Source organism: Microseira sp. BLCC-F43 (assembly GCF_041929235.1).
GTDB lineage: Bacteria > Cyanobacteriota > Cyanobacteriia > Cyanobacteriales > Aerosakkonemataceae > Microseira.
Map to the genome: position 1 here is coordinate 1 of NZ_JBHFNP010000170.1, position 115,343 is coordinate 115,343.

Sequence of the window (115,343 nt, forward strand, 5' to 3'; positions counted from 1 at the left end):
CTAATCTTGAGAAGCTTATTCGTTACGTCCAGAGTCAGGAACATCCGGAATAAAGCAGTTGCTGCGCTTTTATCTTGGGCTTCGCTTACCCCACCCAAATTTCATTATGGGTGGGGACTGCGCTCAGCATTTTTTGTTCAAGTTCGTCGTTACCAACACCGGCAACGTTGCTCTGACTTCTATCAGCTTGTCGGATAGCGATTTCGACCTCAACGGTGCTGCGGCGGGGACGGCAATCAGCATTCCTTCGTTAGCAGTGGGTGGCACTTATGAAACCATCTTCACTGGTGCCACTTGGCAAGCAGGTCAGCACACCAATACAGCCACCGCCACCAGCACTTATACTGACGGCGTTGGTAACACCAAGAACCTCAGCGATAGCGATGATGCCAACTACTTCGGTGCTAACCCGAAGATTGCCATCAATAAGGTAACCGTTTACGGCAGTACCAAAGGCGACGGACTGAGTATCGTCGCAGGCAGTTCTATCAGTTGGGAATACACAGTCACCAATACGGGCAACGTGGGCATTTCCAACCTCAGCGTCAGCGATAATATCTCAGGGGTGACACCTGTTTACCAAAGTGGCGACGCCAACAACAACAGTACCCTGGATGTGGGAGAAAACTGGCTCTACAAGGCAACGGGAACAGCGATCGCGGGGAACTACAACAACATCGGTACCGCAAATGGTTCGTTTAATGGAACGCCTGTAAATGCCACCGACCCCAGTTCCTACACCGGCTTCCCTGGTCCCGGCGTCAGGACACCAGGATTCTGGGTTAACACGACTTGGCAAGACTTCTGGGATGGTGATGTTAGCGTACCCAGTCAAGCGGGTCAGCTTTACTTCCCCAAAGCTGATATTCTCCTGTACAAAAACGGCGATCCGAATCAGCAACTACCAAACAATGGACTGGTGACCGATCCGGTGACTGGAACGTCGAGCCGGGGCCTTCTCATCGGTGACTATAACCGGGATGGAATTACAAATAGTGGTGAAAATACCATCTTCTACAACCTGACTGAGGCACGGGCGATTCTGGGCGCATCGAACCAAACAATACAGCAAGATTCTCGCTATATACTCGATCGCGCCCTCGTTGCCGCATGGCTCAACTTCCTCGCCGGAAACCCAGCGGATACGGTTGATATGAACAAGGGAGTCAGCTGGCTCCAGGTATTGACCCCCGATGAAAATGGCGACCTTAAAGGCGACGGATACTTGAGAGGTTTGGGCAGCGCAACCTTGGACGGGCGCAGTCCTGCAATTGCATCTAGCTCTACCTACTGGAACTCTGGTATTACCAGTCTCAGTGGCGCTCCCAGTCCCTATAACCTCAACACTGGCGTTCCCTTGCCCATCGATGCTGGCAACTCGATCAAAAATGCGCTGGATCTCTATAACAACACGGGAGCTGGTATTGCGGCAGCACCGCCTGTCTGATACCAGGTTGCACTACCGATACAACCGGACATGATATGAGTAGTAGCACGGCATCAAAAGGGTGTGCTGCTAACCGAAAGATTTTAGAACGCCGTGCTACTACAATCAAAGGCTGTGCTGCTAACCGAAAGATTTTAGAACGCCGTGACCCTACAATCAAATGTATTGCTCAAACCCCTTCTCCAAAGGCAATAATCTGCTCAACTGCGATCGCTAAATCAGGGAAGAATTGAGATTTAATTCTGTCACTACCCGTGAAGCTTTCAAACTCATATTCCCGCTCAACCAAAATACTGGGAGAAGAAACTAATTTTCCCACTGAAATAGTTGGTTCTTGAATTTTAGGATTCTTGCGTTTGGGATATCGGGCAATGGTGAAAAGTGGATCGATAATCCACAATTCACTCACCCCAAACGCGGCATACCACAGGGGTTTATTGCGATAGTCTTCCTCCCAGTTTGTACTCACAATTTCAATGACGACGCTGGGAGGTTCTTTCAACACTGCTTCTGGTTGCGTCTGCCGATTCCAGGATTCCCGATTTATGGCAATTAGATCCGGTTTGCGGGTATCTCTTTTTCCAAGTTGCATCACCGGCTTGGGGTGGATGAGCAACCCCAGCTTGCTACGGCGACTTTCCAAGGTCAACTCTACCATGAGTCCCGATCTCAAATTCTCGTGTTCCCCGGAAGGTTCGGAAATCGGCGTTATTACTCCATTAATTAGCTCGTATTCTTGTCCTTCCGGCAAGTCAAGTGTTAAAAATTCTTCGACGGTATAGGTATGGAATTGAATAGTTGAAACCATCACGAAGCCCTCAGAAGGGGATACCTTATTTTAGCGTTTCCCGTTGCATCGAAATGACTCCGTATATATTAAATTAGCAATTAGCAATTAGCAATTAGCAATTAGCAATTAGATATTTGCTGCTGCGATCGGCAGTAAAATTGCAAATTCGGTTCCCTGTCCAGGTGCGGAAGTTACATCAATAGTACCCCCGTGATTTTGGGCGATCTGGTAGCAAATAGAAAGTCCCAAACCAGTGCCTTTACCGACTGGCTTAGTGGTGAAAAATGGGTCAAAGATTCTGCCCATATTTTCTTTGGGAATTTCAGCGCCATTATTCCAAATTATCACTTGAATTTGATTTTGATTCACCCTTTGAGTTTTGAACGCAATTTTCGGGGGATTATCCAATGAAAATAGCCCATTGACTAATGACTCGTTTATGGCATCAATTGCATTGATGATGATATTCATAAACACCTGATTCATCTGTCTGGGATAGCACTCAACCAACGGTAAATCGCCGTATTCTTTGATTACCTCAATTTCTGGATATCCGTTGTCTTCGCCTCTTCCCCAGGCTCCGGCTTGGGAACGCAAGCGACTTTGCATCAGCAACGTGCTATCGATTCCATCGTGGATGTTAAACCGCTTCCTACCCGATTCGTCGATTCGAGAAAAGTTCCGCAAAGTTTGGACAATTTGACTGATGCGCGAGGCTCCCGTTTGCATGGAAGCTAAAATTTTAGGCAGGTCTGTGGTGATATAATCGAGTTCTATTGTTTCAATTTGTTGAGTAATTTCAGGGTCTTGATAGCGCTGCTGATAAAGGCGAACCAGTTCAAACAAATCTGTTGTATATTTACTGACGTAAAACAGATTAGCGTAGATAAAATTAACCGGGTTATTGATTTCGTGAGCAATGCCAGCTACCAGTTGACCCAAGGACGACATTTTTTCAGTTTGAACCAATTGGGCTTGAGCTTTTTTGAGGTGGTGTAAAGCTTGGCTCAGTTGTTCTGCTTGGTCGGTTAAGGTGCTATTGAGATACTTTAATTGCTCGGAAGCTTGCTGCAATTGCTGATTTTTATACAACAGTTCTTCAGTTTGTTTCTGCACCCTTTCTTCTAATGTTTGGCGTGCTTGTTCTAACTCTTGGGTGCGTTCTGCAACTAGCTGTTCTAGGTTGTCGATCAGGGTTTTTAAGGCTAATGCCATTTCTTGGTAGGCTTTTGCTAATTGACCGATTTCTCCCCCTGCATTAATGCCGGGAATGGGAGAGATTAGATCGCCAGCAGCGAGGGTTTTGCTGCGTTCGGCTAATTGGTTAATCGGTTCGCCAATTTGTTTGGCTAAAAGGCGCGCGATCGCAACCGATAGTACCAAGGCAAAAACCAGTCCAATCAAAATTGTGCGACCCAGGGTTACTGCTGCTTTCTGGAAATACTCGGACTCAATCTGAATTTTGAGCAGCGCTACCAGCTTGCCAGCAGAATTAAGCGGCGCATAAACTGTATTTAACCCAGACTCCGGTTCGATACGGTATACTGACTCACCTTGTTTAATTGCCGGTAACACCACCGGGATCAAATTATTTTTCTCCCAGGTATCAAAGCTTGTCTTGTCGCTGCTGGAAACCACCGACAAACCGGAGAGGGAAATAATTTTCAACCTGGTAGTCGGTTGGGAAAAACTTAAAAACTTCTGCAACCAAGCATCATCCAATGTTTGACCGATAATTATGTTTCCCGGTGAATTGCCGCTACCATCGCTGCGGAAAATGGGTTCTGTTAGCAGCGCCAACAGTTGGCGATCGCCCAATACTATCAACTCCTGGGTTGCTTTTCCCACCTTGGTTAAAGCCTTAATCCGCTGTTGCACCCCAGTATGTTGCAAAGCTTTTCCCCGTTCTCCCAAGATTTCGCCTTGCACGTTGACCACCCGCACGTTATCCACATCGGTAGAGAAAACCAGCTGGTCGGTTACCTCATCCTTAATCCAAACTCGATTTCCCTGTGCGATTGCATTGTATAGACCTGTCGAGATGGCATAGCTTTTGCCTAAATTTTGCAATCCCTTCTCGGTAGCAGAAGTGTATCCCCGAAACGCCTGCACTTGATCGTCAAGTCGAGTTCTTTCCAACTCGGTCAGCGGTTGATGCATGAAGCGCCAAACCGCTGCCAGCAGGAACAAAACTGGCAGCAAAGATGCTCCAAAAGTAAAGATGAGAATTTTCGGTTGCAACCTTTGCCACCTTCCCCATAGTTTTGATTCAGTCTTTTGAACTGCCACTGGCTATTGGTTTCATCACTCGCTTCAAATAACTACACATAACATGGCGAGTTATCCTGACAATATTTTAACTTTATCTTATTTTATTTTTCTATACTTTATTTATAATTCATTAACTCTTGCATACAATTCCCCCGATTAAATCTGAAAAACCTCAGGTTTTTCAGGTATTTTTGACCTTGCTCTTTGCTGGATTGTTTCTGCAACACAAATATTATTTTGCCACCTAATTATTTTATTAATAAATATTTAATTAATTTTTATTAAATTTGATAAAATTTCATTACCGGAGCTTGACAAACAGTAGGGGCAAGGCAACCGAGGAAATTTTTGCTGGCGACAAAGCTGACTAAGGTTATTGGTAAAACCCGCCCCTACTGCCAATGAATCCAATTACCAATTACCCATGACAAATTACCTGGGATTAGACGGCTAGAAACCTTTGAATTACATCCTGACTGAGTTCGCTGGTGGGACCAGAAGCGACAATACCGCCTTTTTGCATTGCATAGTAGCGATCAGCTTGTCGCACAAAGTGCAGGTGTTGTTCTACCAAGAGAACAGAAATACCTGTAGCTTGAACGATGCGGCGGACGGCGGCTTCGATTTCCAGGATAATTGAGGGTTGAATGCCTTCGGTAGGTTCATCGAGGACGAGTAACCGGGGTTGTCCCATTAAAGCACGAGCGATCGCCAGTTGTTGTTGTTGTCCGCCACTCAAGTCGCCACCCATGCGGGAAAGCATAGTTTTCAACACGGGAAACAGATCAAAAATTTCCTCTGGAATATCCTGATTCATTTTTCTGCCAGTAGGTAAAGCTTCCAAACCTAGCAGCAGATTTTCTTTCACCGTCAAGCGGGGAATAATTTCCCGTCCTTGGGGGACATAACCAATCCCCATTTTTGCGCGTCGATCGGGGGATTTATCGGTGATTGATTCACCCGTCAAACTAATTGTACCCGTGCGGGGTTTAATTAAACCCATAATCGTCTTCAGCAACGTTGTTTTACCTACGCCATTGCGTCCGATGAGACAAACCATTTGTCTTGCTGGTACGCTTAAATCTACATCGCGGAGAATGTGACTTTCGCCGTAGTAGACATTTAAGTCAGAAACTTGCAGCATTAGTGCAGTTGGGGTGTTGGGTTGGGAAGCGATCGCGCTACTCATTACTTTTAATTACGATTGGTTTTGGTGGAACTTTATACATTATTAGCGCAAGTTGCTAGTTATGGAATATTGGTATTACCTCTCTCCCAGCCCCTTTTATTAAGGGGAGAAAATGTCTTTTCAACTCTCTTAAGCCCCCCAAGGCATCGGGGGGTTTGGGGGGATCGGTTTTATAACTAGCAACTAGAGTTGTTAGCGCAGCGCCGGGGGTAGGGGCGATTTCGCTAAAACCGGGTAATTTCTTTGTTTAATTAAACGTTCCAATTGGGCGACGCGCTGAAGCGGTGCGGGATGGGTAGAGAAGAAGGCATAATTTGCACCTCGTGATTGACTTAATCTAGCAAAAAAGTCGGTTGCACCAGCGACGTGATTGTAAGTTGCCTGCAACAAAGTTAAACCAAATTCATCTGCTTGTAGTTCTTGAGATTGGGAAAATTGAGATTGACTGACTGCATTCACAACAGTTGCAGCCGAAGATTGCAGCCAACTCGAATCTCCTATAATATATGCGATCGCGATCTGCCACAACAATTTTTGCATCAAACCCCGCAAATGATCTCGGTGGGCAAAATGTCCTAGTTCGTGTCCCAATACCATCATTATTTCATTTTCTGACTCTGCCTTTGCCACCAAACCGGAATAAATTACAATGGCATTGCCCGGTAATGCCAAAGCATTTACCGTTTGTTCTGGCACGTAGAGTACGCGATAATCTTGCTGTTTTTGGGTTTCGGGCAAGTTAGTTTCTAGACGCTGTAATAGTTGATTTAGCGTATTTTGGGCGGGGGTTGCTGGCGCTAATTTTTCGTAAGCGGGAAGCACAATTTTACCGATTTGTTGTTCTACGCTGGGCGGAATCAGCCAAACTAAACTATTGGCGATGATACCGATCAGCCAGATAATTACCAGAATAGAACCGACAAAGATTCCTAACAGAATCAGCAATTGACGGTTGCTGGGGGGTGGATTGCGATCGCTTGCCTCTAATTGACGCGACATGTTATTAGCTACTGCTTTTAACTGGACGGAAAGGGTTTAAGAAATTAATCAAACTGTAAAGTTCGCGGGACTGCACCCACAAACGTCCTTGACCGCTGAAACGACACACCAAACCTTCACCGCCTAGTATGCCAGTTTTTAGACCTTTAAACGATAAGCCCCCCAACATTTCAACCTTGTAATTTAACGAATCTTCAAAGGCAACAATATAGCCAGTATCTACTATATAATCGCCCGTCACAGGAATTTCTACAATTCCCCCATAGGAACTGAACCAGATATCGCCTTCCCCCGTCGCGCGCAACAAAAATAACGACTCCCCGCTAAAAAAGCCTTTAAAACCTTGAAATTTGGTATCTATTTCTACAGTTGTGCTGGCAGCTACAAATCCCGAAGATTGAATCATCAAAGCATTGCCATTCAGATAATAATGCTGAATATCGCCAGGGACGCCGGGAGAAATATATAATTCTCCCGGTTTGCCTTCAGCGGTAAATTCACTCACAAAAAAAGATTCGCCGCTGACCAGTCTGCCAAGACCTTTCATCAACCCCCCTTTGGCTTTTGATTTCATTTTTATCCAAGGGTCCATAGCTGCCATGGCGCCCGATTCAACTAATACAGTTTGATTTGCCTTTAAATTTAAACGCAGGGATGCATAAGCAGGCGCATGGTCGATTTCGTAGGCAATTTCGCTCATTTTAACCTCCATATTTGTCTAGGTTTGTAGTAGCGCCCAAGCGCCACTACGAAGATTATCTTGGCGGTAACTGAGACCCGACCAAAGAACCAAAAGCACCGGGGTTATGGGTTTGACAAAATACTCGACCTTGTCCTTTAAACCGACAAACCAAACCTTCACCACCTAAAAAAGCACCAATCCAACTATAACCCGGTTTGCTGATGCTAAAGGTTAAGCTTTTTTCAAACGCCACAATATGACCAGTATCTACGATGTATTCGCCATTGACTGGAACTTCATAAATCCCGCCAAAGGAAGTCAGTAAAAGCGAACCATAACCGCTCATTTCTAACCAAAAAATCGATTCGCCGGAAAACAAAGATTTTATCCCTTGAAATCCCACATTAATATCTACACTTGATTCGCTGGCGAGGTAAGAAGTAGCTTGGACAACTAAGCCATTTTCGGTCATTTCATAGAGGAGAATATCACCGATTAATTTAGGAGATAAAAAGATTTCTCCTCCCGCAATTGGAGAGCGAAAAACGCTCAAAAATAGCGACTCTCCCGCCACCAGGCGCTTGAGTCCGCCTAAAATTCCTCCACCTTTGCCGCTGCGTAAAGTGGTACTGGCATTGATGTAACCACTCATGGCAATCATGCTGCCAGCTTCTGCGACTAATTCTTCTTCTGCTTCTAGAATAACGCGAGTGATCGCGCTATCAGGTTGATGTAATATTTCAACTTCCATTGTGACATTTGCGTAACAATTAATAACTCATGCCAAAAACCGAGTTGCTGATGGCTAACGAACTTTGGGACGTAAATATCTCACTAAGCCATCAATACTGCGCGACTGTAAATATATCGTGCCTTCACCGGAAAGTCGATTCACCAATCCTTCCCCAGAAGTCACAGATCCAACTAATCCACCCGCTAACCCCACTTTCATTTTAATTTGAGGTTCGTAGGCGACTAAATGACCAGAATCAACGATAAATTCTCCATTGATGCGTTTTTTGGTCAAACCTCCATAAGCACCAAAAAATACTTTTCCTTCCCCGCTTACTTTGAGCTTAAATAGTCCTTCACCCGATATCCAACTGGCAAATCCTGCCCATTCCACGCCGATTTTGACGCCAGAAGTGTGAGCAATATAAGCACCGGGTTGAAAGCAAAATTCTCCCCCACGGCGCAATTCAACACAAGCAATATCTCCAATCGCAGATTGAGTTAAAACCAATTTTAAAGGTTGCTGGGTTTGATTGCTGAATACATTAACAAATAGGGATTCTCCCCCAAAGAATTTTTTCAGTAAACCGGAAATTATCCCACCAGAAAATCCAGTCCGCATCGACAAACTGGCATCCATACTCGTCATTGCACCCGCTTCCGCTGTAATGCTGTCACCAGGATTGAGGGTGACAAAAATAGCAGCAAAGGCTGGTTTGTAGCGAATTTCGTACTCCACTGCCAGTTCTCCTTGAGGAGGATGCAACTATCTAACTCAAGTTGCTAGTTATAACTTCTGACAGCGGTAATTGCTAATTGCTAATTGCTAATTGCTAATTGCTAATTGGGTTAACAGGCTTTTGCCTTCTTGACAACTACCCATTAGCCATTAGCCATTAGCCATTACCCATTAGCCATTAGCCATTAGCCATTACCCATTACCCATTACCCATTAGCCATTACCCATTAGCCATTAGCCATTACCGCTTGATGCAACTAGCAACTTGCGTTATCTACAAGTTTGGCAGGCAATTTTCCAGTTGTCTGGTTTCTTAAAAAAAATAAACAGGACTTACCTTACTGGCACGTCAAGATTTGTAACGCACCCAAGCTTGTTTCTCGTTCGATCAATTTTCAGTACTAGAACCTAAATAGACTTCAATCACCCGCGGATCGTTTTGTACTTCTTCAATAGTTCCTTCACACAAAACCGATCCTTGGTGCAATACGGTGACTTTGCGGGCAATTTGACGCACGAATTCCATATCGTGTTCGATGACTAAAATCGAATGACTTTCTGCTAAAGCTAGTAACAATTCCCCCACATTATAAGTTTCTTCATCAGTCAGTCCGGCGACTGGTTCATCGACTAATAATAAATCGGGAGACTGGGCGACTAACATACCAATTTCTAAGCGTTGCTTTTCTCCGTGAGACAGCAAAGCAGCTTGAATATCAGCTTTAGCGGCTAAACCAATGGTTTCTAATAAACCTGCTATTTGGTTGCGATCGCTACTAGAACTTTTTCCCAACAAAGTGCTAAAAACATTTTTGTTGCGATTGTAACTCAGTTCCAAATTTTCGCGGGATGATAGATTCAGGTAAATCCGGGGTGTTTGAAACTTGCGACCAATTCCCAACCGGGCGATTTGATGTTCGGAAAGCTTTTTCGTATTTCGCCCTTTAAATAACACTCGTCCTTCCGTTGGTTGTACCTTCCCAGTAATCACATCTAAAAAAGTTGTTTTCCCCGCACCGTTGGGACCAATAACTACCCGCAACTCCCCGACATCCAAACTAAAATTTAGCTGGTTTATCGCCTTAAATCCATCGAAGCTAACCGTGACATTTTCAGTTTCTAATATTTTGGCGTTCATTGGTAATTGGGAATTGGTAATTGGTAATTGCTAATTGCTAATTGCTAATTGGGTAAGATTACAATTCTTCTCGTTCTTGTTGCACTTCGGGGTTTTCTTCTAAACTGGGATAGGTTGATAGTTGTTTGGGTCGTCCTAGAAGACTTCGCATTCTTTCCATCCCTTGTTCTTTCCACCATCCCACGATACCGCCAGGAAGCACTGTTACAACCAATAAAAACAGCGCCCCTTGGAAAAATAGCCAAACTTCGGGAAATTGTTCGCTGAGAATACTCTTCCCAAAGTTTACCACCACGGCTCCTAAAACCGCACCTACTAAACTAGCACGACCTCCCACCGCTACCCAAATTACCATTTCAATTGAAAAAGCAATATCCATTGCTTTGGGTGAAATAATACCCGTTTGCAGCGTAAACATGGCGCCAGCAATACCAGCGAGGGCGGCAGAAATGGCAAAAACCAGAACTTTAAATCCCGTTGGATCGTAACCGGAAAACCTCACCCGACTTTCATCATCTCTAATTGCTATTAGTAGCCTGCCAAAGCGTCCGCTGGTCAGCCACCGACAGAGGGCGTAGCCTCCTCCTAACAATAATACCGTCAAAGCATAAAACAGAAACTGGGTTTGGGTTGCTTTTACCTCTAACCCTAGAAAACTTTTGTAATTCGTTAACCCGTTCGTGCCGTTGAATAACTTTTGCTGCCCGTTAAAGAAATTGAAAAAAACAATCGTCGCCGCCTGGGTTAAAATAGAAAAGTAAACCCCCCGAATCCGATTTCGGAATACCAAATAACCCAAAATTCCTGCCATTAAACCTGGTATAATAAACACAGCAACAGTCGCTAACGGCAAAGAATAAAAAGGCATCCAAAACCAGGGTAATTCCGTGACACCATATAAATTCATGAATTCCGGTAATATACCTGGTGCGAGGTGTGCTAATTGCAGATGCATAGCGATCGCATAACCCCCCAAGGCAAAAAAGATCCCGTGCCCCAAACTCAGGAGTCCAGTATAACCCCAAATTAAATCTATCCCCAAAGCGACGATTGCCAATGCTAAAAATCGACCCAACAAATTGAGACGAAACTCTGAAAGAATCGCGGGCATCACTAAAATTAATACCAAAGCGATCGCCCCCACAATCCCTGCTTCGATGAGTAGCGATCGCTGCTTTTGCGTCAGCCTGCTCCAACCTGATACAGTATTAGCATCATATAGTTCGTGCTTACTCCAATTTTGCCTACCTTTCTGGTGACGTTGGGGATATTGGTAGACTTTCCCTTCCACCCGATTTTCCTCTCCTTCATTCCCCCTTTTTATCGCTCTACCTTTCTCCCCTTTTTCCATTTTTTTACCTCCTAATTAACTCCAAATTTATCTGAAAAAATTACTTTTCTTCCCATACCCCTTCCTACTATTATCTTAAATGATACGTGGAGATCTCTTTCTACTTCTTTCCTCTGCGTTCTCTGCGTCCTCTGTGGTTCATTTTAAAAAATCTGTTGCACCAAATATAATTGCTTCATTTAAGCATCAACAGTACGTCCTTTTTGGGGAAACATACCAGCGGGACGGACTTGCAAAAACGCAATAATTAAAGCAAACACCATCACCTTTGCCATACTCGTTGTAGCAAAAATGGTAAAGAAATCCGCCAGGGGTTTTATCGGTGTTAGCAATAGCGCCAGAGTACCCGAACCGATGAGATAATTAGCAGTACCGATAGCGATCGCCGCCACAATTGTACCGACTAACTTGCCCACCCCGCCAACCACCACCACCATAAACGTATCTACCACATAATTTTGACCCGTATTTGGCCCTACAGAACCGAGTAAACTAATCGCGCATCCCGCCACACCAGCTAATCCCGATCCTAAAGCAAACGTCATCGCATCTACTTTAGCAGTTGGAATCCCCAAACAAGAACTCATACTGCGATTTTGAGTCACCGCGCGAATTCGCAATCCCCAAGCAGATCGCTGTAAAAATAGATATATCCCGACAATACAAATAATCGTCAAACCAATAATAAACAATCGCGCATAGGGCAATTGTATCGTACCGAGGGGCAACCCTCCTCGCAACCATTTAGGTGCAGTGACATCGACATTTTGAGCGCCAAACCAAGGTTTAGTCACCGCTAGTTTATAAGTTTGAGCTAAAAACGAACAGAATGAGATCGCCACCCCCAAAGACAGCGGTAACATTACCGTCACCACCCAATTGCGAATTCGATCGAAATCCGGACGGCGACGCAAAATCCACATCGCCCCAAAAAATAACAAACAAAACAAAACTATGCCAATTATCAGCACCCAGTTCACGCTGCGGACAAACTGCTGCAAAATCAGACTAACGCCCCAAGTTGCCAATAAAGTTTCTAACGGACGTCCATAAAGAAAGCGAATCGCACCCCTTTCTAATATTAATCCCGCCGCCGCCGCCACTATGAAAGCCAAAGGCAAAGCAAAAAAGATATAACTTTCAAACATAGTGCCGCCCAAAGCTTTAAATATATTTTGGACAACAAAAGTAGTATAAGCGCCCAGCATCATCAACTCGCCGTGGGCTAAGTTAATCACGCCCATTAACCCAAACACAATCGCCAATCCCAGCGCCGCAATCAGCAAAACCGCGCCGATACTAAGCCCATTAAATAAAACATCCAACAATACTGCCATTACCCTTCCCCGCTTCACTTGCAGATTGCAGATTGCAGATTTTATATTTTTTCAATCTGCAATCTTAAATCTTAAATCTTAAATCTTAAACTTCCCTCCCTTAGCCGGATCTGACCAATCGCAAGAAAGCCCCTTTGTTTCTGCTACAAATTGATTCCAAGGAATTGGTGAAACTGCTTTAGGCGTGGCGAAAACAATATTGAATTGACCGTCTTCTTTGACTTCGCCAATTCGCACCACCTTAGCGATATGGTGGTTATTTTCCATCGTTACCTTTCCTCCTGGCGCTTCCAAAGTTTGGCCTAACGCCGCCTTTCTCACTGCTTCCAAATCGGTTGTTTTCGCTTTTTCCACTGCCTGCTTCCACAAGTAAACCGCAATGTAAGCTGCTTCCATTGGGTCATTTGTTACCCGATCTGCGCCATATTTTGCCCTGAAAGCATCCACAAATTTCTTATTAGCTGCCGAATCGACGGTCATAAAGTAATTCCAGGCAGCATAATGGCCTTTGAGATATTCTGGACCAATTGCTTTGACTTCTTCTTCCGCAATACTTACAGACATTGTCGGATATTTATCTGGTCCCAATCCAGCGCCTTGCATCTGTTTGAAAAAGGCGACGTTACTATCCCCGTTCAGGGTATTGTAAATTACGCCACCCTTGGGCAAAGCTTGCTTAATCTTGGTAATAATCGGTGTGACTTCCGTATTCCCCAATTCCAAATAATCCTCACCGACCGTTTTGCCGCCTTTGGCTTCCAACTGAGCTTTTATAATCGTATTAGCTGTGCGCGGAAAAACGTAATTCGAGCCAATTAGGAAGAATTCTTTCCCTTTATTTTGCAACAGCCAATCTACCGATGGTTCGATTTGTTGATTTGGGGCTGCACCCGTGTAGAAAATATTTTGGGAACACTCCTGCCCTTCGTACTGGACGGGATACCAAAGCATGTGTTTCTTTTCTTCAAAAACTGGCAGCACCGCCTTGCGACTGGCAGAAGTCCAACAGCCAAAGATTGTTACTACTTTATCTTGGTCGATCAGCTTTCTGGCTTTTTCGGCAAACGTGGGCCAATCGGAAGCACCATCTTCTATAATTGGCTCTATTTTCTTACCTAAAACCCCGCCTGCGGCATTGATTTCTGCAATCGCTAATTGTTCGGCATCTACAACGCTTTTTTCGCTAATTGCCATCGTCCCACTCAGCGAGTGCAGGATCCCCACCTTAATCGTATCTCCACTCGCTGCTGCGACCGGCGATGCCGTGGGAGACGCTGCTGGCGTTGCTGCCGTCGTAGCAGTCGTTTGTGGATTATTTGGCGCACTGCCGTTGCACGCTTTCAGAAAAATACTCGTACCTAATGCAGCGGAACCATACAAAATAAATTTACGCCGACTATATCGTTTCGCCATGTTCCCCTCACTCCTAATTCAACACTCTGGAAAAAAACAAACAATAAACTCGGAAGCAAATAGACTAATATATTCATAGACTTTTGCGTTCAGATGTAATCTATACTACAAATTATTGCTCGATTAACAAATTTAACATTTTTTAATGAATCATCGACCGCGAAAACAATTTGCTCAGCACTGGCTGAGAAGCGAAAAAGCCTTGAACCAGATTGTAGGGGCAGCCGAATTATCCGGAAGCGATCGCCTTCTGGAAATAGGTCCTGGTACGGGTATCTTGACAAAAAGACTCTTGGCTATTGCTGAGTCCGTTGTCGCCGTAGAAATTGACCGGGATTTATGCGATAAATTAGCCAAACAATTGGGAAAAACCGCAAATTTTCGGCTGTTGCAAGGCGATTTCCTCGAACTCGATTTAAACGCCTTACTAGAACCTTTCCCGGCGTTTCAAAAACCTAATAAAGTTGTTGCCAATATACCATATAACATCACCGGCCCCATTTTAGAGAAACTTCTAGGTACAATTTCTGCCCCCGCAGATGAACGCTATGAGTCAATCGTGCTGCTAGTGCAAAAAGAAGTAGCGGAAAGATTATATGCCAAATCGGGGACAAAAGCATTTGGAGCTTTATCAGTCCGGGTACAATACTTAGCCGAATGCGAGTTAATCTGTAACGTACCAGCCCAAGCGTTTTACCCGCCGCCCAAAGTCGATTCTGCCGTAGTGCGTTTGCGCCCCAGATTAACAGCACCCCCCGCCGCCGATCCGAAACGGTTAGAGACTTTGGTTAAACTGGGATTTGCCGCCAAGCGGAAAATGTTACGAAATAATTTGAAATCGGTGGTAGAGAGCGATCGCTTAACCCAGTTGCTGGAACAATTAAATATTAACCCGCAAGCCCGCGCCGAAGACCTGGGCGTCTCGGAGTGGGTCGTATTGAGTCACAGCTTACCCCCAATCTGAAATCTCAAATCTAAAATCTCAAATCGAATGCGTTCCTACTCCCTACTCGCCCCAGCCAAAATTAACCTATATCTGGAAATTTTAGGCGATCGCCCGGACAGCTATCACGAACTGGCAATGATCCTGCAAAGCATCGACCTCGCCGATACCATCGACTTACACGCCAACGGCACGGACAACATCCGCCTCCACTGCGACCATCCCCAAGTCCCTTTAGATCAAACAAACTTGGCCTATCGGGCGGCGCAGTTAATGATAAACCAATTTCCCAACGCCTTTGCCAAATTTGGCGGCGTCGATATCGAAATCGAAAAGCGCATACCCGTCGCCGCCGGGTTAGCAGGCGGATCGACCAATGCCGCCGCGGTTTTAGTAGGGTTAGATCTAATGTGGCAATTAGGATTAACTCAATCGGAATTGCAGGAAATCGCCGCAATGTTGGGTTCCGATATTCCATTTTGCATCGGGGGCGGCACTGCGATCGCTACCGGGAGAGGCGAAAGACTATCCCCCCTACCCGACTTGGATAACCTGCACGTCGTATTAGCCAAACACCGCAGTTTAGGGGTTTCCACCGCTTGGGCTTATCAGACATACCGACAGCAGTATAGCAGTTCCTACGTATCAGACCCCCAAAGCCTGAAAGAAAGGTCGGCAAGGGTACATTCGGGAGGGTTGGTGAACGCCATCGCCCACAAAGATGCAGCTAAAATTGGTCAATCCCTCCACAACGACTTAGAGAAAGTCGTCTTGCCAAAATATCCCCAAGTGCAGCAATTGCGCGAAGCTTTTGAGAAAGCTGGTGTTTTAGGTACGATGATGTCAGGATCTGGCCCGACCGTGTTCGCGCTAACAGAATCTCGCACCCAAGCAGAACTCGTTCAGCAACAAGTAGCAACAGAGATTCTCGACCCTAGTCTAGATTTCTTTTTAGCTCAGTTCAACCCAACTGGAATTAAAGTAGTCTAATCAAACTATCGCCATTTTTAGTCAAAATTAACCAACCTTTCCAACCGAAATTGTTGAATAACTCAAGTTGCTAATGGCTGGCTAATGGCTCGCTCGGGAACAATGCTATATTAGCAATTAGCAATTAGCAATTAGCAACTTATTAGTTGATTTCTTTTTGCTAACAATTGCCAAAAACAATCGCAATTTATGACAGAACCAACACCTAAGAAAGAACCCGAAACTCAGCCAAATCCCTCTGGAAAGGCGCTACCGGGACCGCTGCGCTGTTTGAGCGGTGCAGTAGTAGCGGCAGGACTGGCAATCGCGCTATACTTCCTCACCTCATCCATCGCCTCTAACTTTGCCAGCAAACCAATTCAATCCGACAACTTTACAGTAGTTAACATCACCGTCGCGGTTCGCACCCTAGTCGTCGGCGTCAGCGCCCTGGCCACCGGCATCTTTGGCCTGATCGCCATCGGTCTAGCCGCCCTAGGAATTCAAGTGTTATTTAACCCACCCGCAAAGCCAACAGATGCCAAGCAGTAGGTACGCGAGACTAAAGTATCCCGAATCAATACCCACACCGCAAAAGCACGCTGTGGGGATTCTGGCTTGATTCGCTAAACTCAAAATGTCCGAGGGTCAAATAACCAAAAAGACAGAGCTAATAATCGCGTTTTTTCGATGAAAAATTCACTATGGTTCCCAATACCCAGCTTGCGCTCGCTCAGAATCAGGAACTGCTTTTGGCATCTACCGAACAGGTGGAACTCGTAGAACAGCTGTTGGCAATCGGCACCGCCCTTTCTAACAGTCATTCTTTGGAAAAATTACTCGAATTAATTTTATCGAAGAGTCGAGAAATTACTTGTAGCGACGCTGGCAGCCTTTATTTAATTGACCGCAACGATGGCATTGCCAAATTACTGTTTAAAGCAGCCCAAAACGATTCGATTCCCCAGGTCACGTTTCGGGAATTCGCCATGCCCATCACTCACAATAGTCTATCCGGGTACGTGGCGCTAACGGGTGAAAGTTTAAACTTGCCAGATGCCTACAATTTGCCACCAGAAGTTCCCTATCAGCTAGACACCAACTTTGACCGCGATTTTTCCTATAAAACTCGCTCGGTTTTGGTGCTACCGATGCAAAACCAACAGGGCGAAGTAATTGGCGTACTGCAACTGATCAATCGTAAAGTTAAACCTGATACCGTTGTCAACCCTGAAAACGTCAAGCATGTCACCCAGTCTTATTCAGATTGGGAAGCGCGAATAGTTCGCTCTCTGGCTTCAATGGCAGCAATTTCCATCGAGCGCAACCACCTGCAAGAAAGTATTGAAAACTTGTTCGAGGGTTTTGTCACAGCTTCTATCCAGCTGATTGAAAAGCGAGATCCGACCACCTACGGTCATTCCGAGCGAGTCGCCGCCTTGAGCGTTGGTTTAAGTATTGAGGTCAATTCAGTCACTTCGGGGCCATTAGAGTCGGTTTATTTTAGCGCCCGCCAGCTGCAAGAAATCCGCTACGCCGCCCTGCTGCACGACTTCGGCGAAGTCGGCGTCCCCGAAGCGCTTTTGCACAGGTTGAAAAAACTCTCCCCCGAACAACTGGAGATCGTTCGTCAGCGCTTTGCCGTCGCGGGGCGCACCCTGGAATTGGACACCGCCCAAGCTAAGTTCCAGTATTTGCAAAACTTATCTCAACAGCAGCGTTCTTTTGCTCCTACCAGGAAAGAGTTAGTAGAATTTGATACATATCTTCTAGAAGCGATGGAAAACCTCGATCGGTTATGGGAACTGCTGCTGAAAATTAACGAACCAGAAAGCTCAATAACGAGAGAATTTCAGGCTTTGTCTGACGAGGAACTAGCTTTATGGACAGAACTGTCCCAGTATCAATACAGAGATATAGACGGTAAATTAAAGTACTTAGTGACTACTCAAGAAATGGCGCAGCTGATGGTTCCCAGAGGAAATTTGACACCCGAAGAGCGGTTAGCAATTGAAGCTCACGTTACTTACAGCTACCATTTCCTGAAGCAGATTCCCTGGACGAACGATCTGAAAAATATCCCCAGCATCGTATTGTCCCACCACGAAAAGTTGGATGGAACTGGCTACCCGCAACGATTGAAACAAGAACAAATTCCCATTGCGAGCCAAATTTTAGCGCTCGCCGACATCTACGACGCGCTGACCGCTGGCGATCGCCCGTACAAGGACAAGGTATCAGCAGAGAGCGCGGTTAAGATCCTCAAAACCGCTGCTAGTAAAAATAAACTCAACCCCCACCTGGTTGACCTGTTCGAGCAGCGCCAGGTTTATACAGTTTTGGAGCAAGGGAGCGTGTAAGCAATTGAGCAGGTGTGCAAGTGAACAGGTGAGCGTTTGAAGCCCATTTAACCTTGTTTTACCGTTAAAAGACTAATTTTTACTCAAATTTCTCGCTTTCCCAACTACACACCTGCCTCAGAAGCCCAAGAAGTCCAAATTTTTGCAATTCTTATCTTTCGCCCAAAATTTCCCCATAGATTTCACAGCGTTTCCACAGCACCGTTCAACTTTTTCCACAGCTTGGTTGCGGTTTTCCACAAAGATTGACCCATGACCCTTGTCTTCCTGTTTGCTTGGGGATTGTTTCCCGATCGCACCCAATAGCCGCCAAATCCCCCCCTTATTTTTAAGTTATGTAACAAATGTCAAGCCCAAAAGCTGATTCTGTCGTTAGTGTTTTTCGTTTCAGAAAGCAGTTGTAACATTTCGCATCATTGACAACCCCACCCCCTCTTAGCAGACAATGATGCGACCCACCTACAAGTGGGAGTCATCAGTCAGTGGAAAAGCATATAGAGAGAAATATGTCAATAGCAGCCTGGTGGCGATCGCGCAAATGGTCACATCCCGGACAGTAATTAACTCAAGTTGCTAGTTACATCCAAGGATGTTGGTAATGGCGTTACTAGGCTCTGCCGTGGTCACGAGGGTAATTGGTAATGGTCCCGATTCCACCACCAATCAATCGAATTACCTATTACCTATTACCAATGACCACCGCCAAAGCTGATAACTAGCAACTTGGGTTAATTAGTTTGTTACTGATGACCCACGACCGATGACCGATGACCCATGACTCACAGAGGAATTGTATGAACGCGACAGTCAGTATATTGGCAGAAATTCCAGAAGCCCTACACGAATCGCTCACGCTCTACCTGGAAACCCATCCCGACTGGGATCTTGACCGGGTGTTTACGGCGGCTCTGTCCCTGTTTTTGCTTCAGAATGGAGAAGGCAACACAAAAGAAGCGTCCCTCAGCTATCGTCGGGCGGCTCAGGTATACCTGGAAACCCTATTCAGACATTCGGCTTGATGGGTAATGGGTAATGGGTAATGGGTAATTGTCGGGGAGGAGATTACCATGACCCATGACCCATGACCGCTTGACCAAAGAGTTAGATACCTTAATTGCATCGCGGTAGATGCGCTGCAAAACAAAAGCACCGCAAAAACCAACCCACCCCAAAATTCCCAAGACTCAGCTTGGGGAATGGGGTTAGTTTCAAGGCGGGTTGAAGGGTGGTGGAAAGGGTTACCAGAAATGACTACTTACCGTTGTCTGGTTTAGCACCGGGAAGCTCAAACTTGTAGCCAACGCCCCTGACTGTCTGAATCAATGCTGGCTGATCCGCATCAGTTTCGATCTTCTTGCGAATTTGACCGATATGAACGTCAACGACGCGCTGATCTCCGACGTATTCGTAATCCCACACAGCTTGAATCAGCTCCGAACGACGCCAAACTCTACCCGGATGGGAAGCCAAAAAATGCAGCAGGTCGAACTCCAGGGCGGTTAAAGATACGCTCTGGTTGTTCAGCATCACCTCCCGGCGCACCGGATCGATGATTAATTGGTCGAACATCAGACGTTGCTGTACAGCCTGAGTCACAGCCCGCTGGCGCTTTAAAATGGCTCCCACCCGGACGCCTAACTCGCCCAGACTAAACGGTTTGGTCAGGTAGTCATCGGCACCTTTTTCAAACCCTGTAATTTTATCGGCTTCATCGGTGCGGCTTGTCAGCATTAAGACAAACACACCAGTACGACCCTGCATTTCTTGACAAAGGCTATAGCCATTGGCATCGGGCAAATTTACATCCAAAATCACCAGATCCGGGTTAAATTGCTCAAATACCGTTATGGCGGTCTTACCGTCAGCAGCAGACTCCATTTGGTAATTTTGCTTAGTCAAGAAACGATAAATCAGGTTCCGAACCGCTGGGTCATCATCAACAACAAGTATCTTGGCGCGATCCATAGTTACCATTTCCCCTAACACATGAGGATTAACAGACGAACGGGTGGGTTGAATATGGGGTTGGGAGTAACCGATCGACTTGGCTGACGATAGATTCTCCTTTCTATTGTGTATCCTGCATTTTAGATGATTATCAGTCGAGAACTCGGTCATGCTAACAACCTGTAATCGAGAAACTTCTACATTTAACGCTTTGTCAATATTGAGGCAATTTTTCCGATTGCTTTAACAAAACTTCCCATGCACTCTGCATTAGTATGCCCCACCTGACGATTAAAGTCTCTATTCTATAAAAGTGTTTTCCGCTCCTCAGGCTTGTGTCTGGGTATCTCCCAGGGCGATCGCACCAGCCTACGCCCCACCTGATGCGTCACGCACTTTCCGAATTCAGCTAAGATAATTCCAGTTTTGGGGGCTGGTGTAAACAGCCCCCTCGGTTCGGGTTATTTGTGGGCATCCACACAAATAGTTCAGGGCTACTAAAAGCCCACACTTTAATGTCTCTTGGGTGTGGGTGGTTTACAATGGCGCTAATCTTGACCCTTGTGGGGTCAGAAGTGGGCTTGTTGCGGCTAGTATGGGATCTGTTGGAGGTTTTCGATGAGCGTTCAAAATCCTTACGAACAACTTGGGTTGACCGAAGATGCTTCGTTTGATGAAATTAAAGCGGCTCGCGATCGCTTGCTCGCTGAGTCCTTAGGCGATCGCCAGCGACAAGAAATGCTAGAAACAGCCTACGATGCCATTTTGATGGAGCGGCTGCGGATGCGCCAGGAAGGCAAAATCAAGGTTCCCGAAGGCGTTCGCTTTCCCGAACGCTTGACAACTGCTCCTCTGAGTACTCCACCCACCCCGGTTCAGCAATCTCCGGCTTGGCTGCAACGGCTGATTGATACTCCCAGTCCAAAAGACGTTCTTTTGCCTGCTGGTTTATTCGGGAGTTTGGGAGCTTTGAGCATTTTTTTGCCCCGTGGTAATAGTTCAATTCTGCAACTAACCTTGGCTTTGGGCATCGGGTTGAGCCTTTATTTTCTCAATCGCAAGGAAAATCTGTTTGGTCGAGCCATACTGCTGACTCTATTCGGCTTGCTGGTGGGTTTGCTGTTGGGGGGACTGTTTTACAGCTTGCTCTCGACTCCAATTGCCAGCATCCCCTTAACCGATGAGCAATTTATCACCCTCGTAACTTTGATCTTGCTATGGTTGGTTTCTAGCTTTCTCCGGTGACGCTCTTGCACCTCCCTAGCGGGTAGGTGTAGGCTTCTGGGGCTTCCTCGCTTCCCGTGGCGCAAAGCGCCTTAGAATGCGTAGAACTTCCTTACAGGTATCATCGGTGATAGAACCAACTATCCCCATGCCACCTTTACGGCGTTTGATAGTGGGGTTAGAGTCGAGTGGAGAATCACTTCTCCACCCTCTCTTACAGAACCGGACTTGATAGATTTCCATCATCCGGCTCCTGAATGACTCGGTTCTTTGTCTGGAATACCATTACTACCATCATTGGCAGTCTTTTCGTCGTGGCAATGTCGATGGAGAGCTGGGATATTCTCATAATTATTCATTCCTCCTCTGGACTTTGGATTGATATGGTCAATCTCTATTAAGTCTCCAAATTTAAAGTTAAGTCCACAGTTGAAACAATTAGTCACGACCAAATTAATCGTTATTTGCTCCGAGAAAAACTCAGCCGCCACCTGTTGTGGGAAAACGTTAAGTCGTTAATTCAACATCACTAGCAAGGTTATATAATTTTTGATGACACAATTTTAGATAAAAAAAGATATAGCCAAGAAATTGAATTAGCGCGAAAACAATATAGTGGGAATGAACACCGAGTCATAAAAGCCATTGGTGCGCGTTAATTGCCTGTATGTTAATCCTGAAACAGGCCAATTCTGGGTAATTGATTACCGTCTCTACGATCTGGAAGCTGATGGGAAGAGTAAACTTGACCATGTGTTAGATCTGCTTAATTCACCAACTCAAACGCCCTACCTTGGTCATAACTCTAGCTGAATGAATGATTATGTGTACCCGTGTGACAGGGGCTTTAGTCCTGAATTGCAGTGCTGGTCTTCTCGCGTTAAACATAGTTCAGACACCGCTGTTAGCCCCACGGCAATTCACGCGGTATTCATCTCACACCTCGCTTCGGGTAGGTGTGAGATGAATACCTTTTAAGCTGAAATTTTTTGTGGGCATTGAGATAAAATTAAATCTACCGCTGCGCTCAGATCGTTGACGATCCAGTCGGGTAAGTAGGCTTCTAACTCCACGCGATCGCGAATTCCCGATAAAACTGCGATCGCACGCACCCCGTTGGTTTTGGCAGCAACTATATCGGCTTCCGTGTCCCCCACCATCCACGTATCTTCTGCTATTGGGAGTTCTTTGAGCGCTTGTTGCATCAACAGCGGCTTTTCATCGATATCCTGGGTTTTAACATAGTCGTTACTCAGTCTATAGCGTCGATTTGGCGGAAAAAATCGGCCTAATTCGAAACGTTCCAAGGCATAATCCAGCTCTATCTCTCGCCGCATCGTCATCACCACCAAATCTACCCCAGCTCGCTGCACTTTTTCCAGGGCGTCAACGGCTCCGGGTATCAACGCCTCATAGTGAAAATAAGGCAGCGTATGCACGGTTTGCCGCCTCATGGTGGCAAATTCTTGGGCTGCCGCTGGGTCAAGCCCTGAAATCATGCCTATTTCCCGTTCTGGCACCCGCGCGCGCTTCAACTGCCAAAATTCATCCTTCGATAGCTGGCGTACTGACCGCTCCTGACGGCTAGTTTTTTCCAGGCAAAACTGGTAAACCCGGTAGTACCGTTCCGAAACGTCCACGATCGGCCCATCGAAGTCAGTAATCACTCTTAACATCGGGCAATAAAAATTAATTGTCCTTTACAGATTATCGCAGCTAATGGGTAATGGGTAATTGGTAATCGGTAATTGGTCATAGAGGCTTTCCTCTTCCGACTCCTACAGGCAATGAGCCATTAGCCATTAGCCATTAGCCATGATTCACCATCTATGACCGCGTCAAGTACTACGGAGAGATCCTCGCTGCATCTGCTCGCGTTCAATCGCTTCAAACAAGGCGCGAAAATTGCCTTCCCCAAATCCTTGGGCAAGTTTTGTTTCGCCCCTGACGCTACCAACTCGCCGCTCGATCAGCTCAAAAAAGAAAGTTGGTTGGGAAAAAATTGGCTTTGTGAAGGTTTGTAGCAGTAAGGGCGGGGTTTCCCCGTTGGCAGTAGCACCATCTTCCTGCCAATCTACCAAGATTTGCTGCTGGGCAATTTGCTGCAATTGAGACGGGGTGAGGGGAAGTCGGTGTCGCTTTTGCAACTGGGTATAGTAATCAGGGGGAACCTCAAGAAACGCGACGCCCCGACGACGCAGGCTGGCGATCGCTTGCACAAGATCGATCGCCTGCAAAGCAATATGCTGGACACCAGCGCCGCGATTGATATCCAAAAACTCTTGAATTTGAGAATTCGCCCCCACGGGTTCGTTGATCGGTAATTGTACGCGAGATATCGGATGAAACATCACCCGACTGCGTAAAGCCGACCGCTCGGTTTGAATTTTAAAATCCTGTTGCGGCTGAAAACCCAAGACATTCTCGTACCAAGCAATAGCACGCTCTAGATCGCCAGCTGCCACATTTAACACCACATGGTCGATGTTGGTAAAGTAGACAGGGGACTGGGCAGGTGAGCAGGTGAGCAGGTGAGCAGGAAGAATTTCTCCCCTAGTCCCCTCGACCCCTGGGTCCCCCTGCTCCTGGGCCTCGATTAAGGTATGGCTCAAACACCCCCAAGCGGAAATTGTTGCCCATTTCAGGCTGCCTTGCCCCTGTGGTTGTTCCTGAAGCGGTTGTAATATCTGGGCACCTTGACTGACTGCTCTAGTCAAGACGGCTGCGATATCCTCGACGTAAAAAGCCAAGTCTGCCACACCCTCTGGGTGCTTTTGCAGAAAAACGGCAACTGGGCTAGCAGGTAACAGGGGTGAGGATAGCTGAAAAACGATCGAACCGGATGTGACTACTTCCGTGCGCGTGCTGCTGCACTCACGCTTTGCTACGGCTTGAAAGCCCAGCCTGCGAACAAACCAGTCACGCCACACCGTTGCATCTTTCACGTAGAAGTGAACGCGAGCAATTTTCATAACGACTCGGAAAATTTAGTTTTTAGCTTATCCGCCGCTAAATTTTGACATTTTTGCTTGCGGTTTTTTGTGCCTCAACCCTCAGCTAGAATCCCTTAACAGGGACTAGGGCCAGAAAAAAGAGTTTTTGATGACTAGGATTCGCTAAAGGGTCATCCCTAGCGCCCCTTACCCAAAGAAACCGGGTTTCTATGAAAAAGCAGAAACCCGGTTTCTACTAGCGCCTCAAAAAAACAGGTGGCTTTCTGGTTGGATGTTAATTTCCATCGGTACGGCTTCTGGGGGGGAATTGAGCGCGAAAGCAATCGCCTGCGCCGCTGTTTCACTTTTGAGCATTTTGGCCCGATCTACCTTCAAGCTGATATTGTCCCAAAACGGCGTATCGACGCCGCCAAAGTAAAACAGGGTGAACTTGATGCCAAAACGCTTCAACTCCTCCGCCATGCACTTGCTAAACCCCACTACACCAAATTTCGAGGCGCAGTAAGCTGCCCCCATTGCCATTGAGTGTTTGCCCAAAATTCCCACCACGTTGCAGATATGACCGCTTTTTCGCTCTTTCATCACCTCGGCTACTGCTTGACAAGTATAGAAGCTTCCCTTTAAATTCAATTTCAGCATCGCGTCTAACTCGGCTGGTTCGATTTTGTTGTACTGCTTTAAGACCCCAGCACCAGCAGCATTAACCAAAGCGTCTATTTGACCGAAGTGGGCAACAGTTTTTTTCATCAGGTCTTCCACCTGTTGCCGGTCGGTGATATCAACAGACACCTTCAGTATTTTTGTTCCTCGAGCGATTGACAGCTGGGAGGCTAGGGTTTCTAAGCGATCGCTATTTCTCCCTACCAGCACTAACTTGGCTCCCGATGTTGCTAGTTTGCGCGTCAAGGCCGCACCAATCCCACCTGTAGCGCCGATAACAACAACTACTTTGTCTGTCATACTTGTTTACAATTCTTTACATCTTGATTGTACAGATGTTTTAGAACTTGCTCAAATGGCTGTAAAGGAGATATAGTTTTAGCGTTTACCTGCATTTTATCGCCGATTTTTGCTCGGTTATTATAGCCAATAGGCAATCTTGGGAGTTTTTTTATAACCAATGACAGATTGCCAGGGTTGAGATTTGCTCTGGAAAAAATATTTCTAAGTCTGGTAACTTCTAAGTTGGAGTTGCGTGACAGACTTGTGTTTCCATTCAGCAAAGCTGGAGGGGAAAAAACTGATAATGAGTCAAATTTTCACATTTTTATCACATTCAATCTTTATTGTAGAAATTGGCGATAACGGAGCGGGACTTACCCACGACGATCTGAGAAACCGGATTTCTTTGCGTAAGTCCTGACGGATGTTAAGTTTAAACTACAAGGAAAAATAAAAAAAATGCTATGTGGCTATTGACTAAAGCTGGGAAGTGTTCGTAAAATTTAAAACGCAGATAGTAAAAAGAATTCCCAATGGGAGTATGAAAATCTGTGTAGCTCGTTGTAATGAAACTTGTGAAACAGCGACTTGGGCAAGGAGGATTGCTTTTAGTAGCCCTCGCAATCCCTTGGTTAGTATCGGGCCAAGTTTGGTCAAACGCCACCGCTCAAACCGTTACAATTACTAACACCGGCACTGCCAACTTCCAAGATGGTGATCAAGGAGCGGTGCAGAACGTTCAATCGAACCAAACTTCGGTGAATGCAGTTGTTGTTGCAGCCACAATAGAGGTGATAAAAACGGCAGATAAAGCTGCCGCAGAACCAGGAGATACTGTGGTTTACCGCCTACAGGTGAGAAATACGGGGCAAGCTAACGTCAGAGATTTAGAAGTTCAAGACACGTTACCTTTAGGATTGAACTTCCAGGCTAAATCAATACAAGCAGCCTTGACAGATGGGAACCAATCTACTCGTGTAGAGCTACCTAACCCTGATATTTCCAATCGCAGGATTACATTTCGCGTTCCGATAAACTTAGGGCCGAGACAAATTCTTAATATTGTTTATGCCGTGACATTGACGCCAGATGCGATTAGAGGTAATGGTCGTAACGTAGCGGAAGTAATTGGCACTAGCAGAGGGCGAAATATCAGGAGTAATGTGGCAAGTCACAGGGTGCAAATTCGTCCGGGAATTGTCTCAGATTGTGGTACGCTAATCGGTCGCGTGTTCGTCGATAAAAACTTTGACGGCGAGCAACAACCAGGAGAACCAGGGGTACCGAATGCGGTAATCTTTTTGGATGATGGCAATCGCGTTACTACCGATGCCAATGGACTATTTTCAGTTGCCAACGTAATTGCGGGTAATCGAACTGGGACTTTGGATTTGAGCAGCTTACCGGGCTACACTTTGGCGCCCAACCTGTATTTCATAGAAAGAAATAGTCAGTCGCGTCTAGTTCGCCTAGAACCTGGTGGAACAGTAAGGATGAACTTTGGGGTAACGCCTGCATTTGGTGAAGAGCAATCCAATAATTAAAACTTCAAAATTAATTTGGTTTTGAATTTTTAATTGATTGCAGGGGGCATTGAAAAAAGCTAACCATTGATATTTTTCTGTGCGATTTGTCTGGGGCTTCGCTCAATGACAACTTTTCGGGACTTTTTTATACCAACCCTGCTGGGAGTGGTGGTAGTTTTGCCACCAGGAAATGCCCAAGCAGTAAACGACCAGATTTTATTGTGTAGGGGCGGGCCTGACACACTATCTCTGCCTCAAACAAACAGCCTAGATCAACCCGCCCTCGAGATATTGGCCTTGGGTCAAGAAAGCGCATCTACGGGTTATCACTTAGATGAAATCATAGGGCAGCATCTTTCGCTACCATGCGAGAACGACCAAATGGCTAAAACAAAAGCCGTGGAGTCAGCCAGCGAAGTCTCCCAGAGCGCTTCTAGTGGCTCAAAACCTGTTGGGGAGAGATGGGAGAAAGAGGAATCTTTTTCCCTACCGACTACTGATGAGCCCCTCACACAGGCTACATGGAAACGCGGATACTTGGTTAAATCTTCCACGAGCGAACAGCTGGCAAAAGCTGGTGCAGAACCGCAACTGCTGACCCACGCGGATGCTGTAGCGCCAGCAAGTAGTGAGGTAGGGGCGGATTTTACCAGAAACTCAGAAACCCGGTTTCTTTTCTCGTTAAACGAGGGGGTGCAACTCAACGCACAAATGCCCGCCGGGGCAAGTTCTAGGGTGCGAATCCTCAATCCCCAACCAGGGAAGATGGCAGAACGCACCACCAGCTTGATTGTGCAATATCCTGCCGACCAAACCCTAGAAATTAAAATCAACGGCAATACCCTCGACCCCGAAACCCCCACCCAAAAAGAGCGCGACGAGTCTCAAAACCTAATTACCCAAACTTGGTACAACATCCGTCTCAGACAAGGGGAAAATGTCATTACCGTCCAAGCAGGTAATGACGCGCCGGTGGAAGTGCGCCTGAATGTAGAAAATCAGGCAGCGAAGTTAGAAATATTACCAGAGGGCGATAGGAGCGTGCGCGCGGATGGTCGTTCAACTGTAACGATTACCGGCACGATTACCGACTCAGAAAACCAACCCCTCAAAGGGGACACAGTTGTGACTTTAACTACCAGTGCCGGTCAATTTGTCGGTGCTGACCAAGAAGAAGACCAACCTGGATTTCAAACGATCGCCCGCGACGGTAGATTTACAGTCTCATTGCAATCTTCGTTGCAAGCGCAGCAAGTCCGCGTCAGGGCAGCAATTTTGGGAGTTAGGGGTAGAAGCGTCACAATCGATCCCCCCAACCCCCCTTCCCAAGGGGGGCTACGGGGGGATCCCCCTTCCCAAGGGGGGCCTGGGGGGATCGGACTCCCCAGCGAACAACCGTTCTTGTCCAACTTCGACGCAGGGGAACCAGGGGAAATCGTTGCTTACGCCCAAGTGGAATTTGTGCCCAACTTGCGCCCCTCGATTGTTTCCGGTGTCGCCAATCTGAGAATTGGTCCGCGGGGAACCAATTTTTGGGGTAGTATGCGCGACTTCCTCAACCCCGATGATTTGGGCGGGACGGAAGTTGATTTTGATGCGGCCTTATTTGCCACCGGGCCGGTGGGAGAATGGTTGTTTACTGGGGCGTTTAATACGGCGCGCGCCCTCAATCAAACTTGCGATGGGAATAACCGCATCTTTGGCGGTATCCAGTTTTGCGAACAACAATATCCCGTCTACGGGGATAGTTCTAGGGTTGATTACATTACTCCTTCTAGGGATAGCTTCTACGTCCGGTTTGAGCGTGCTTCCCGCACGCCGGGAAGGGAACCCGACTACGGTATGTGGGGGGATTATTACACGAATGAGTTTGCTAGAGCTTCCCAACTGTTTAGCGCCAACAACCGCGCCCTGCATGGGTTTAAAGCGAATTACAGTTTTGGCAACCTCCAGGTGACGGCGCTGTTTTCTCCCGATACCCAGGGATTCCAGCGGGATGCGATCGTCCCCGACGGGACTAGCGGGTTGTACTTTTTATCCCGTCGTTTGGTTGTACCGGGAAGCGAGAACATTTTTATCGAAACCGAAGAACTTAACCGACCGGGTACGGTTTTAGAACGCCGACAGCTATCGCGGGGTCCCGACTACGAAATCGATTACGACCGAGGTACGTTGAGGTTTCGCCGTCCTATCCAAGCTACCGAGTTTGACTTGTTCAATACCGGGACGGCGGGTGCTTCGTCGCTGCTGGTGCGGCGAATTGTGGTCACCTACCAACACGAAGGCGGGAGCGATACCAGCATCGTTGCGGGGCGGTTGCAGTATAACTTTAATCCATCGATCAATCGTCCTGCTTTTGCTGGGGTGACCTACTGGCGGGAAGATATGGGGATGCGGGAATTCGATCTGTTTGGATTCGATTTCATGGTGTCCTTGGGAAACAGCGGACGGATTGTGGGGGAATATGCCAGATCGAATAATGATTTTATTTTCCGGGGGAATCGCAGCGGGTCGGCGTATCGTTTGGAGGTGAATGGTGCGATCGCATCCTGGTTAGCAGGACGCGCCTACTACCGTTCGGTGGAAGAAAACTTCCTCAACAATGCCACTGTTAGCTTTTCACCCGGTCAAACTCGTTACGGCGCTTCGCTCTCGGCGGCAATTACTACCACAACGGCGCTAGAAGTTCAATACGACTACGAAAGAAATTTCGGCATTGCTTCGGCGGTAAGAACGGATTTGCCAGATTTATTTAACCCAGGGGTGGAAGCGCGTCCCGGCAGTCGATTGGATAATACCCTCAACACGTTTAGTGCGGGACTGCGCCAGCGAATTGGTAGGGCAGATTTCAGCTTAAGTTACGTCAACCGCGTGCGGGAAGACCGGGCGGGAGATTTGGATGAGGATGCGAACCAGATTGTAGCAAGGTTAAACGTGCCGTTGCTAGAAAGATTGAGCAACGAGGGCGCAAGGTCGCCCCTGCTGACATTCCGCGCCCAGCACGAACAAAACTTAGGAGGTTCAAGCGACCCACTTTATCCGACTCGCACGACTTTTGGGTTAGATTGGGCGGCGTTTCCCGGGGTGACGATGCGACTGGCGCATCAGTTTTTTGATGGAGGACTGCTAACCAACAACTCGATTACCAGTTTAGACACGATAGTCGAGCGGGAACTGTTTAAAGATACCACGATGAGCAGCCGCTATTCGGTCCTCAGCGGTTTTGGGAATGTCATCGGACAGGGGGCGCTGGGAATCAGGTCGCGGATTCGGATTGCACCCGGACTGCGCTTGCTGCTGGGTTACGAACGAGTTTCGGACAATATCTTTGGTCGCACTGCTGCGGGGAGAAGGTTTCCCCAACCCTTTGCGGTGGGTCAAAGTGCCGCTTCCTTGGGATTGGGTTCTGGCGATAGCTACAGCATCGGACTGGAATATACCGATAACCCGGATTTCAAAGCTAGCGGGCGCTTTGAATACAGCACCGGCAGTTTTCGCGGTGACAATATGCTAATCGAAGTGGGGGCGGCGGGCAAAATCTCCCGTTCGATTACGGCGTTGTTGCGCTATTACCAGGCGAATTCTTCTAACCAGTTGTTGCGGGATTTAGATGATACGATTAACCTGCGAGTTGGGTTGGCTTATCGCGATCCGGAGGATGATAAGTTTAATGCTTTGATGCGGTATGAATTTCGTCGCAATCCCGCCCAAACTTATGATGAAATTCTCCAAGGAACCAGTACGGATTCAACGGATCATTTGTTTGCCTTGGAAGCGATTTATGCTCCGAATTGGCGCTGGGAATTTTACGGCAAATATGCGTTTCGCATCAGCGATTTTAATTTAGCCCGAAATTACAGCAATAATACGGCGACCAACTTGGCACAATTGCGGGCAACTTACCGCTTGGGTTACAGAACCGACGTTGCTGGTGAGGTGCGCTGGATTGGTCAAGAAGACTACAACGAATGGGGTTGGGCGGCGGAGTTTGGCTATTATCTGACCCCGGATTTGCGTTTGGGGTTGGGTTATAGTTTCGGTAGCGTGGATGACCGGGATTTTAGCGGTTTTAGATCCGAAGGCGGTCCGTATTTCCAAGTAACGTTTAAGGTTAACGAACTGTTTGGTGGATTTGGTCGCCAAAGAGTTGTACCGCGTCAACAAAGAGAAAGCGAAGTTGTTCCCGTTGCTGCTAATTTACCGATAAGTTCGGAGATGGAAGATGCATCTGGATCCGAGTCGCAAACCGAGGTGAAAACCCAGACAGACCCGCTGGGTGCAACGCTGAAGTTTTTGAGTCTTTTTGATGACTTAACTAACTTTATAGAACACCAATGATCGGGCAAATAATGAGTTAGGATTCACTACCGATGGACGCGATAGGTTGCACAAGAGGTATTACCAATTACCCATTACCAATGACCAAGAAGACGCAAAGACGCCCAGAAGGGGAGACGCTCTCTTGCACCCTTCGCCAGATCGAAGCACCCGGTCACCAGCCCCCGAATTTATTCGTGGAGAAGAAAAAAATTCCTTGTTGGAATCCCCTGGTTCCTACCATGGGGTTTCCTGACGTCACCGTGTCAGAGCGTCCCCGCGTCCTCCTCAACTATTTTTTAGGGTTTGCGGTTTCCTGTTTGCTTTTATCCGATGGGGTGTTGGCTTCTACTATACCGCTGCGGGTAGTAGTTAATAGTAACCAAGATGGCCCGGTGCAGGCGGATGAGGGACTGACTTTGCGCGAGGCGATTGAGGTTGTCAATGGTACTTTACCGCTAGAGCGGCTTTCTGGGGTAGAGCGATCGCAAGTCTCACCCCTACAATCGAGCGAATCTTCCAGAATCGAATTTAATCTACCCCCTACCGCCACCACCATCCGCCTGACCGAACTGTTACCGCCGTTAAGCGTCCCCGTGGTAGTTGATGGCACTACTCAACCCGGTTATAACGCTGAGCAGGGGAGCAGGGGAGCAGGGGAGATGGGGAAGAAATTACTTCTATCTTCCTCATCTCCTTCATCTCCATCATCTCCCCATCTCCCCATCTCCTCCTCTGCACCTCTGCACCTCTGCTCCTCTGCCCAACTGCCCCTCGGCTCGCCCGTCGTCCTGCCGCCTATTTCCCGTCCGGTGATTGCGATCTTGCCCGCACCCGGTCGCGAGGTGCTGCGGGGCTTTTCCGTTGCTGCGGATAACGTAACAATACGGGGATTGAGTGTATACGGATTTACTTCGCGTCATAGGGCGACGGCAACGACGCCCCCCGCAGATATCTTTATTTCCCACCGCTTACCGCCGCCGGATACTAGCAGACAGCAACCTCCGGCGAGTAGCTTTCCATACCGCCGACGCGATGTTCCACCTAAAAATGTGTTGATAGAGAACAATTGGTTGGGCATTCCGCCAGTGGGGGAGTATTCACAAGATGGTAGAAGGCTGCGGGTGTTCGCGCGACAAAGACCGCAAAATATTGCGGAAGAAGTTCCAGAACCGCCCGAAACGCCGATTACGGATTCGTTTTTCCGTCCTTTGGTCGGGTTTTTTGCTAGGTACTTGAGTGCCAAACCGGCGAAATTGCCTAGAACTTCCGCGTTTGGCGTCTACGTTTTTAATAGCCTGGGGACGACAATCCGGGGCAATATTATTGCCAATCACGATGGTAGCGCCATCATTACCGCCGTGGCGGCGAATAACTTGCTGATTCAAGGAAATATTTTGGAGTGTAATGGGTTTGCGGGAATGCCCGATGCGATTCGGCTGGAAGGTGTAATTTCTAACACAGAAATAGTGGGGAACATCATTCGGGATAATGCGGGAAGCGCGATTTATTTGTTTAAACCAAATGGGTCGGCTCTGATTCGCTCTAATGCGCTCGCCAGCAACGGCAGACGCTACCGAAGAGCCGCAATATACCTGATGGGAGAAGACCACGAGGTAATCGACAATCGGATTAGCGACCAACCGGGACCAGGGGTGGTGGTAGCGGCATTTCCGAATAGCGATCGCAATGTGATTCGCGGCAACCAGTTTTCAGGACTGCGCGGGTTGAGCATAGACTTGGTCACGCAATTGAATACCGATGTCCATGCTTACCAAATCGGGGATGGTCCCAATCCCCGGATGGAAAGCCATCAACAGCGACGGAAAACCGGGAATTTTGGCATTGAGGCACCGCAATTTGTCAGTCGGGAATTTTTCAACGCACCGTCGGATGGGAGCGTAACTTTAGCAGGGAAGGCGACTCCGGGTGCGGTAGTGGAAATTTACCGGGTGGGTGAAAACAGCAATACGCGAGGGCCATTGAGCGTGGCGATCGCTACTACAGAAGCGAATGCAGAAGGATTATTTTCGCTCAAAATTGCTGCTTTGCAACCGGGAGAAAGAGTGAGCGCGATCGCCACCCATCCCCAATATGGTACTTCCGAACCTGCGATTAACGCCGTTATCCGGTCGATTCCATCCTCTGTCCTAACACCAAGGTAGAGCCGCCGTGAGTGCATTGTTTAAAAAGGTTGTGAGAGAGTTGAACGCCCCTGGGTCTTGTCGCCCTAGTTTCTATAACCATTTCCTTGCCCCAATCAAGCAAAGCTTTTGGGCGCTGCCGATTCTGGGAACGCTGTTAACGGCTGAGCCAGCCTTGTCCCAGTTGACGCCGAGAAATCCCGAAAATACCAGATACGCGACGGGAGATATTCGCACCATCGGCAACACCTTGATGACTTGCTCAGACCCGCCCAGGACAGTTAGCAATAACACAGGGCCTGCTTGCGGCACAGCTCAAAATAGCAACTCAACCACCAACGCCAACAACTTGTTCTACAACATGCAGTATGTGGATGTTGACAGTGATGCTAGTACCTTCAACTCCAGCACCGCCCAACTCAACATACCTGCTGGCGCTACAGTTATTTGGGCAGGTCTATACTGGCACGGTATTTCGACCAACGCTCAACAACGCAATCAAGTCAAATTTAAACCACCTGGGCAGGCTAACTACACCTCCCTGACAGCTGCCGATGTTCAAGTTCAGGGAGCAAGACAGTTTTACCAAGGATTTGTTGACGTAACCACCCTTGTCCGAAATACTGGGAGTGGTACGTATGGGGTCGCCGATGTCCTGTCTACAGTAGAACCAAACAGCGAAGCAGGCTGGAGCTTGGTCGTGGTGTATAACGACCCGAACGAGCCTTACCGCAATCTGACGGTTTTCGATGGCCTGACAACGGTATTCACTTCGGTAAATGGCACTGAGGCTAGGGAAAGCGTAACTCTGTCTGGTTTTAGAACGCCTGGTAGCGGCCCATTCACAACCAAGCTAGGCATGGTTGTTTATGACGGGGATGCAACTATTACTGGGGATAGAGTTCTTCTCAACAATACGCCAATTTCAAATCCCACCAGCCCCGAAAACGACTTTTTCAACGGCACTATTAGCGCTTTCACCGACAGCAGAAATCCAAATTTTAATAACCAACTGGGTATTGACATCGATTTGCTCACAGGTGCTAATATTTCTGAGCTGATCGGCAACGACAGAAGCAGCGCCACATTTACTTTTAGCACTAACAATACGGGTGAGGCTTACTACCCCGGTGTCTTTACTTTAGCTATTGATAGTCCCCTACTGGATATTACAAAAACACCGCTCGCCAATACCGCACCCCGCGGTAGCGACGTAACTTTTAGGATTACGGTCAGAAACAGAGGAATCGGCACTGCGACGGCGACGGGCGTAGTGTTGAACGATCCGTTGCCACAAGGGGTAACCCTCGTCTCCGTTAGCGACCCTGCCTGTCAAAATACCTTTCCTTGTACCTTGGGTACGCTGACACCTAACCAAGACCGGCAATTAGAGGTGACTTTCCGAGTGCCAGCTAACTTCCAGGGAAACACATTAACAAACTCAGCTAACGTTCGTTCAACCGAAGATCCAACTGTCAGGGAAGCCACGGCATCGGTTAACTTAACTGACCCAACAACCGGGACAATTGGCGACACAGTATACAACGACGCCAACGGCAACGGAGTACAAGATGCAGGGGAACAAGGCATCCCGGGCATCATCGTGCGGTTAACCAGACCGGATGGCACTACGGTAGACTCGCCCCCCACCGGGGCAGATGGACGCTACCAATTCCCCAACTTGCCATTTGGAGATTATCGGGTCAGCGTCACCAACCCACCTAATGGCTTAAATCCCACCCAAACCCAACCCAACCCGATTGCGGTCAACGCCCAAAACTCCAATATTCCAACGGCGGATTTTGGTTTTACACAGCAGGGAACTGGTACCATCAGCGGGCGTCTGTTCAACGCTGGCAATAACGCTGCCTTACCTGGGACTACCGTTGAACTGGTAGACCCCAACGGCAACGTTATCGCCACGGTGCAAACTGGCGCAGACGGTAGCTATACCTTCCCCAATGTCCCGTTTGGCAACAACTACACAGTGCGCGTCCCTGGTAGCGTCCCCAATCCCCAAGGCGGCGCGCCTTTGAACGCAAACAATACCGTCATCGGTTCGATTAATCTGGATGGGAATAACCCCAATCGTCCCAACGTAGACTTCCCCTATCAAGCACCACCGCCACCCCCGACGGCACCAGACTTGACCATCACCAAAACCGCCATCGGGCCGTTTGTGGTTGGGCAACAAGGTACGTACCAAATCACCGTCACCAACGCTGCCAATGCTGCTGCTACAACTGGCCCGATTCAAATTGTCGATAATTTACCCAATGGCACGGTGTTCTTCGGTTCTAGCGGTGACGGCTGGAGTTGTACGGCAACGGGACAGCAACAGATTACCTGTACTAACCCCAACCAGTTAGCCCCTGGTGCTAGCACTACCTTAACCATAACGGTTACTTCTAGTCAGGCTGGAAGCGGTACTAACGTGGCGGATGTTTCCACGCCTGGGGAAACGAATACCGGCAACAACCGGGCGGAAGCTCCCACTACGATTAACAATCCGCCCAACCGACCGCCCGTTGCCAACGACGATAGCACCAGCACCAACCCAGGCGTACCCGTCAATATCCCCGTTCTCGGCAACGACAGCGACCCCGACAATAACCTCAACCCGGGCAGCGTCACAATTATTACCAATCCCGGTCGCGGTACTGTCACGCCCAATCCCGATGGCACTATTACCTACACTCCCGGCCCCGGATTTACTTCCGGTACTGATACTTTTGTATACCAAGTATGCGACACTTCTGGGCTGTGCGATACGGCGACCGTTACCGTAACGGTTCCAGCCACTGCCCAGTTGCCCCCCGTGGCTCAAGATCGATCCACGCCGCCTTCGCTCAACACTAGCCCCATCCAAGTGCCGCCATTACTCGGTACTGACCCGGATGGGACGGTAGTAAGGTATACGATTACCACCTTGCCGACTCCGGAACAAGGCACGCTGCTACTGAATGGGCAACCAGTACAACCAGGACAAAATTTGACACCAGAGCAAGTGAGTCAGCTGGTGTTCCAACCCAACCCCAACTTTACCGGCAGCGTGACATTTAATTACACGGTGACCGATAACCAAGGGCTGACTTCTCCCCCAGCCACGGTGACGATTCCAGTTGTTGCCCCGGGCAACCAACCTCCTGTCGCTGAAAACAGGTCTACACCGCCTTTACCCAACACGAGTACGATACCCGTGCCGCAACTAATAGGCCGCGACCCGGATGGGACGGTAGTAAGGTATACGATTACCACCTTGCCGACTCCGCAACAAGGCACGCTGCTACTGAATGGGCAACCAGTACAACCAGGGCAAAATTTGACACCAGAGCAAGTGAGTCAGCTGGTGTTCCAACCCAACCCCAACTTTACCGGCAGCGTGACATTTAATTACACGGTGACCGATAACCAAGGGTTGACCTCGCCTCCAGCAACGGTGACAATTCCGGTGATAGCTTCGCCTCCCGTGCAGATTGGGGATACGGTCTTCAATGATGTCAACGGCAATGGGGTACAAGACCAAGGCGAACCGGGCCTGCCCAAGGTGACGGTCACCCTCACCTCTCCTGGCGCAGATGGCATCTTAGGTACTCCCGACGACCCCACCCAAACCACAACAACCGACAATAACGGCAACTACAGCTTCCCAGACCTACCGCCGGGTAATTACCGGGTAACGATAACGCCTCCGTCTGGGTTCAGCCCCACTACCCCTACCTCCCAAACTATTAGCGTCACCGATAACAACCCCAACTTTGACTTTGGTCTGCGCCAGAATCAACCGCCGGTTGCTAACAACACCACTACGCCTTCGATTCCCAGCAGCAGCGGGAGTCCGGTGCAACTGCCGCTGTTGACAGCTAACGACCCGGATGGCAGTGTGGTTTCGTTCACCATCCCCACCTTGCCGCCGCCAGAACAAGGAACTTTGTTCTTGGGTAACCCGGCATCGGGCGGCGTACCCGTGACCCCAGGTCAACCTATCCCAGCAGACCAAATCGGCAATCTGTTCTTCCAGCCGAATCCCAACTTTACCGGCAATGTGACGATTCCCTTCACTGCCACGGATAACCAGGGTGCCGTATCTCCCCCGGCAACGTTGACTATCCCCGTCACTGCCCCAAACCAGCCGCCGGTAGCGAATAACGACGTGATTGGAACTAACCCCGGTCAATCGGTGACGATCAATCCTTTAATTAACGATCGCTCTCCCGACGGCACTCCTCTCAATCCCGGTAGCCTTCGCATCGTGTCTAACCCAACCAATGGTACGGTGCAGGTCAACCCAGACGGCACGATTACCTACACGCCTAACCCCGGTTTCACCTCTGGTACGGATACCTTTGTCTACGAAATCTGCGATATCCGGGGCGTGTGCGATACGGCAACGATTACCGTCAGCGTTCCCGCCCCCGTCCAGCAACCGCCAGTGGCTACCGATGACCGCGCTAGCACCAACCCGAATACTCCGGTAGTTATCAACGTCCTGGATAACGATACCGACCCGAACAATAACCTCAATCCGACGAACGTGACAATTGTTACGCCGCCGACGAATGGGACGGTGAGCGTTAACCCAGTCACGGGGCAGATTACTTACACTCCTAACCCTGGGTTTAATTCGGGTACGGATACGTTTGAATACCAAGTATGCGATACGACCGGACAGTGCGATCGGGCAACGGTTACGGTAACGGTTCCGGTGACCGCCACCAATCCACCCGTCGCGAACAACGACAGCACCAGCACTAACCCGAATACCCCCGTGCTGATCGATATTCTCAACAACGATAGCGACCCGGATAATAACCTCAACCCCAGAACCGTCACGATTATTTCCAATCCCGCTAACGGTACGGTCAGGGTTAATCCAGACGGTACGGTCGTCTATACTCCCAACCCTGGTTTTACCAGCGGGACGGATATCTTTACTTACCAAGTCTGCGATTCGACGGGGCTGTGCGATACGGCGACGGTGACGGTGACGGTTCCTGGATCGGTTCCCAGACCGCCCGTTGCCACCAACGATACCACCAGTACCAATCCCGGTACGCCGGTATTGATTAACGTGGCGGCGAACGATCGCGACCCCGATGGCAATCTCGACCCGACGACGGTTCAAATTATTAACCCACCGCAAAACGGTACGGTGCGAATCGATCCGGCAACGGGTAATATTATTTACCAGCCTAATCCAGGCTTCACCACGGGAACCGATACGTTTACTTACCGCATCTGCGATACGACGGGATTGTGTAGCGAGGCGACGGTAACGGTAAACGTGCCGGTTGCTACAAACAACCCGCCCGTGGCCAACCCGGATGCGATCGCAACCAACCCCAACAGCCCCGTGACGATCAACGTCTTGGGCAACGATGGCGGCAACCTCAATCCCGCCACCCTCCGCATCGTCACCCAACCCGCGAATGGCAGGGTTGTAGTTAACCCGGACGGCACGGTCACCTTCATCCCCAACCCTGGATTTACCTCCGGTACGGATACTTTCACGTATCAAATTTGCGACACGGCAGGCAATTGCTCTGAGGGGCGGGTAACGGTGGCGGTTCCATTGCCCAGCGCCAATCAATCGGAAGTTCAGACGAGCGTAACTGGCCCAACAACTCCGGTAACAGCGGGAACCAACGTCACCTTCAATGGTGTTGTAACGAACAATGGCCCTGCGATCGCGACGGGGGTGACTTTAACCTTCCCGTTACCTGCGGGCACCACGTTTGTTTCAGCGACGCCTTCCCAGGGAACTTGCTTTGAGTCCAACGGCGTTGTCACCTGCAACCTGGGTAACTTGAATCCCGGTCAATCTGTGTCGATTCCGATTGTCCTCAGACCGACGCAACCGGAAACGATCAACCTGACGACGACGGTTACATCACAAAACGATGCAATTGTCAATAACAATACCGCGACGGCTACGGCAGTGGCGATCGCAGGTACACCCCGCGTGATTTTGGTCAAGCGGATTACCGCTGTCACGAGCAACGGCACGACGACCAACTTCACCAACTTTGTCGATGACCCCAGCACCCAAAACGATAATGCCTCTGGTTGGTCTTCGCTGCGTCCAGTGGGCGAAATTCAGCCATCTGCGCCCGTCCGCAGCGGCGATATTGTCGAGTACACCGTCTACTTCTTGTCCGAAGGCAACGTACCGGCGCAAAACGTCAACTTCTGCGACGCCATTCCCACCGACACGACATTTATCGCCGATGGTTTTGGACCTCGCACGGGGATTCAATTAAATCAAGCGGGAACCAATTCATCGCTGACCAACGCACAAGATGGCGATGTGGGAGCATTTTTCTCGCCGCTGTCGCCTTTGCCCAACGGCAATGCTTGTGCGGAACAAAGCAATCGCAATGGATCGGTAATTCTGAACCTCAGAGAGATTACCAATACTCCTAATGGTAATGTTGGGTTCATTCGGTTCCGAGTCACGATCGATTAAATTAGGGATCGGTAGTCAGCCTGGAAATAAATTACTTGCTCAAAGAGGGGGCGGGTTCACTTGAATTATCTGTTGGTGGCAGAAGTTATCTGTAAAACCCGCCCCTACAGCACCGAAAACATACGATATCGAATCAACTGGACATGATATAATACCAAACCGCTTCCATGACCCCCTTTTTAAATGAACCGCCATAGACGCGCAGCGACTTCCCGTAGGGTAGACGCCAAGAACGCCAAGAAGAAGAAGATTAGAGGGGTTGTCGAGCTGGATTTGATATAACCCGTTTTAACAGGTTTTAGTAGGGACACGGCATCCGAATATGTTTGTGTTGAAAACAAAAATTACTGACGCCGTGTCGCTACAGCCTAAAATTTAGTTCCAGGCATTGATGCCAGAGGTCTAATGGGGGAAAATTATGCAAAAATTCACCACGCAACTACGGGTACGGCATTACGAAATGGATGCGCTGGGGCATGTAAATAATGCCGTGTACCAGCATTATTTAGAACAAGCAGCGCTCGAACATTCGGAGCATTTAGGTTTTACCGTTGAACGCTATAAAGAACTAGGCGGCGTGTTCGTGATGCGGCGAGTAGAAATTGATTACCTGCGTTCGGCAGCAGCGGGTGATATGTTGGAAATTACCACTTGGCTGGAAGAAATGCGGGGAACTCGCGCCAGAAGGCGCTATGAAATTCGCAAACATAGAAAAGATGATTTATTGGTGACCGCAGAAGCGTTATGGGTATGGGTAGAAGCGGCAACAATGCGACCTCGTGCGATACCCGCTGTGCTGCTGGAGGGTTTTTTGCCATCGGCGACACCAATCAAACCTCTACCTAAAGCATAGGGTGCTATCTTCCAATCGGTTGATGCAACGGCTGGGGAAATTTGATGCACTAGAAAAGTGTAGAACAATTGAGAAAATAACTATGCGTCCGTTGAACATTGGTTTATCGCAAGAGCAGCGTCAAGGCGTAATTGACTTGTTAAACGCCGATTTGTCCGATGCGTATCTACTGCTGATCAAAACGAAAAAATACCACTGGGATGTAGTCGGACCGCAATTCCGCTCGCTGCACCAACTGTGGGAAGAACAGTATACTGCTTTAACAGAAAGTATTGATGCGATCGCCGAGCGAGTCCGTACTTTGGGCGGTTACCCCGTAGGTACGGCTGAAGGTTTCCTCAAATACGCTTCAATCAAAGAAGATCCCGGATCTCTGCCCACTGCTAATGGAATGGTGGAAAACTTGGTAGCAGACCACGAACAAATTATCCGCAATATGCGCCAGCACATCGACCAATGCGGCGAAGAATTCCACGATCAAGGTACGGCTGATTTCCTCACCGAATTGATGCAGCAACACGAAGAAATGGCTTGGATGTTGCGTTCGTTTATTGAAGGCGAACAACTTAAGCCAGACGGTCAAATAATGGTAGATGTGAGAGTTCCCGTCGAAGCGGGTAATAGCAAGTAGGTGCAGGCAAATAAAGTAAAAATAGCTATGTGAACTACCCGACGCTCATCGCGTAGCGATAGAGCGCGGGCTTCCCAATTCATCGGCAATCGCCTCTGCGGTCGTAGACTTGCGCCCATACCGCTTTGGTCTTACATTGCCTCCAAGGGCAGTAGCACTGGTTCCCAATGCCAGAATCCGCAAGCCTTCATTTCTGATGTTGATGGCTGCGTTCACATCTCTGTCATGGTGCTTTTGGCAATGCGGACAAAGGAAGGAACGCACCGAGAGATCCATTTTCGGAATCGGGAGCAGTGTTGAATTGCAAAGGTGCGAGGACGGGAAGAATCGCCCGATTTCCAGGTAGATTTTGCCTTCTTGTTCTGCCTTGTACTTGAGCATGGTTTGGAACATTCCCCAGCCTGCATCCGAAATGGACTGAGCCAGGTTGTGATTCTTCACCATGTTTTTCACTGCCAGATCTTCCACCACAATCACTTGGTTCTCGTTGACTATCTTGCGGGATAGCTTGTGGAGGAAATCCTCTCTCACTCGTGAAATCTTGCTATGCACTTTGGCAAGTGCAACTTTTGCTTTGGCGCGTTTGTTTGTGGTCTTATCCTTCTTGCGAGAAAGCTTTCTTTGCTTCCGTTTCAGGTTGCGTTCATCCTGCTTGAGATGCTTCGGATTGTTGAACTTAGATCCGTCAGATGTGACCGCAAAATCAATCAATCCCAAATCAATCCCGATGGCTTTACCCTCACTGAGCAATTCTGGTTTGTCAATTCCATCATCGAGTAGCAACGAAGCATAGTAACGCCCGTCAGTCATTCTCGACACGGTAACGGTTTTCAGCTTCCCAACACAGTCACGATGAATTTTGGCTTTCACCGTTCCCAGCTTGCCAGGGAATTTAATCTCAGACTCGCTGATGATTTTGACGTTTGCCGGATATTGAATTGATTGTCTGCCGTGGCGATTCTTGAGTGAGGGATAGCCTGTACGACCATCAAAGAAGTTGCCGAAAGCTATTCCCAAATTCAAAACCGATTGCTGCAAGCACTGGGAGTAGCATTCAGTTAGCCATTCATACTCTTTCTTCCAGACCGGAAGCAGTTTTTTCATCTCCATGGCTGAAACGCCGCGACCTGTCTCTTTGTATGTTTGAGACATGATTGTCAGCGACTGATTCCAAACCCATCGACAGCAACCGAACGCCTGAGCAAGATCAGCTTGCTGGGCATCAGTGGGATAGATTCGGACTTTGACAGCCTTTAACATGAAATCTTAGAGCAATTTGATAATTACTCTAATACAGTTTAGGTACTTGTGTTCGCTTCGTTTGTAAGAGATTGGCGTTGCTTCACCGTCCCCAAGCCCTCGTTCAGCTTCGCTTCACATCGGTTAAGGGGACAGTTGATCAACGCCGTGGCTTTCATCCCGACGCTCCCCTTCGGGAGAGCGCGGGGCTTCCCGCCGAGGAGCTAAACATGGGGCAGGCAAGATGCCCACCCCACAAAGGTTACAACTCTCTTGTGGGGCGGGCAAGATGCCCACCCACAAAGGTTACAACTCTCTTGTGGGGCGGGCAAGATGCCCACCCCACAAAGGTTACAACTCTGTTGTGGGGCGGGCAAGATGCCCACCCACAAAGGTTACAACTCTCTTGTGGGGTGGGCATCCTGCCCGCCCTGGGTCAGAAACCCGGTTTTTTGAAAAAACCGGGTTTGTTGGCGTTAAAATGCTTCTGCCTCCTCTTCTTCGTTCTTCCATTGGTCTAAAACTTCAAACGGATTAAACCCTCGATACTGAAGGTAATTCAATAATTTGGCTTTAGTTTTCGGGTCAATATATTGAAAGCTGCTCAGTTTGTATTTCCGCATGACTTTAGCTTTTAACTCGCTCAGAGATTCCGTTGAATCAGATTCTGTTTGTTCCATCCAGACTTGCTCGAAGACATCGGCAGCAATTCCTTTTTCCAGGCACTTGCGTTTCAAGGCTGCTTTTCCATATTGGCCTTTCGAGGAGTTGATTATACTATTTACAACGCGGATATCCGATTGATAACCTTTTTGTTGCACCGCATCGATCGCTTCAGCAATCTCGCTTTGCTCAAATCCCTTTTCTCGGCCTTTTTTCAGCAGTTCGTTTACACTGTAATCACGGCGAGCTAAAAGTCTCAGGAAATAATCACCACAACTCATAATTCGACTGGCAATAGCCACAATTTCAATCTATTACTATTTTATAGGTAGAATATGTAACCTGCGTTCGCCATCCCACCTTACCCATTATTTCTATAAATCTTCTTCTCTTCTTTCTTGGCGTCCTTGGCGTCTACCCTACGGGAAGTCGCTGCGCGTCTATGGCGGTTCAATAAATAGATATTCTTCAGACGGTAAAAGAGTTGTTGCGATCGCTTAAAATATATAAACTGATAATCCAAGCAAAATTAAAATTATGTTCTACAGCGAAACTGCAAGAATGCAGGCGGTGCAGTTACCTATTATCCCAGTCGTTGCCGAATTAATCCGCAGTTGTCCGGGAACAATTCCTTTGGGACAAGGGGTTGTTTCCTATGGGCCGCCAAAACAAGCTATAGAGCAAATTTCGCAATTTTTAGCTATTCCAGACAATCACAAATATCAACCCGTAGACGGTATTGTACCCTTGCTGGATGCGATCGCCACCAAACTCAAATCCGAAAACGGTATTGACATAAACGACAATCGATGCATAGTCGTCACAGCTGGTGGGAACATGGCATTTATGAATGCCGTTTTGGCGATTACTTCCCCCGGGGACGAAATTATTTTACTGACGCCCTATTATTTTAACCACGAGATGGCGATTGCAATGGCGGGATGCACTCCCGTCCTGGTCCCGACCGATGAAAATTATCAGATTTGTCTCGATAAGATAGAACAAGCAATTACCGACAAAACTCGCGCCGTTGTCACAATTTCACCGAATAATCCCACGGGGGTAGTATATCCGAAAGCAACATTGGAAGCGGTGAATAGACTGTGTTACGATCGCCACCTCTACCACATTAGCGACGAAGCTTACGAATACTTCACCTACAACGGCGTCCAGCACTTTTCTCCCGGCGCAATTCCCAACAGCAGCGACCATACAATTTTACTTTATTCCCTTTCCAAAGCCTATGGTTTCGCCTCCTGGCGCATCGGGTATATGGTCATCCCGCAACATTTATTCCTTTCAGTTAACAAAATCCAAGATACAATTCTAATTTGTCCCCCAGTCATCTCTCAATACGCCGCTTTAGGTGCATTACAAGCGGGAATTAGTTATTGTCGGGAACAGTTGCAAACTATTGCCAAAGTGCGCGAAAAATGCTTAGATCAACTTTATTCCATCCCAGATTTATGCACCGTACCGCCAGCGGATGGGGCGTTTTATTTTCTGCTCAAAGTTCATACAAAAATAGGGGCAATCGAATTAGTAGAACGCCTGATAAAGGAACATCGCGTCGCCTTAATTCCCGGCACAACTTTCGGTATCGATGATGGCTGTTACCTGCGCCTCGCCTACGGTGCTTTACAAGAAGATACAGCAATTGAAGGGATTGGCAGGTTAGTAGAAGGTCTGCAAAAGATTTTGGTCTGATGGCTAATGGCTAATGGCTAATGGCTAATGGCTAATGGTTAATGGTTAATCGGTAATAGGTAATGGTTAATGGCTAATCGGTAATAGGTAATGGTAAAACAATTAGCAATTAGCCATTAGCAATGAGCAATTAGCCATTAGCCATTACTTATTCTTCCTCAAACAAAGCGACTGTAACCGCATCAAAAGCAAATGCGATAAACAGCGGCATGGGAGATTTTAAGAAAAAGCCTAAAAGTGCAGCGACGACTGTTACTAATATGGCGGCGATCGTCCAGCGTCGTTCTTCCTGGCTAAATCCCTTGCGCGCCTTAATCACTCTGAGTACCTGTGCTGGAATTGGTTCGGGCATGACAGCAAAGGGAGGAAACGCCCAGTAAAAGTTAGGACGCTCTACAAATAAATCTGTCCACCCGTTTTGTTGGCACCATTCCTCAATCCATTCATCACAGTAGTGTTTCATATAGCGGTTGCTGAAAAAGTTACGAAAGTTATTTAAAATTGACATAATCGCAGTACTAAAATTGAGGGCAGTCGAGAGCGGTGTTCAAATCTGTATCAAAAAAAATAGCATAATCACATATATAAGTCATTGTTAATCGATATTTTTTTATAATTGAGATAAGTTTCTTAATAATCTATCTATAGATACGACAAGAAGTACAGAAGTTGCGGTTAATTCATAGGTAAAATTACTTAGCGACCTCAGAACTAAATCCACTTCGACTGGTAAATGACTTCGAGTGTAATTTTTTCTAATATTACCTATCAGGGTAGTTAATGAGTCATCTGTCGGTGGAGTGAAATACGGTGGGTTTGGCGTTATGGTAATAGCAAAAAGGATTGGTTGCCAGTATGTCGTTAGCGCCAGAGTCTACCAAAGCTGTTCTATCCCCAGGTTGTCTGCGGCGGGTGCATCACATTGCCTTCAACGTGCGGGATATGCAAGCGTCGCGTCATTTTTACGGGACGATCCTGGGTTTGCACGAATTGACTGGGGAGGAAGTTCCGACAACGTTGGTTAAGTTAGTTGCAGAGGGAAAAGTTGCCAACTTTGTGACGCCGGATGGTACTGTAATAGATTTATTCTGGGAACCGGATCTGGCGCCGCCAGATCCAGATCCGGAAAAAGCTTTTACTCGCGCCAATCATCTAGCTTTTGATATAGACCCGAAGTTATTTGACCAAGCGGTGGAAGTGTTGCGTCAGCACCACATCCCCATCGCACAGGATATCGTTACCCGACCCACGGGACGCGGCATTTACTGCTACGACCCGGATGGGTTTATCATCGAGATTCGCTGCGATCCGGATAATGCATGAGGCATGTATCGCTCAAAAGATAGATGGCGATAAAGGCAAATTAATCTAAACTCCAAAAAGGCCGGAGGTGTATAGCGATGATCGAGCAAATGAAAGCCGTTGTTATCAACCAATACGGCGCTGCTGAAGTCTTGCAATTGCAAGATATCCCCAAACCTCAAATAAAAAGCGACCAGATGTTGGTCAAAGTATACGCCACCAGCATCAATCCCATCGATTGGAAAACCCGCAAAGGAATGCTGAAAATCATATTAGGGAACAAATTCCCGATGGTTTTGGGTTACGACATTTCGGGAGAAGTGGTAGAAGTTGGATCTGGGGTTACCCAATTCCGCCAAGGTGACCAAATTTATGCCTGTCTCGATCCGGCGACTAGCGGATCCTATGCAGAATATGCCGCTGTTTCGGAAAAAGTCGCTTATTTCAAACCCCAAAATATTAGCCACGAAGAAGCAGCTGCCATACCTCTAGCGGCAGAAACTGCTTTACAAGCTTTGCGCGATTTGGGTGAAATTAAGGCAGGCAATCGCATATTAATCAACGGCGCTTCGGGTGGGGTGGGCACCTTTGCAGTACAAATTGCCAAAGCTTTAGGCGCAGAAGTCACAGCAGTTTGTAGCCAAAAGAATGCCGAATTAGTAAAAAGTTTGGGCGCTGACCGCACAATCGATTATACAAATCAAGACTTTACTAAAGAGTCGGTCAAGTACGATATTATTTTAGATGCGGTGGCGACTCGCTCGTTTTGGGAATGCCAAAATATATTGTCATCGAATGGAGTTTACGTCACCACCCTCCCCGATTTCGTTAACAGCGCCGCGATTTTCATCACCCAATTGATTCCCGGTAAAAAAGCAAAATTTATTCTGCTCAAATCGAATGGCAAGGATTTGGCTTACTTGAAAGAATTGAGCGAAGCGAATAAGTTGCGTCCTATAATTGCACGCACTTATCCTTTATCGGAGATAGACCAGGCTCATGCAGAAAGCGAAAAAGGTCGCGTGGTTGGTAAGCTAGTAATCGCCGTTTCGAGTTGAAAAATTAATCGTGAGAATTGGATTTTTGGGAACTGGCTTAATGGGAAAACCGCTGGCGCAAAGATTGTTATCCGCGCAACTGCCGGTGGTAGTCTATAACCGTACTCAGTCTAAACTAGAAGCGCTGCGCGAGGCGGGGGCGATGGTAGCTGATTCGCCGGAGGAAGCGATCGCCTCCTCTGATTGCATCATTTTAATGCTTTCCGACGCCGCTGCCATTGAGCAAGTTCTCTTATCAGAAAATGCCAAACAACAACTGAAAAACCGCACCATAATTCAAATGGGAACGATTTCTCCTTCCCAAAGTCAAGAGTTGCAAAAACAAGTCGTAGGCGCAGGCGGTGACTATCTAGAAGCACCCGTTTTGGGAAGTATCCCAGAAGCAGAAGCTGGAAAATTAATCGTCATGGTAGGCGCGACAGAGGAACAATTTCAAAAATGGTCTAATCTGCTGCAAAACTTTGGCTCAGATCCGCGTTTAATTGGCCCCGTTGGCACCGCTGCTGCTGTTAAACTAGCCCTAAATCAACTCATTAGTTCCCTTACAACTGCCTTCGCACTGAGTCTAGGTTTTGTGCAAAATCAAGGCGTCGAAGTCGAATATTTCATGGAAATTTTGCGCCAAAGTGCGCTTTATGCCCCGACTTTTGATAAAAAATTGCAGCGAATGCTCGATAGGAATTACGCCAATCCTAATTTTCCTACCAAACATCTGCTCAAAGATACTAACTTGTTTCTAGATGCAGCTATTTCGGTTAACTTGAATGCTAGCAGTTTGTCAGGGGTGCGGGAGATTTTAGAAATAGCTCAGCAGATGGGTTTATCCAATCAAGATTACTCATCGCTGTTTGAAGCAATTAGTCCTCAAACATAAGAGAAACCCGGTTTCTTGAAGAAACCGGGTTTCTGTCTTTATTTCTTAGTATTATCATCAGCAACCTCTGACACAACTGTCGAGACTGTTGAAAAAAAGGCGGCTACCACAACGAGCAACATTAAACTAGCTAGTGCGGCTAAAGGTGAAGTTATCAACAAAACTAACTCCACAAACAAGAGAATCGATATCAGTGCTTTGTTCATAAATTTTGCGTTCAAATCTTGCTACTATAAGCCTAGGGAAATAGAGCATAATATTACCCCACCCTGAAGACTGAAAAAATGGGTTTGTCTGGCGTAGGGACACGGCATCAGTAAGTGTTGTCCCTCAAGGCAAAGTTTCTTGAATGCCGTGTCCCGACAATGTTGTGTTGCACCCAGTTTGTCTGGCGTAGGGACACGTCATCAGTAAGTGTTGTACCTCAAGGCAAAGTTGGTGGAATGCCGTGTCCCGACAATATTGTGTTGCACCCAGTTTGTCTGGCGTAGGGACACGTCATCAGTAAGTGTTGTCGCATCTGGCAAAGTTTCTTGAATGCCGTGTCCCTGCAATGTTGATTCCTGTGAAATAAGGTTTCATCCCCCACCAATGGCGGGAGATGAAAACAATTTAGTTAGGTGCTTCAGGGGCAGTTTCTCCTAAGTTAATCTTGACCACTTTGTTGCGAAATTCGACAACTTTGGGCAAGGTTAGGGTCAAAATACCATTGGTGAAATCGGCTTTCACTTGGTCATTTTGAATCGGGTAAGGTAATTGCAGAACTCGTTGGAACTTGCCGTAGCGAAACTCTGAGTGCAGATGTCTAGCGCCTTCTCTTTGTTCGGTGCGATATTCCCCAACGATAGCAACTGCTTTTTGGGTTACTTGAATCTCAACATCTTTGCCTTCAATTCCCGGCAGTTGAGCTTTCAGAATCAGGTTATCACCCGCATCGATTAATTCAATAGCTGGCTGCCAGGTAGAAGGAGTATTCTGAGCATTTAAAGCGAATTGATCGAACATTTTATCGAGTTGACGGCGGACGTTTTCAATTTCACTGCCTGGATGCCAATAGCGAATCATCATAGTAACAATTGCCTCGATTTGAATTTCTGAATTTTTGGGTTAGCTGCGGTGTTCCGCTGCAGTTGCTTACCTTTTTATAATGCCAATAACTCAATTCGACTGACAGTAAAGAGAACCCTACCGAGTTATTCGTATTCACCCTAATTTTTGGGTTAGGGAATCGGGGATTAGGAAGTATAAGGGAACAGATAAAAAAAAAGCAATTAGGTAAACCCAACCTATCAAGTAGGGTTTACCTCAATACTGTTGGGTTTTCTATAGGAGTCCTGCGGCTTTCAATTCGGCTTCATTGGGGAGGGAAGATCCGGGTGTTTTGCAGATTGCTTCTATTTTGGAGAAAAGCTCATCTTTTTCTTCAAAGGAACAGGCTTCGAGTTTTTCTAGTAAGGTTTCTGGTATGCAGCCGTAATCTGGTTGGTTAGCGACTGCATCCTCGATCTGGGTGATAAATGTAGAAGCGCAGCACTTGATACCACTTAAGGCTGCGATCGCAAAAGTAAGTTCTTCTTTAGTAAATTGCATCATTGACAACCGACTAACAACTCAACTGGCTAATAGCTAATGGCTAATGGCTATTCTCAGGAAAAATGCTACATTACGAGCCGATCGCAATTAGCAATTAACCATTAGCAATTAGCATACTCGCCAACATTAGCGGGTAAAGATAATTCATCGTATGCATCTTTAGCTTGCCAAACTTCCCCAGTTCCTGCCGTAATTTGTAAGTTTTTTGGGTGCGATAACTCGACCATTCCGGGAAAGCCAACCAAGCGCAGATGGATCGAATCCACCATCCCCGACTTAACGCGCTTATACAGGACGACTTGCCAAGCTTTATCGGCAGCATCCCGAAAGCTTTGAACAGAGCGATACATAATTTGAGTCGGCGATTCGGGATAAGCATGAATAGAAGCTAAAGTGGGAATCGGATTCCCTAGAATTAGAGCTAAAAAGCCTGGGATTATAACCCTAAATCGCCAATTTTTGAAACTCTTTATGACCAAGATTTTATTCATAATGCGAAAATTTTCCATTTGCTTGTGGCTCCTAATCAGAGCGAGTCCGAACTCGGAATTATATCGGCTGTAAAGATTTTTTGCCCCTAGAGCGCCACAAATCTATTTTTCTCCAAAATGAAAGGGTTTTTTAAATCAGCTTTGGCTCTAATAATCTGATTCTAATTAAAGAAATGTGGTAAGATTATAGCATATTTGGCTAGATTTGCTTAATTTTTCATTGAACAAATACAAGAAGGCAGCGCCAGCTGCGAGATGGCTATTTAAGCTGCTGACGGCTAAATAATATTGAACCAGACCTCAAGGGGTCTGGTTTTAACCAAGAGATAAAAACGGAAGATGAAAAGGCTGTTTAGGCAAATTTTGCAACGGCGAGGTATCGGGATTACAGTTATTGGGGTAACGGGAGCAGTATTGGCACTGCAATGGTCTGGAGCGTTGCAGTTGCTGGAATGGGCGATTTTAGATGGATGGTTTCGCCTGCGTCCGTTAGAATCTGGAGAACCCCGCGTCGTCATCGTCACGATTGACGAATCAGATCTTTCGCGCTTGGGACGCTGGCCTATGTCAGACGCGACTTTAGCAAAACTGTTGGAAAAAGTGAAACAGCAGCAACCTCGAGCGATTGGGTTGGACTTGTATCGCAATCTGCCGGTAGAACCCGGACACTCAGAATTACTCAAAGTCTTTGGTTCTACGCCTAATTTAATTGGGGTTAAAAAGGTGGTCGGCGATGCCAGCGGACCCGTGGTTGACCCGCCGCCGGTGCTGCGCGAGCGATCTCTTGTCGCCGCCAGCGACTTGGTAGTAGATGCGGATGGCAAAGTCCGCCGCCACCTATTATCGGTGCGCGAAAGCACAGGTAAAACAATGTTGACCTTGGGAACCAAGCTGGCATTAACTTATTTACAAGCCGAAAATATTCGACTTCAAACTAATGGCAACACCAGAAGTCTCAAGCTAGGTCAAGCGAAGTTTTTGCCCCTGGAAAAAAACGCTGGCGGTTACGTGCGCGTGGATGTAGGCGGATATCAAATACTATCTAACTTTCAGAGATTGCAAACCGGATTTCCGAAAATTTCTCTCACCGACGTACTGGAGGATCGAATACCGGCGAATTTGATGCGCGGGCGGATTGTGGCGATCGGATCGACAGCGGAAAGTTTGGGCGATCGCTTCTACACCCCCTACACAAACAATATTCCCACGACTTGGTCTGGGGTAGAAATCCACGCCAACCTTGCCAGTCAGATCGTCAGTGCTGCCTTAGATGGCAGACAACTGCTCAGAGGCATTGGAGAACCCCTGGAATGGTTGTGGATAGGCTTTTGGTCGAGTTTGGGAGGTGCGTTGGGATGGAGCGTGCGAACCCCACGCTGGGCAATTATTACTATCCCCGCCGCCATCGGTAGTTTGTTTGGCAGCGCCTACCTATTATTTTTAGCCGGATGGTGGATCGTCGCCGCCTCGCCCTTTTTAGCACTGATCGGCGCCGGACTCGCAAGTCGCAGCTACCTACTATGGAAAAAGCTACAATTATCCCACCAAGAGTTAGAAAATTACGCCCAAACTTTAGAACTAAAAGTGCAACAGCGCACCCAAGAACTGCTAGAAAAAAATATCGCCCTGGAGAAAGCAAAACAAGCAGCCGAAGCCGCCAACCGCGCCAAAAGCGCTTTTCTAGCAAACATGAGCCACGAACTGCGAACCCCCCTTAATGCCATCCTGGGATTTAGTCAATTATTGAGTCGAGAGCTAGAACTACAACCCCAGTACAAAGAGCAAATCGGCATCATCAACCGCAGCGGCAACCATTTGCTCAACTTAATCAACGATATTCTGGAAATCTCCAAAATTGAAGCAGGCAAAGCCGCAGTCAATCTCAGCAAAGTTGACCTGTACAACTTGCTGCAAACCTGGCAAGAAATGTTTCAACTCAGAGCCAACTCGAAAGGATTGCAACTGGTTTGCGATTTGGCTAGTGACTTGCCCCGATACGTAGAAACAGACGAGCGAAAACTAAGTCAAATTTTAATTAACTTACTGGGCAATGCCGTTAAGTTTACCGAAAAAGGTAGCGTAACGCTCCGCGCCAAAATCGGTAAGGGAAAAGAAAATCACAATTACCAATTACCAATTACCAATTACCAATTAGTCTTTGAAGTTGAAGACACTGGACCCGGTATTGCCCCAAAGGAAATCGAAAAATTATTTGCCACATTTGTGCAAACTGAGGCCGGTATTAAATCTCAGCAAGGCACTGGACTCGGATTGGCAATTAGTTATCAACTCGCGCAATTAATGGGGGGTGAAATGACCGTTAAAAGTACTGTAGGTCAGGGTAGCATCTTTCAATTAGTTCTTCCCGTCAGCATCAGAGAATTTGCCGAACAAGCCGAGCAAATCAACGGATTAAAAGTAATCGGTTTGGCACCGAACCAACCCAGCTATCGCATTCTTGTCGTTGAGGATGTGGCGGAAAATCGTTTATTTTTAGTTGAGTTACTTTCATTGGTGGGCTTTGAGGTGCGCGCAGCCGAAAACGGTCAAGTAGCCATCGTCATGTGGGAAAGCTGGCATCCCGATTTAATTTTGATGGACATGCGGATGCCCGTGATGGATGGTTACGAAGCAACTCGGCAAATTAAAGCCACTCCCGCCGGACAAAAGACAGGGATTGTCGCTTTAAGTGCGAGTGTGTTTGATAATAAACCGGCGATTTTGGCAGCTGGTTGCAATGACTGCGTGCAGAAACCTTTCCGGGAGTCAGAACTGTTCGCCAAGATAGCCGAATATCTGGGTGTACAATATGTCTACTCACAAAACCCATTGAGTCCAAAGCTTGCTCGCTCTGAGGAAAATGGGAATAAATCTGCTGGTATAGTAGAACAAACTGCAAGAGAAAATCTGGCAGCTTCTTTGTCAGAGATGTCAACCGAATGGAAAACCGAGTTATACGATGCAGCGTTGCTGCTCAACGAGGAAGGATGCATGGAATTGCTCGCTCAAATTGCAAAAGACTACCCCGACTTGTACGAGATGCTAAAAAATTTGTTAATTAACTTTCGGTTTGATATTGTGATGAATTTAATTAAACCCGATGAAAATGGTGAGTAGCGAACGCGATTGCGTGCGGTCGGCATATCGCCCCCAACTACCAAAACTATCAACCTTAATTTTTGAATGCCTTCTTTCTCCCACGCGGGAACTTGGATTAAATTTTGAGCAAATGGGATTAGATGTGGCGAATTTACACCCAGAAAATCGGCTTTTACTTTCTCCGGCGATCGCCTACTACCTGCAAAAATTACTCCTGCTCAATTTAGATAGATTAATTGTTATAAGCGCTGACGTTGCCGATAGGGTGAGCGATTTAGATGCAGTTTTAGAAACTTTGTATTTAAGGGAACAGCAAATTAATGCCGCCACCCTTGAATTAGAACAGTTGGTGTTATGCCATCAAAATTTGATCTATCAAGGAGCGAAGGCGATTTTACAGCGAAATAAAATAGAGCGGCAAATTTTTGAGCGATTAGGGTTTAAGCTAAAAAATGATGGACGAGTCAATATATTAATTATTGACGATACCCCCGATAATCTGCGCTTGCTATCGGCAACTCTGATTCAGCAAGGGTACAAAGTTCGCAGCGCAATTAGCGGTAAAATAGCTATACAAAGTATTAAATATTTTGTTCCTGATTTGATTTTACTCGATATTTTGATGCCAGAAATGGATGGCTATCAAGTCTGCACGCACCTGAAAGTAAATGCCGTAACTCGCGACATTCCAGTCATATTCATCAGTGCAGTCGATCGGGTTCTAGACAAAGTTAAAGCTTTTGGTATTGGGGGGGCAGACTACATTACCAAGCCGTTTCATGTAGAGGAAGTATTAGTACGAGTCGAGCAACAATTGCAACTGAGAAACTTGCAAAAAAGACTCGCAGATCAAAACATGCGCCTGCAACAAGCACTGGTTGAACGCAAGCAATTAGAAGAGCGATACCGCAGCATGTTTGAAAATTCGGTTGACGGCATTTTTCAAAGTACGCCGTCCGGACGTTTTTTAAGAGTAAACCAAGCAATGGCGAGAATTTATGGTTACGCTTCTCCGGAAGAAATGATAGCTGCGATCGCAGACATCAATCAACAAGTATACTTCCACCCCGGACGCCGATATGAATTCGCCGCCTTTATCGAGCAATACGACACCGTATCGGATTTTGAATCCCAAATTTACCGCCAAGATGGCAGCATTATTTGGATATCCGAAGACGTGCGTGCAGTCAAAGACGCGAATGGCAATTTGCTATTCTACGAAGGTACTGTCAAAGATATTACCGCGCGCAAGCAAGCTGAAGAAGAACTGCGGCGCGAACGCCTGAAAGCAGAACGGTTGCTGCTCAACATTTTACCCCAACCCATAGCCGAACGGTTGAAACGGAATGAAACAGCGATCCCAGAGCGGTTCGAAGCGGTGACGGTTTTATTTGCAGATTTAGTTGATTTCACTTCACTTGCTGCCAAAATTACACCCACCCAACTGGTTAATTTACTCGACGAAATTTTCTCCGCCTTCGATCGTCTAGTAGAGCAATATAATTTAGAGAAAATCAAAACTATTGGGGATGCCTATATGGCAGTGGGAGGCTTACCCACCCCGCGCACCAATCATGCCGAAGCCGTCGCCGATATGGCATTAGCAATGCAGCAAATTATTATCAACTTTCAAAAAGATGTAAAAAAACCCTTTCAACTTCGCATCGGTATCAATACCGGCGATGTAGTAGCCGGTGTGATTGGTAAGAAAAAATTTAGCTACGATTTATGGGGCGATACAGTTAATATTGCCAGCCGCATGGAATCAGAAGGCATGGCAGGAAAAATTCAACTCACCGCCGCCACCTACGAACTATTGAAAGATAAATATATATTGCAGCCGCGAGGAAATGTTTTTATTAAAGGTCGAGGCGAAATGTTGACTTATTGGTTATTGGGTAAAAAAGAATAATACGCTGTAATTGGTAATTAGATTAAAATGCTTTTGCCGTCTGCACAATTACCGATTACCCATTCCCGATTACCTATTATATCATGTTTGTTGAATTGCCCATAATAAAAAAACCTCACCGCGTCGTTGCGTAGGGAACATTATAGATATCTCGGACAAACAGATAACGTTAATAATGTTCCCTACTCCTAATTATGGGTAATCGACCGGACATGATATTACCAGTCCAAAAGCGATCTAACTAACTCAAGTTGCTAGTTATCTCTCTGGGAGCGGCTAATGGCGTTCCCAGGCAAGAGCCGTGGGAACGAGGCTAATGGCGAGATTGGTAAAAATCCTAGGCTTTGCAAGCTGGCAATTAGCAAGCTTGCAACGCCAAAGTTTATAACTAGCAACTTGCGTTAACTAGCAACTTGAGTTATTTAGCTTTCGACGGGTACTTCTACAGCCTGTTTTGACTGTTTGCGCTGGCGGAAAGAAGCAGCACCCAAAGCACCAAAAGCCAACAAACCCATCACAGAAGCAGGTTCGGGAACGCCAACGACTTGGGCGCCACTCAGAGCAATTGTGTAAGTTCCGCTGCCGTAAATCTCTCCCCTCCAAGTTTCCAGCGGTCGAGAGCCACCAAAACCCGTTGGCCCGTTGAGTTCAGCGTAGGGCGGATCTGGGAAAATCTCTCTTAAACGGACACCAGGACCGCGGCTTACTGGGTCATAGTCGTAGCTGGAAATCCCTAAGAAGTATAAGCCTGCTGAGAGTGTGGTTGAGATCGTAGAACGCCTTGTTCCAGAAGCATCGTCGTTTGCCAGCAAGCCAAAACCAGCCGAGTTAAACAGAAACAGTTGCGTATCGTCAAGCGTTCCAGGCTGACCAACCGTTGTAGCTGAAAACAAGCCTCCAGGGGAGTAAAACTGGAACAAGTCAGCTGCTCCACCCAAGCGACCAGAAATGCTGGTGATGGAGGTGCCGGGTGTACCTGTGAGAACGCGAGCATTGCCAAGGGTTTGACCCGCATCAGGCGGTTCGCTGAAGGAAATGGCTTGAGCCTCTCCGGTTGAACCAAAAGCTACCATTGCGGTTCCAGCAGCAGCAAGAGCCAACTTTTTGATCGCAAACATGGAATTTCTCTCTCCGAATTGGGCGAACGTTGACAGCAAAGATTTGTTGCAGAGTCGTTCTGCAAGAGGTCATGTTGTGCAGTAGACGGGATGCAAGGTGCATCGCCGTGGTTTAAAAGGTTTGAGCGGGTGCGATCGCATACCAACAAGTCGCTAAGACTTGTGTTTCTAGGCAGCTCTGGGTTTCTTTGCGCTAGCGTCACAATTCATTTATGTAGTAAATTTACTTTGTTTTATCTCAGTATGGCAAGCCACTCGCTTGCATCTTGATTAAAACTCTACAGTACGCTTTGCCAATGTAAAGTTAGAGTAAACTAGCTGGTAAATCTGAGCCACCCACAGCCGTTATATTTTCTAGTTAATATGCATAAACTCTTATAAAACAAGGATTTAAGCCGTTTTTACCGAATCCGTCTGGCCTCAGTTAGAGCGACGTTTTTTCAGTGTAAACACGTAGCATATATGTAAAATTACGGAACGGTTATCGCTCTGATTGTCATGGGAATTGAGAGCGATCTCGCCAGCCACATCACCAGAGCCAACCATCGTAACCGTACTGAAAGTTACTTATTTACTTACGTAATCTCACTCAAGAAGCCGATTCATACCAAATCCGCCTAGACACACTGGGTCGCTGGTAACTGGTGTAAGCGAGAGGTTAGCGTAGAAATAGATTCCCCTTCGCTGCTGCAACTCCATGATTCCCATCAACCTCGACTCAATAATTAGTGCTATTACTGGTATCGCCAGTCCCACCGGCGTACTCAAAGAAAAACTTCAACGCAACGAAACCGTCATCAAATTATTAAAACAATTTAACCTCGACCCCGAACATCCACCCTCAGATTTTAGCGCCGTTTACGTCTATGCTTTAGTAGAATACGGCGTTGGCAAACCCAAACCCCTTTTAGAACTATTCCGGAAAAACGAAATTCAAAAGGCATTTCGCGAAGCATTTGATGCCTATAATTTCGCCATTTTAGAAAAAGCCAGCAATGAATTTTTGGCAACTTATGAATTGGGCGATGAAATTCGCGATTTAGGTATTGACATCCGACGATAATTTATCGCCTTTGCCGCCGTTTATATCGAAGTTGCCAAACGCACCCGCACGCCAAAAGAAGTTTTAGTCAATCAACAAATTGGTTCGTTACACAGAACTATAGCGACTCTCCAAGAACGCCTAGATAGACTCCCCACCCTAGAGGGAATTCGCACCGAAATGGCGCGCCTCGCGGGGCAAAATTATCCCGCACTTCCCGCTGCTGTAGAGACGTTGCCTGCAACGTCTCTACAGGAAAATAATTGTAAAGCTTTTGCTTTAGCTCAACAAATTAAAGGTTGGTTTGAAACTTTAGGATATCGGTTTGAAAAATATGAAATTTGGCAAGATAACTATTTTGAATGGATTATCAACATTCCCGTTCGCAGAAATCGCTACGATCGCATTCTCGTGCGAGGACTTGAAGGCGAAGTCGGACTCAAAGATATAGCAGCATTGCGCGATGTAGTTGAAAAACAAAGAACCGATGAAGGATGGTTAGTCACTGCCCGTCGCATCAGTAGGGCGGCGCGCGATGAAGTTGAAAAAGAGGAAAATCGTCACTTAGGATGCTATACATTCGATGAATTATTAGACCAAGATGCCGATTTTAGCGGCTATCTCAACTGGCTAGAAACAGAAATAAAAAGCCGCCAGATTGAAACCAAATATGTCCCCCTTGCCTGTACAAAAGAAGAACTCGACCCAGTAACGGGGCGAAAAATTGCAGTCAGTCGCTACGACGAAAGAGACGGCTGGATTGACGGTTACATCGACCTTTGGATTGATGACCCTGCCAAAGAACATATCTCAATTTTAGGCGAATTTGGCACTGGGAAAACTTGGTTTGCTTTCCACTATGCTTGGACGGCATTGCAACGCTATCGAGATGCTCAAAAACGCGGCATCGATCGTCCTCGCTTACCTTTAGTAATTCCCCTGCGAGATTATGCCAAAGCGGTGAGTGTAGAATCTCTATTTTCCGAGTTTTTCTTTAGAAAGCACGAGATTCCTTTAGCTGGATATTCGGCTTTTGAGCAATTAAATCGCATGGGTAAATTGCTGTTAATTTTCGATGGTTTTGACGAAATGGCAGCGCGGGTAGACCGCCAAGAGATGATTAATAACTTTTGGGAATTAGCGAAGATAGTCGTTCCCGGTGCAAAAGTTATCCTGACTTGTCGCACCGAACATTTCCCAGAAGCGAAAGAAGGGCGGGCTTTATTAAATGCGGAATTGCAGGCATCAACTAAAGCTTTAACCGGGGAAACGCCGCAATTTGAAGTCTTGGAATTAGAGAAATTTAACGACGACCAAATTCGGCAAGTATTATCGTTACAAACTGAAGCAGCGACAGTAGAACAAGTGATGGGAAATCCGGCATTGTTGGATTTAGCCCGTCGTCCGGTGATGACCGATTTAATATTAGAAGCATTGCCGGATATTAAAGCCGGGAAACCTGTGGATATGTCGCGGGTTTATCTGTATGCAGTGCGGCGGAAGATGGAGAGGGATATTAAAAGCGATCGCACCTTCACTTCGTTAGCAGATAAGCTATATTTCCTGTGCGAATTGTCGTGGGAAATGCTTTCTACCGACCAGATGAGCATCAATTATCGACTATTTCCAGATAGAATTCGTCGCTTATTTGGTTCCGTTGTGCAGGAGGAAAAAGATTTAGACCACTGGCATTATGACATGATGGGTCAGACAATGCTGATCCGCAATTCTGATGGGGATTATACTCCGGCGCATCGTTCGCTGTTAGAGTTTTTTGTCGCTTATAAGTTTGCGGCGGAGTTGGGGGCGTTAGCGGAAGATTATATGGAGTTGGCGCGATCGCAATCCCACATGCTTGAAACTGCAACACCTGTAGACTACACCTGGTCATCGTATTTTAACCGACAGATGGAGCGGGGGGAAAAGAGAGCGATCGCCCCCATCAAATCCTTTACCAGCGAAGATTTAGCCCACCTTCGCCATAGTTTTGGACAAGCACCCCTAACAAAGGCAGTAATCGAATTACTTGTCCCGATGTTGGATACAACTCCCCCCTTCTTAAGGGGGGCAGGGGGGGATCTTCACGATGTTGGAGACGATCCCCCCCAACCCCCCTTGCCAAGGGGGGCTAAGTCGCCACTGCTCGAAATTATAGAAGCAACAAAGGACAAAACAGAAGACGAGGTAGGTTATATCGGCGGAAATGCCGCGACATTGCTATTGAAGGTTGATCGGGGAGCGATCAAAGGTAAAAACCTTTCTCGTGCTGTAATTATCGGCGCTGATTTTGCAAATGCTTGCCTGCACCGCGTCAATTTTACTGAGGCGAATCTGGCTAACTCTGTTTTTACTAAATTCTTTGGCAGCGTTCGTTCAGTAGCATTTAGTCCAGATGGTAAACTGTTAGCTACGGGCGATAGTGATGGCATAGTTCGTTTGTGGGAAGCCAGCAGTGGCAGAGAACTGTTGACCTGTAAAGAACATACAAACGTAGTAGAATCAGTCGCCTTTAGTCCTTCGGGTAAGATACTTGCCAGTGGCAGTTATGACAAAACAATCAGGCTATGGGATGTCAATACAGGTGAATGTTTGCAAGTCTTGCAGGCACATACTGAATCAGTAATGTCAGTTACCTTTAGTCCTTCTGGGAATATACTCGCAAGTGGAAGTTTTGATTGCACAATAAGGTTATGGGATATTCCCACTGGTAAATGCCTCAAAATCTTGCAAGGACACACTAAAGTTGTGCTTTCAGTTGCTTTCAATCCTGCTGGGGATATGCTTGCTACTGGGAGTGGTAACAAAACGGTAAGACTATGGGATGTCAATACAGGTGAATGCCTCAAAATTTTGCCAGGACATACTCAAATGGTATGGGCGATCGCTTTTAATCCTTCTGGTGAAATGCTTGCCAGTGCGAGTCGCGATCAAACGGCAAAAATATGGGACATCCGCACAGGAGAATGCCTAAAAACCTTGCAGGGGCATCTCAGTGGAGTACAGTCAGTCGCTTTCAGTTTATCTGGTGAAATACTTGCCACTGGGAGTTATGACCAAACAGTCAAGCTGTGGGATATAAACAGGGGTGAATGTCTAAAAACTTTGCATGGGCATATCAGTCAAGTACGGTCAATTGCCTTCTGCCCTTCTAGTGAAATAATTGCTAGTGGAAGTGTTGACCAAACAGTCAAGCTGTGGGATATAAACAGCGGTGAATGTCTGAAGACTTTACATGGGCATATCTGTCAAGTACGGTCAATTGCCTTCAGTCCGTCTGGAGACATACTTGCTAGTGCTAATTATGACCAAACAGTCAGGCTGTGGGATGTAAACAATGGTGAATGTCTGAATATTTTGCAGGGGCATTTCGATCAGCTACACTCAGTCGCGTTCAGTCCAAATGGTGAAATACTTGCCAGTGCAGGTTGTGACAAAACAGTGAGGTTGTGGGATATAAACAGCGGTGAATGCCTGAAAATTTTGCAGGGGCATAGCCAACAAGTGCGGTCAATAGTCTTCAGTCCAAATGGTAAAATACTTGCCAGTGGAAGTGGTGACCAAACGATAAGGCTATGGGATATAAACAGCGGTGAATGCCTCAAAACTTTGCAGGGGAATACCAGTTCAATATACTCAATAGCCTTAAATCGTTCTGGCGAAATTCTTGCCAGTGCAGGTTATGAACCAAGCGTGAGGTTATGGAATATCCACACTGGTGAATGCTGCAAAATTTTGCAGGGACATAATGGTTGGGTACGTTCAGTTGCCTTTAGCCCGTCTGGTGAAATGCTTGCTACTGGAAGTGTTGACCAAACAGTAAGCTTATGGGATATTCGCACTGGTGAATGCCTCAAAATCTTGCAGGGTCATACTGATTGGATTCGTTCGGTCGCCTTTAGCCCAAATGGTGAAATAGTTGCCAGTGGAAGTGTTGACCAAACAGTAAGGTTATGGGATATTCGCACTGGTGAATGCCTCAAAATTCTGCAAGGTCATACACGTCGGATCAACTCAGTCGCCTTTAGTCCTGATGGAAAAATTATTGCTAGTTGCAGCAGGGATGGCACGATTAAGTTTTGGGATGTCTTGACGGGTGAGTGCTTCAAAACTCTCAGAAGTGACAGACCTTATGAAGGCATGAATATCGCGGGTGTTAAGGGTTTAACTGATGCTGAGAAAGCGACGCTCAAAGCTTTAGGGGCGGTGGAAGAGTAGGTGATGGGGGTAAAAAATCGAAGTTATCTTTCAGATAAAAGGAGAAAGGGTATGAGCAATATTCGGCAATTCACTGCAATTATCGAACGCGAAGATGATGGATACGTAGCACTTTGCCCGGAACTGGATATTGCCAGTCAGGGAGACACAGTTGAACAAGCACGAGCTAATTTAATTGAAGCTTTAGAGCTATTCTTTGAAGTAGCCGAACCGTCAGAAATTGAAAGACGTTTATCCTTGTTTTCCTGGTTCTTTGCCTATTGCTTCCAGAAATTCAGGATAATTATCAAGGTCATTAATTGACTTGAGAGGTGGCATTTTTATCCAGGTTTCTTCTGCCTTAGACCTGTCCATGTAGGCATAAAAAGCTTCACTGTCATCTCGATGCTCAAGCATATATGCTCGTAGCTCTTTAAGACTCATTGCTGCAAAATTAGGTTTCATGCTTTGTATGTCCATTTACCATCTGGCTCAATCGCTATCTGGGTTTCTTCACCAGCTATGATGACTACCTCACTTGTACGTTCATCTAAACGTACAAGATAAATAGGTCTATACATCATCGTTAGCCGTTGACACAAAATAAAACACTGTAATAGTTGTGCTACTGTCGGAATGATTGCAACTCCTAAAGATTCTGCTTTTTCTATTGTATAACCGTACAGTGCGATCGCCACTTAAGACTTTGGAGGATCGGACGCGATATGCCAGAGGTACGCTGCGCCATATGCCAGAGGCACGCTGCGCGATCGCATATAATACGCAAGTCGCGCTCCGCGATATGCCTCCCTTCCGCTGCGCGTGAAGCTTGCGCTACCCTTGGGCGCGAATCGCATCCTCCACTTAGCTAAAATGTAATCAATCGTAGATATTCTCTAATTCACAAATCAAACAGCACCAATGACCCTCACAGAATTAAAATGCTATGTCAACAACTTCAATTGATATCAGTACATTGATTGCTCGTACCCCCCGGTTGCATGGGGGTAGCCCTCATATTGCAGGCAAAGGTGTTACCGTGCGACGAATTGTCGCTTGGTATAAGCGAGGACTCAATGCCGAAGAAATTGCTGCCCGCATTGAGCATCTTACCCTAGCTGAAGTCTACACAGCATTGGCTTATTACCATGCCAACAAACAAGAAATCGAAGCAGATATAGCCGCCCAAACTGCTGAAGCTCAAGGATTGGAGGCACTGTACGGGCAAAATGCTCAAAATCAAACAATACGGATTACAACCAAGGTTCTTCCAGGTGACAAAATTGAAATTCAACTGCCACCTGGATCTGTGGGTGAAGAGGTAGAAGTTTTTGTCATTCTGCCAGAAAAACCTAAACCTGGACGGCGTAGAGTGCTGGAATTTATTGAAGAAATCCGCAGTCGTCATGCGTCCAGAACAGTTGAAGAAATCGACCGCGAACTTGAAGCAGAAAGAAATTCATGGGACAGCTAACTTTACCTTCTTCAGCAACAGTTTATTTGGATACATCAGTCATTATTTACACCGTTGAAGCTAATCCCAATTACTATTTACTTCTCCAACCATTGTGGCTGAAGTTTCAAACAGGTGAAATTGAATTGATTACCAGTGAATTAACCTTGATGGAAGCTATGGTTCTGCCTCTGAAAAACGCAAATACTGCTTTGTTGAGCGATTACGATCAATTACTCTTATACTCAGAAATCCAGCTATTCCCCATTACTCAATCTGTACTGAGAAATGCAGCTAATTTAAGGGCTACTACCAACCTGAAAACACCCGATGCTATTCATGCTGCTACGGCTTTAGGTGAAGGCTGTACGCTGTTTCTAACCAATGACAGTGGATTTCGTAATGTTCCCAATCTGCCGGTTGTCATTCTCAGTGAAGTCTTAGCATCATGACAATGCTTTGTGGCGATCGCTCATGCACTTTATTTTCAAAGAGCGATCGCCTTAAGCCGCAAGTTGCTGGCGCGATATGCCAAGGGCTAGCTACGCGGTCACGAAGTGTGGCGTTAGCCGTATCGCATCCTCCACCTAGCTAAAATGTAATCAATCAAAGCAGGAAGAAGCATAATCAATGACACGCCTTTATCGGTTAATAAGGAGTTTAAAAATGAATGAATTAAAAACAACTGAAGCCGTAAATATCCAACTGGTTGATTCTCTAGTGCAAATTATTCGTTCGCTTTCTACCGCAGAGCAAGCCTTACTCGAAGTCAAATTATTTGGCAATCTCCCCTATCCTTCTACTGGCGAACTCATGCACCTGGCTGAGTCGGGTGGAGCTTTTGACTTTCTCCACGATGAACCCGATCTTTACACGCTTGAAGATGGAGAACCTGTGTAATGACTCTGAGTAAAGGTGATATTGTTCTGGCTCAATTCCCATTCACCGATCTGAGTCAAACAAAACTACGTCCTGCTGTCGTACTCTGGTCATCACCAACGATTGATGAAGTTACTATCTGTTTTATTTCATCTCAAAATGTCAGCAATTTGACCAGCGATGAATTTGCTATCAATGATACTGATGCCGAGTTTCCAGGTACTGGATTGTGAGTCTCATCTAAAGTGCGGGTGACTCGAATTACAACTTTGAATCGCCAGTTAATTGTTAGACGCTTGGGTAAGTTAGGAAATCAACATATTCAACTATTGAACGCGATTGTGATTCAAGCATTTCAACTAACCTAACTAGATGCGATACGGCTAACGCCACACTTCGTGACCGCGCAGCGTGCGGTCGGCATATCGCCACTTAGGACTTTGGAGGATGGGATGCGATCGCCTCCTCCACCTAGCTAAAATGTAATCAATCGTAGATTCTCAGTGAAGTATTGGCATCAGAAATTTGCTCGCATAATCAAAAATTAAACAGGAGAAAACATGCAATCAGCTTTGCGGATTACAACCAAAGTTCTTCCAGGAGACAAAGTTGAAATTAAACTGCCACCAGGCTCAGTGGGTGAAGAGGTTGAAGTTTTCGTCATTCTGCCAGAAAAACCTCAACCAAGCCATAGATTTGTCAAGAGACGGCTCAGCGAATTCTATGGTGCATTACCTGCAACTGTTCCCTATCCAGGAAAGGAAGCAATTCGTCAGATTGTTGCAGATGTTCTGGCTCAACAAATACTCCCTACTGAAGAATCATGACTGACTTGTGGGTAGATGCTAACGTCCTTCTGCGATTTCTCACTGGAGAGCCTCCCGATCTAGCCCAACGCGCTCTGAGGCTGATTCAACAAGCTGAAAGAGGAGAAGTTATCCTCAGACTTTCACCCATTGTAGTCGCCGAGGTGGTTTGGGTATTAGGTTCGTTTTATCGCTATCCTCGCAACCAGATTGCTGAGGTTTTGTTGCCGTTGGTGACAGCAGAAGGAGTCGTCTTAGAAGAGTCCGAACAAGTGGTAGCAGCTTTGGATCGCATGGCAACTGCAAATGTAGATTTTATTGATGCCTACCTTGCAGAAGTTGCCCGTCGAGAAGGCGGCTCAGTGGTTTCTTTTGACCGAGATTTCAGACGTTTAGATATTCCTTGGGTAGAGCCAGAGTAGGATATCAAAATAAGTAAGTACACCAGCACGCCAGGGACTTAAGTTCCATATCTTTCAATTCACAAACCAAATAGCACCAATGACCCTCACAGAATTAAAAGCCCAATTGCTTTCCTTGACACCAGCAGAAAAAGCCGAAATCATCCAGCTATTATCCCAAAATCTTGCGATCGCTTGGCAAGGAATTAACAAAACTCCCGGTGTCATGGGAGGAGATGCCTGTATCAGAGAAACTCGTATTCCCGTTTGGTTACTTGTAAGTTATCGTCGTTCAGGTATGAATGAAGCCAAAATCTTAGATAACTATCCAACTTTATCTGCTGCTGACTTAGCAAATGCCTGGACTTATGCTGAAGCATACCACGACGAAATTGAAGCAGCAATTCAAAAGCATGAGGAAGCATGATCGATAGGTATCACCATGAGTCCGCCAACGTTGTCCCGGAAAATCAGGGAAACCTACCAAAAAGCAATCATCTTCTTGGGACTATTGAATCATCATTGGGTACTTAACTTTCTTCATCAAAGACTGTTCCATTCTTCAAGCAAAATTTCCCGCTCTAGAATCGCTTCAACTTCCCTAATCATCATTCGCAGTTGAGCAACCGAATACTCATCGTTTGAGGGAATAGTCAGGCGATGTTGCTCGTAAACCATAAATTGGTGTTTTGAGCCAGAAAATAATCCCTCAAAGCCGAGTTTACGCAATTTTTTAATAAAGTCTTGACGCTTACTAGGTGTCCATCGGCTCAAGGGTCGGCTCCTGATTTAAGTCAATGTTATCAATAACTGGCAGAGAATGTTTAAGCTTTAATCCAACTAAAATCCAGTCTTCCAGTGTTGAGCGTAACTCATTTTCACAGCCTCGCAGTGTATCTGCAAATGCGATGACTCCTTTGCAAGCCGGAATTTTACCGACAAATGTGCCATCTTCCAGTTTGTCGTAAACTGCCTGCGCGATCGCTAACTCCACGTAGTCACTGAGAATAAACCTTACAGCCATTTAATCTCCCAGTAGCATTAGTATTTTTCTGATTATATTCTGCTTCCAAAAAGACAAAATTTAGAGCGATCGCACTCTCTCCAACAAGCGTGCGATCGCGAAGCGGAAGGGAGGCATATCGCTCCCCATTCCTATTCCATCCAATAACGATTGACATACTCACCGCCCTAAAAGTGCGGTGATTCTTGACACTTCATCGACTGATGCTACCGGAGTAGTCTTACTCTGTCTCTGTGTCCGTTTAGAGTCGTGGCAATGCCCTATCCCGACTTTATTTATATTTCTGGCTGCGTTGAAATCTCTGTCTTGTTCAGTACCGCAATTAAGGCATAGGACTGAACGAATAGAGAGGTCTACTTTACCCCATTTAAACCCACAATCTGCACATACTTGGCTAGTTGGTTCCCAACGACTAATTACCCGAAACTCCCTACCCAGTTTCTCAGATTTAGCTTCGCACAGCACTCTAAACTCGTACCATCCCTGCTGACTAATTGCCCTTGCAAGCTTGCGGTTTTTGACCATCCCCGATACATTTAAATCTTCCAAAACAATTACTTGGTTTTCGTTAACTATCTTGGTTGACAATTTGTGCAGAAAATCTTTGCGGGTATCTGCGATTTTGTTGTGTAGCTTAGCAATCTGGACGCGGGTTTTGTTTCTACGGTTTGAGTCTTTAAGTTGGCGGGCTAATTTACGTTGCCACTTGCGAACTTTCCGGTCTAAGTTTTTATAACTCGGAATGAAGGCTTTTTCGCCATTACTCATTACAGCAAAAGTTTTGATTCCCATATCTATACCGATGCTAATGTGTTCGGCATCGATTTGAACGGGTTCAATCTCTACAACAAAACTCAGGAAATAGCGGTTTGCACAATCCTTAATTATCGTAACAGAGCTAGGGGGCGATGGTAGTTCTCGGCTCCAAATCGGTTTAACAGTCCCAATCTTGGCTAGATAAACCCCACCTCCTTTGATTGAAAAGCCACCGCGAGTAAGTCTTGCTGATTGGCTATTAGTCCGTTTTTTGAATTTAGGGTATCCAACTTTTCGACCTTTTCTTTTGCCTTTGCAGGAGTCGAAAAAGTTCTTGAAAGCTGTTTCTAAATCCGCTACAGACTGCTGCAATGGAATGTTTGAAACTTCGCTTAACCACGCCCTAGCCTCAGTCTTTTTTGCTTGAGTGATAACTATCTTTTGGAGTTCAGCGGATTTAGGCTTTTTTTCAGATTGTTTACAGATAGCCAAAGCATCGTTATACACAACACGGACGCAACCGAACAACCGAGCCAAATTCTGTTTTTGTTGGTCTGTTGGGTAAAAACGATACTGATATCTTGCTTTCATTGATTCGACCTTTCAATGTACTTATTAGATTATACTTAATATACAGACGTTTAGCCGGATAGTTTAATGAAAAATCGCCGTCTAGATATTAAACTTACTGATTACGAATTGCAGCAGTTAAAAGAAGAAGCTATAAGACGAGGGATGACCAAATCTGAACTAATTCGTAGTCTTATAGCTCGTTTTCCAGCGCCATCTCAGGAAAGCCGTCCTAGAAGGACGGGGCTTGAATCCCATTAGCTTTGGTCAAAATCCGAATCACTTCACCCTGAACAGGCGATGGTAAAGGCGGACTCCATTCGCTAATCTCTGCAAAGCGCACTACATACAGTTGACGCACGACGCTTTCTACGCCTCCTGGCACGCCGCAGGCAAGCAAGCGGATCGGGTGTTTACCTGGAGGAACATCGGGAATGTTTTCCCGCAGCAGTTCCGGGACTGACTTGGGTGTTATTATCATAGACTTCATACACGTGAATATGTGGATTGGCGATCGCTCTCAAGTTTTCCAGGCAACGGGGCGATCGCTTTTCAGTTTGTACATCCTGACTATAGTTCATTTGCCGCCGTAAATCAAGCGTTACGACAAAAAAAATGGTCGGAACGGCAAATAAGCATTAGACTTAGATCGGAGAATGGTAACATCTGCTTGCAATGTCATGGCTAGCAGTTGAGCATCGATAGTGATCCGTTGGAGATTGGCAGTTGTGATGGCTGAACGAAATATCAGCAATAAAGAGTTGGCTGCTTTGACTGGAATGCATCCAACTTCGATTTCCAAGATAAAGACTCGTCGCCGCCTCACCAGAATTGATGAGGAAACCCTCAACACCTTGTGTGAAGCGCTTTGCTGTCAGCCGGGTGATTTGATGGTTTATGAAAAGGAGGAGCAAGAGCAGCAGAGAAAGCACAAAGGTAATGAATCTGGCAAAGATTGACTTTCTTACCTTGCCTTCACTACCACTGGCTAATTGTGTAAAATTACCAAAAACATACAAGCGTGCCACCGAAAAACCTCAGACGGATAACCAGTTACGTTCTTCCTGAAGTAGCCAAAGCATTAGAAGAATGGGCCGAGAAAGAAGAACGGTCTGTGTCTTGGTTGGTGGGTAAGCTGATTGAGAAAGGTGTTAAAGAGTATCAAAGCCAACAACAGCAAAATGAATCTACTCAGAAGGAGAGCAGTTGAACGGTGATTAACTGGAGATTGGCAGTTGTAATGGCTGAGCGCAATATCAGCAACAAGGAACTGGCTCTCCGAACTGGAATGAACCCCAGATCTATTTCCAGACTCAAAACCCGTCGCCGCCTCACTAGAATTGACGAAGAAACCCTCAATCTCCTTTGCGACGCACTAAACTGTCAACCAGGGGATTTAATGGTTTATGAAAAGGAGGAAGCCCAGCAGCAAAGGAAGCTGAAAAAATAAGCGATCGCTCATCCACACCCGCGATTAAGTTATGTTGAGCAGTTGTTAAAAAATATTGGATTTAACCAGAGTATTTTGGGAATGATTATCATAAAGAACGGCGCTGAAGACTCGCGCCACTTGCATCTACTGAAAAGGAGATTTTCATGGAAAACAACTCACCCGAATTGCAAGTAATCGCGGTGTTGTGTCATACAGATACCTGCTGTCCAATTGTGGCGGTAGATCCGTCTGCTGCGGAAGCACAACAAGTGGTGATTCAAGATGATTTTGGTCAAAGCGTGAGGATGTCTCGCGAACAGTTTCGCGTATTAGTTAATTTAGCAAAACAAGGCGAACTTAACGTGTAAGCTGGAATTGCTGGCGCGTTCGTGCAGCGTGCCAGCAGCATATCGCTATATTAAATTCCAAAAATTAGGTAAACAAAATAAAAATACGTCTCTCTCGCGAGAAACCCAAGCTGACCGTTCAAACTGCGATATCGAGTAGTTGGCGTTGGCGATGGATATGCATTTAAACCCAAGTCTCTTGCCATTAATACAGATCGCTTCATATGCAAAGGATCGCTGACAATGAGAAACTTGGTTAATTGGCGATCGCTTGCTACTATTTTAGCATTTTTCAGGTTTTGATGCGTAGTTCGAGATGAAGTTTCAATCAAAATATTGGTGGCGGGTATTTTTTGAGCGATATGCCTCCGGCACGCTGCGCGAACGCATAATTTCTGGCAACAATTGCCTCAGCGGGTTCGTTGCTATTGCCAACTCCGCCTGTAAAAATTATAGTCTGAACTTTCCCTGTTTTATAGAGTTGAATCCCGTGATTAATTCTTTCTCTAAAAACGGGAGAGGGTTGATTTCCCCAAACTGCTGCTCCGAGTACAATAGCTGCATCGGCTTTAATATCGTTCTGCTGCGTGCCATAGATATAGATACTAAAGGCAATGTAGCCAATTACAACTAGAAACGCAGAGGCAACGCCAAGAGAAATAACCCTCAGCCGTTTTTTAATTTTACCACTCAGTTGCATAATTTATATCCGTAAGCGATCGCTCATATTTTCCAAATTACAATAAACCAATAGGTTCCTCACAATTTCCTCAATATTTTCTCCTATAACCAAGACAGGAGACTTGGGAACCTAGCAAACAAATATAAAATTTTATACCAATTCTTCCACAGTTAGTACTTGGATTCTGCTGGAGTAATTTTAGTATGAACTACAAGCAGGTTATCATCACCCGTCATGGCGGATCTGAAGTTTTACAATTAGTTGAAAATGAAATTCCAGAACCCAGTGCGGGCGAAGTGCGGGTAAAAATTTTAGCTACAGTTGCCTCTTTTACAGATATCTTAATTCGCGAAGGGTTATATCCAGGCGTACCCAAACCGCCGTTTTCTCCTGGTTATGAAATTGTCGGCATTGTCGATAAGCTAGGGGACGGAGTATCGAATTTTGAACTTGGACAGCGAGTAGTTGCGCTAACAATTGTGGGTGGTTATAGCGAGTTTATTTGCATCGCTGCAACCGAGTTAATTCTAGTACCTGAAAGCGTGGATGCAGGGGAAGCGGTTTGCTTGCCTTTGCACTACGTTACCGCTTATCAAATGTTGCATCGCATCGCCGCAGTCAAGTCTAATGAACGCATTTTAATCCACGGTGCGGCGGGTGGTGTAGGGACGGCGCTTTTGCAACTGGGTAAGCTGGCGGGACTGCAAATGTATGGTACAGCTTCTAAATCCAAACATCAACTCATATCCAGCTTAGGCGGAATTCCGATTGATTATAAAAATGAAGATTTTGTCCAAACAATTCGCACCCTCACCAGCGATGGGGTTGATGTTGTTTTTGATCCGATTGGTGGCGGTCACTTGCTGAATTCTTACAAAACTATGCGCCGGGGTGGAAGGTTAATTAGTTACGGTGTTTCTGCTGCACTTGCTGTTAAGCAAGGCAGATTTTTAATTGCAGCATCGACATTCGCATTGTTGCCGCTTTTGCAGATAATTCCAGATAATCGCAAGGCGGTTTGGTACAATATTGAAGCACTGAAAAAGCAGCATCCGAATTGGTTTAGGGAGGATTTGACAAAACTGTTAAATTTGTTGGCACAAAAGCAAATTAATCCGATTATAGCGGAACGCTTGCCATTAGCAGAAGTTGCCCGCGCTCATGTTTTACTGGAAAAATCGGCGGTGAGTGGCAAGTTAATATTGATTTGTAACGATGGTTGAATTAGGATGGTGCCGTACTCTGCTTGCTAACGCACCCTACAGATAAACGAATAACCTAACGGTTGTAGAGTTGGGTTAATTCTAACAAGCGATCGCTCAATTCCTCCGTAAGTTCTTCCGAACTTTCATAGCGCCAGCGCCAGTTACCGGGAATTTTACTCGGATCGTTCATCCGCGCGCGATTATCCAAACCTAAAATATCTTGCAGCGGGATAATCGCTAATTTCGCAACTGAAGCTAAAGCGGTGCGGATGAGAACCCAATTTATTTCTTGGATATCGTCAGGAGAAGAATAACCCAAATATTGCGCCAAAAATTGTTTTTCTTTGTCACTAGCTTTCCCCCACCATCCAATTGCGGTATCGTTGTCGTGAGTGCCGCTGTAAACTACACTGTTGGGGACATAATTGTGCGGTAAGTGGGTATTGGTGGCGTCTTCGCTAAAGGCAAACATCAAGATTCGCATACCGGGAAAATGGAAGCGATCGCGCAATTCTTCCACTTCTTTAGTAATAATCCCCAAATCCTCTGCCAAAATTGGCGGCATATCTCCCAACGCGCTACGCAAAGTTTCAAATAACTCTTCTCCAGGCGCTTTTAACCATTCGCCATTGATGGCATTTTCTTCCCCAGCAGGTACTTGCCAATAGGCTTCAAATCCGCGAAAATGATCGACGCGAACCAAGTCTACATATTGCAGCGTCGCTTTAAACCTGTCGATCCACCAAGCAAAATTAGTTTTTTCCAATTCTGACCAATTATAAACCGGATTGCCCCACAATTGTCCGGTTTCGCTAAAGTAATCTGGGGGAACTCCGGCGATAAAAGCGGGGTCAAAAGTTTCTGGATTGAGTTTAAATATATCCCGATTTGCCCAAACATCGGCGCTGTTGTGACAAACATAAATCGAGATATCGCCGATAATTTTTATCCCTTTTTCCTTGGCGTATTCCCGTAGCTTTGACCACTGGTCAAAAAACTTAAATTGTAAGAACTTGTGAAAAGCAATGCTGTCTTTTAATGCTGCCGATTTAGCTTTGAGGGCGTCGGGTTCGCGTCGAGCGATCGCGCGTTCCCAATTGTTCCAACTTTTCCCCTCATTCGCTGCTAATAATGCCATAAATAAAGCATAATCATCCAACCAATAAGCTTGCGCTTGACAAAATTCTTCAAACGCCGCTTTCTGTTTGCTGGTTAGCGAGGCATGAAAACTCTTATAGGCTATTTTGAGTAATTGTATTTTGTGCGGAACAACTGCATCAAACTTGACTTTATATCGAGCTAAATCTGCTTGTATCGGTATTAACTCATCTCGACTTAATAACCCTTCTTCGGCTAATAAATCGAGACTAATCAGCAAGTGATTGCCTGCAAAAGCGCTAAAATTCATCGTATAGGGGGAATGTTCGTATCCGGTAGGCCCCAAAGGCAGAATTTGCCACAACTTTTGACCGCTTTTTTCTAAAAAATCTACAAACTCGTAAGCATATTTGCCTAAATCGCCAATTCCAAATCGGCTCGGTAAACTTGTCGGTTGTAACAGAATTCCACTGGCGCGTTGAAAATACATGTTGTTTTTTGGGTTGCGATCGACCTGTAATCTTAACTATAACACGAATCTTATTCAATTCGACTTCAGATAGATTTTAATCTGACTTTAGATAGAAGACTGCGGCGAGTAAACCAGGTAACTTGTCTTGTGAGTAACAAAAATGGCTATTTTTTATTGAACCGCAAAAGACGCAGAGGACGCAGAGAAAAGAAGAAGAGGTAATCAGGGATTGAGAATAGAGTAATGTAGCTGTCTAAATTTGATTCAATTCTCTCTTTCCTCTACCTCTGCGCTCTCTGCGTCTTTTGCGGTTCATTTTCAGCTCCTATCTCGGCAGGAAAAATGCAAAAACAGACCCTAAATAACGATCCTATTTGGTTTAAGAACGCGATTATTTATGAAGCGCCTGTTCGTGCGTTTGCTGACAGCAATGGGGATGGGATTGGCGACTTTCGCGGGATGACGGAAAAGCTGGATTATCTGCAAGATTTAGGGATTAATGCGGTTTGGATATTGCCGTTTTTTCCTTCGCCGCTGAAGGATGATGGGTATGATATTGCTGACTATACTACGGTTAATCCAATCTACGGGACGTTGGAGGATTTTAAAGAGTTTTTAGAGGCGGCGCATCAGCGGGAAATTAGGGTAATTATTGAGTTAATTGTTAATCATACTTCGGCTCAGCATCCTTGGTTTCAACGCGCAAGGCGCGCGCCTAAAGATAGTGTATATCGCGATTTTTATATTGGGAGCGATACGCCGGAGAAATATCAGGAAGCGAGGATTATTTTTCAGGAGTTTGAGACATCAAATAGGAGTTGGGATGCGGTTGCGAAAGCTTATTATTGGCATCGGTTTTACTCGCATCAACCGGATTTAAATTATGATAATCCGGCGGTGCGGGAGTGTTTAAGGTTCTCGATTTTTGGTTGGAGATGGGGGTAGATGGACTGCGTTTGGATGCGGTTCCTTATTTATACGAACGGGAAGGGACTAATTGCGAAAATTTGTGGGAAACTCATGTTTTTTTAAAGGAGTTACGCCAGCATGTAGATGAAAAGTATCCGAATAGAATGGTGTTGGCGGAGGCGAATCAATGGCCTGAAGATGCGGCACAATATTATGGAGAAGGGGATGAGTGTCACATGAATTTTCACTTTCCCTTGATGCCGCGTTTGTTTATGTCTTTGCGGATGGAAGATTGCTTTCCGATTATTGATATTCTGCAACAAACTCCGGCGATTCCGGATAATTGTCAGTGGGCGTTATTTTTGCGGAATCACGATGAATTAACGCTGGAGATGGTGACGGATGAAGATAGAGATTATATGTATCGGATGTATGCTCAAGATCCGGTGATGCGGGTTAATTTGGGGATTCGTCGTCGGTTGGCGCCTTTGTTAGGAAATGACCGCAGGCAGATAGAATTGTTGAATAGTTTGCTGTTGTCTTTGCCGGGAACTCCCGTACTTTATTATGGGGATGAAATCGGCATGGGGGATAATGTTTATGTGGGCGATCGCAACGGGGTTCGCACGCCGATGCAGTGGAGTAGCGATCGCAATGCGGGTTTTAGTCGCGCTAACCCCCAGCGGTTATATTTACCCGTGATTGTAGACTCGGAATATCATTACGAAGCTGTTAATGTAGAAGCGCAAAGAGCAAACCCGAATTCGCTTTGGTATACGATGAAACGCTTAATTGCTACCCGCAAGCGTTTTCAGGCATTTGGGAAAGGTAGTTTTGAATTATTGTACCCCCATAATCGCAAAGTTCTTGCTTTCACTCGCACCTATAATGAAGAATCTCAGATTGAGAAATCTGAAATTATCTTATTGGTGGCGAATTTGTCCCGCTTTGTGCAAACGGTGGAATTGGATTTATCGCGGTTTAAGGGGATGGTGCCAACGGAAATTTTCGGGCATTCGGAGTTTCCACCGATTGGGGATGCGCCTTATTTTTTCAGTCTTAGTCCTTATGGGTTTTATTGGTTTACTCTTCAGTATAAACCGGCATTTAACCAACCGCAGAAACCACAAGCTGAATTGCCAATGTTGGTTGTTAGCGGGGAATGGCAAAATGCGTTCTCGCAACGAGAATACAGAAGTAATCTGGAATCTATTTTGCGCGGTTATTTGTATAGCAGTTCTTGGTTTGGCAGTAAAAATCGCACGGTTCAAGCTGCATATATTGTTGAAGCGATCGCTATCCCTTACAAGGACACGCCTGCGAAGATAATTTGGTTCCAGGTAGACTATATTCAGGGAAATTCGGAAACTTATTTGTTGCTGCTTGCTTATGCAGAAGGCGAACAAGCAATACAGCTTTTAACGGAAATGCCTCAAACTGTAATCGGTCGCCTTCAGGTTAATCCAGAAGAAGATGGGGTTTTATTTGACGCCGCCGCAGATAAATACTTTCTTTCCTCGTTGCTTTCTGCGATCGTACAAAGTCATCGCTTTAAAGGAATGAATGGCGAATTAGTTGCTTCGCCTACAGATTTATTCTTAAAAATAGCAGCAGAAGCATCGGATATTGAACCGAAAATTTTAAAGGGGGAACACAGAAATATTGCTATTGTGTATGGCGATCGCTTAATCCTCAAACTGTTTCGCAAAGTCGAGTCGGGTATTAACCCGGAGCTGGAGATTGGGCGCTTTTTAGACCAAAAACAACGTTTAAATCATTTTGCACCCCTTGCCGGGGCGCTGGAATACCGCCGTTTTGATACCCAGACTCCCATACCAGGCAATGCGCGACATGCCTCAAACTCTCTACCGATGACGGTGGGGGTATTGCAAGAGTTTATCCAAGATACCCGCAGCGGGTGGGATTATACTTTGGATAGCTGGCGGGATTTTTGCGATCGCGTCATCACCCAACAAGCGCACATCACAGAAGTTCCCATCGCTTCAGGATCGTTATTAGAGTTACAAGCGGCGGATATTCCCGAATTGGCATTTGAAACGATCGATGCCTATCTATCTAATGTTCAACTGTTAGGTGAAAGTCCCGCCCAACTCCATATTGCTCTTGCTTCCGATGCAGAGAATCCCGATTTTGCACCAGAACCTTTTTCGTTATTTTACCAGCGGTCGATTTACCAATACGCGCGAAATTTAACCGGGCAAGTCTTTCTGTTATTGAAAGATCGGTTGAAGTCTTTACCGCCGGATATTCAACCGTTGGCGAAAGCTGTCCTTAACCGCCAAGAAGAGTTTTTCGGACGCTTCCGGTTAGTGTTAAATCAAAAAATTACCGCCATGGGTACCCGCTATCAAGGCGATTACCATTTGGGGCAAGTTCTTTATACGGGGAAAGACTTTATCATTATTGATTTTGAAGGGAAACCAACTCGTCCGTTAAGCGAAAGAAGAATGAAGCGATCGCCTCTGCGCGATGTAGCGGGAATGCTGCAATCTTTCAACGATGCTGCTAGCATTGCCTTTGCTAATGAAGTCGAAAGCGGCACGATCCAGTCTAAAGATCTGCGCTTAATGGAAGCTGGGAATCAGTTTTGGGTTTACTGGGTTAGCGCCGCTTTCCTCAAAGGGTATCTAAAAGTAGCAAGTGGGGATAATTTCTTACCAAAAACAACCGAGGAATTGCATCTGCTGCTGGATGTCTATCTTTTGGAAAAAGTGATTTATAACTTAGGCGAAAAACTCAACCATCGCCCGGGATTGTTGGAAATTACACTCAAGCAAATGCTCAAATTTTAGTTAGGTATTTATGAACTCGTTAAAACAACTTGTCCTAGCAACAAATAATACCGAATCAAACTTATCAAGCGGGTCGATTTTCTTCGTTGGTACTGCAACTGTCGTGCTGCGCTACGCGGGATTTACCATCCTCACCGACCCGAATTTTTTGCATCAAGGCGACCACGTGCATTTAGGTTACGGATTGCGTTCAAAACGTAGAACCAATCCAGCAATTGAAATCGAGCAATTGCCGCCGCTGGATTTTGTGGTTTTATCCCACATGCACGACGATCATTTCGACCGCATCGCTGCCGAAAAACTCGATAAAAATGTACCAATCGTTACAACCCACCACGCCGCAACCGATCTGAAACAGAAAGGATTCACCGCGCCACAACCGCTTAATACTTGGGAAACATTAACTATTACCAAAGGGGAAAATTCTGTCCGCATTACTGCTATGCCGGGAAGACACGGTCCAGGAATTTTAGCAGCTATTTTACCGCCAGTAATGGGAAGTATGTTGGAGTTTCAGTCGCCAACAAAACAGACTGTATTTCGCCTCTACATTACTGGCGATACTTTAGTTTATGAAGATTTAAAAGAAATTCCTAAACGCTATCCCGATATCGATTTAGCCTTGTTACACCTGGGAGGAACGCAAGCTTTCGGAATTCTGCTGACGATGGATGCAAAACAAGGATTGCAGGCAATTCAAATTATTGCTCCCCAAATGGCAATTCCGATTCACTTTAATGATTACACTGTCTTTAAGTCGCCGCTTGAGGATTTTATGCGGGCAGTTACAGCAGCTGGTTTGGATGGACGGGTAAGGTATTTAAGTCATGGAGAAACTTATACCTTTAATGTGTCCGAAGCGTATTGACTTCTGGCAAAAGTGCAAGAAAATAAATTTCTGGTTGTAGGGGCGGGTTTTAACCAAACAGGACTTATAATATTTCCAGTAGATGGCGGGAGTAGGGGCACGGCATTTTATACCTATTGCCAGCACAGATAACCTTAAATATGCCGTGCCCCTACATGCCCCAACTAAATCAACTCAATAAACTTGGGCTAGATGATAAAGAGTGGGTCGTTGTAATTGATACTAAAGATCCTCGGTTTATCAAGGAAGAGAAAACTTACACCAACGGTAATAAAGTGCCGGTGGCGGCGCGAAGTCTCGTAGTGTTGCGCTGTTTGGGTTGATACTGCTAGAAGTAGGGTGCGATCGCAACGCACCCTACTTTTGCGATGCGATCGTTGCGTTCTTACCAAATTGTTTCCATTGAATCGCTACCTCTGTTAAATTAACTCCCGTGAGGTTTGCCTCCCTAAAAACGGCCTGCTTAACGACTGCCCGTTTTAAGTTCGCTCCTGTTAAGTTTGCCTCTCTAAAGACGACTCCTTCCAAGTGCGCGCTTTGAAAGTTTGCCCCCGTTAAGTCAGTTTGATGGAAAACTACATCTTTAAAATGTGCCCCTTTCAAGCAAGCATTCTGAAGGTTTGTCTGCCAAAAGACTGTTTTTAAGAAAACGGATCGCTCCAGGTTGGCTGATCGAAGATTGACCTTGCTCAGATGCGATCGCCTAAAATATACTTCTTTGATTTCTGCTTCTTGAAGGTCAGTGCGCTCCAAGTTTGTTTCCTGAATTGTTGCTAGACTCAAGTCAGCTTTCCTTAAAAGCGACCCAATCAGAAAAGATTTCCAAAAAGTTGTCTCCCGAAGAGAAGCTGCTGTTAAATTGGCGCGCAAAATGATGGCTTTTTGAAGGTCTGTCCCTTCCAAACAAGCTCCCTGAAGGTTAGCGCCGCTGAGGTTGGCTTGGAAGAGAACTGCCAATTCCAAGTTTGCCTGACTTAGGTATGCCCGACTCAAGTTTGCCAATTCCAGGTTTGCTTGTTTAAGATTGGCATCTCTGAGGTTGGCGCGGCTGAAGTCGGTTGCCAAAAGGTTTGCTCTGTAAAAGTTTGCACCTTGTAAGTATGCCCCGCCACAATTGGCTGCCGTTAGATCGGCATAACTGAGGTCGATCTCGAACTCGCAACTTTCTGGCTTGTGGCGATTCCAAACATATACTCCTTGTTTCAACTGTGCCAGATGTTCCAGATTCGCCATTCAGCGGCAGTCCTTGTGCTATTGTTTGCTCATTTATGCTAGCCGAGTTGTCGGCTATCTACCAGGTGCGGCTAGTTATAGCAAAATTAACCCGCAAATTCTACAATTATGGCAATGTAAATAGTTACACTTGCATGACCATCTTATTTATTAACCCTGGCGAGTTTTATTGCTTGGTTTCTTAGCAGCCTCGCGGGTGGCGGTAGTCCGTTTATCATTATTCCAATGGTCAATTTCCTTTTGGCAGCGCCAGCCGTCCCGCCAGTTGTAACTACAGGAATGCTGTTTGGTAACTTGCAAAGAACCTTACAACTTTGGCAAGATATTGACTGGGAGTTAACTTTGTGGTACTTGCCCGGGTCGGTTTTGGGAGCAATATTAGGTGCATTTGCATTTACTCGGACGCCGCTGCAATGGTTGCAAGTTTTGTTGGGATTATTTCTAGTTAGTTCTATTTTTACTTTCGGGTTTGGGGATAAAGAACAATCTTTTAAAGTTCAGAGTTGGTTTTTCTTACCCGCTGGTTTTGTTTATGCGTTTCTTTCAGGATTGATTGGCAGCATTGGCCCGGTTTTAAATCCATTTTACCTTAATTATGGTTTAGTTAAAGAGAAGATGATCGCGACCAAATCTGCCCACGTTTTGGTGGTGCATATCACCAAAATGATAACTTATGGTGCTTTGGGGGCGCTGACTTTGCCGTATCTTGGGTATGGTTTGGTAATCGGGATTGCCGCAGCGCCAGGGAATTGGGTAGGAATGTTGGTGTTGCAAAAGATGAGCGACGAACAGTTTCGCAAGTTTGCGATCGCTCTCGTTACCATCAGCGGTATATTCATCCTTTGGGAGCAACGAAACTTTTTTGTTTTTTGGTAAAGCAACTCCCAGTATGCGATCGCTTGTCACTTTCTAGTCACATTTGCTTTGCAGGCTGGAAATACAGCAGATTTCCACCCTTGTGAAGTACGCAGGGCTGACGCAACTTCTCTATATGTAGGGTGCGTTAACGCAGTGTAACGCACCATGTCCACTAAAAGGCTTTGTGTGTAGCTATAGCATCGTACCTCATACGGCTGCAATCCGCATTTATCTGCTGCCCTCTGCAAAAATTTATGCCTGTTGCAAGAAGTTCTTTCAACAAGATAGATAATCTTTTTATTCGTGGCAATCAAAAATTCATAGCGGATTGCAGCCGCATGAGGTACACCTTCGTTTGTGCCGCTGCACAAACGAAGCCAAAAGGCTGTACCTCACTCGCTTGCAATCTGCTGTATTATTCGTCAATTTTCGGCTGCAATCTTGTTTGCAAGTCTAGTGCTTCTACCATCCAGTAAAGGACTCGCGCAAGAGGTTCTTCCTACGCCTGTTACGCCCATACCATCCGCATCAATTCCAACAGACGGGCTGTTTTTTGCCGATATTGTTGTTAGAGGACAGCCTGTATTTCAAATTGGTAGCGTATCAGATGTTAGTGCTACACAACGGGCGCAAATTGTCAACCGCCGGATTGCCAGCATTTTAGCACAACCCCAAGCTGGCAGAACGGTTACCGTCGTTCCAGATGCAGCGCGAGGTATTGCTACGTTGCAACTGAATAACCGGGTTTTGATGACGGTTACCCAACAGGATGTGCAAGATTTTAACCTCCCGGTGGAAACATTAGCGCAACAGTGGGCAGATCAATTAAACCGGGCATTTGAGCAACCCCCCTTGGCAATTGATGTGGGGCAACGACTGTACAGTACGCTGCGTCAGTTTCAACGAGATATTATCGACAACTTGCCCTCTTTTTTAGGCGCACTGTTAGCGTTAGTCGTGACTTTGCTGTTAGCAATCAGCGTGCGTCGCCTCACTTTATTAGGGGCGCAACATTGGGAAGTGGATCATAACTCTAAAGTCCTGGTGAGTCGGTTGGGATATGGTGGCGTGTGGGTGGTTGGCGCCATTGTTGCTTTAGGCGTTTTGGGTCTAGATTTTGCTACTTTATTGGGAACTTTGGGGTTGACAAGTGTAGCCCTGGGTTTTGGTTTGCGGGATATTATCAGTAACTACTTTTCTGGGATTATTTTGTTGGCTTCTCGCCCTTTCCGGTTAGGCGACCAAATTGCGATCAAAGAGTTTGAAGGCACCGTAACTCAAATTCAACTGAGAGCAACAACAATAAAAACCTACGACGGGCGTGTCGTTTATATTCCCAATCAAGAAGTTTTTACCGCCACCATTGTTAACAATACTATCTGTACCTTTCGCCGTAATTCCATTATGGTTGGAATTGACTATAACACAGATATTACAAGAGCCAAGCAAATTATAAACGATGCCATCATCAAAGTTGAAGGGGTTGAATCAGACCCCAAACCAGAAATTTTATTGCGCGAACTCGCTCCCAGTACAGTCAACATTGAAGTCAGATGCTGGGTGAATTCCCGCCGCCTGCCATTTTTAGAAACAACTTCTCTAATTGCTCAGGCAATCAAAGAGGCATTGCAACAGGCAGGAATTGAAATGCCGACCGATATTTACACGGTGAGGTTACGCAATTTGCCAACAATTTCTGATAACCACCGCGTCAACTCTGAGCTATAATCTGATTTCTCAAAAATATGGTTAATTTAAGAAAAATTTGGCGATTATTAAAAGAAACTGTTTCTGAGTGGCAATTCAATGAAGTCTCTCTTTTAGCATCATCCCTGGCTTATTACACGGTCTTTTCCCTCGCGCCACTGCTAGTGCTTGTCATTATGATTGTTGGGGCAATTTTTGGAGAAGCCGCAGCGAAAGACCAGATTGTTACTCAATTGACAGAAATGGTTGGCGAGGAAGGGGCGCAATTAATCGCAACCGCTATTGCTAACATGAGAGCCGATGCTACAGGAGGAACCTTTCGACTTTTATTTAATCTGGGATTTTTGGTATTTGGAGCGACGGGAGTTTTTGCCCAAATTCAAGACGCATTAGACAGAATTTGGCAGGTGAAGCCAGAGCCTAGAAGGCAAATTTTCCACTTTCTACGCAAACGCCTATTATCTTTCGCAATGGTGTTGGTCATTGCATTTTTATTGCTTGTTTCTTTTGTGGGCAATACAATATTGGCGGCATTAGTTGAGGTTTTGAATAATATAACTCCCGGTTCTGGTTATCTGTGGCAAGTTATCAGCTTGGTGATTTCTTTCGGGATGACTACACTGATATTTGCCATGATTTATACTATCCTACCCGATGCGGAAATTGCATGGCGCGATACGGTTGTTGGGGCGATAATTACCGCACTTCTATTTCTAGTAGGTCAATTTTTATTCGGGCTGTTTTTGCGCCAAACTAATTATGGTTCTGCTTATGGCGTAGCTGGATCGTTTGTCATTGTTATTACCTGGGTTTTTTATGCAGCCCAAATTCTCTTGTTAGGGGCAGAATTTACTAAGGTTTATGCCAAACAGCGCGGCTCTCCCATTGTCCCGTCTGAGTATGCCATACACTTCGATCGCACTCACCAAAATCCTTCCCAAGTATCTAGCGTCGAAACGTCACGGCGAGCTAACAAAAATCCATCTTCTCGAAATAAACATGACCGCAGGTAGAGGAATTATCGCAGACAAGCTGCCATAATTCATCCTATGGTATCAAGGTTTACTCATAACATCAAATCTCAGGAATAATGAATGAGTCAAGTACAAAAAACTTCTGGGATCGATTCAGCACTACAAAGCTGGTTCGCTATTTGTTACTGTTAGCTCTTGGCTGGGCAATTGTCCAGATTTTGGCTTATTTTGAAAAAGCGATAGCCATCTTTATATTTGCCGCTATTCTGGCATTTTTGCTGAATTATCCCGTGCAGTGGGTGGCTCGTTTTTTACCACGGGGGCTAGCAGTTACCGGAGTTTTTTTACTGAGTCTGCTAATTATTGTCGGGTTGATAGCCACGTTGGGTTTTGCCATTATTTCCCAAGCGGAACAATTGCTCAGTCAATCTCCTCAACTTTTTGAATCAGCGATCGCACTCTTAGATCGCATCCAAAATATTCTGAATAACTGGAATGTTCAAGTAGATTTTGCTGCGATTGAAGCGCAATTACGCGAGCAAGCTTTAGCAGGAGTTGGAATTGGTTTGGCTACGCTTCAAACTTTAATTTCCAATTTAGTTGATTTAATTTTGGTAGCCGTTGTAGCTTTTTTCATCTTGCTAGATGGAAAAATAATTTGGAATTTTATTCTTAAATTTTTTCCAGTAAATCTGCGCGTTAGACTGAATGAGGCAATTCAGCGCAACTTTTTGGGTTTCTTTTGGGGGCGGTTAATTTTATCGATTTTCTTTGGAGTTTCGGCGTTTATTGTATTTATTATATTAAATGTTCCTTATGCCTTAGTAATGGCAGCGATTGCAGGCGTTTTCGACCTGATTCCCGGCATCGGAGCCACTATCGGAATTAGCCTAGTTTCTTTAATTATATTACCTCAAGGAATTTGGCTAAGCCTTAAAGTTTTAATCGGTTGTGTTTTGCTGCAACAGGTTGAAGAAAATCTGCTCATGCCTCGGATTATGCAAGGTTCGATTAATATCAACCCAGTTGTGATGTTCTTTGCTTTATTAGTCGGAGCTAAAGTTGCAGGTTTGGTCGGGCTTTTTCTATCAATTCCCATTGCAGGAGTATTGATTAGTTTATTTGAAGTTAAAGAAATGCAGGGAGAACATAATGGCTAATGGCTAATGGCTAATATAAAATAAAAATCACCAATTAGCAATTAGCAATTAGCAATTAGCAATTACCGCGAGTTATTAATCTTCTCGCAAGACTTCTTCGATTTGACCGACTTCAAAAATTAAAGTAAAACGTTGACCCATTTCTCGCTCAACAAATTCTTCCAACAACCGCACCTGCTTTGGGGTTACTGGATCTTTTGCTCTGACGCTTAAACGCACTTCTGGCGGACTGGTTAACCAGTTGATTTCGCTTGTAAGCAATTGCACTCGTTGAAAAGTAACAGTTCGGTTTAACAACGCTCGTCGCAGACTGGTTTCGAGTTGCGCTTGACGAACTAATTCACCAAAACTGAAACCTAAAGGAATCAGCAGAACTGCCGTAAAACCTAAAGTCCACATCAAAGGTTTTTTTGCTCGCACCAAAGAGGTATATCCTGCTACGAGAAACGTCAACATGCAAGAAAGGGTAATGCCTAACAAATTGGTGAGATAAAGTAAGGTTGCTCCTAAACTTAGCGACCAATTTGCTTGCGATAATCCTAAACCAATGACGCAAATCGGAGGCATTAAAGCAACTGCGATCGCCGTCCCCGCCAAACTCCCAGAAATCTTCGGTTCTACCTTAGCGTATCCGCTGATACCACCAGCAGCCACCGCAATACCTAAATCTAACAACGTGGGTTTCCCCCGTGCCAGCACCTCGCTACCAAAGCTGGAAATGCCGACAAGTAGACCCAGACAGTAAGCGATCGCAATCGCCAGCAAACTTCCCAGTACAAGGGAAGTTATGCCACATCGAAATAAGATAATATTGCCTGCCAAAGCACCAAATGCTAACCCTCGAATTGGCAGCATTAAGGGTGCAATAATCATCGCGCCGATGATGACAGCAGTGCTATTGGAGAGTAAACCAAAAGTTGCGATCGCGCAGGAACTAACTATCAAAATTAGGTAAGACGAATCTAACTTTGATTCATCGAGTAATTCTGTTTGTAGCTGTTGAGCTTGATTTGGATCGGAGCCTCGGTTTCTAAAATCCCTGAACCGATCTCGAATGTTATTTGGCAAGGCTTTTCTCCTGCAATAGCTAATCGCTAATAGCTGATTACTACGATTATGCTCTAAGACGCCGCAGACTTCCACCGAGCCAAAATATCCTGAAATAATGCCTCTTCAATCCAAGTTTTCGCAACCACCGTCAGAGGTAGTGCTATCAGTAACCCCAAAGCTCCAAAAATGGTGGCAAAGAAGATTTGAGCCGTTAACGTAACAGCAGGTAATAGCGCCACCTGTTTTGCCATCACCGTAGGCGTTAACCAATAACTTTCAACTTGTTGAATGACGATGTATAAAATTAACACTGCTCCGGCTTTCCAAGGGGCATCGAGAAATGCGATCGCCATCGGAAAAACCACGCTCAAAGTAGGGCCAATATTGGGAATAAAATTTAGCAACCCTGCCAAAACTGCATGAGCTAATACTAGCGGTACTTGTAAAATCCATAACCCAAGTCCGCTAAAAGCAGCAATAAACACCATTTCAATTAAAGCCCCGACTGTCCAACTACCCAAACCTTGATTGCAACGGGAAAGAATCTCATCAACTCGATGGCGGTAAAATGAAGGAAAGCAGCGCACAAATCCTTGACGGTACGGTTGCGGATTAATTAACAACATTAAGGTTAAAACTAATACCAGTAATAATTCTAAAACCATATTTACTGAGGAGGAGAAGAAAGCTAAGGCGCGTCCTAGTAAATTCGTACTCAAAGGTTGAAGTTGTTGAACGAACCCATTGACATCGGGAATTTCTGGAATAAAAGAGCCTTGAATGCGCTCTTCTAACCAGTTGATTCCCTGCTGAATCCGCTCGATTCCAGTGGGAAATAACGCTAATAATTGCTGAAATTGCTCGGCAAAGGGCGGTACAATTAGCCAGAAAAATCCTGCTAACAAGGTAACAACAATACTCAAACTCAGCCAGACAGCCCAAATCCGTTTTAAGCGAGTTTTCTCAAGTTGCCGCACCAGTTGATTAATTGCCACTGCCAGCACGACTGCTGTAAACAATAACAACAGCAATCGGCGAATTTGCCAGATAATGTAAAGCGAGGCAACAAATGCGATCGCTCCCAACCATTGGCCTAATTTCATTTGTTTTGCCTCCTGCCAATCCACAGTCCGATTAAACCGATTAGGGATGCGAACGCCAACAAAGAAATCGGATTAAATGCAATAGAAAAACCACCCGGAGTGTACTGCCAGCGCAAAAACCAAATCGCCTCATTGCCGATGACGAAAGAAGGCACGCGCAGAAAAGTCAGAATGGGCAGCAGGATTAAAACCGCCGCCATTAATAACAGGAATGCCCCCAGTGTAATTTTTATCCAGATCCACAAAGCCGATCTGAATTTTTTCGCTGACATTGGCAATAAAAGTTACATTGACATCAGGAATAGAGACAAGGTTAACTACTCGGGAGCAATTCCTCAGAAAATACCTAACCCTACCAATCCCAGCGTTATTCCCAAATGTGACCCAAAAGTGACACTACTGCTCAAACAAGCTTAGGACTTACGCAAGTCTGCCTTTTCAGATGTTGCATCAGTCTCCCAACCCGCCCGGAAATAAATTTCCGGGCTAATAGCTTAAGTCGGTTAAAACCGACTAAATGCGATCAAACAACTCCGTTTTAACCGACTGGCGCTGTGAGTCAGGGAATTTATTCCCTGGCGGGGTATGAGATTGGTGCAAGATCTCAACCTGATTAAGCTTGTCGTTACCCACATTTTTTCCGGAGTCTGATTAACGCTTTCCCTCTCAGTTTGCCCGGAGATTAAAATCCCACAGCGAGTAGCGAAAGTCCACGTCATGGACTAAAGAACAGGACTTACGCAAACACCAAAGTTTCTCTGAAAAATCGTCGGTTTGGCAACGAAAGATCGACGCAGAAACTTTGGTGATAGGAACGCCCTTGCGTAAGTCCTAAAGAAGTCTTTCGAGTCCACTTAAGTGGACTTTCGCTATTAGCCCTGCAATTTATTGCCGGGCGGGTTTGATGGGTAACGTGAGATGTGGGTAACGACAAGCCTTATTAAGGAGGATTTAGGGGGATCAAAACAAGCTGCGAACGCCAATGATCCCCCTAAGTCCCCCTGATTAAGGGGGATTTAGGGGGAGCAAAAAACAAGCAACCCAAAACTGTCACTTTCTGGTCACATTTGCTGTCTTAGCTAGAAATAAAGCAACAAAAGCATCCATCCACTCAAAAACTCTACCGAGGTAAGCTATGGATTGGCAAAAGATTTTTCATTGGATTTACGTAGCGGGGATGGCAATAGGTGCATTGCATTTTATATCGCTGAGTAAAAATACTCGCGGCGTTCCCAAATACGAATACCTTGTTGCTGCCTTTATTCCCATCTGGTCTGGATTGGCTTATTTATCCATGACTTTACCGCAAGGTAATTTAGAACAGGGAAAGATTGCCGTTGCCGGTCAAATTGCACACTATGCTCGCTATTTGGATTGGGTTGTAACCACGCCGTTGTTGCTGTTAGCTTTATCTTGGACGGCGATGCACTATATTTCCAAAGACTGGGCACTCATCGCTTCGCTGATGATGACACAAGTGATAGTAGTTGCCTGTGGTTTGATTGCCGATCTTTCCACAGTTCCTTGGGTGAGATATTTCTGGTATATCAACGGCGTTGTTGCTTTTTTGGTTGTCCTTGGGGGAATTTGGGGGCCTTTACGTGCCAAAACTCGCAGTCAAGGCGCGGAACTTTCAAACTTTTACGATAACCTGACAACCTACTTTACAGTGTTGTGGATTTGCTACCCGATTGTTTGGATTATTGGACCGAGTGGTTTTGGTTGGATTAATCAAACCCTTGATACCTTCTTATTTTGCTTAATTCCCTTTTTCTCAAAAGTGGGATTTAGCTATTTGGATTTGCATGGTTTACGGAGTTTGAGTAGTTCAGCATCGCAAACAGGTTCTGACCATTTAGTAGGTAGCAGGTTCCAATTCCTGGAAAGCATCACCGCTTTGTGGACATCCCAGCGGATGCGTTCGCGCAGAAGAGTTTAAGATCGATCGGGAGATAGAACAATGAATCAGCCAATTGGACGCACTTGTTGGGCTATTGCTGAAGGCTATATCCCTGCTTATAGCAACGGCCCCGAACCGCAATTTACCAGCCATGAAACAGTGTGCATTCTGAACGCTGGCGACCAAGATGCCCAGATTGAAATTACGATTTACTATAGCGATAGAGAACCTGTAGGCCCTTACCGAGAAACCGTTCCAGCGCGGCGAACAAAGCATATCCGATTCAACAACCTTAAAGACCCAGAAACAATTCCGCTCGACACTGATTTTGCCAGCGTGATTACTTCTGATGTGCCGATTGTCGTGCAACATACCCGGTTAGATTCCCGGCAAGCAGAAAACGCGCTGCTCAGTACTATTGCATATGCAAATAATTAGATCGATCTGAAAAGATAGGCATCCAGGGGAGATAGTTAAATTGCGAAAATTTTGGGTGATACGGAAACCGCTCTTTGAACGCTAAGGAGGTTCCGCAGTGTTACCAGATGTACTCATCGTAGGAGCAGGACCAACGGGTTTACTGTTAGCCGCAGAACTAGCAAGGCGTGGAGTCAAGCTGCGTTTAATTGACAAAAACCCCCACCCCTCCAAAACCAGTAAAGCCATAGGAGTTTTTGCCCGCACCTTGGAAGTATTTGACAGATTGGGTATCGCTGATGAGGCGATTAAACGCGGACGCAAATTACATGCTTTGAATGTTTATGCAGATAGCAAACCTATTGTTCGGATCAACTTCGCTCGGTTAGATTCGTGCTTTCCGTTTGCTCTTTCTCTGCCACAGTCTGAAACCGAAGATATTTTGGCACATTTAGTGGAAAACCTTGGGGTGAAAATTGAGCGGTCTGTCACCTTTTGTAGTTTAGAGCAAGACAATGATGGTGTTACTGCCACCCTTAGTCATGCAGATGGAAGAAAAGAACGCTGTCGAGTCCCTTGGTTGATAGGTTGTGATGGGGCACACAGTACCGTTCGTCAGGCAGCTGGTTTGGCTTATAAAGGTGTTGACCTTGAGGCTTCGTTCCTGTTAATGGATGTGGAAATTGACTGAAATCTTTCACCTCATGAACCGCACATATTTTTAACCTCTAATGGTGAATTAGGAGCGTTTCCACTACCAGAAGATAGATTTTGGCGGTTGTTTGTGGACGTACCATCAGATCGAGAACTACCTGAAGAGATAAATTTGCCACTTGTTCAGCAATTATTCAACGAGCGATCGCACTTCCAAGCTAACTTAACCAACCCAGTTTGGACAAGCAGCTTCAAAATCCGTCAGCGAATGGTTGACAAAAGCCGCATCGGGCGCGTCTTTGTAGCAGGTGACGCCTTGTCTTCCCACAGTCCCATCGGAGGTCAAGGGATGAATGCGGGATTGCAAGATGCTTATAACCTAGCTGGGAAACTCGCTTTAGCAATCGAAGGAGGAGCATCCACAGATTTACTCAACTCATACCCACTCGAACGCGAACCTGTCTCCAAATTAATCTTAGCTAGCACTGAATTAGCCACACGGATAGTAACCCTAAGCAATCCAATACTTAAGCAAATTCGCCGTTATGTCGCTGGTTTTATCACCAGTTTTGACATCGTTCAAAAACGCATCGTCAATACTGTATCTGGATTAAAGGTAAACTACCGTAAAAGTCCCATCGTCCAGGAAGAATACCCGTTTTTGTTGCCAAATTCATCTCCCAAAAGACTGAATTTAATCGATTGGTGGCATTTTCACCAAGGGTTAAAAGCAGGGGATAGGGCACCGGATATGATCGTGCAAACCCAGGATGGCAAACAAAGTTTATATCGTGTATTGTCCGGATTAAGACTGTTCATACTCCTGTTGTAAATATCTACTTGACCAGGGATATTTTTGTTTCAATTCCCAGAGCAGAATACAGGCAATCAACCACAATAAACCAGCGGCATAGCCAGCTGCCACATCACTAGGCCAGTGTACGCCCAAATAAAGCCGACTAAAACCTATGGCAACAATTAAGGTTACGGTTAAGGCAATAATTTGTCTTCGCGATTGCGGAAATTGCTGAGCCAAAATATAACCAATGAAGCCATAAATTACCATTGATCCCATTGCGTGACCGCTAGGAAAGCTATAGTGAGCCGCATCAATAATCCAGTCCCACAGTGCTGGGCGTGCCCTAAAAAACAGCATTTTCATCCAATAATTTAAACCTATAGCACCAACAGCGGCTGTGCCAAAGATAATTGCTTCTAAGGGACGTTTATAATACAGCAGATTAGCTTCCATTCCTAAACAAATCAGCAGTAAATATTCTAGATCGCCCAGAGAAGTTATCCCCAGCATCATGCGATCTAAAAATGGCGATTGCAGTTTCTGAATCAAGAGCAAAAGGGTTGTATCAAGACCATATACGTGTAAGATTCCAGTACCCATTACCAGGCCAGAAACAGCAGTTGATGCTAGGACAATTTGGCCGATCAATTGGTCTAATTGTTTTGGCTGAGGTGTTTGGGTTAATATAGGTGTTACTGCTATATTTTCGCCATTACTTCTAACAGTTGTAACTGGTTCTCTGCTATTTATGGCATGTAAGTTACCATTTTGGATGGCTGGGGTATCAGTTGATAAAATCAACTGTTTTTTGTAATAATCTAAAATCATGCCTTTAATTAGCGAGCCAATAGCATTTGGCTGTAAATATGGAAGGAAAAATACAAGAACGTTTCCCGTATAATGATTAGCACTAACTTGCGTGATTCCTTTCTCCCGTGACAATCTAATTTCCAGATATTTTTTGATAGCTTCCGAACGATAAAGTCCATACACCTTATATCTAGCTCTGCCTGGGACAGCAGTATGTATTGCCCGAACTAAATGATTATTGTTGGGGAGATTGTTGAAATTATTGCCCATATTTGTTTTCTTTGCTGCCTGAAACATGCCAATTTGGCATTTTTGGACGGTTGATTGATTTAGTAATTGAGTATGTTGCAATTCTCGCCCAAAAATGCGCTTAAGTCTGAGTATTTAACGAGTAGTTTTTCAGGAAGGTTGTCCACTGTCCAGGTTTCTCCTAACCCCAACAGCTTGCAGTTGGAAAAGCTGCAAACCCGCCTTCCTATCGCCGCTTGGTATTTGTCCTTGCTTGTTGGGTAAGATAAACAGGATGGCAGATTTTAGTCCCTTGATTGCTGTTTTCGCACCAGATAGTAATCTTTCCCAAACATCTTTCCGGAAGCGTTGATGCATAATGGCGTTACGGACTTGGTTGACGTTCCGCGTACTGTCAATTAGGTTGATGATAGCATCAAATGTAACTCGCACTATTGATTTTACCGTTGCTTGGGTTGGCAAAACTATACTAGGGGCTTTTTGGATCAGATTTACCAGGTGCGATCGCATTTGGTCGTCTGCTATGACACCAGTTTGGTAATTGATCGCAATCGATGCGGTATTGGGGTTAACGCGAACACTCATAATCCTAGAGTCGTTTTCTAGCACGCTCTTGAGTTTGTTGGCATAATCAGAATCTTTGGCTAGCCGAGGAATGCGAAAACGAATACGTCCAGGAATTGCATGGACAACGCTATAAGCTATCTTTTGGGGAGGCGCAGTTTTATTAGCTACGCGCTTATTTATCTGTTGAGGTTGTCGATACTGATTGGGAATAGCGCTTTTATCAGAATTCGACCGATTTCTAGAAGTCATGTTACAGGTTTCAGTTTCCGTCGCTAATGTCCGTACTCTAAACAAAATCAAGCCTATGTAGCATCACACCACAGATAGGAAATCTAACATTATATTGTTTTTCTCATTCCACAGAGAGATGGTGGCAACCCCGATCGATTTCTAACATACAGCTATCCGTTGAGGCTGATAAATTATGAATTTCGCCTCTGTATTTCCGAAAAATTTCCCATTACGCTCAATTTTGATTTTGCTGTCTTTGCTTGTCTTTGTCGGCTTTCTGGGTTACTTTATCGAGCTAAGCTTGCCGACAAGATCGCCTAAGCTCGACACTACTTATACACCTCTAACCCAAAGCACTCCCCAGGAAATCGGTTCCTACGATCTGTTGGGTTACACCGTTAACAAAGCCGAAGCAGAGCAATTGTTGCAAACAAAGTTAGGACAGTTGCACCTCGCACCTGAAAATGGGGCTATTCCTATCACCGAAAACCTGATTAAAATCGGTCGCGACGCTTTCTATCGGGAAACCTTTGGTAACGAATATTTCTTTACCGATGTGGTGGGTGCGATTAATGGCCCGATTAACTTGCTGAGTATGGGCGACCTAGTTCAGTTCTTGCTCTCAATTGATGACGATCCAGCCGTGTTACCGGAGTCAGCATCAAAACAAGTGGCAGATGTTAGTAAGTAACAAGCTGTTCCACATTGAAATTACATAACTTGGGGCGGGCGCTTCCGCCCCAACTATTTTGAAGGTGAGATTATGATAGACATACAACAATATCCCTCTCCTAAATTATTAGGCTCTGGAAGGTCTGGAAAAGTTTTTTTAGTCGAAACCCAGGCAGGGTTGCTAGCGCGAAAAATATTTGACGCTGATAAAGTCGCTAAGATAATACATTATTTTTTCTTTGGTTCTCCGAATCCCTACATTTGGAATGAAGATGCGATAAATTGTGCTTTTTATCGCCGCCAAATTCTCAGTGCGTTGGTTCAGTTTTGGTTTGATGATGATTTAAGAGTTGCCGAGGCAATTACCACAGATTGGAATCACGAATTTAAAGCTTATCAAATAGATACAGAATTTATTCAAGGAAGACACGTTGCATTGCGCCAACCTTTTAGCCGAGAAAGACTGGGCGAATTACCCGCTTTAGTTCATGGCATTATGATGCCTTTACAAAACAAATTAATTCAAGCTGGCTTTGATCGATTAGTTTGGCAAGCTGGGAAAGGAACGCCTACAGCTTTAAATAATTTTTTATTAACCAGTGACACTCCCGATAAATATATTTTTGTTTGGATAGATTTAGAATCGGGTGTACCAGCTTTATTTCCTTTAAATCTCTTGACAATGGTTTCATTTTACTTACCCAAATCAATTCAGTATGTCCGGGCATTATTTGATGATGTAAATAGCAGGAAATTAAAACAATATGTAAACAGAGTCAAGGTTAAATTACAATAAAAATTGGGAAGCCAACGATATGATGAGATTTTACAGCATATCGAGCGATTAGAGTATCATCAAGAAAAATGGAAGTCAATGAGGAGAGTTGACCGCAGTATTCAATATCAACTCAAAAAAGGATTAATCACCGTTCGACAAGCTAATTGGTATTCAGAACGCCCATTACTTTGGTACGGACGAGAACTGCTCAGAATCTTGGGGCAGAGCTTGAAAAAGATCTTAATTGAATTGCCTGCGATCGCATTCAACAAACTCGTAAAAATTCCTGATCGACAATTTATTTGGCAATTTTGGAGATTTCTTTCTTCTCAAAGCTATCGATTAACTATAGCTAAAAATCATCTGAGGAAAATAATTAATTATTGGCCAGACAGAAAGCCGCTAAAATTTGAAGAAGCTAACGGTTTGTTGCAGCACCTATAACGCGAGACAAGCAGTGAATATTTAAATGATTTTGGCGTTCATATTGGCATTAAACTATTTATTAAAATGATTGAATATCTTGTGCCGCTTCTGTATTTAACTGGCTTAATTGATGAACTATTTTTTATTACATGGCTCTTGGAGGGCCAGTCTATCGAACCATGTATACGTCTTGGAGAGTAATTCAAGCAGTTATATACCGAAAAGAAATTCCTTGGATTGCTTTCTTAGTTGGATTAATGCCTAGGATTGGTCTTCTGGCTTATCCCTGTCAGCTTGTTTATTCAGCTCAGGGTAAAAAGAAAAAGATTGCCCAATTTATTGTTGACGATTTCTTCAGTGTAATTGGAGAAAAAATTCCTGGATGGGGTGGAAAAGATACTCAGACAGAACATTTTTTTAATCATCTCGCCGCTCGGATTGCTTCTCGCAAGAATTAAATATAGAACTTACAAGGGCTGGCACATAGAGTAGGGTGCGTCGGAGACCCAGGAAAAAATATTAGTAAAACAGCCTCTCGTATCTACCATAGGCTAGATTCCGAAACCGAGCTGATGGTTTAGGCTGTTGATAAATAAAGTAAAATACCCAAACTTTTTCCCAGCCAACTTAGCGATAAGGTGAGGAAAAAGGTAGAAAGGTTTCGTTCGTGCTTTAAAAATTTTTGGGTTTGATTGAACTATCAATTTCAAGTTGTGGAGGAAGCGGTATGCCAGCGATCGCAATGGAAAATCTACTAGAAAACCATTGGCACCATCTGCCGGTGGAAGAAGTTGCCCAGCTATTAGAAAGTAACTTTGATGCAACCAAACGACACAATAGTTTTGGCCCCAACGAATTGACCAGTAAAAAAGGAAAGCCTCTCTGGATGCGCTTTCTGTTGCAATTCAATCAGCCGCTGATCTATATTTTGTTGATTGCTGGGACAGTCACGCTATTTTTACAAGATTGGGTAGATGCGGGGGTAATTTTTGCGGTAACGCTGATTAATTCGACGATTGGCTTTATTCAAGAGTCTAAAGCAGAAAGCGCAATCGCAGCCTTAGCAAGATCGGTCACCACAGAAGCAACCGTCATCCGCGAGCGCCAAAAATTACGCATTCCCTCCACACAATTAGTACCGGGGGATCTGGTGCAAATGGCTTCCGGCGATAAAGTTCCCGCCGATTTGCGATTAGTTAAAGTGCGTAACTTGCAAATCGATGAATCTGGTTTAACTGGCGAATCTGTTCCCGTTGAGAAAGCAACTCGGCGACTTTCTCCAGAAACCCCCCTCGCGGATCGCACCAATATGGCTTATGCTGGCAGCTTGGTGACGGCTGGACAAGGCAGCGGGATTGTCGTTGCGATCGCAGATTCCACCGAAACAGGTCGCATTTCTCAGCTAATGGAGCGCCATACCAGCCTAGAAACCCCCCTGACCCGAAAAATCCAAAAATTCAGCTAGAGCAGCAGGAGCCTCACGCTAGACCGCTTCGGTTAGCGTGAGAGGAATGCGCGTCAATCGATGGGGTTCAATACCCCGGAGATTGACAATTTCCTGATTAACTCACGCAGAACCTCGCTCTGCTGTCTTTCCTTGATCTGGCAGTATCTTTTTAAGTGCATCAATTCTTCATCGGTGACTCGAAAATTAACCTGATTCATGGCGCTAGCCTGTATAGCTGTGTGCTATAATGATACCATGAAATACACCTACCAGTACAAAGCACTTCCCACAACTGAACAGAAGCTAGAGCTTAATCTCTGGTTGCGGACTTGCCAATACTGGTACAACCGTCAAATTGGAGACAGGTTTGATTGGTGGGAACGCAACCGCTGCTATATCAACGCCTGCCCTCTGATTTGTCACTTGCCTCAATTGCGGGATCATCCCAACTATTACAGTCAAAAGAAATATCTTCCTGAGATCAAAACGGATCTGGTCACAGTCGGTTGGTCGTCTGAATTGCTAGACTTTTCACGGGTTCTGGCCAACACGTTGCAGGAAGTTTGTAAACGAGTTGATAAGGCGTTCGAGCGCTTTGTTGCGGGTGACAGCAATGGCAAGCGGAGCGGTAAACCTCGCTTCAAGTCTGCTGAAAGATTTCGCTCAATGGTGTTTGAAGGTGCAGGACTTGAGCTGCATTCCTGCTCGTTGGGCGGCAAGTACCTGTTTATCAAGATGCCTAAGCTGGGATTGTTGAAGGTGCGAATGCACAGAGATCTTCCAGACGGCGCCATCCTGAAGCAGGTACAACTGATTAAAAAAGCAGACGGTTGGTATGTGAACTTACGGTTAGACGATCCAACTGTGCCGATCGACTCTAACGGCATAGATCTGTCATGGGATAGCGCTTTGGGCATGGATGCAGTTTTGCATGAAGATGCCTACCTGGCTACATCTGACGGTGAAAAACTGCCTTCGCTTAAGTCGTTCCGCAAGTCCGCAAAACGACTAGCTAAAGTTTCTCACCGTAAAGCTGCCAAGAAAAAAGGGAGTCGTTCCCGCCGCAAACTGGCTCATCGTGAAGCCAGAGAGCATCAACGCATTGCCAGAGCTAGACGCGATTGTGCCTTCAAGACCGCTCACAAAGTTGTGAGAACGGGCAAAGCGGTATTCTTTTACGAGAATCTCAACCTCAAAGGGTTGAGTAAGCGCAATGGCGCAAAACAAGATGAGCAGGGACGATACCTGCCTAACGGTCAAGCGGCTAAGTCTGGATTGAACAAATCCTGGAACGATGCTGCATTTGGGCAATTCTTTACAATCCTGGAATACATAGCTGCAAAAGCTGGAGCCGTTGCGATTGAAGTGAATCCCGCCTACACCTCCCAACTACTCTCCTATCGGGATGAGTTCATCTTCACCGATTGCACTATCCGTGAATATTGGGATGAGGTAGAAAATCTTTGGGTTGATAGGGATATCAACGCCGCTATCAACATCAAAAGAGTCGGGCTGGGCGAGTTCCCGACTATAAACCGCCGTAGAGGGAAAGTTGTTGTGGGTCACTCTACAACTGATAGTACCTCGAAGGAAGTTCTCTCTACTCTTCGGAGTTTGGAGAAGCCCACACTATATGCGAAGCATTAGTGTGTGGAGTCGTCACTAAATTGTTACTCTACGTCATCCTGGGGCTGGCAGCCTTGACTTTTGCCGTGGGATTGGGGCAAGGACTATCCTGGATCGAGGTGTTTAAAGCGGCGGTAGCTTTAGCCGTCAGCGCCATTCCAGAAGGATTACCGGCAATTGTGACGATTACCCTGGCAATTGGGGTGTCTAGAATGGCGGCTCGTCATGCGATTATCAGGAAATTACCAGCTGTCGAAACCCTCGGCAGTACCACGATTATTTGTTCGGATAAAACAGGCACGCTGACTGAAAATCAGATGACAGTGCAGGATATCTACGCCGGAGGAATGCATTATGCAGTCAGCGGTGTCGGGTATGCGCCGGAAGGGGAAATTGTGGCAGCAGGCGAGCAGCGTAGCACAGGCGTCTCGCCTGTGGGAGCAGAGGAGCAGGGGAGGAGGAAAATCCAAAATCTCACATCTGAAATCGCGCTTTGGGAATGTTTGATGGCGGGGTTGCTGTGCAATGATTCCCATATGGAACAGGAGGATGGACAGTGGAAAGTGGTGGGAGATCCGACTGAGGGAGCATTAATTGTTGTTGCCCAAAAAGCTGGGTTAGAAAGGCAAATCCTCGCTCGCCAAATGCCGAGATTAGATACAATTCCCTTTGAATCTGAGTTTCAGTACATGGCAACTTTGCATGAAGGAAGCAGGGGAGTCAATACTATTTATGTTAAAGGTTCGCTGGAGGCAATTCTGTTGCGGTGCAATCAAATGCTCGATCTTCGGGGAGAAGCGATCGCATTAAACCCCGCAGAAGTGGAAACCCAAGCGAATGTGATGGCGCAGCAGGGATTGCGCGTGCTGGCATTTGCGAAAAAACCAGCAGCTTCCAAGCAATCAATCGAGCGTGAAGATCTCGACGAGGGGTTAATTTTCTTGGGATTGCAAGGGATGATCGATCCGCCGCGACAAGAAGCGATCGACGCGGTGCGTGCGTGTCAATCTGCGGGAATTCGGGTCAAAATGATTACAGGAGATCATGCCTTGACTGCTAGTGCGATCGCCCGCCGAATGCAATTAAGTTCCAGCGCGGAAGTATTAGCTTACACCGGACAACAACTTGCCCAAATGAGCGATTCAGAATTCACTCAAGCAGCACAAAATGCCAATGTATTTGCTCGCGTTGCACCGGAACAAAAATTGCGTCTAGTTGAAGCATTGCAATCAAAAGGTGAAATTGTCGCCATGACAGGAGATGGTGTCAACGATGCTCCCGCACTGCGACAAGCAGATATTGGCATTGCAATGGGAATTACCGGCACCGAAGTTGCCAAAGAAGCAGCCGACACAATTTTAACCGATGACAATTTTGCCTCCATCGAAGCAGCAGTAGAAGAAGGACGCACAGTTTATCAGAATCTCCGCCAAACAATTGCCTTCATTCTGCCCATCAATGGCGGCGAATCGATGACAATTTTAATCGCCGTATTTCTAGGAACATTACTGCCAATTTTAACCGGACAAATTTTGTGGGTGAATATGATTAGCTCGGTGGCTTTAACTGTCCCCCTCGCCTTTGAACCCAAAGCCAAGGGCGTCATGCAAAAACCCCCGCGCCACCCCAGCGATCCTTTACTAACGGGTAACGTACTCAGGCGGATCTTGGCAATTACCATCGTCAATTGTTTGATTACCTTTGGCATGTTTGAATGGGGTTGGCAAACCACAAATAATGTAAATTTAGCCATAACAATAGCAGTGCAAGCATTAGTTGCCGCCGAAACCTTTTATCTTTTGAGTATCAGTCAATTTATCCCATCGCTGGTAGCTAAACTCGCGGGAAAATCTAAAAACATTGCTTATGCGCCCGCGATTGGGATTGCTTGTTTGTTGATTTTGCAAATTATCTTTAGTCAGTGGAGTATAATGAATCAGTTACTCGATACCTTCCCCTTAAATTTGACTCAAGCATTGATTTGTATTGGGGTAGGCTTACCTGTTGTTATTGTCGCTCTCTTGTTCAAACGCTTTGACCCACTCGATTGAAGAAATTCCGCTCAAATGTTCACTTGTTAGAGGAAAAAACCGTGGTTCCATTACGCGATAACAACCCCACCACAACCACCGCATATATTACCTATGGGTTAATTGCGGCTAATATTCTCGTTTTTCTTTATCAAGTGAGCCTAACCACGCAACAGTTACAGAGGTTTTTATACGCTGCGGCGTTAGTACCCTGCCAGCTTTCAGCCACTTGTCCAATTGGTGCAGAAAGTCAAGGAATTCCTGAGTGGATGACTTTGATTACATCGCAATTTTTACATGGAGGTTTTTTGCATATTGCGGGAAATATGTTGTTTTTATGGATTTTTGGCAATAACATTGAAGACCGCTTGGGTCATATAAAATATTTAATTTTTTACCTAACCTGCGGCGTTTTAGCAGGACTGAGCCAGTGGGTGTTCTCGGTAAATTCTACGATTCCATCCTTGGGTGCGAGCGGTGCAATTGCTGGGGTGTTGGGTGCGTACATTCTCCGGTTCCCGCGCGCCGAAATTTTGACCTTAATTCCCTTGGGATTCTTTATCACTACCGCGCGACTTCCTGCCTATTTATTTTTGGGATTTTGGTTCGTTCAGCAAGCGTTTTACGGGCTGGCTAGCTTACAAGTTCGCACCAATGTTGGTATGGAAAGTGGTGGAATAGCCTACTGGGCGCACGCTGGAGGCTTCGTTTTTGGAGCGATTCTTGGCCCCCTATTTGGGTTATACAACCGCCGCCCTTAAATAGTATGAATATCTCGACAAGCACGAACAAACCGATTAGAAATAACAGCATTAGAGATGTCCTTTGATTTTGTTGAGTTTTTTTATCTCTTACTTCGCCTCATCGCTGCTTTCCTGTTGTCCTTTCCTGTAGCATGGGAACGCGAACAGTCTACGCGGACGATGGGATTGCGTACCTTCCCCCTAGTAGCGATGGCAAGTTGTGGCTATGTGTTGGTGGCGAGTGCGGTCGTAGGGTCTGGTAGCGAACAGCAAGCGCGCATTATCCAAGGATTGATCAGCGGGATCGGCTTTATTGCAGGTGGAGCGATATTAAAGCAAGGTGGCGGAGTGCATGGAACAGCTACTGCAGCTAGCATTTGGACAACAGGAGTAATCGGTGCTGCGGTGGCATATCAGGATTATGAGATTGCCGTAGTCGTGAGTCTGATTAACTTTCTCACCCTACGATTGCTCACTCCCGTGGAGCGCAAAACTGGTAAACCCGATCGACCAAAGAATGAATCTCCCAATACAGAGTCATAACACACCTTTTGATAGATGTTCTCTTTTAGTAGCGATCGCATCCAGGTCGAATTCAGATAATGGTTAGTCCTGGGGTAGAGGGTGAATCTATGCCGCTGGTAGAAGTTGGGCAAAACACAAATCGTTACTTTAGTAGGAAGCTACCTGCTCTAACGAGCGATCGCACTACAACCAACACCAGCTTTCCTAATATGACAGACCCTCAAACACAGGATGAACAGATCGATCAAGGCGAAACTCTAACCAATCGCCAAGGGCATCCAATATCAGATAATCAAAATGTCAGAACCGTGGGAGATCGAGGTCCCACCGTACTGGAAAACTATAACTTTCTAGAAAAAATCACTCACTTCGATCGCGAACGTGTTCCAGAGCGCGTCGTTCATGCGCGAGGAGCAGGCGCACATGGCTATTTTGAAGCCTACGGAACCGTTGGTGATGAACAAATCGGCAAATACACCCGCGCCAAACTGTTTCAGGAAAAAGGAAAAATCACCCCCGTATTTGTTCGCTTTTCCACCGTTACCCACGGCGGTCATTCTCCGGAAACATTACGCGATCCGCGCGGATTTGCTGTCAAGTTTTACACCGAAGATGGCAACTGGGATTTAGTGGGAAATAACCTAAAAATCTTTTTTATCCGCGATCCGATTAAGTTTCCTGACTTGATTCACGCCTTCAAACCCGATCCAGTCCATAATCGTCAAGATCCGAATCGCATTTTTGATTTCCTCAGCTTGACGCCGGAATCGATGCACATGGTAACCTGGTTGTTTAGTCCTTGGGGAATTCCCGCCAGCTACCGATTTATGGAAGGCTCAGGGGTCAACACTTATAAATGGGTGAATGCTGATGGTGTGGGGCATTTGGTCAAGTATCATTGGCGACCTAAACAGGGGCTAAAATTCCTGACTCAGGCACAAGCTGAGGAAATTCAGGCGAAAAACTTTAATCATGCTACCGAGGATTTGTATGAAGCGATCGCGCGCGGCGAATATCCGGAATGGGAATTTTGCGTGCAAATCATGTCGGATGATGAGCATTCCGAACTCGATTTCGATCCCTTAGATGATACCAAAATCTGGCCTCAAGAACAGTTCCCCTGGCTCCTTGTCGGGCGCATGGTGCTAGACAAAAACCCAACCAACTATTTTGCTGAAGTAGAGCAAGCGGCATTTGGAACTGGGGTATTAGTGGATGGGCTAGACTTTTCAGACGATAAAATGCTTCAAGGTCGGACGTTTTCTTACTCAGATACCCAGCGCTATCGCGTTGGACCAAACTATCTCCAATTGCCGATTAATCAACCCAAAACAAGGGTGGCAACGAATCAGCAGGGTGGTGCGATGGAGTATTCCGTCAATACCGTCGAAGCAGGTGCAAATCCGCATATTAATTATGAGCCAAGCAGCATCGACGGATTGAAAGAAGCGCCAAAATCTGGCAAAGATCATACTCCCTACGTGCAAGGAATCGTCGGACGAGCAAGAATCAGCCGCACAAACGATTATGGGCAAGCAGGAGAGCGCTATCGCACCTTTTCCGATTTTGAGCGCGATGATTTGATTCTCAACTTGGTGACACAGTTAAAACAGTGTAACCCAGAGATTCAAAACCGGATGGTGGAACATTTCACAAAATGCGACCCAGATTACGGTTCGCGGGTGCGAGAAGGACTGAACCAAGGATGATCGGGACTGACGCAGGTCGAGGCGATCGCCAAAGTTTCTGCGTGGATCTATTTTTCACAGAAACCCCGTTTCGACCGTCGTTCGCGCTAGCGTTGGGAGGCATATCTCTGGTTGCAAAACCAACGATTTTTCGTATCACCTTAATTTCTTTCTTGGATGTTAACGTTTCGCTCCTTAGCCATTTGTGCAGGCATTGCTTACCTCGCTGGTTGCCTATCCTACTTAACACGACGTTTAGCATGACGTTCGTAATCTTCAAACCGCAATTTTGCGATCGCATTTCTAGAAACGGTTCTAGCCACAATACCTTCGCCTCGACCACCTGCACCCTCATCGAGTGCAACCTTAGTTTGCGGCAGCGTTGCCTGAAGAAATTCATAGGTTTCTTGAATACTAACTGGCAGCGCCGCAACTTTGGCAATTCGCGGCGTTAGCTCAAATCCGTAATTTTTTGCCGCATTATTGAGTTGCTCTTCATCAAGGAATGCCTGACCACCATTGTCCCGCCACGCTGCTAGTTGCTGAACAGATTTAGAGAACAACGTTTCGATGTCTGTGAGGACTGCAACATCAAACAGTCGCCAACCAATGCCTTGTTGTGACGTGTATTGCTTGCTAGCAGCCGTAATTTTGCCCCCATAAAGTTCAAGGTATACAACAACAATCTCACTCTGCACCTGGGGCAATGAATCTGCAACGTTTTTGAGCGCATCCACGATACCGAGTGCCGGATTCCCAATCAGGTCGCCTTTGGCAAACAACAATTCTTCTCTGCTACCTAAGACAAAGTTACCATCAGGCAAAAGAATAATGCGAGAGTTAGTACCGTCTACTTTCTCAGTCAGGATAATCTCGCCATCAAAACTAACCGTCTCTTCTAGTAAAGCTCCTTTATCGCCCAGTGTATGGTATGTAGGGATACTGGGATATTTAGTCATGGAATTGAGCTTGTTTAGGTCACAAATCCCCATTGCAAAATCGTAACTCATATGACTGCATAATCTTCTTTATGTATTACTATTATAGTATGAGTTTTACTACAATTTAATCCTGCGATAAGCTTTAAACAAAAAAGCTTGAGATTCCGTAGGTTGGGTTTCCCACGGTAAAGCCAACCTACTACTTTAAAACCAGGCGATCCAGAACCGATTGTACGCTTGCACGAGGTGTTTAATCGGGTGTGGGTTTCTTGGAGCGATAGCTAAGCGCATCCGCGCCGCGCAAGCTTCCGCTTCACGCGCAGCTAGGGGTGTGCATATCGCGCCCGTTACGCCAACCAATTCCACCACCAGCATTGTCGGAAACTGACCAACAGTGGAGCGAAGCGTTATTAGCTCGATTTCGCGAAATGTAAAGATCAGGACTTACGCAAAATCACCTTTGTTTCTCTGAAAAATCGTCGGGAAAGCCAACTAGAGATATGCACACCCCTAGCTACGCGAACGTAGCTTGAAACCCGGTTTCTCAGAGCGTCGTGTGTAAGTCCTAAAGATTTCTAAGTCGCGGGTATTCTTGGACAAGAATCTGCTTAATTTCTGCATCCAGCACAGGAATCTTATTGACGATAACATCCCACACAATATCGTAATCAACGCCAAAGTATTTATGAATCCGCAACTACCGACGCAGTTAATAAACTTCATCATGCGTTCCGATGTCGAGCAGAACAATGACTTCAGTATTAGTTTGCGAATCTTGTTCAATGGAAAAGACAATACGACAATCATAGCCGCAAGAGCAGGACTGAAGACCTTCGAGGTTGCCGCTCAGTTTGTGCGTACCCAGGTTTGGGGCAAATACGTCTGCTTCCATTTGTTGAAGAGTGTCTTCAATACTTTGCTGGATGTCAACGTTTCGCTTTACAAACTTGCGGAATGCTCGTTTGAACTTGGGGGTTAAAACCAAAGCTCTCATGCTTCTGGATCGTGCAAAGACTGGCGCAATGCTGCAACCACATCTTGGGCTGACTGGGGTTCAAATTTCCCTGCACGGAAATCCGCCAAGGTTCTTAGTGCATCCGCAGCGATTTCTTTTCGGCGACTTTCGTGGTAGCGGTTTTGCAGAATTTTGATCAGCATTTCCTGCTGTTCATAGGGCAGTTGTAAAGCGGTTTCTAGCACTTGGTCGAGAGTATTCATGGAATTAGGCTATTACCTCTCTTGTTGCAACAGCTTAGGAAGTTAAGTAAATTGTATCGCTCATCTGATCGAGTTGCGAGGTACTCTCTTTTCACCCATCAGTTAATTCTGATAGATAGGAGACTTCGCACTACTTTAGAAACCCAGTTTCGCAGAAGTTACCGGGTTTCTGAGCAATTTAAGCTAAAGCAGGAACGGGTATTGTCAGATGCGGATATAACGGGAAGCGCGAACACAACGACGCTACCCGACCCCGACAGTCACTCGCTACTGTTTCATCTTCCGGATGCAACAGCCGGTCTGCAATAATGTTGGCAATTTCGGTAAATTCTGCCGTTCCCATCCCCCGCGTGGTCATCGCGGGCGAACCCAAGCGCAATCCCGACGTTACAAACGGCGACTCGGTATCAAATGGCACTGTATTTTTATTCGCCGTAATGTTCACTGCGCTGACCAGTTTGTCTGCCAGCTTTCCGGTCATGCGTATGCTACGTAAATCTACTAGCATCAAGTGATTGTCAGTGCCCCCGGATACAATTTTGAATCCCCGTGCTTGCAGTTGGGCTGCCATTGCTTTGGCATTTTCGATGACTTGCGCCGAATAGGTTTTATATTCGGGTTTGAGGGCTTCGCCAAACGCCACTGCTTTAGCGGCGATGACATGTTCCAATGGTCCGCCTTGAGTACCGGGGAAAACGGCTTTATCGAGTTGTTTGCCCAATTCGGCGTCGTTGGTCATAATTAAACCACCTCTGGGGCCGCGCAAGGTTTTGTGGGTGGTGGTGGTGACGACGTGACAGTGGGGTAGGGGATTGGGGTGATGTCCGGTGGCGACTAACCCGGCGATGTGGGCGATGTCGGCTAACAGGTAAGCGCCTATTTCGTCGGCGATCGCTCTAAACTTTTCAAAGTCGATAATCCGCGGATAAGCCGAATAGCCGCAAATAATTAATTTCGGACGATGTTGCAGCGCCTGTTCCCGCACTTGGTCATAATCTAATTGCTCGGTTGCTTGACTGACGCCGTAGTGCTGAACTTGAAACCATTTCCCCGATACATTCACGGGGGAACCGTGGGTTAAGTGTCCGCCGTGGGACAAATCCATCCCCATAATCGTATCCCCTGGTTTGAGCAGGGACAGGAATACGGCAAAATTGGCTTGAGCGCCGGAGTGGGGTTGGACATTCGCCCAAGCAGCGCCAAACAATTGCTTAACTCGGTCGATGGCGAGTTGTTCGATTTTATCGATATATTCGCAGCCACCGTAATAGCGCTTTCCAGGTAAACCTTCGGCGTATTTGTTGGTTAAAACCGATCCTTGGGCGGCTAGAACAGCTGGCGAAGTGAAGTTTTCGCTAGCAATTAATTCTAAATGGTCCCGTTGTCGCCCAAGCTCTTGAGCAATTAAGTCTGCAACCATTGGATCGGTTTCGGCGAGGAAGTCTAAGTTAGTTTGAGTCACAATGCGTCCCAAGAATATTTATTGACAGTGCGTTCGCGCAGCGTGCCGGAGGCATATCGCGTTCCCCATGATAGCGCCGTTTTTCCAATCTCTGACAGAAGTTCAGCCTCTTTTTAACAACTTCTGCCTCGGATTTGCCATGAACCTATCCCACACACTCGCGTTCCCGTGGTTTGGCTTGTAGGAGGAGCTTAAGTTAAGCTATGTGTGTATTTATACTATTTTCCCACATTGTTAACTTAAAATTAACTCAGTTGCATCACCGGATGTACTGGAGGTGTAAAACTATGTTAGTCATCTTAATGGAAGAGCAAGTCCTTCCTCCCCAAGTTGTTTGTCAAACCTGCTTGCTAGCTGACCACAGCGGTCAACCCCGCTGGCGAGGCGGTCAACTGCGTTGCGGTCACGCCGTTGGCAAACTGGGGGAAAATCAACCAGACCAGTACGAATGTCAAATGGGCTTCCGCATCGCCAATATCAAGTAGCAGCACCAGCGAACTTCAGTAATATCCAGGCATGACAGCCAAAGACGCCCCTAGCGCCTGGGTTCGGTCTTTGGCGGCGTGGCTGCGCTATCCTGGGTTTAAGAGGAACGATTCTGATGGCGCGAAAGGAGAAAAAATCGATGACTTGGCGGGGAACGACGACTGTTAGAGAGCGCATTTTTGCCAGCCTTCCTTATTTGCTGCCTTTGATTGAGGGTCTAGCTTTTGGGAGTTTTTTGTTTCAACAGTTTCCTGTTTTTCAATACATTCTCATCCCCTTAATACCCGTGATGGCGATCTATGGTGCTTTGGGACCTTTCGCAGGGATAATTATCTTTTTTGCGTTGTACTTTGCCGTAGTCCGCAACGAAAGGATCGCCCACTTTATTCGCTTCAATACGATGCAGGCGATTCTGATCGACATTGTTTTGGTCTTATGCGGTCTGATCGTGTCAATTTTGAAGCAAGGTATCCAAATTCCCTTTATCGTTGAAACGATTTACAACGTAATATTTTTGGGCGTCTTAGCAGCAGTAATTTACTCGGTAGCGCAGTCGCTGCTGGGACGTTATGCAGAAATTCCCACGATTTCTGAAGCCGTCCACATGCAAGTGCGATAGAAACAGCACTACGAGGGTGCGGTTGAGGGTCTTGCGACAACGGTATTATCCAGCAATCCAATCCCCTCAATTTCAACTCGCACGCGATCGCCCACCTGCATCGCCCCGATCCCTGCTGGGGTGCCGGTCAAAACCACATCCCCAGGTAGCAGGGTCATCACTTGACTAATATAGGACACCAGTTGCTCTGGCGAAAATACCATCTGATCGATGGACGCCGATTGTACTGGCTCTGGATTATCATTCAAAAACGTTTGCAATCTGGCTCCTGGACTCAATTCGCGCACGATCCAAGGACCTAACGGACAGAAGGTATCGAATCCTTTAGCTCGCGTCCACTGACTATCCTTTCTTTGTAAATCTCGCGCCGTCACGTCGTTGGCGATGGTGTAACCCCAAATTTTCGCTCCCGCTTGTTGGGGCGTACAATCGAAGGTGCGATCGCCAATCACCAGCGCCAGTTCCCCTTCGTAATCAACGCGCTGAGACTGGGGAGGATACCAAATATCGGTAGCAGTGGGAATTACCGTTGTCGGTGGCTTCAAAAATAATAGCGGCTCTTTTGGCACATCGGTTCCCATTTCGTTGGCGTGAGCAGCATAATTTTTACCCACCGCTACAATTTTGGACGGCGCGCAAGGAGCCAGTAGCTTGTAACTGTCTGGTTCTAACTCCACATTGGTAGGTTGACCTTGCAACCAAGGGGGCGCATCCAGGATGATGACGCTGCGACTCAGTTGTAATAAGCCGTAATAAGTCTCACCCTTCGTAGTCTGAACTCGGACGTAGCGTTTAGCCATAAATTAGAGGGACAGGGAAAAAGTACGGGGAAAAACAGAGTATTAGCCCGGGCGATCGCGTGGTGCGATCGCCGACTGCTATTGACACTGTATGAGAACGGGAGCGTGGTAGCGCGGGATTTTTAAATCGACACCCAAACGCGACTCGGCATTTTTAACTATTGGGGAGTTTGACTTGCTCTCGCTCCCATGCTCAACACCCAGTGTCAGCGTGTGGATACATGGACCCCTCAACAGGGTTGAGTAGGACTCAATGTCCCCGCAACAGGCTTTTTCGGGAGGCTTTTGATATAGTCTTGAATCACTTCTGCAGACGAAATACCCTGTTGTTGAGCGTAACTTTCCAGTTTGTCTCGTTCCTGCGGGGTCAGTCGGATGGGAAAAACTAGAGTTCAGGCCATAATTGTATTCGGAATGTAATACGATTATGGGATCAACAATAGTTGCACAGGATTCGTTTCCGGGCTTGTGTGTGTGAAAGTTAGGCTTATACGCCATAACATCCACCGTTTTGGGGCAGCGCTTGGTCACCAGAAATAGCATTGCGGGTGGTGTCAAAGACACCTATTGCCAGGAAAAATCGATACTTTGTACCCAGGGACTCTGGGGAATGAAAACGCCTATGCAGTCGGTCTGTCGGGGTCATAAATAGGTAACTCTTTCTGGCTAGATCAGAGGCGAAACACCTGCAAGGGAAGAAACTAGGAATATCCAATCGCGAGGTTGGAAGCCTACAGTCCCCTATCGGGTGAGTGTAGGAGGATGTCACCTGCTGTCAAAATATGTTACGATGTTTGGCACTCATTTTAGGTGAGGGCAAAAAGTTAGCCCCAACTCAATGTCAGAATCCCGCGTATAGAATTCGGGAGCTTGACTCAATACCATAACAGGCATGTGGGGAATGGGAAAGTGCTATTAGGGGTCGATTTCCCAGTAATAATTACCCCGTTGCCCTGTGTCATTTTTTTTGCGCAAATTTTTGTATAATTAGAATTCCTTGCTACTGGCTAACCGGGTGAGAGCAGCTTCCCACTCAGGTTCTAGCAGTGGCCTTGTCCATAAGGAGAAGACATCCCATGCAAAACTACGAAACTATGTATATTTTGCGTCCCGACCTGGGAGAAGAACAGGTCGAGCTAGCGATCGCAAAATATCAAAACATCCTGCGGGAGAATGGCAGCGAGGGAATCGAAATCCAGCATCGCGGTAAGCGCCGTCTCGCCTACGAGATTAAAAAGCAGCGCGACGGCATCTATATCCAAATGAACTATAAAGCCAAAGGCAACGCGATCGCTGTCTTAGAACGCGCTATGCGCCTTTCTGAAGAAGTGATTCGCTATCTCACCATCAAACCGGAAGCAGTGACTGAGGATACAGCCAAAGAACCCGCTGAAGTAGAAGCATAGCGACTCTGAGTGCAAGGTAATTGGTAATGGGTAATGGGTAATTGGTCATCAGCTGACCCATGACCTATTACCCATGACCCAATTGGATAACCATGATAAGATGGGCGCGAATGCCAGAAACAGTAAATTGGCAAGGCACGCCCATTGTTGGCAATATCGTCGATGAGGAGCGATCGTGATCCAAACTGACACCCCAATCCTAAATAACCTGCAAACCGAAGTCTCTCACCTCCGGGAAGAGTTACAACTGCGCGACCAACTGGTACAACAGCTGTCTCAAGAACTCTTCCGCCTGGTTAAAGGCAATACCGGATTTTTACCTTCTCCGGAAATTGCCGAACGCAATCAAGCTCAAACGCTGGCGCTGCGGGAACAACTGCAAGGCGTCGAACAGCAAGTTACGTTCTATCAAGAACAACTTGCCGAAAGGGATGCGGAAATTTATCAACTGCGCCAGTCGGTGCAAGAATTGAGCGATCGCACCCGGATGCTGGAACAGGTGATCCAAGAACTGCCTCAGATTTATCGCCAAAAATTCGCCGAACGCTTAGCACCTGTCAAAGAAAAAGTGGCGCAGCTGCAACGGGAAAACCGCCAACTCCGCGCCGAACTGCAAAGCGTCACCTACCGTTTGGCTGTGAAAAACCGCCGCACGGGTGGACACCTCGATCTGCCTAGCTTCGAACGCCTGGGTGGCGGCGGTCAAATTAGTCTTCCCAGCTTCCGACATGTCTGAGGTTTGGATTGTCGTCGATGGGTTGGTGGATGCTCAAGTGGCGTCCACTTCCACGACCGATCAAATGGTTCAAGCTCTATTGCAGGCGATAAATCCCGTCACGCCAGTAAATGTGCAAGTTGTGGCAGCAAGTTCTCTCCCTCAAGCTGGAATTGCGGTCAGCGATAGCTTGACAAAAACAGAATTTTGTGATAAAGAAAATATCCTGCTATGTCCTTTAACGCTGAATTTGCCAGATAATCTCCAGTTTCCAGGAAGTGCGGTCTATCAAGCTTGCCGCGATGTGACAAAATTGCGCCATCAGATGCAACAATTGGGATACGCAACGGGTGAGGGTAGCTTTTGGTTGCCAATTGTACTGACGGCGAAAGCGCCTTTGTACGCAGAAGTAATAGGTTTAAAAGACAACAAATATTATCAGCCGATACATGTCTCGGATGAAGCGAAGCAGGTGCTTTACCAAATGGGATGGCGACTGCTGCGCTCGCTCAACGCACCACCGGCGACTTACTTAGTGCAATTTGGGTTTGAAGGTAAAGATATATACTTCGATAAATTGTTGCCGTTTCCGGGGGAAGCAGCAATCGCAAGTATCGGCATCCAATCGCCCGATCTGTTCGCCTGTCATTGGCACTGCTTAATGGGTCTGCCGCTGTTTGAGCTTACTATACGTGAGGTGGGTTGAGAGACAAAACCCAACTCAATTAAAGCTTTTGTTTGGGCGAAAAATTCGACGATTTCCTCAGTCAAATCAATCGGGGGTAGGGAACAGGAGTAAGTTTTGCCACCAAATCAAAGTTTTTCGGTTGCCGTGCCCTATACATGGGTTGAGTTGATGGGAAAAACCCAACCAAATTAAGCCTTTTGTTTGGATAAAAAACTCGACGATTTCCTCAATCAAATCAATGGTGGGTAGGGGCACGGCATCTGTAAGTTTTGTCGCCAAATCAAAGTTTTTCGGTTGCCGTGCCCCTACAATGTTGCGTTGCACCCAGTTGAAAACCGCTGCAAACCAATTGCATCTGTCAAGGTAATTGCAGAGCCGAATTAAAATATAAATAGGCTTCTCCAGAAAATAGAGTCTAAGGCAGGCAGGATGCCTACCCCACAAGAGTTTTTGGAGAGGTTTAATAGACCCAAAGGCTTTAGGAGTTTCTATGTCATCCTTAACGATAAAAGACTTGGAGAAACTACAAGCAGAGCATCCCGATCATCGCATGGAGTTAGTTCGCGGGGACATTATCGTTATGAGTCCATCAGGTTATGAGTCAGATGAAGTAGCGTTTGAGTTTGGTCGAGTTCTGGCAAACTGGGTTAGACCCCAGAAGCTAGGACGGGTAACTGGTTCCAGTGCTGGATTTAGCTTACCAAACTCAGATTTGAGAGCGCCGGATGTCTCGTTTGTTTTAGCAGAAAGATTGCGTAAAAGTCCCAGTTCTTTTGCCCAATTGGCTCCCGATTTAATGGTAGAAGTTAAATCTCCTAACGAGAGTTTAAAATCTTTGAGGACAAAGATTGAAGAATTCCTAGCTTTGGGAACTAGAGTGGGTATTTTGATTAACCCGGAAAAGCGGATTATAGAAATTTATCGTCTTGGTCAGGATGTGGAAATTTTACAGGATGGTGATATTTTGACAGTGCCAGATTTACTGCCGGGATGGGAAGTTGCGGTTTCGGATTTGTGGTCGCCGGAGTTTGAGTAGATGCGATCGCGAAGCAATTGCAGATCCTGCAACAGTTGTCATCGCCCGACGGGGAATAAATTCCCCGTCTAATAGCTAAAGTCGGATAAATCCGACTAAAAAAGACAAGATTTTAGTTTACTTAAGTGGACTTTAGCTGTGAGATGCGTGATTTTAATCGTTGGTGGGCTGGGATTGCAGGTGCAAGATCGCAGCGATCGCGGGCTCGCTGACATTCTGAATCCTATAGGCTATAATCCCACCACACCACAAACCAGGGGAAGCAGTATGGAACAACTGCACCAGACACAAGACATCATTGCTCAACGGTATCGCATCATAGACACCTTGGGGCAAGGTGGAAGCGGGACAACCTACCACGCAGAAGACTTACAAACAGGTCAGCGAGTCGCACTCAAAGCGCTTTCCCTGCATCGGATGAATGACTGGAAAATGATCGAGTTATTTGAACGGGAAGCCAAAGTTCTAGCTCAACTCAATCATCCTGCGATTCCGCGTTATTTGGAATATTTCCATGTAGATACGCCCTCTGACCGTTCTTTTTACATTGCTCAACAATTGGCAGAAGGAAAATCCTTAGCCGCACTCGTTCAAGCGGGATGGCACGCTACAGAGGCAGAAGTGCGACGCATCGCCGAACAAATATTAGAAATTTTGGTTTATCTGCACCAGCAAACACCACCCGTCATCCACCGAGATATCAAGCCACAAAATATTATCCTGCGATCCCCCCAACCCCCCGAACCTCGGGGGGCATCAGAACCCCCCTTATTAAGGGGGGCATGGGGGGATCTCTTTCTGGTTGATTTTGGTGCCGTGCAGGATACCTATTACAGTACCTTTATGCGGGGGCGTACCGTAGTAGGAACGTTTGGTTATATGGCTCCCGAACAATTCCGAGGACAAGCAGTTCCTGTGACGGATTTGTATGGTTTAGGAGCTACATTATTATTTTTGCTAACGCACCGTTCGCCGGCAGAATTACCGACAGATGGACTGAAGTTAAATTTCCGTTCCCGCCTGCAAATATCTGAGGATTTTGCTGCCTGGTTAGAGAAGATGCTAGATCCAGATGTAGAAGATAGATTTGCATCGGCTAAAGTAGCTTTGGCAGTGCTGCGGGGTGAGAAAAAGATTGCTAAAGTTCATAGTACAAGAGGAGAGTGGGGTGCGATCGCTTCCTTGGGAATGGCGACAATTGCAACAATGTTTGTGCTGAATTCTTACCGATGGGCTATCTTAAACCGCTTGGGATTTGAGCCTACTGGAACAATATGTTATGACGCCAATGAGATCAGGAATTATATCAACCAAGGCGGCAATCCTAATAGCCTGAAAGATCCCACGTCGTTGTTGGGGTGTGCGGCAGCATTTAACAACAAAGAGTTAGCTCTCCTGCTGATTGCCAAGGGTGCTGATGTCAATGCTTTGAATCAATGGAGCCAAACTCCGCTGCACTGGGCAGCACAGAACAACTCGAAGGATGTAGCCCAACTGCTGATTGTCAAGGGTGCCAATGTCAATGCTAAGGAACAATCGGGCGACACTCCGCTGCACTATGCAGCATTCTACAACTCGAAGGATGTAGCCCAACTGCTGATTGCCAAGGGTGCCAATGTCAATGCTTTGAATCAAGCGGGCGACACTCCGCTGCACCAGGTAGTATTGTACAACCAGAGGACGGATGCAGCCCTTCTGCTGATTGCCAAGGGTGCTGATGTCAATGCTTTGAATCAAGCGGGCGACACTCCGCTGCACTGGGCAGCATCGTACAACAAGAAGGATGTAGCCCTTCTGCTGATTGCCAAGGGTGCTGATGTCAATGCTTTGAATCAATCGGGCGACACTCCGCTGCACTGGGCAGCTAAGGGTGTTGATGTCAATGCCAAGAATCAATCAGGCGAAATTCCGCTGCCTAGTGCAGTATGGGGCAACGGGAAGGATATCGCCCAACTGCTGATTACCAAGGGTGCTGATGTCAATGCCAAGAATCAATCGGGCGAAACTCCGCTGCATAGTGCAGCATGGAGCAACAGGACGGATGTAGCCCTTCTGCTGATTGCCAAGGGTGCTGATGTCAATGCTTTGAATCAATCGGGGCAAACTCCGCTGCACATCCCAGCATGGAACAACTCTAAGGATGTAGCCCTTCTGCTCAAACGTTATGGTGCAAAAGAGTAAAACACCTGAAGAAATGTATAAACCAACAGGTAACAATTACAGCCAGCATCACCAATTCGATTAAAGCAATCATGGAACTCCTGCACAAATCGGGCGATATTATTGCCCAAAAATATCGCATCAAAAGTACCTTGGGACAGGGTGGCATCGGCATCACTTACCAAGCTATTGACTTACAAAACAATAAACTCGTAGCGATTAAAACCTTGTCTCTGCGGCGAATGACAGACTGGAAAGCCCTGGAATTGTTTGAACGAGAAAGTAAAACTCTCTCCCAACTCCATCATCCCGGCATTCCCCATTATCTGGACTATTTCCAGGTAGAAACAGAAAATGACCGAAGTTTCTACCTCGTGCAAGAATTGGCAGAAGGAACCTCTTTAGCCAACTGGATAGAAAATGGCTGGCGTCCCCAGGAATCTGAAGTTAAAGATATCGCAATTCAAGTCTTAGAAATTCTCGTTTATCTGCAAACCCTTACTCCTCCTATCATCCACCGGGATATCAAGCCACAAAACATTATCCTGCGATCCCCCCAACCCCCCTTAATAAGGGGGGCATCAGAACCGCCCGAACCTCGGGGGGCATCAGAACCGCCCTTACCAAAGGGGGCATCAGAACCCCCCTTAATAAGGGGGGCATCAGAACCCCCCTTATTAAGGGGGGCATGGGGGGATCTGTTCCTAGTAGATTTTGGGGCGGTGCAAGATGTTTATCACCAAACCGTCACGGGTGGCAGTACGGTAGTGGGAACTTATGGCTATATGGCACCCGAACAATTTCGAGGACAAGCAGTACTCTCGACAGATTTATATGGTTTGGGAACAACACTGCTGTTTTTGTTAACCCAGAAATCCCCCGCCGATTTACCCCAGCGCCGCCTAAAAATTAATTTCCGCTCTCATCTTCGCGTTTCCAAAAAGTTTGCCAACTGGTTAGATCAGATGATTGAACCAGAGATAGAAAACCGCTTTGATTCTGCCCAAGAAGCCTTAGCTGTATTACAAAACGAACGGGAAATTGCTAAATTCAAATCGCTAAACCCTCGCAAACCGAAGCATAGCCCGCTCGTTTTAACTCGAACAGAGTCGCGGTTACTCATAGAAATTCCTCCCGTAGGGTTACGCACGAATCAGAGTCAACTGTTTACTCTATTATCCCTAATTTGGAATGGAATCTCAGGTTTAATACTCTGGATTATCAGAGAATTTCACAAGGCAGGTGCGATTAATTTAGAGAATCCCTTGGCTTGGATTTTCCTCGTCATCTTTTGGTCAATTGGCATATTGCTGTTGCGCGATTCTCTACGGGGTTCATTGTGTCACATTAAGTTGGAGATGAACCCAGAAAATTTACGAATTCAGCAGAGTTCACCGATTTGGTTATTCAAGGAAGTAAAAGAATACCGTTCCGATATTAAGCAGCTAACAGTAAAAACAGGTTGGTTCAATCAGATTACAATGTGCCGGGGGAAAGTTCCATATTATCGCTTTGGCTTATTTTTGACCCAGGCAGAAAAAAAGTGGCTGGTGTGGGAGATGAGGAGTTTTTTGGATAAACTGCGCTCTTAGCTGATTTGAATATTGAATAGCGGAATTGATGCCACTATCACCGTCCCCGGAACTATCGGTTCAAAGCGTTTACCTCGATTTGATATACAGCTTAAATCTACCTCACAAAACATCCTGCAAGAACAATCCCTCAAATACAGACTCACCGCTAAAAACTACGAAGAACTAAGCTGCGATGACCCTTTTGTACCCCAACTCTTAGTGGTTGTCTTAGTCCCAGAGAACATCGCAGAATGGTTGTCTCAGTCTGAAGAATCCCTCTGTCTGAGACGCTGCGGTTATTGGCTATCTTTGCGAGGACAACCCCGACTCACGAATCAAAACACCATCACCGTTGAAATTCCACGCCAAAATATATTTAATGTAGAAGCTCTACAAAGGATTATGCAACGAATTGCAGCAGGAGAATCCCTATGAAAGCCATAGTCCAAGATCCAGATTTGCTGAAAGAAATAGAACCGTTACGAGTTGCAGATTACTTGCAAACCCATAACTGGCATCAGCAAGAAAAAATAGCTGACAAAGCCTCGATTTGGACTCAGACTAACTCTCTAGGACAAGAATTTGAAATATTACTGCCTTTAAAACCAGAGATCTTAGACTTTCCCCGTCGGATGGGCGAAGTCTTAGAAACATTGGCGCTGGCTGAAAATCGCTCTCAAATTGATATCTTGAGCGAACTGATAACCCAAGCAAAAAATATTACAATTCAGGGAGTTGTGATTCAAATTGACCCGCCTATTGCCGAAAAATTAAGCGGAAAAATTACACTGCTAGGTGCGATCGCAGACAAATTACGTAAAATTCAAGTTGAACTAACAGAGCGTGACTATATCCTAGCGATTAAAGCTTATCAAGAACGATTACCAATAGTTTTTACGGGCGATCTTTTCCAAGAAAAGAATTATTTTTTGCTAAAAAATATTGCAAAATTTACTCTAATTGAAGTGGAGTAATCAGAGCTTACGCTCATATTCCGGGTTTCTGGGAAAATCGTTGATGGCAACCAAAGATCTACGCAGAAACTCGGTTTCTATAATCGTCGTGGGTAATTCCTATTTCTATTCCATTCCCTGCACCTGCTCTGGCGATAATCCCGTCAACGCTGCCGCCTGTTCCACGCTCATCCCAGATTGCAACAAATTGCGGACGACTTGCCGCAACTGCTGTGCTGTCCTATCTGCTCGCAGTCGTTCTTGTTC

General features: G+C 46.1%; 112 protein-coding genes and 7 pseudogenes (1 of these 119 running past the window's edge). 68 read left to right on the plus strand and 51 right to left on the minus strand.

All coding sequences use genetic code 11. The annotated features are described in order from the left end of the window. Nucleotides 1-106: 106 nt before the first annotated feature. Nucleotides 107-1,447 (plus strand): hypothetical protein, encoded by a 1,341-nt coding sequence (locus ACE1CM_RS23885; RefSeq protein WP_374881025.1) that lies wholly within the window; start codon nt 107-109, stop codon nt 1,445-1,447. Between the two features lie 169 nt (nt 1,448-1,616). Here ACE1CM_RS23885 and ACE1CM_RS23890 read toward each other — a convergent pair whose 3' ends face one another. From ACE1CM_RS23890 to urtA, 11 genes are all read right to left on the minus strand, one after another. Further along, nucleotides 1,617-2,255, minus strand: coding sequence for a Uma2 family endonuclease (locus ACE1CM_RS23890; protein ID WP_374881027.1), 639 nt, complete (start codon nt 2,253-2,255; stop codon nt 1,617-1,619). A gap of 108 nt (nt 2,256-2,363) precedes the next feature. Next, nucleotides 2,364-4,526: an ATP-binding protein gene (locus ACE1CM_RS23895; RefSeq protein WP_374881029.1), complete on the minus strand. Its 2,163-nt coding sequence runs from the start codon at nt 4,524-4,526 to the stop codon at nt 2,364-2,366. Between the two features lie 424 nt (nt 4,527-4,950). Beyond that, nucleotides 4,951-5,652 carry an urea ABC transporter ATP-binding subunit UrtE gene (gene urtE, locus ACE1CM_RS23900; RefSeq protein WP_374881235.1) on the minus strand — a complete coding sequence of 234 codons (702 nt, stop codon included), beginning with the start codon at nt 5,650-5,652 and terminating at the stop codon, nt 4,951-4,953. A 237-nt stretch (nt 5,653-5,889) separates the two neighbouring features. Further along, nucleotides 5,890-6,696 (minus strand): M48 family metallopeptidase, encoded by an 807-nt coding sequence (locus ACE1CM_RS23905; RefSeq protein ID WP_374881031.1) that lies wholly within the window; start codon nt 6,694-6,696, stop codon nt 5,890-5,892. A gap of 4 nt (nt 6,697-6,700) precedes the next feature. Next, nucleotides 6,701-7,396, minus strand: a complete 696-nt coding sequence (locus ACE1CM_RS23910) for a TIGR00266 family protein (protein ID WP_374881033.1) — start codon at nt 7,394-7,396, stop codon at nt 6,701-6,703. Nucleotides 7,397-7,451: 55 nt separating this feature from the next. Continuing rightward, nucleotides 7,452-8,129, minus strand: coding sequence for a TIGR00266 family protein (locus ACE1CM_RS23915; RefSeq protein WP_374881035.1), 678 nt, complete (start codon nt 8,127-8,129; stop codon nt 7,452-7,454). A gap of 54 nt (nt 8,130-8,183) precedes the next feature. Then, on the minus strand, nt 8,184-8,849 hold the full coding sequence (locus tag ACE1CM_RS23920) for a TIGR00266 family protein (protein WP_374881037.1): 666 nt from the start codon (nt 8,847-8,849) through the stop codon (nt 8,184-8,186). A 388-nt stretch (nt 8,850-9,237) separates the two neighbouring features. After that, on the minus strand, nt 9,238-9,987 hold the full coding sequence (urtD, locus tag ACE1CM_RS23925) for an urea ABC transporter ATP-binding protein UrtD (RefSeq protein ID WP_374881039.1): 750 nt from the start codon (nt 9,985-9,987) through the stop codon (nt 9,238-9,240). Nucleotides 9,988-10,045: 58 nt separating this feature from the next. After that, nucleotides 10,046-11,338, minus strand: coding sequence for an urea ABC transporter permease subunit UrtC (gene urtC / locus ACE1CM_RS23930; protein WP_374881041.1), 1,293 nt, complete (start codon nt 11,336-11,338; stop codon nt 10,046-10,048). Nucleotides 11,339-11,517: 179 nt separating this feature from the next. Further along, entirely contained in the window at nt 11,518-12,675 is a 1,158-nt protein-coding gene (gene urtB / locus ACE1CM_RS23935; RefSeq protein ID WP_374881043.1) for an urea ABC transporter permease subunit UrtB, read from the minus strand. Nucleotides 12,676-12,753: 78 nt separating this feature from the next. Beyond that, the gene (urtA, locus tag ACE1CM_RS23940; protein ID WP_374881045.1) at nt 12,754-14,088 is read right to left on the minus strand and encodes an urea ABC transporter substrate-binding protein; all 1,335 of its coding nucleotides are present in this window, start codon (nt 14,086-14,088) and stop codon (nt 12,754-12,756) included. Nucleotides 14,089-14,233: 145 nt separating this feature from the next. Here urtA and rsmA point away from each other — a divergent pair, with 145 nt between their 5' ends. The 4 genes from rsmA to ACE1CM_RS23960 all read left to right on the plus strand — a co-directional run bounded on the left by rsmA (nt 14,234) and on the right by ACE1CM_RS23960 (nt 18,360). After that, entirely contained in the window at nt 14,234-15,052 is an 819-nt protein-coding gene (rsmA, locus tag ACE1CM_RS23945; RefSeq protein WP_374881047.1) for a 16S rRNA (adenine(1518)-N(6)/adenine(1519)-N(6))-dimethyltransferase RsmA, read from the plus strand. A 27-nt stretch (nt 15,053-15,079) separates the two neighbouring features. Continuing rightward, nucleotides 15,080-16,021, plus strand: coding sequence for a 4-(cytidine 5'-diphospho)-2-C-methyl-D-erythritol kinase (gene ispE / locus ACE1CM_RS23950; protein ID WP_374881049.1), 942 nt, complete (start codon nt 15,080-15,082; stop codon nt 16,019-16,021). A 189-nt stretch (nt 16,022-16,210) separates the two neighbouring features. After that, complete coding sequence (locus ACE1CM_RS23955) at nt 16,211-16,552, plus strand: DUF3082 domain-containing protein (RefSeq protein ID WP_374881051.1); 342 nt, start codon at nt 16,211-16,213, stop codon at nt 16,550-16,552. Between the two features lie 152 nt (nt 16,553-16,704). Further along, nucleotides 16,705-18,360 carry an HD domain-containing phosphohydrolase gene (locus tag ACE1CM_RS23960; RefSeq protein ID WP_374881053.1) on the plus strand — a complete coding sequence of 552 codons (1,656 nt, stop codon included), beginning with the start codon at nt 16,705-16,707 and terminating at the stop codon, nt 18,358-18,360. Between the two features lie 182 nt (nt 18,361-18,542). Here the strand turns inward: ACE1CM_RS23960 and ACE1CM_RS23965 are convergent, their stop codons facing one another. Continuing rightward, nucleotides 18,543-18,704 carry a hypothetical protein gene (locus ACE1CM_RS23965; RefSeq protein ID WP_374881055.1) on the minus strand — a complete coding sequence of 54 codons (162 nt, stop codon included), beginning with the start codon at nt 18,702-18,704 and terminating at the stop codon, nt 18,543-18,545. Nucleotides 18,705-19,154: 450 nt separating this feature from the next. Between ACE1CM_RS23965 and ACE1CM_RS23970 the strand changes: the two genes are divergently transcribed. After that, the gene (locus ACE1CM_RS23970) at nt 19,155-19,379 is read left to right on the plus strand and encodes a DUF2811 domain-containing protein (RefSeq protein ID WP_226586008.1); all 225 of its coding nucleotides are present in this window, start codon (nt 19,155-19,157) and stop codon (nt 19,377-19,379) included. Nucleotides 19,380-19,611: 232 nt separating this feature from the next. Here the strand turns inward: ACE1CM_RS23970 and ACE1CM_RS23975 are convergent, their stop codons facing one another. Continuing rightward, nucleotides 19,612-20,325: a response regulator transcription factor gene (locus ACE1CM_RS23975; RefSeq protein WP_374881237.1), complete on the minus strand. Its 714-nt coding sequence runs from the start codon at nt 20,323-20,325 to the stop codon at nt 19,612-19,614. A gap of 600 nt (nt 20,326-20,925) precedes the next feature. Between ACE1CM_RS23975 and ACE1CM_RS23980 the strand changes: the two genes are divergently transcribed. Then, complete coding sequence (locus ACE1CM_RS23980) at nt 20,926-21,552, plus strand: CPP1-like family protein (protein ID WP_374881057.1); 627 nt, start codon at nt 20,926-20,928, stop codon at nt 21,550-21,552. Between the two features lie 193 nt (nt 21,553-21,745). On the opposite strand, the gene ACE1CM_RS23985 is transcribed toward ACE1CM_RS23980, so the two are convergent. After that, a complete protein-coding gene (locus tag ACE1CM_RS23985; RefSeq protein WP_374881251.1) occupies nt 21,746-21,880 on the minus strand; it encodes a hypothetical protein in 135 nt (44 codons plus the stop codon). A gap of 10 nt (nt 21,881-21,890) precedes the next feature. Then, nucleotides 21,891-22,022: pseudogene (locus ACE1CM_RS23990) on the minus strand (HNH endonuclease); the annotation flags it as partial. Here ACE1CM_RS23990 and ACE1CM_RS23995 point away from each other — a divergent pair. Beyond that, nucleotides 21,960-22,305 (plus strand): annotated as a pseudogene (locus ACE1CM_RS23995) (IS701 family transposase); the annotation flags it as partial. The pseudogenes ACE1CM_RS23990 and ACE1CM_RS23995 sit on opposite strands and share 63 nt — an antisense overlap. Nucleotides 22,306-22,505: 200 nt before the next feature. Here the strand turns inward: ACE1CM_RS23995 and ACE1CM_RS24000 are convergent. From ACE1CM_RS24000 to ACE1CM_RS24010, 3 genes are all read right to left on the minus strand, one after another. Further along, nucleotides 22,506-23,207: an HAD family hydrolase gene (locus tag ACE1CM_RS24000; RefSeq protein ID WP_374881058.1), complete on the minus strand. Its 702-nt coding sequence runs from the start codon at nt 23,205-23,207 to the stop codon at nt 22,506-22,508. A 162-nt stretch (nt 23,208-23,369) separates the two neighbouring features. Then, nucleotides 23,370-24,503: a 4-hydroxyphenylpyruvate dioxygenase gene (gene hppD / locus ACE1CM_RS24005; protein ID WP_374881060.1), complete on the minus strand. Its 1,134-nt coding sequence runs from the start codon at nt 24,501-24,503 to the stop codon at nt 23,370-23,372. 225 nt (nt 24,504-24,728) lie between these two features. Then, on the minus strand, nt 24,729-25,445 hold the full coding sequence (locus ACE1CM_RS24010) for an SDR family oxidoreductase (RefSeq protein WP_374881062.1): 717 nt from the start codon (nt 25,443-25,445) through the stop codon (nt 24,729-24,731). Nucleotides 25,446-25,993: 548 nt separating this feature from the next. Between ACE1CM_RS24010 and ACE1CM_RS24015 the strand changes: the two genes are divergently transcribed. The 6 genes from ACE1CM_RS24015 (at nt 25,994) to ACE1CM_RS24040 (ending at nt 41,364) form a co-directional block, all read left to right on the plus strand. Further along, entirely contained in the window at nt 25,994-26,971 is a 978-nt protein-coding gene (locus ACE1CM_RS24015; RefSeq protein WP_374881064.1) for a hypothetical protein, read from the plus strand. Nucleotides 26,972-27,076: 105 nt separating this feature from the next. Then, entirely contained in the window at nt 27,077-31,291 is a 4,215-nt protein-coding gene (locus ACE1CM_RS24020) for an Ig-like domain-containing protein (RefSeq protein WP_374881066.1), read from the plus strand. 80 nt (nt 31,292-31,371) lie between these two features. Continuing rightward, the gene (locus ACE1CM_RS24025) at nt 31,372-33,435 is read left to right on the plus strand and encodes a right-handed parallel beta-helix repeat-containing protein (RefSeq protein ID WP_374881068.1); all 2,064 of its coding nucleotides are present in this window, start codon (nt 31,372-31,374) and stop codon (nt 33,433-33,435) included. Nucleotides 33,436-33,442: 7 nt separating this feature from the next. Next, nucleotides 33,443-39,880 (plus strand): Ig-like domain-containing protein, encoded by a 6,438-nt coding sequence (locus tag ACE1CM_RS24030; protein ID WP_374881070.1) that lies wholly within the window; start codon nt 33,443-33,445, stop codon nt 39,878-39,880. 418 nt (nt 39,881-40,298) lie between these two features. Further along, nucleotides 40,299-40,733, plus strand: a complete 435-nt coding sequence (locus ACE1CM_RS24035; RefSeq protein ID WP_374881072.1) for an acyl-CoA thioesterase — start codon at nt 40,299-40,301, stop codon at nt 40,731-40,733. 82 nt (nt 40,734-40,815) lie between these two features. After that, nucleotides 40,816-41,364, plus strand: coding sequence for a Dps family protein (locus tag ACE1CM_RS24040; RefSeq protein WP_374881073.1), 549 nt, complete (start codon nt 40,816-40,818; stop codon nt 41,362-41,364). 45 nt (nt 41,365-41,409) lie between these two features. Here the strand turns inward: ACE1CM_RS24040 and ACE1CM_RS24045 are convergent, their stop codons facing one another. Then, a complete protein-coding gene (locus ACE1CM_RS24045) occupies nt 41,410-42,624 on the minus strand; it encodes an RNA-guided endonuclease InsQ/TnpB family protein (RefSeq protein ID WP_374881075.1) in 1,215 nt (404 codons plus the stop codon). 455 nt (nt 42,625-43,079) lie between these two features. Beyond that, complete coding sequence (locus ACE1CM_RS24050) at nt 43,080-43,568, minus strand: regulatory protein RecX (RefSeq protein ID WP_374881077.1); 489 nt, start codon at nt 43,566-43,568, stop codon at nt 43,080-43,082. Between the two features lie 235 nt (nt 43,569-43,803). Between ACE1CM_RS24050 and ACE1CM_RS24055 the strand changes: the two genes are divergently transcribed. Then, nucleotides 43,804-44,973 (plus strand): pyridoxal phosphate-dependent aminotransferase, encoded by a 1,170-nt coding sequence (locus ACE1CM_RS24055; protein ID WP_374881079.1) that lies wholly within the window; start codon nt 43,804-43,806, stop codon nt 44,971-44,973. A gap of 148 nt (nt 44,974-45,121) precedes the next feature. On the opposite strand, the gene ACE1CM_RS24060 is transcribed toward ACE1CM_RS24055, so the two are convergent. Beyond that, nucleotides 45,122-45,436 carry a hypothetical protein gene (locus ACE1CM_RS24060; RefSeq protein ID WP_374881080.1) on the minus strand — a complete coding sequence of 105 codons (315 nt, stop codon included), beginning with the start codon at nt 45,434-45,436 and terminating at the stop codon, nt 45,122-45,124. A gap of 392 nt (nt 45,437-45,828) precedes the next feature. Here ACE1CM_RS24060 and ACE1CM_RS24065 point away from each other — a divergent pair, with 392 nt between their 5' ends. From ACE1CM_RS24065 to ACE1CM_RS24075, 3 genes are all read left to right on the plus strand, one after another. Then, nucleotides 45,829-46,296 (plus strand): VOC family protein, encoded by a 468-nt coding sequence (locus ACE1CM_RS24065; protein WP_374881082.1) that lies wholly within the window; start codon nt 45,829-45,831, stop codon nt 46,294-46,296. A 77-nt stretch (nt 46,297-46,373) separates the two neighbouring features. Further along, on the plus strand, nt 46,374-47,333 hold the full coding sequence (locus ACE1CM_RS24070) for an NAD(P)-dependent alcohol dehydrogenase (RefSeq protein WP_374881084.1): 960 nt from the start codon (nt 46,374-46,376) through the stop codon (nt 47,331-47,333). Nucleotides 47,334-47,343: 10 nt separating this feature from the next. Then, a complete protein-coding gene (locus tag ACE1CM_RS24075) occupies nt 47,344-48,207 on the plus strand; it encodes an NAD(P)-dependent oxidoreductase (protein WP_374881086.1) in 864 nt (287 codons plus the stop codon). 38 nt (nt 48,208-48,245) lie between these two features. Here the strand turns inward: ACE1CM_RS24075 and ACE1CM_RS24080 are convergent, their stop codons facing one another. The 4 genes from ACE1CM_RS24080 to ACE1CM_RS24095 all read right to left on the minus strand — a co-directional run bounded on the left by ACE1CM_RS24080 (nt 48,246) and on the right by ACE1CM_RS24095 (nt 50,309). Continuing rightward, entirely contained in the window at nt 48,246-48,413 is a 168-nt protein-coding gene (locus tag ACE1CM_RS24080; RefSeq protein ID WP_374881088.1) for a hypothetical protein, read from the minus strand. 406 nt (nt 48,414-48,819) lie between these two features. Beyond that, entirely contained in the window at nt 48,820-49,275 is a 456-nt protein-coding gene (locus ACE1CM_RS24085; protein ID WP_374881089.1) for an Hsp20/alpha crystallin family protein, read from the minus strand. Nucleotides 49,276-49,530: 255 nt separating this feature from the next. Then, complete coding sequence (locus ACE1CM_RS24090) at nt 49,531-49,800, minus strand: hypothetical protein (RefSeq protein WP_374881091.1); 270 nt, start codon at nt 49,798-49,800, stop codon at nt 49,531-49,533. A 101-nt stretch (nt 49,801-49,901) separates the two neighbouring features. After that, nucleotides 49,902-50,309 carry a DUF3122 domain-containing protein gene (locus ACE1CM_RS24095; protein WP_374881093.1) on the minus strand — a complete coding sequence of 136 codons (408 nt, stop codon included), beginning with the start codon at nt 50,307-50,309 and terminating at the stop codon, nt 49,902-49,904. A gap of 321 nt (nt 50,310-50,630) precedes the next feature. Here ACE1CM_RS24095 and ACE1CM_RS24100 point away from each other — a divergent pair, with 321 nt between their 5' ends. Continuing rightward, on the plus strand, nt 50,631-53,408 hold the full coding sequence (locus ACE1CM_RS24100) for a CHASE2 domain-containing protein (protein WP_374881095.1): 2,778 nt from the start codon (nt 50,631-50,633) through the stop codon (nt 53,406-53,408). After that, nucleotides 53,392-55,302 carry an adenylate/guanylate cyclase domain-containing protein gene (locus ACE1CM_RS24105; RefSeq protein WP_374881097.1) on the plus strand — a complete coding sequence of 637 codons (1,911 nt, stop codon included), beginning with the start codon at nt 53,392-53,394 and terminating at the stop codon, nt 55,300-55,302. The genes ACE1CM_RS24100 and ACE1CM_RS24105 overlap by 17 nt, the downstream gene beginning before the upstream one ends. A 422-nt stretch (nt 55,303-55,724) precedes the next feature. Here ACE1CM_RS24105 and ACE1CM_RS24110 read toward each other — a convergent pair whose 3' ends face one another. Next, complete coding sequence (locus ACE1CM_RS24110; RefSeq protein ID WP_374881099.1) at nt 55,725-56,420, minus strand: PEP-CTERM sorting domain-containing protein; 696 nt, start codon at nt 56,418-56,420, stop codon at nt 55,725-55,727. A gap of 697 nt (nt 56,421-57,117) precedes the next feature. Here ACE1CM_RS24110 and ACE1CM_RS24115 point away from each other — a divergent pair. The 3 genes from ACE1CM_RS24115 (at nt 57,118) to ACE1CM_RS24125 (ending at nt 61,980) form a co-directional block, all read left to right on the plus strand. Continuing rightward, nucleotides 57,118-57,483: a hypothetical protein gene (locus ACE1CM_RS24115; RefSeq protein ID WP_374881101.1), complete on the plus strand. Its 366-nt coding sequence runs from the start codon at nt 57,118-57,120 to the stop codon at nt 57,481-57,483. Between the two features lie 159 nt (nt 57,484-57,642). Beyond that, on the plus strand, nt 57,643-61,677 hold the full coding sequence (locus tag ACE1CM_RS24120) for an NACHT domain-containing protein (protein WP_374881103.1): 4,035 nt from the start codon (nt 57,643-57,645) through the stop codon (nt 61,675-61,677). 51 nt (nt 61,678-61,728) lie between these two features. After that, nucleotides 61,729-61,980, plus strand: a complete 252-nt coding sequence (locus ACE1CM_RS24125; protein WP_374881105.1) for a type II toxin-antitoxin system HicB family antitoxin — start codon at nt 61,729-61,731, stop codon at nt 61,978-61,980. Here the strand turns inward: ACE1CM_RS24125 and ACE1CM_RS24130 are convergent. After that, a complete protein-coding gene (locus ACE1CM_RS24130) occupies nt 61,909-62,136 on the minus strand; it encodes a hypothetical protein (protein ID WP_374881106.1) in 228 nt (75 codons plus the stop codon). The two genes, ACE1CM_RS24125 and ACE1CM_RS24130, sit on opposite strands and share 72 nt — an antisense overlap. Further along, entirely contained in the window at nt 62,118-62,354 is a 237-nt protein-coding gene (locus ACE1CM_RS24135; RefSeq protein ID WP_374881108.1) for a hypothetical protein, read from the minus strand. The genes ACE1CM_RS24130 and ACE1CM_RS24135 overlap by 19 nt, the downstream gene beginning before the upstream one ends. Between ACE1CM_RS24135 and ACE1CM_RS24140 the strand changes: the two genes are divergently transcribed. The 8 genes from ACE1CM_RS24140 (at nt 62,327) to ACE1CM_RS24175 (ending at nt 65,622) form a co-directional block, all read left to right on the plus strand. After that, nucleotides 62,327-62,482, plus strand: a complete 156-nt coding sequence (locus ACE1CM_RS24140; RefSeq protein WP_374881253.1) for a hypothetical protein — start codon at nt 62,327-62,329, stop codon at nt 62,480-62,482. The genes ACE1CM_RS24135 and ACE1CM_RS24140 overlap by 28 nt on opposite strands. 120 nt (nt 62,483-62,602) lie before the next feature. Further along, a complete protein-coding gene (locus ACE1CM_RS24145; RefSeq protein ID WP_374881109.1) occupies nt 62,603-63,130 on the plus strand; it encodes a DUF433 domain-containing protein in 528 nt (175 codons plus the stop codon). After that, nucleotides 63,118-63,561 carry a type II toxin-antitoxin system VapC family toxin gene (locus ACE1CM_RS24150; RefSeq protein WP_374881111.1) on the plus strand — a complete coding sequence of 148 codons (444 nt, stop codon included), beginning with the start codon at nt 63,118-63,120 and terminating at the stop codon, nt 63,559-63,561. The genes ACE1CM_RS24145 and ACE1CM_RS24150 overlap by 13 nt, the downstream gene beginning before the upstream one ends. Before the next feature lie 214 nt (nt 63,562-63,775). Then, a complete protein-coding gene (locus ACE1CM_RS24155) occupies nt 63,776-64,009 on the plus strand; it encodes a hypothetical protein (RefSeq protein ID WP_374881113.1) in 234 nt (77 codons plus the stop codon). Beyond that, nucleotides 64,009-64,221: a type II toxin-antitoxin system PemK/MazF family toxin gene (locus tag ACE1CM_RS24160; RefSeq protein ID WP_374881115.1), complete on the plus strand. Its 213-nt coding sequence runs from the start codon at nt 64,009-64,011 to the stop codon at nt 64,219-64,221. Before ACE1CM_RS24155 ends, ACE1CM_RS24160 begins: the two co-directional genes overlap by 1 nt. Before the next feature lie 327 nt (nt 64,222-64,548). Further along, complete coding sequence (locus ACE1CM_RS24165) at nt 64,549-64,815, plus strand: hypothetical protein (RefSeq protein WP_374881117.1); 267 nt, start codon at nt 64,549-64,551, stop codon at nt 64,813-64,815. Then, nucleotides 64,812-65,216 carry a PIN domain-containing protein gene (locus ACE1CM_RS24170; RefSeq protein WP_374881119.1) on the plus strand — a complete coding sequence of 135 codons (405 nt, stop codon included), beginning with the start codon at nt 64,812-64,814 and terminating at the stop codon, nt 65,214-65,216. The genes ACE1CM_RS24165 and ACE1CM_RS24170 overlap by 4 nt, the downstream gene beginning before the upstream one ends. A 79-nt stretch (nt 65,217-65,295) precedes the next feature. Next, nucleotides 65,296-65,622, plus strand: coding sequence for a DUF433 domain-containing protein (locus ACE1CM_RS24175; protein ID WP_374881121.1), 327 nt, complete (start codon nt 65,296-65,298; stop codon nt 65,620-65,622). Nucleotides 65,623-65,738: 116 nt separating this feature from the next. Here ACE1CM_RS24175 and ACE1CM_RS24180 read toward each other — a convergent pair whose 3' ends face one another. From ACE1CM_RS24180 to ACE1CM_RS24195, 4 genes are read right to left on the minus strand one after another with little or no spacing between them, the layout of a single operon-like run. Beyond that, nucleotides 65,739-65,969 (minus strand): type II toxin-antitoxin system HicA family toxin, encoded by a 231-nt coding sequence (locus ACE1CM_RS24180; protein ID WP_374881123.1) that lies wholly within the window; start codon nt 65,967-65,969, stop codon nt 65,739-65,741. Beyond that, nucleotides 65,950-66,219 (minus strand): type II toxin-antitoxin system HicB family antitoxin, encoded by a 270-nt coding sequence (locus ACE1CM_RS24185; RefSeq protein WP_374881125.1) that lies wholly within the window; start codon nt 66,217-66,219, stop codon nt 65,950-65,952. Before ACE1CM_RS24185 ends, ACE1CM_RS24180 begins: the two co-directional genes overlap by 20 nt. Continuing rightward, a complete protein-coding gene (locus ACE1CM_RS24190) occupies nt 66,194-66,376 on the minus strand; it encodes a hypothetical protein (protein WP_374881127.1) in 183 nt (60 codons plus the stop codon). Before ACE1CM_RS24190 ends, ACE1CM_RS24185 begins: the two co-directional genes overlap by 26 nt. Nucleotides 66,377-66,378: 2 nt before the next feature. Further along, entirely contained in the window at nt 66,379-67,566 is a 1,188-nt protein-coding gene (locus tag ACE1CM_RS24195; RefSeq protein WP_374881129.1) for an RNA-guided endonuclease InsQ/TnpB family protein, read from the minus strand. A gap of 66 nt (nt 67,567-67,632) precedes the next feature. Between ACE1CM_RS24195 and ACE1CM_RS24200 the strand changes: the two genes are divergently transcribed. Continuing rightward, nucleotides 67,633-67,806, plus strand: a complete 174-nt coding sequence (locus ACE1CM_RS24200; protein ID WP_374881131.1) for a CopG family transcriptional regulator — start codon at nt 67,633-67,635, stop codon at nt 67,804-67,806. Here ACE1CM_RS24200 and ACE1CM_RS24205 read toward each other — a convergent pair. After that, nucleotides 67,778-68,035, minus strand: coding sequence for a hypothetical protein (locus ACE1CM_RS24205; protein WP_374881133.1), 258 nt, complete (start codon nt 68,033-68,035; stop codon nt 67,778-67,780). The two genes, ACE1CM_RS24200 and ACE1CM_RS24205, sit on opposite strands and share 29 nt — an antisense overlap. Nucleotides 68,036-68,273: 238 nt before the next feature. On the opposite strand from ACE1CM_RS24205, the gene ACE1CM_RS24210 reads away from it, so the two are divergent. The 4 genes from ACE1CM_RS24210 to ACE1CM_RS24225 all read left to right on the plus strand — a co-directional run bounded on the left by ACE1CM_RS24210 (nt 68,274) and on the right by ACE1CM_RS24225 (nt 69,345). After that, the gene (locus ACE1CM_RS24210; protein ID WP_374881134.1) at nt 68,274-68,504 is read left to right on the plus strand and encodes a helix-turn-helix domain-containing protein; all 231 of its coding nucleotides are present in this window, start codon (nt 68,274-68,276) and stop codon (nt 68,502-68,504) included. Nucleotides 68,505-68,566: 62 nt separating this feature from the next. Then, nucleotides 68,567-68,755: a hypothetical protein gene (locus ACE1CM_RS24215; protein WP_374881136.1), complete on the plus strand. Its 189-nt coding sequence runs from the start codon at nt 68,567-68,569 to the stop codon at nt 68,753-68,755. A 3-nt stretch (nt 68,756-68,758) separates the two neighbouring features. Beyond that, complete coding sequence (locus ACE1CM_RS24220) at nt 68,759-68,995, plus strand: helix-turn-helix domain-containing protein (RefSeq protein ID WP_374881138.1); 237 nt, start codon at nt 68,759-68,761, stop codon at nt 68,993-68,995. A gap of 146 nt (nt 68,996-69,141) precedes the next feature. After that, nucleotides 69,142-69,345: a hypothetical protein gene (locus tag ACE1CM_RS24225; protein WP_374881140.1), complete on the plus strand. Its 204-nt coding sequence runs from the start codon at nt 69,142-69,144 to the stop codon at nt 69,343-69,345. Between the two features lie 50 nt (nt 69,346-69,395). Here the strand turns inward: ACE1CM_RS24225 and ACE1CM_RS24230 are convergent, their stop codons facing one another. After that, nucleotides 69,396-69,656, minus strand: coding sequence for a YdcF family protein (locus ACE1CM_RS24230; protein WP_374881142.1), 261 nt, complete (start codon nt 69,654-69,656; stop codon nt 69,396-69,398). Further along, a complete protein-coding gene (locus ACE1CM_RS24235; protein WP_374881143.1) occupies nt 69,653-70,024 on the minus strand; it encodes a YdcF family protein in 372 nt (123 codons plus the stop codon). The genes ACE1CM_RS24230 and ACE1CM_RS24235 overlap by 4 nt, the downstream gene beginning before the upstream one ends. A 185-nt stretch (nt 70,025-70,209) precedes the next feature. Here ACE1CM_RS24235 and ACE1CM_RS24240 point away from each other — a divergent pair, with 185 nt between their 5' ends. Further along, entirely contained in the window at nt 70,210-71,229 is a 1,020-nt protein-coding gene (locus tag ACE1CM_RS24240; RefSeq protein WP_374881145.1) for a medium chain dehydrogenase/reductase family protein, read from the plus strand. 55 nt (nt 71,230-71,284) lie between these two features. Here the strand turns inward: ACE1CM_RS24240 and malQ are convergent. Further along, nucleotides 71,285-72,802: pseudogene (malQ, locus tag ACE1CM_RS24245) on the minus strand (4-alpha-glucanotransferase); the annotation flags it as partial. Between the two features lie 438 nt (nt 72,803-73,240). Here malQ and ACE1CM_RS24250 point away from each other — a divergent pair. The 4 genes and pseudogenes from ACE1CM_RS24250 to ACE1CM_RS24265 all read left to right on the plus strand — a co-directional run. Next, nucleotides 73,241-74,223 (plus strand): annotated as a pseudogene (locus tag ACE1CM_RS24250) (alpha-amylase family glycosyl hydrolase); the annotation flags it as partial. A gap of 246 nt (nt 74,224-74,469) precedes the next feature. Further along, the gene (locus ACE1CM_RS24255; protein WP_374881239.1) at nt 74,470-76,503 is read left to right on the plus strand and encodes an alpha-glucosidase C-terminal domain-containing protein; all 2,034 of its coding nucleotides are present in this window, start codon (nt 74,470-74,472) and stop codon (nt 76,501-76,503) included. Nucleotides 76,504-76,513: 10 nt separating this feature from the next. Next, complete coding sequence (locus ACE1CM_RS24260; protein WP_374881147.1) at nt 76,514-77,371, plus strand: MBL fold metallo-hydrolase; 858 nt, start codon at nt 76,514-76,516, stop codon at nt 77,369-77,371. 155 nt (nt 77,372-77,526) lie between these two features. After that, nucleotides 77,527-77,694, plus strand: coding sequence for a hypothetical protein (locus tag ACE1CM_RS24265; RefSeq protein ID WP_374881149.1), 168 nt, complete (start codon nt 77,527-77,529; stop codon nt 77,692-77,694). Between the two features lie 34 nt (nt 77,695-77,728). Here ACE1CM_RS24265 and ACE1CM_RS24270 read toward each other — a convergent pair whose 3' ends face one another. Beyond that, nucleotides 77,729-78,604: a pentapeptide repeat-containing protein gene (locus tag ACE1CM_RS24270; protein WP_374881151.1), complete on the minus strand. Its 876-nt coding sequence runs from the start codon at nt 78,602-78,604 to the stop codon at nt 77,729-77,731. A gap of 156 nt (nt 78,605-78,760) precedes the next feature. On the opposite strand from ACE1CM_RS24270, the gene ACE1CM_RS24275 reads away from it, so the two are divergent. The 4 genes from ACE1CM_RS24275 (at nt 78,761) to ACE1CM_RS24290 (ending at nt 83,303) form a co-directional block, all read left to right on the plus strand. Next, entirely contained in the window at nt 78,761-79,480 is a 720-nt protein-coding gene (locus ACE1CM_RS24275) for a sulfite exporter TauE/SafE family protein (protein ID WP_374881241.1), read from the plus strand. A 438-nt stretch (nt 79,481-79,918) separates the two neighbouring features. Further along, nucleotides 79,919-81,190, plus strand: a complete 1,272-nt coding sequence (locus ACE1CM_RS24280) for a mechanosensitive ion channel family protein (RefSeq protein ID WP_374881153.1) — start codon at nt 79,919-79,921, stop codon at nt 81,188-81,190. Between the two features lie 17 nt (nt 81,191-81,207). Then, nucleotides 81,208-82,182 carry a YihY/virulence factor BrkB family protein gene (locus ACE1CM_RS24285; protein ID WP_374881154.1) on the plus strand — a complete coding sequence of 325 codons (975 nt, stop codon included), beginning with the start codon at nt 81,208-81,210 and terminating at the stop codon, nt 82,180-82,182. Between the two features lie 77 nt (nt 82,183-82,259). Continuing rightward, the gene (locus ACE1CM_RS24290) at nt 82,260-83,303 is read left to right on the plus strand and encodes an AI-2E family transporter (RefSeq protein ID WP_374881156.1); all 1,044 of its coding nucleotides are present in this window, start codon (nt 82,260-82,262) and stop codon (nt 83,301-83,303) included. A gap of 75 nt (nt 83,304-83,378) precedes the next feature. Here ACE1CM_RS24290 and ACE1CM_RS24295 read toward each other — a convergent pair whose 3' ends face one another. From ACE1CM_RS24295 to ACE1CM_RS24305, 3 genes are read right to left on the minus strand one after another with little or no spacing between them, the layout of a single operon-like run. Then, the gene (locus tag ACE1CM_RS24295) at nt 83,379-84,371 is read right to left on the minus strand and encodes a DUF389 domain-containing protein (RefSeq protein ID WP_374881158.1); all 993 of its coding nucleotides are present in this window, start codon (nt 84,369-84,371) and stop codon (nt 83,379-83,381) included. Between the two features lie 53 nt (nt 84,372-84,424). After that, on the minus strand, nt 84,425-85,456 hold the full coding sequence (locus tag ACE1CM_RS24300; protein ID WP_374881159.1) for an AI-2E family transporter: 1,032 nt from the start codon (nt 85,454-85,456) through the stop codon (nt 84,425-84,427). Then, a complete protein-coding gene (locus tag ACE1CM_RS24305) occupies nt 85,453-85,728 on the minus strand; it encodes a hypothetical protein (protein WP_374881161.1) in 276 nt (91 codons plus the stop codon). The genes ACE1CM_RS24300 and ACE1CM_RS24305 overlap by 4 nt, the downstream gene beginning before the upstream one ends. Nucleotides 85,729-86,591: 863 nt before the next feature. Here ACE1CM_RS24305 and ACE1CM_RS24310 point away from each other — a divergent pair. The 3 genes and pseudogenes from ACE1CM_RS24310 (at nt 86,592) to ACE1CM_RS24320 (ending at nt 89,259) form a co-directional block, all read left to right on the plus strand. Continuing rightward, nucleotides 86,592-87,395, plus strand: coding sequence for a bacteriorhodopsin (locus ACE1CM_RS24310; RefSeq protein ID WP_374881163.1), 804 nt, complete (start codon nt 86,592-86,594; stop codon nt 87,393-87,395). A gap of 21 nt (nt 87,396-87,416) precedes the next feature. After that, nucleotides 87,417-87,794: a sensory rhodopsin transducer gene (locus tag ACE1CM_RS24315; RefSeq protein ID WP_374881165.1), complete on the plus strand. Its 378-nt coding sequence runs from the start codon at nt 87,417-87,419 to the stop codon at nt 87,792-87,794. Between the two features lie 97 nt (nt 87,795-87,891). Further along, nucleotides 87,892-89,259: pseudogene (locus ACE1CM_RS24320) on the plus strand (FAD-dependent oxidoreductase). Here ACE1CM_RS24320 and ACE1CM_RS24325 read toward each other — a convergent pair. Both ACE1CM_RS24325 and ACE1CM_RS24330 read right to left on the minus strand, forming a co-directional pair. Continuing rightward, nucleotides 89,233-90,333, minus strand: coding sequence for a phosphatase PAP2 family protein (locus tag ACE1CM_RS24325; protein ID WP_374881167.1), 1,101 nt, complete (start codon nt 90,331-90,333; stop codon nt 89,233-89,235). The pseudogene ACE1CM_RS24320 and the gene ACE1CM_RS24325 overlap by 27 nt on opposite strands. A 102-nt stretch (nt 90,334-90,435) precedes the next feature. After that, nucleotides 90,436-91,101 (minus strand): HMA2 domain-containing protein, encoded by a 666-nt coding sequence (locus tag ACE1CM_RS24330; RefSeq protein ID WP_374881169.1) that lies wholly within the window; start codon nt 91,099-91,101, stop codon nt 90,436-90,438. Between the two features lie 175 nt (nt 91,102-91,276). Between ACE1CM_RS24330 and ACE1CM_RS24335 the strand changes: the two genes are divergently transcribed. From ACE1CM_RS24335 to ACE1CM_RS24380, 10 genes and pseudogenes are all read left to right on the plus strand, one after another. Further along, nucleotides 91,277-91,774 carry a hypothetical protein gene (locus ACE1CM_RS24335; RefSeq protein WP_374881171.1) on the plus strand — a complete coding sequence of 166 codons (498 nt, stop codon included), beginning with the start codon at nt 91,277-91,279 and terminating at the stop codon, nt 91,772-91,774. A 72-nt stretch (nt 91,775-91,846) separates the two neighbouring features. Beyond that, the gene (locus ACE1CM_RS24340) at nt 91,847-92,551 is read left to right on the plus strand and encodes a hypothetical protein (RefSeq protein WP_374881173.1); all 705 of its coding nucleotides are present in this window, start codon (nt 91,847-91,849) and stop codon (nt 92,549-92,551) included. A gap of 3 nt (nt 92,552-92,554) precedes the next feature. After that, nucleotides 92,555-92,977 carry a hypothetical protein gene (locus tag ACE1CM_RS24345; RefSeq protein WP_374881175.1) on the plus strand — a complete coding sequence of 141 codons (423 nt, stop codon included), beginning with the start codon at nt 92,555-92,557 and terminating at the stop codon, nt 92,975-92,977. Nucleotides 92,978-93,108: 131 nt separating this feature from the next. Next, entirely contained in the window at nt 93,109-93,417 is a 309-nt protein-coding gene (locus tag ACE1CM_RS24350) for a hypothetical protein (protein ID WP_374881177.1), read from the plus strand. A 269-nt stretch (nt 93,418-93,686) separates the two neighbouring features. Further along, complete coding sequence (locus ACE1CM_RS24355) at nt 93,687-94,424, plus strand: HAD-IC family P-type ATPase (RefSeq protein WP_374881179.1); 738 nt, start codon at nt 93,687-93,689, stop codon at nt 94,422-94,424. 237 nt (nt 94,425-94,661) lie between these two features. Further along, nucleotides 94,662-96,053, plus strand: coding sequence for an RNA-guided endonuclease InsQ/TnpB family protein (locus tag ACE1CM_RS24360; protein ID WP_374881180.1), 1,392 nt, complete (start codon nt 94,662-94,664; stop codon nt 96,051-96,053). Nucleotides 96,054-96,067: 14 nt separating this feature from the next. Further along, a pseudogene (locus ACE1CM_RS24365) lies at nt 96,068-98,083 on the plus strand (cation-translocating P-type ATPase); the annotation flags it as partial. Between the two features lie 41 nt (nt 98,084-98,124). Further along, on the plus strand, nt 98,125-98,823 hold the full coding sequence (locus ACE1CM_RS24370) for a rhomboid family intramembrane serine protease (RefSeq protein ID WP_374881182.1): 699 nt from the start codon (nt 98,125-98,127) through the stop codon (nt 98,821-98,823). 57 nt (nt 98,824-98,880) lie between these two features. Then, nucleotides 98,881-99,348: an MgtC/SapB family protein gene (locus ACE1CM_RS24375; protein WP_374881184.1), complete on the plus strand. Its 468-nt coding sequence runs from the start codon at nt 98,881-98,883 to the stop codon at nt 99,346-99,348. A 191-nt stretch (nt 99,349-99,539) separates the two neighbouring features. Continuing rightward, nucleotides 99,540-101,033 (plus strand): annotated as a pseudogene (locus ACE1CM_RS24380) (catalase); the annotation flags it as partial. Between the two features lie 224 nt (nt 101,034-101,257). On the opposite strand, the gene ACE1CM_RS24385 reads toward ACE1CM_RS24380, so the two are convergent. From ACE1CM_RS24385 to glyA, 5 genes are all read right to left on the minus strand, one after another. After that, the gene (locus tag ACE1CM_RS24385) at nt 101,258-101,977 is read right to left on the minus strand and encodes an RNA ligase family protein (protein ID WP_374881186.1); all 720 of its coding nucleotides are present in this window, start codon (nt 101,975-101,977) and stop codon (nt 101,258-101,260) included. A 547-nt stretch (nt 101,978-102,524) separates the two neighbouring features. Then, nucleotides 102,525-102,617, minus strand: a complete 93-nt coding sequence (locus ACE1CM_RS24390) for a hypothetical protein (protein ID WP_374881243.1) — start codon at nt 102,615-102,617, stop codon at nt 102,525-102,527. A gap of 51 nt (nt 102,618-102,668) precedes the next feature. After that, nucleotides 102,669-102,953, minus strand: a complete 285-nt coding sequence (locus ACE1CM_RS24395) for a type II toxin-antitoxin system YafQ family toxin (RefSeq protein ID WP_374881188.1) — start codon at nt 102,951-102,953, stop codon at nt 102,669-102,671. After that, nucleotides 102,950-103,177: a hypothetical protein gene (locus tag ACE1CM_RS24400; RefSeq protein WP_374881190.1), complete on the minus strand. Its 228-nt coding sequence runs from the start codon at nt 103,175-103,177 to the stop codon at nt 102,950-102,952. The genes ACE1CM_RS24395 and ACE1CM_RS24400 overlap by 4 nt, the downstream gene beginning before the upstream one ends. Before the next feature lie 178 nt (nt 103,178-103,355). Beyond that, the gene (gene glyA, locus ACE1CM_RS24405; RefSeq protein WP_374881192.1) at nt 103,356-104,639 is read right to left on the minus strand and encodes a serine hydroxymethyltransferase; all 1,284 of its coding nucleotides are present in this window, start codon (nt 104,637-104,639) and stop codon (nt 103,356-103,358) included. Between the two features lie 287 nt (nt 104,640-104,926). Between glyA and ACE1CM_RS24410 the strand changes: the two genes are divergently transcribed. Both ACE1CM_RS24410 and ACE1CM_RS24415 read left to right on the plus strand, forming a co-directional pair. Then, nucleotides 104,927-105,124 carry a hypothetical protein gene (locus ACE1CM_RS24410; protein WP_226584781.1) on the plus strand — a complete coding sequence of 66 codons (198 nt, stop codon included), beginning with the start codon at nt 104,927-104,929 and terminating at the stop codon, nt 105,122-105,124. 140 nt (nt 105,125-105,264) lie between these two features. Further along, a complete protein-coding gene (locus ACE1CM_RS24415; protein ID WP_374881245.1) occupies nt 105,265-105,744 on the plus strand; it encodes a Tic20 family protein in 480 nt (159 codons plus the stop codon). Between the two features lie 8 nt (nt 105,745-105,752). Here the strand turns inward: ACE1CM_RS24415 and ACE1CM_RS24420 are convergent, their stop codons facing one another. Together ACE1CM_RS24420 and ACE1CM_RS24425 are read right to left on the minus strand one after the other, a co-directional pair. Then, nucleotides 105,753-106,544: a fumarylacetoacetate hydrolase family protein gene (locus ACE1CM_RS24420; protein WP_374881194.1), complete on the minus strand. Its 792-nt coding sequence runs from the start codon at nt 106,542-106,544 to the stop codon at nt 105,753-105,755. A 487-nt stretch (nt 106,545-107,031) separates the two neighbouring features. Further along, nucleotides 107,032-107,190, minus strand: a complete 159-nt coding sequence (locus ACE1CM_RS24425; protein ID WP_374881196.1) for a hypothetical protein — start codon at nt 107,188-107,190, stop codon at nt 107,032-107,034. A gap of 430 nt (nt 107,191-107,620) precedes the next feature. Between ACE1CM_RS24425 and rpsF the strand changes: the two genes are divergently transcribed. From rpsF to ACE1CM_RS24440, 3 genes are all read left to right on the plus strand, one after another. After that, complete coding sequence (rpsF, locus tag ACE1CM_RS24430; RefSeq protein ID WP_374881197.1) at nt 107,621-107,950, plus strand: 30S ribosomal protein S6; 330 nt, start codon at nt 107,621-107,623, stop codon at nt 107,948-107,950. A 172-nt stretch (nt 107,951-108,122) separates the two neighbouring features. Continuing rightward, nucleotides 108,123-108,686, plus strand: a complete 564-nt coding sequence (locus tag ACE1CM_RS24435) for an Npun_F5560 family protein (RefSeq protein WP_374881247.1) — start codon at nt 108,123-108,125, stop codon at nt 108,684-108,686. Then, complete coding sequence (locus ACE1CM_RS24440; protein WP_374881199.1) at nt 108,679-109,371, plus strand: hypothetical protein; 693 nt, start codon at nt 108,679-108,681, stop codon at nt 109,369-109,371. The genes ACE1CM_RS24435 and ACE1CM_RS24440 overlap by 8 nt, the downstream gene beginning before the upstream one ends. A 66-nt stretch (nt 109,372-109,437) precedes the next feature. Here ACE1CM_RS24440 and ACE1CM_RS24445 read toward each other — a convergent pair whose 3' ends face one another. Continuing rightward, nucleotides 109,438-109,677 (minus strand): hypothetical protein, encoded by a 240-nt coding sequence (locus ACE1CM_RS24445; protein WP_374881201.1) that lies wholly within the window; start codon nt 109,675-109,677, stop codon nt 109,438-109,440. A 166-nt stretch (nt 109,678-109,843) separates the two neighbouring features. Here ACE1CM_RS24445 and ACE1CM_RS24450 point away from each other — a divergent pair, with 166 nt between their 5' ends. From ACE1CM_RS24450 to ACE1CM_RS24470, 5 genes are all read left to right on the plus strand, one after another. After that, on the plus strand, nt 109,844-110,389 hold the full coding sequence (locus tag ACE1CM_RS24450; protein ID WP_374881203.1) for a Uma2 family endonuclease: 546 nt from the start codon (nt 109,844-109,846) through the stop codon (nt 110,387-110,389). 138 nt (nt 110,390-110,527) lie between these two features. Next, a complete protein-coding gene (locus tag ACE1CM_RS24455; RefSeq protein ID WP_374881205.1) occupies nt 110,528-112,570 on the plus strand; it encodes an ankyrin repeat domain-containing protein in 2,043 nt (680 codons plus the stop codon). 71 nt (nt 112,571-112,641) lie between these two features. Continuing rightward, nucleotides 112,642-114,141 (plus strand): serine/threonine protein kinase, encoded by a 1,500-nt coding sequence (locus ACE1CM_RS24460; RefSeq protein ID WP_374881207.1) that lies wholly within the window; start codon nt 112,642-112,644, stop codon nt 114,139-114,141. A 12-nt stretch (nt 114,142-114,153) separates the two neighbouring features. Then, a complete protein-coding gene (locus ACE1CM_RS24465) occupies nt 114,154-114,558 on the plus strand; it encodes a DUF4365 domain-containing protein (RefSeq protein ID WP_374881209.1) in 405 nt (134 codons plus the stop codon). Further along, a complete protein-coding gene (locus tag ACE1CM_RS24470; protein ID WP_374881211.1) occupies nt 114,555-115,097 on the plus strand; it encodes a hypothetical protein in 543 nt (180 codons plus the stop codon). The genes ACE1CM_RS24465 and ACE1CM_RS24470 overlap by 4 nt, the downstream gene beginning before the upstream one ends. A 105-nt stretch (nt 115,098-115,202) precedes the next feature. Here ACE1CM_RS24470 and ACE1CM_RS24475 read toward each other — a convergent pair whose 3' ends face one another. Then, nucleotides 115,203-115,343: the final stretch of a Uma2 family endonuclease gene (locus tag ACE1CM_RS24475; protein WP_374881249.1), read on the minus strand. The gene runs 819 nt beyond the window's last position; only the last 141 of its 960 coding nucleotides appear in the window; its start codon lies beyond the right edge, outside the window; the stop codon is at nt 115,203-115,205.

Bases quoted from the DNA above. Each gene is read 5' to 3' on its own strand.
- ACE1CM_RS23980 (WP_374881057.1), top strand. From the start codon at position 20,926: ATGAGCGTTCAAAATCCTTACGAACAACTTGGGTTGACCGAAGATGCT.
- ACE1CM_RS24160 (WP_374881115.1), top strand. From the start codon at position 64,009: ATGACTCTGAGTAAAGGTGATATTGTTCTGGCTCAATTCCCATTCACC.
- ACE1CM_RS24025 (WP_374881068.1), top strand. From the start codon at position 31,372: ATGACCAAGAAGACGCAAAGACGCCCAGAAGGGGAGACGCTCTCTTGC.
- ACE1CM_RS24060 (WP_374881080.1), bottom strand. From the start codon at position 45,436: ATGAAACACTACTGTGATGAATGGATTGAGGAATGGTGCCAACAAAAC.
- ACE1CM_RS23985 (WP_374881251.1), bottom strand. From the start codon at position 21,880: ATGAGAATATCCCAGCTCTCCATCGACATTGCCACGACGAAAAGACTG.
- ACE1CM_RS24360 (WP_374881180.1), top strand. From the start codon at position 94,662: ATGAAATACACCTACCAGTACAAAGCACTTCCCACAACTGAACAGAAG.
- ACE1CM_RS24235 (WP_374881143.1), bottom strand. From the start codon at position 70,024: ATGCAACTGAGTGGTAAAATTAAAAAACGGCTGAGGGTTATTTCTCTT.
- ACE1CM_RS24080 (WP_374881088.1), bottom strand. From the start codon at position 48,413: ATGAACAAAGCACTGATATCGATTCTCTTGTTTGTGGAGTTAGTTTTG.
- ACE1CM_RS24355 (WP_374881179.1), top strand. From the start codon at position 93,687: ATGCCAGCGATCGCAATGGAAAATCTACTAGAAAACCATTGGCACCAT.
- ACE1CM_RS24330 (WP_374881169.1), bottom strand. From the start codon at position 91,101: ATGACTTCTAGAAATCGGTCGAATTCTGATAAAAGCGCTATTCCCAAT.
- ACE1CM_RS24260 (WP_374881147.1), top strand. From the start codon at position 76,514: ATGAACTCGTTAAAACAACTTGTCCTAGCAACAAATAATACCGAATCA.
- ACE1CM_RS23915 (WP_374881035.1), bottom strand. From the start codon at position 8,129: ATGGAAGTTGAAATATTACATCAACCTGATAGCGCGATCACTCGCGTT.
- ACE1CM_RS24450 (WP_374881203.1), top strand. From the start codon at position 109,844: ATGTCATCCTTAACGATAAAAGACTTGGAGAAACTACAAGCAGAGCAT.
- ACE1CM_RS24310 (WP_374881163.1), top strand. From the start codon at position 86,592: ATGGATTGGCAAAAGATTTTTCATTGGATTTACGTAGCGGGGATGGCA.
- ACE1CM_RS24130 (WP_374881106.1), bottom strand. From the start codon at position 62,136: ATGGACATACAAAGCATGAAACCTAATTTTGCAGCAATGAGTCTTAAA.
- ACE1CM_RS24010 (WP_374881062.1), bottom strand. From the start codon at position 25,445: ATGACAGACAAAGTAGTTGTTGTTATCGGCGCTACAGGTGGGATTGGT.
- ACE1CM_RS24190 (WP_374881127.1), bottom strand. From the start codon at position 66,376: ATGTCAATCGTTATTGGATGGAATAGGAATGGGGAGCGATATGCCTCC.
- ACE1CM_RS24065 (WP_374881082.1), top strand. From the start codon at position 45,829: ATGTCGTTAGCGCCAGAGTCTACCAAAGCTGTTCTATCCCCAGGTTGT.
- ACE1CM_RS24120 (WP_374881103.1), top strand. From the start codon at position 57,643: ATGGCGCGCCTCGCGGGGCAAAATTATCCCGCACTTCCCGCTGCTGTA.
- ACE1CM_RS24350 (WP_374881177.1), top strand. From the start codon at position 93,109: ATGGCTCTTGGAGGGCCAGTCTATCGAACCATGTATACGTCTTGGAGA.
- ACE1CM_RS24110 (WP_374881099.1), bottom strand. From the start codon at position 56,420: ATGTTTGCGATCAAAAAGTTGGCTCTTGCTGCTGCTGGAACCGCAATG.
- ACE1CM_RS23885 (WP_374881025.1), top strand. From the start codon at position 107: ATGGGTGGGGACTGCGCTCAGCATTTTTTGTTCAAGTTCGTCGTTACC.
- rpsF (WP_374881197.1), top strand. From the start codon at position 107,621: ATGCAAAACTACGAAACTATGTATATTTTGCGTCCCGACCTGGGAGAA.
- urtD (WP_374881039.1), bottom strand. From the start codon at position 9,987: ATGAACGCCAAAATATTAGAAACTGAAAATGTCACGGTTAGCTTCGAT.
- ACE1CM_RS24325 (WP_374881167.1), bottom strand. From the start codon at position 90,333: ATGTTTCAGGCAGCAAAGAAAACAAATATGGGCAATAATTTCAACAAT.
- ACE1CM_RS24085 (WP_374881089.1), bottom strand. From the start codon at position 49,275: ATGATGATTCGCTATTGGCATCCAGGCAGTGAAATTGAAAACGTCCGC.
- ACE1CM_RS24225 (WP_374881140.1), top strand. From the start codon at position 69,142: ATGGAAAACAACTCACCCGAATTGCAAGTAATCGCGGTGTTGTGTCAT.
- ACE1CM_RS24205 (WP_374881133.1), bottom strand. From the start codon at position 68,035: ATGAAGTCTATGATAATAACACCCAAGTCAGTCCCGGAACTGCTGCGG.
- ACE1CM_RS24420 (WP_374881194.1), bottom strand. From the start codon at position 106,544: ATGGCTAAACGCTACGTCCGAGTTCAGACTACGAAGGGTGAGACTTAT.
- ACE1CM_RS24335 (WP_374881171.1), top strand. From the start codon at position 91,277: ATGAATTTCGCCTCTGTATTTCCGAAAAATTTCCCATTACGCTCAATT.
- ACE1CM_RS24440 (WP_374881199.1), top strand. From the start codon at position 108,679: ATGTCTGAGGTTTGGATTGTCGTCGATGGGTTGGTGGATGCTCAAGTG.
- ACE1CM_RS24150 (WP_374881111.1), top strand. From the start codon at position 63,118: ATGGGACAGCTAACTTTACCTTCTTCAGCAACAGTTTATTTGGATACA.
- ACE1CM_RS24315 (WP_374881165.1), top strand. From the start codon at position 87,417: ATGAATCAGCCAATTGGACGCACTTGTTGGGCTATTGCTGAAGGCTAT.
- ACE1CM_RS24240 (WP_374881145.1), top strand. From the start codon at position 70,210: ATGAACTACAAGCAGGTTATCATCACCCGTCATGGCGGATCTGAAGTT.
- ACE1CM_RS23890 (WP_374881027.1), bottom strand. From the start codon at position 2,255: ATGGTTTCAACTATTCAATTCCATACCTATACCGTCGAAGAATTTTTA.
- ACE1CM_RS24095 (WP_374881093.1), bottom strand. From the start codon at position 50,309: ATGGAAAATTTTCGCATTATGAATAAAATCTTGGTCATAAAGAGTTTC.
- ACE1CM_RS24035 (WP_374881072.1), top strand. From the start codon at position 40,299: ATGCAAAAATTCACCACGCAACTACGGGTACGGCATTACGAAATGGAT.
- ACE1CM_RS24100 (WP_374881095.1), top strand. From the start codon at position 50,631: ATGAAAAGGCTGTTTAGGCAAATTTTGCAACGGCGAGGTATCGGGATT.
- ACE1CM_RS24400 (WP_374881190.1), bottom strand. From the start codon at position 103,177: ATGAATACTCTCGACCAAGTGCTAGAAACCGCTTTACAACTGCCCTAT.
- ACE1CM_RS24340 (WP_374881173.1), top strand. From the start codon at position 91,847: ATGATAGACATACAACAATATCCCTCTCCTAAATTATTAGGCTCTGGA.
- ACE1CM_RS24375 (WP_374881184.1), top strand. From the start codon at position 98,881: ATGTCCTTTGATTTTGTTGAGTTTTTTTATCTCTTACTTCGCCTCATC.
- urtA (WP_374881045.1), bottom strand. From the start codon at position 14,088: ATGGCGAAACGATATAGTCGGCGTAAATTTATTTTGTATGGTTCCGCT.
- ACE1CM_RS24470 (WP_374881211.1), top strand. From the start codon at position 114,555: ATGAAAGCCATAGTCCAAGATCCAGATTTGCTGAAAGAAATAGAACCG.
- ACE1CM_RS24015 (WP_374881064.1), top strand. From the start codon at position 25,994: ATGAAACTTGTGAAACAGCGACTTGGGCAAGGAGGATTGCTTTTAGTA.
- ACE1CM_RS24300 (WP_374881159.1), bottom strand. From the start codon at position 85,456: ATGAAATTAGGCCAATGGTTGGGAGCGATCGCATTTGTTGCCTCGCTT.
- urtC (WP_374881041.1), bottom strand. From the start codon at position 11,338: ATGGAAAAAGGGGAGAAAGGTAGAGCGATAAAAAGGGGGAATGAAGGA.
- ACE1CM_RS23970 (WP_226586008.1), top strand. From the start codon at position 19,155: ATGAACGCGACAGTCAGTATATTGGCAGAAATTCCAGAAGCCCTACAC.
- urtB (WP_374881043.1), bottom strand. From the start codon at position 12,675: ATGGCAGTATTGTTGGATGTTTTATTTAATGGGCTTAGTATCGGCGCG.
- ACE1CM_RS23960 (WP_374881053.1), top strand. From the start codon at position 16,705: ATGGTTCCCAATACCCAGCTTGCGCTCGCTCAGAATCAGGAACTGCTT.
- ACE1CM_RS24385 (WP_374881186.1), bottom strand. From the start codon at position 101,977: ATGACTAAATATCCCAGTATCCCTACATACCATACACTGGGCGATAAA.
- ACE1CM_RS24415 (WP_374881245.1), top strand. From the start codon at position 105,265: ATGACTTGGCGGGGAACGACGACTGTTAGAGAGCGCATTTTTGCCAGC.
- ACE1CM_RS24070 (WP_374881084.1), top strand. From the start codon at position 46,374: ATGATCGAGCAAATGAAAGCCGTTGTTATCAACCAATACGGCGCTGCT.
- ACE1CM_RS24125 (WP_374881105.1), top strand. From the start codon at position 61,729: ATGAGCAATATTCGGCAATTCACTGCAATTATCGAACGCGAAGATGAT.
- ACE1CM_RS23905 (WP_374881031.1), bottom strand. From the start codon at position 6,696: ATGTCGCGTCAATTAGAGGCAAGCGATCGCAATCCACCCCCCAGCAAC.
- ACE1CM_RS24410 (WP_226584781.1), top strand. From the start codon at position 104,927: ATGTTAGTCATCTTAATGGAAGAGCAAGTCCTTCCTCCCCAAGTTGTT.
- ACE1CM_RS24255 (WP_374881239.1), top strand. From the start codon at position 74,470: ATGAAACGCTTAATTGCTACCCGCAAGCGTTTTCAGGCATTTGGGAAA.
- ACE1CM_RS24285 (WP_374881154.1), top strand. From the start codon at position 81,208: ATGGTTAATTTAAGAAAAATTTGGCGATTATTAAAAGAAACTGTTTCT.
- ACE1CM_RS24270 (WP_374881151.1), bottom strand. From the start codon at position 78,604: ATGGCGAATCTGGAACATCTGGCACAGTTGAAACAAGGAGTATATGTT.
- rsmA (WP_374881047.1), top strand. From the start codon at position 14,234: ATGAATCATCGACCGCGAAAACAATTTGCTCAGCACTGGCTGAGAAGC.
- ACE1CM_RS24040 (WP_374881073.1), top strand. From the start codon at position 40,816: ATGCGTCCGTTGAACATTGGTTTATCGCAAGAGCAGCGTCAAGGCGTA.
- ispE (WP_374881049.1), top strand. From the start codon at position 15,080: ATGCGTTCCTACTCCCTACTCGCCCCAGCCAAAATTAACCTATATCTG.
- ACE1CM_RS24165 (WP_374881117.1), top strand. From the start codon at position 64,549: ATGCAATCAGCTTTGCGGATTACAACCAAAGTTCTTCCAGGAGACAAA.
- ACE1CM_RS24170 (WP_374881119.1), top strand. From the start codon at position 64,812: ATGACTGACTTGTGGGTAGATGCTAACGTCCTTCTGCGATTTCTCACT.
- ACE1CM_RS24185 (WP_374881125.1), bottom strand. From the start codon at position 66,219: ATGGCTGTAAGGTTTATTCTCAGTGACTACGTGGAGTTAGCGATCGCG.
- ACE1CM_RS24290 (WP_374881156.1), top strand. From the start codon at position 82,260: ATGAATGAGTCAAGTACAAAAAACTTCTGGGATCGATTCAGCACTACA.
- ACE1CM_RS24460 (WP_374881207.1), top strand. From the start codon at position 112,642: ATGGAACTCCTGCACAAATCGGGCGATATTATTGCCCAAAAATATCGC.
- ACE1CM_RS23910 (WP_374881033.1), bottom strand. From the start codon at position 7,396: ATGAGCGAAATTGCCTACGAAATCGACCATGCGCCTGCTTATGCATCC.
- ACE1CM_RS23955 (WP_374881051.1), top strand. From the start codon at position 16,211: ATGACAGAACCAACACCTAAGAAAGAACCCGAAACTCAGCCAAATCCC.
- ACE1CM_RS24195 (WP_374881129.1), bottom strand. From the start codon at position 67,566: ATGAAAGCAAGATATCAGTATCGTTTTTACCCAACAGACCAACAAAAA.
- ACE1CM_RS24305 (WP_374881161.1), bottom strand. From the start codon at position 85,728: ATGTCAGCGAAAAAATTCAGATCGGCTTTGTGGATCTGGATAAAAATT.
- ACE1CM_RS24055 (WP_374881079.1), top strand. From the start codon at position 43,804: ATGTTCTACAGCGAAACTGCAAGAATGCAGGCGGTGCAGTTACCTATT.
- ACE1CM_RS24395 (WP_374881188.1), bottom strand. From the start codon at position 102,953: ATGAGAGCTTTGGTTTTAACCCCCAAGTTCAAACGAGCATTCCGCAAG.
- ACE1CM_RS24020 (WP_374881066.1), top strand. From the start codon at position 27,077: ATGACAACTTTTCGGGACTTTTTTATACCAACCCTGCTGGGAGTGGTG.
- ACE1CM_RS24265 (WP_374881149.1), top strand. From the start codon at position 77,527: ATGCCCCAACTAAATCAACTCAATAAACTTGGGCTAGATGATAAAGAG.
- ACE1CM_RS24145 (WP_374881109.1), top strand. From the start codon at position 62,603: ATGTCAACAACTTCAATTGATATCAGTACATTGATTGCTCGTACCCCC.
- ACE1CM_RS23975 (WP_374881237.1), bottom strand. From the start codon at position 20,325: ATGGATCGCGCCAAGATACTTGTTGTTGATGATGACCCAGCGGTTCGG.
- ACE1CM_RS24155 (WP_374881113.1), top strand. From the start codon at position 63,776: ATGAATGAATTAAAAACAACTGAAGCCGTAAATATCCAACTGGTTGAT.
- ACE1CM_RS24200 (WP_374881131.1), top strand. From the start codon at position 67,633: ATGAAAAATCGCCGTCTAGATATTAAACTTACTGATTACGAATTGCAG.
- hppD (WP_374881060.1), bottom strand. From the start codon at position 24,503: ATGAAAATTGCTCGCGTTCACTTCTACGTGAAAGATGCAACGGTGTGG.
- ACE1CM_RS24425 (WP_374881196.1), bottom strand. From the start codon at position 107,190: ATGACCCCGACAGACCGACTGCATAGGCGTTTTCATTCCCCAGAGTCC.
- ACE1CM_RS24090 (WP_374881091.1), bottom strand. From the start codon at position 49,800: ATGATGCAATTTACTAAAGAAGAACTTACTTTTGCGATCGCAGCCTTA.
- ACE1CM_RS24000 (WP_374881058.1), bottom strand. From the start codon at position 23,207: ATGTTAAGAGTGATTACTGACTTCGATGGGCCGATCGTGGACGTTTCG.
- ACE1CM_RS24105 (WP_374881097.1), top strand. From the start codon at position 53,392: ATGAAAATGGTGAGTAGCGAACGCGATTGCGTGCGGTCGGCATATCGC.
- ACE1CM_RS24115 (WP_374881101.1), top strand. From the start codon at position 57,118: ATGATTCCCATCAACCTCGACTCAATAATTAGTGCTATTACTGGTATC.
- ACE1CM_RS24045 (WP_374881075.1), bottom strand. From the start codon at position 42,624: ATGTTAAAGGCTGTCAAAGTCCGAATCTATCCCACTGATGCCCAGCAA.
- urtE (WP_374881235.1), bottom strand. From the start codon at position 5,652: ATGCTGCAAGTTTCTGACTTAAATGTCTACTACGGCGAAAGTCACATT.
- ACE1CM_RS24175 (WP_374881121.1), top strand. From the start codon at position 65,296: ATGACCCTCACAGAATTAAAAGCCCAATTGCTTTCCTTGACACCAGCA.